Genomic DNA, 111,626 nt, shown 5'->3' on the forward strand with positions numbered 1-111,626 from the left:
GTTATATACGTTTGGTTATCAAAAACCGGTATTTAACCAGGTCTACCTCGCTAACACCACTGGTTTTCGCATTTATCGTGAAACGCTTTCGCGTTTTTCGTGCGCCGCTTCATACAGGGGGTCATGTATTCAATAGTAAACGTAAAGACGTTATGGATTGGTTTTGGTCTTTTTTTTCGAAAGATGAAGATTTTACAAAAGCGTTAAGGAACTCAACTGTTTTTATGCCAGATGGTAATGTCATTCCATATCCTATTGAAAATCATATTCATATGCTTGATAAAGTTAATGGTGAGAAAATTGTAAAGGACTTGGTACAGATGGCAAAAGATTCTGATAATGAGCCTAATAATTTTGATGAATTCCTGAAAGGTAGATTTGGAAAAACACTATATGAATTATATTTTCAGCCCTATAATTATAAAGTTTGGCGCAGAGATCTAACTAATGTGCCTTTGTTTTGGCTTGCTGGGAAATTACCAATGCCTACAGTTGAAGAAATCATTTTCAATAATTTATTTAATGTTGATGAAAGATCTTTTGTACATAGCTCATTTTATTATCCCCAAAAAGGCGGTTCTCAATTTATTGTGGATTCGATGGCAAAAGGTCTTAATGTTATTTGTAACTCTAAGGTAGATAGTGTAAAGCGCAATGGGGCTAAATGGATTGTAAATAATATTGAATGCGATAGAATTGTCTTTTGTGGGAATCTAAAACAAATTCCTGCGCTGTTCGATGAACATTTTAATTTATCCGGTTATGATAAGAAAATTGAGGAGTTAGAATTTCATGGAACAACATCTGTCTTCTGTGAAATAAGAAAGAAAATCCCTATAGTTGGATATATATGCCAAGTCGTGAGCATGAGTCTCACCGAATCATTTGTACAGGTAATTTCTCAATTAACAATAATGCTCCTGGGTAAGATGACAGGGACCATAGAGTTTACAGATTATATATCAAAAGATGATATTGTTGATAATTTACAAAGAATACCTCTTTCACCAAAGTATATTTCTCATCATTATGAAAAATATTCATATCCTATTCAGAGTACAGATACTCGAAAAATGATTGAAGATCTAAAATTTGATTTGGAGAAAAATAATATTTATTTGTGCGGTCGTGCAGCTGAATGGGAGTATTATAATATGGATGCCGCCATGGGAGCTGCATTAGATTTGTATAACAATAAATTAAAATAATTATGATATCAGTATGTTTACAAGCAGGATTGGCAAATCAAATGTTTTGTTATGCTTTTGCAAGAGGCTTAAAAGCTAAAGGGTTGGATGTCTATATAGACCAAAGTAATTTTAAACCAAGAAAGGAATGGGCTTTTGAATTTGTGAGATTGCAAGATGCGTTTCCAGATATTGATATAAAGCCGACTAATGAAGATAAATTTAAGTATAGTTGCATTCCTGGTGTAAAAGGATTTCTTTTGCGGAAATTAGCAAATATTTTTGGTAAAGAAAAGTACATAAAGGAGCCGGTTTTTGGTTATGTGCCGGGCATGGAAAAAATGGCTACTAAAGATTGTAATTTTATTGGCTTATGGCAGACAGAGAAATACTTTGAAGATTGCAAAGAAGATGTAAGAAAGAATTTTACTTTTCTACCATTTGATGAACCTAAAAATATTGAGGTTTACAAGAAAATGAATAGTGAGAATTCAATTGCAATTCACGTTCGCAAGGGTGCAGATTATCAGAAATTTAATTTATATCAGGGTATTTGTTCAAAGGAGTATTATGATCGATCAATTGCCTATATGAAGGAATCCGTGGTTGATCCAGTATTCTACGTATTCACAGATAACCAGGATTGGGTGAAGGAAAATATCAAAGATATAGAATATACTTTAGTGGATTGGAATCCGACGAGTAATAAGAGAAATTTCCGAGATATGCAGTTGATGTCGTGTGCTAAGCATAATATTATTGCGAATAGTACTTATAGTTGGTGGGGTGCATGGCTTAATAGAAATCCTGACAAGATTGTAATTGCTCCAGAGCCTTGGTTTAATCCTGAGGTGAAATTTTACAAGCATAACAAAGTAGCTTCAGACCTATGGGTTAAGATTGATAGTGTTACAAATAAATGATTTTAAACAATAAAAGAAGATGATTTTATCTAAATCTTAGCTAAGATCATTTATTTAATACCTGTGAGTGTTTTTGTAAAAATTCCAATTTAAAAAATTTATGATTTTATAAATTCATTCTCACAAATTGCTTGTTTTATTACAGCTACGTATTTTTTATCAGGATATATAGTTGCAATAATTTATAATAGTTATAGTGTTAATGTTTCATTATTTGTTCAATTGTATATTCTTTAACTATGTTTTATTGTACTTTTTATCTTTAAAATACAGTTATTGAACAAATAAGAAAATAGAGAATGTTATTTAAATTTATCAATATTTGTCCTATTAGTGATAAATATTGTCAATTACCAAAAGAAATGTTTTTCAAATTATTAAATATTATAAGGCTACTTCAGAATCATTTATTTTCAATGTTTCTAAAACTAGGCTTTAAAAAAACCGGTAAAAATTTTTTAATTGAATATCCAATACGGGTAGTTGGTGGTAATTATATTGAGATTGGAAGCAATTTCAATTCTTTTGGTAGATTGAGAATTGAAGCATTCGCACGTCATTTAGGAAATACTTACAGTCCAAATATTATCATTGGTAATAACGTGTCGTTAAATTTTGATTGTCATATCGGCTGTGTTAACAAAATTGTAATAGGTAATAATGTTTTAATTGCCAGTAGGGTGTTTATTACAGACCACTACCATGGGAGTGCAACAGCTGAGTCAATACAAATTCCGCCTTCCAAAAGAAAAGTGGAGTCTCCAGGGCCAGTTATCATTGAAGATAACGTATGGATAGGTGAGGGAGTATGCATAATGCCAAATATTACGATAGGAGAAAACTCTATCATTGGCTCAAATTCAGTAGTTACTAAGAGTTTTCCGGCGAATTCCGTTATTGGTGGTGTTCCTGCTAAATTAATAAGAACAATTTAAATTATATGAACACTTTAGAAGGATATAGTATCGCAATACCTGCTTATGGTAGGCCGAGAGAATTCGAGGAATTACTAACGTCAATTTTAGATTCCAATATTTTTCCCGATGAAGTTATCAGTGCGTGAAGATTTTTCACCTGAGCGAAAGTGATATTACCAAAGTTGCTTTACGATGGACACCATCGTTAGAAAGTAAGGGGATTAAATTTTCATACATTGAAAATGATAGGAATCTTGGATATGACGGGAATGTCCGTAAATTGATTGAAAGTGCGGCATATAAGTGGGTAATACTAATGGGGGATGATGATGTCATCTTAAAGGATGGACTTAGCATAATAAAAGAATTTTGCTTCAAAAACCCTAACGTTTCTATGATATCTAGGCCATTTTTGAGATTCGTAGATAGTATTAATCACCCCTTAGGTGTTAGTAAAGTTATTGATCATGAAACTATTGTCCAATATGGGGGGAAATTCCCGTCAGGATTTATTTTTAGAACGTGCGGCTTTGTTGGTGGTTTGGTTATAAATAAAATTTGGGCGTCTCAATATCATACATCAAAGTTTGATGGCTCATTGTTTTATCAAATTTTTCTGGGTGCTCATGCGCCTATTGCACTAATGGTATTGGCTATCTTGCAAGCCCTTCAGTTGGAGCGAGAACAGACAATCCTCCTTTATTTGGCAACGCAGGTGCGGAAGATCATATCCCTGGTTCATATTCAGCTAAAGGCCGAGCGAGGATGTGGAAAGGGGTGTTGAATATAGCGGATGAAGTTGGTAAAGATTATGGGATTGATCTTAAGGAGGGATTATCTAGGGAATTGATGGTAAGACAAGCATTTCACGTTTTTGAAATGAATTCCAAAGCCTCGAAGGTTGAGCTTATGGATTTGAAAAATGAGTTGATTAAATTAAATTTATACAACCATTGGTTTCCAAAGACATTATATACAATAAATATCACATTTGGGAAATATTCGAAGTTATTTTATACGGCTCTTAGAAAAGTTATGCAGTAGGATTCGTTATAAAGATTAACATAATGTTCAAAAAAAGAATACAAAGATTTATACTTATCTAGTAATAATTTTTTTAGTAGCCTTCCCTAAAGGAGGCTTTAAGATTTCTAATATTCCATTAACTTGGGGCTACATGCTTATATTAGCGTACCCTTTGGTTTCATTAACTTATTAAATCAGCACAAATACGTTCACTTTCCCAGGCCAAGGAGAAATATCCTGCTATTATGCTTGCCGTTTGTGATTTATTCATCTATAATTTTGGCATTTGGAACCTTTACAAATCTAGGATTTCTTTTTTCTTATATATTGAGTCTTCTTTTAATGCCGTTTCTTTTTATGTTTTTTTTTGGTGGATATATAGATATGCCAAATTTCAATAAATTATTTACCAAATACTTTATCTTTTCACTTAGGTTCGTAACCATTTTTGGACTAATACTGTTTTTACAAAAGTTATTTTTGGGGTCAAGTTTAGAAATTCCTTATTTGACTGTTAATATTGATGACTTGGGATGCTAGATGAAAAATATAATATGCGTGGGGATATCACGCAGTATACTTCAGCTCTACGAGAACGGAAATATTTTTGGAGTTTGCATGCCTAATTTCAGCTCCGATATACTTTAGTAACGAAAAAAATGTCCTGTTCAAAATTATTTTCATCATTTCCTTAGCCCTTACTCTTTCGCGTACGGTTTGGTTTGGTATGGTTTTCTTAGGTATAATGTTCATAATCAAAAATATAAAGAATACTAAAGGTGTTATAATTCTTACCGTTTCGGTAATATCAATTGTAGTTTTCTTACCAATGCTTCTATCTTTGATTGGAGTTGAAGTAGGCTTTCTATTTGATAAGAACCTAGGAGGGAGAGCTAATCAATTGAATGTTTTTTCAGATATATCTTTATTTGGTGATGGTCATTACGACGGGATTGCAGAAATAGTATATACTTCTATACTCCAGCATTTTGGTGCTATTGGCCTAATATTATTTTTGGTCTACATCTTTTCGCCACTAATCGTATTGTACGTAAAAGGGCGGAAAAAGTACGATACATACCATTGGGGCTTAATTTTATATCCAGTGATTTGTTTATCTGATGGGGCTATGTTATTTATTCCTACAATGGCATTTTTTTGGTTTTTAGCTTCATACACCTTTAGAAAAACGGAAAATGACCTTGCCATAAATTAATACATTATACGCAGAGGATAGTATATACATGAAAAAAAAAATAAAGTAAAAAATAATCTCATCATGAAGAAAGCTTTAATAACAGGGATAACAGGACAGGATGGTGCATATCTGCTGGAATTATTATTAGACAAAGGTTACGAAGTCCACGGCATTAAAAGGCGTAGTTCGTTAATTAATACAGACAGAATAGATCATTTGTATCAAGATCCACATTCCGATAATGTGCGTTTCAAACTTCATTATGGGGATCTGTCTGACTCAACTAACTTGATTAGAATTATCCAGGAAGTTCAACCTGATGAGATTTACAATCTGGGTGCAATGAGTCATGTTAAAGTATCCTTCGACTCTCCTGAATATGTTGCGAATGTCGATGGTATAGGAACTTTGAGAATACTAGAAGCTGTCAGAATTCTAGGGCTAGAAAAAAAATCCAGGATTTATCAAGCCTCAACTTCTGAATTATATGGTGGGATGCCAGAGAATAAAAATGCAGAAGGTTTTTATGATGAAAATTCACCATTTTATCCACGTTCGCCATATGGTGTAGCCAAGATTTATGGTTTTTGGATAACAAAGAACTATCGTGAAGCTTACAATATGTTTGCCTGCAATGGCATTTTATTTAATCACGAAAGCCCGTTAAGGGGAGAAACTTTTGTAACTCGTAAAATCACCAGAGGCAGTTGCTAAGATTGCTCAGGGGCTTCAATCGCAACTTTACTTGGGGAATCTTGACGCTAAAAGAGATTGGGGCCATGCAAAAGATTATGTTGAAGCAATGTGGCGAATTTTGCAGCAGGATGTTGCCGAGGACTATGTAATTGCTACAGGGGTAACTACTACAGTTAGAGAGTTTGTCAGATTGGCATTTGAAGAGGTTGGCATTGTTATTGGATTCGAAGGAGAGGGCATTGCTGAGATCGGTAAAGTAATTTCTTGTTCAAATCCTGAATTCAAGGTTGGGGTTGGCACAACTGTCGTTTCTGTCGATGCAACATACTTTAGACCAACAGAAGTCGACTTATTGATTGGTGATCCAACCAAATCTAAAACACAATTGGGCTGGGTCCCGAAGTATGATTTAGCAGGTCTAGTTAAGGAAATGGTTGCAGCTGATGTTAATCATTTCAAAAGAGAAAAATTATTAAAGGATAATGGTTATTATATTAAAAGTCAGTTTGAATAATATTATATAATGAAAAAGAAAGTAGCTATAATTTCAGGAATTACAGGGCAGGATGGTGCATATCTTGCTCAGCTACTCGCTGAAAAAAATTATTCAATAGTGGGGTTAACAAGGAGTAGCCATAATTTTAGTAAAAATAACTTTTCCTATCTTAATATTAAGGCTGAAATAACTATTGAAGAATGCGACTTGCTGGATTTTTCGAGCATAATCAAAATTCTTTTGAAGTACAATCCCGACGAATTCTACAATTTAGCTGCTCAAAGTTCTGTAGGGATTTCTTTCGAACAACCTATCGGCACATTAAATTATAATACCCAATCTGTTCTTAACATTTTAGAAAGTGTAAGGTTATTACAATTGGATACAAAAATTTATCAGGCCAGTAGCAGTGAGATGTTTGGGCAGGTAAAATCATTGCCCGTAATAGAAACTACGCCGATGCATCCATTAAGTCCTTATGCGATATCAAAAGCTTCCGGCTTTTGGATTGGTGTTAATTATAGGGAATCTTATAAGGTGTTCTGTGTGAACGGCATATTATTTAATCATGAGTCATACCTACGAAGCCCTAATTTTTTTGTAAAAAAGGTGATCAGGACATCATTAGAAATAAAAAAGGGTTTAAAGAATGAACTTCGTGTCGGGAATATTGATGTGAAACGCGATTTTGGCTTTGCTCCGGATTATGTGAGGGCGATGTGGCTTTCATTACAACAGGAAAAAGCTGATGATTATGTAATATGTTCCGGTACATCAATTTATTTACGGGATATTATCACTTATACAATGGAGTACTTAGGTATTGCAAAAGATAAATTGGTAGAAGATCCTGCTTTTGTTTAGGCCAACTGATATGCAAGATATGTATGGAGATAACAAAAAGGCAAAAACAGTCCTAGGCTGGGAATACGATAAATCATTTTTCGACGTTCTCGAAATTTTAATTAACGAAGAAGATAAGAATTTTATAAAATGAAAGTAGCAATTGTACATGATGAGTTAATGCGTAGGGGAGGTGCAGAGCAAGTGGTGATGACCATGCTTCAGGCATTTCCAGAAGCAGACGTATTTACGCTTGCTTATAACCCTGATGGGACTTACCCGGAATATCGGGACTATAAGATTACCACTTCTAAATTACAATTTCTTTCTAAAAGTGTAAAGTGGATGCAGAGGTTGTACTTTCCATTCGGAGTAATGGCTATGAAGGCATTAGATGTGCATGGGTACGACGTGGTGCTTATTTCTAATACCCATAGCGCAAAGTATGTAAATATAGACTCTAAAGCATTAGTTTTCATTTACACTTATACCCCTTTCAGACTCGCATGGAATCCAACCTCATACAGCCAATATAATAGCTCTAAAGGATTGTCTCGGTGGGTGTTCGATCAGGTTGTGAATATACTGCGAAAGATTGACAAAAAAGCTGCTCAGAGAGGTGATTATTTTCTCGGTATGACAGAAGAAACTGCGCAGCGTATTCGGGATGCTTATGGTGTGAAAGATATTAAACTCATACCTCCAGATGTAAAGACAAGAAACTTTCATGTTTCCGACAAGGCAAAAGATTATTATCTTTTAGTTTCTCGACTCGAATATTATAAGAAGGCTGATTTAGCAATCGAGGCTTTCAATAAACTTGGCCTGAAATTGATTGTTGTTGGTAATGGTACTAAAGCTGAAGAACTAAAGCAGCTTGCTGAAAGTAATATTGAATTTAGGAAGGGGCTGTCTAGTGATGAATTAGCTGAATTATATGCGAACTGCAAAGCACTTATTTTTCCTCAACATGAGGATTATGGAATTACACCGCTGGAAGCCAATGCTTCTGGGCGGCCGGTTATTGCCTATGGCGTTGGCGGCGTTTTAGAAACCATGATTCCATACACAGACAATGCAGTTAAAGCCACTGCAATTTTTTTCAAAGAACAAACCGTTGAAAGCCTTATTGAAGCAGTTCAGCTATCCGAAACACTACATTTTGATACAAATTTCATCAGGTCAAATGCAGAGAGATTTGATGAAAACGTCTTCAAGGAAGAGCTTAAAAAATTCGTATTAGAAAAATATAATGAGCAAAAATAATTACGTATTAATTATGGCAGGCGGGGTAGGTTCCCGTTTTTGGCCAAAAAGTAGAAATCACTTCCCGAAGCAGTTTATTGATATTTTAGGAATAGGCAAGTCCCTACTTCAGTTAACGTATGAACGTTTTCTGAAAATTTGTCCAAATAGCCATATTTGCATATTAACCAACAAGGAATATGCAGGACTTGTTGCTCAACAATTGCCAGATGTATTGACAGAAAATATTCTACTAGAACCCAGCCGGAATAATACTGCACCATGTATAGCTTATGCGGCTTACAAAATTGGAAAAACCAATCCCGATGCCAATATCGTAGTTGCTCCTTCCGATCATTTAATTTTGAAAGAAGAAGTTTTCCTTGATAAAATTCAGATTGCTTTAGATTTTAGTACAGAAAATGATGCTTTATTAACTTTAGGGATTAGTCCGACCAGACCGGATACCGGTTATGGTTATATTAAGTATCAAGATGGTTTTGAAGAAGTGAAAAAGGTTGATGCTTTTATGGAGAAGCCTGTTTTAGCGAAGGCTGAAGAGTATCTGGCGAGTGGCGACTACGTGTGGAATGCTGGAATCTTTATCTGGTCAGCAGCGTCGCTTAAAAATGCTTTTAAAAAATATGCACCAGAAATTGCGGCTTTGTTTGAAAGTGGTTTGTCGTGTTATAATACGGATCGGGAAAGCGAATTTATCAATACTAAATATCCAACCAGTCCGAATATATCAATTGATTATGCCATTTTAGAAAAAGCTGATAATGTGTATACAATCCGTGCTGATATAGGCTGGTCGGATTTAGGCACGTGGGCATCTTTACATGCAGTTGGGGAAAAGGATGTTGATAATAATATGGTTAACCTAGCTAAAGTTCACTTAAAAGACACCAGTAATTGTATTATACATTTGCCCAGTGATAGAGCCGCAGTTATAAAAGGATTGGATAACTTTATTGTTGTTGATGATGGTGAGGTATTGTTAATTTATCCAAAATCTGATGAGCAGGAAATTAAACAGGTGGCTCAAGATATGGTCAGTGAGCATGGAATAAAATATGCCTAGCAAAATATTAATAAGTTTACCTGGATGGTAAACTTTTTTTGTGTCTACTAAATTATGTGATTAGTCTACTATTTACTGATACCAAGATACTCCTTTTTTGAGCTGGCTTTTTTTGCCTTATATTGGATTATTATTAGCATCTTTTGATTTGCTAATGATTATTTAACACTGAAATCAGAATTTGGGCATAAATTTTGTTCATTGTAATTCACTTAAAACAAAAAGCACAGAAAAATGTTTATGTTTTCCCATTAAGCCTATGCAAACACGTTACTTATTTATTCTGAAATACATTTTACCAATCACTGACCTACTCATGGTCAATATTGTGTACTTTTTTGCCTACGAATTTACCGCTTACATGGGTAAGGCAGTAAGCTCGGAATTGCAGTGGCATTATATTGTGGTTTGTAACCTGATCTGGATTGTGAGTACCACCAGTTTTGGCTTATATAGCGAATATGGATCAAGAAGAATAGAAAGAATTTACAGGGGAACCTGGAAAAGTGTTGTATTACATGGCGTACTTTTTTCCATCTATTTATTTTTTTCCAAACAAAACGAATTTTCTAGATCATTCCTAGTCTTTTTTTATGGGATGCTAGGCATTTTATTTTTGGTGAACAGGTTTATTGGTACATCTTTTCAATTTTTGTTGTTTAACCATTTACGTGGTGTGAAATCAGTTGCGATTATGGGAAATAATGCTACCGGTTTACAATTGGCAAGTTATTTTGAGAAGCAACGCTATATTGAATTTCATGGTTTTATTAATGATGTACCCGAAGATTACCTCAATCGTGATGGACAGATTTCTGATATAGTAGGCCGCCAGTTTAAAATGGCTGTTGATAAAGGCATTAAAGATATTTATGTGACCATTGCTCCAGATCGAATGGCAGATATGACTTTATTAACCGAAGAGGCTGAGCGCCAATGTGTGCGTTTGAAGTTTATCCCCGATATCAGTGGTGCATTGTTATCACCCTACACCGTAAGTTATTTGGGGAACGAGTTCCCAGTAATTTCATTACGTTCTGAACCTTTGGAAAAAATACATAACCGTTTTAAAAAGCGCGCAATTGATGTAATTTTTAGTGGTTTGGTGATTCTATTTGTGCTAAGTTGGTTGTATCCTATTATCGCCTTGCTCATTAAAATGCAAAGCAAAGGACCTGTTTTGTTTAAACAGTTAAGAAGCGGCCGTGATGATGAGCCTTTCTGGTGTTTTAAATTCAGAAGCATGCGCATGAATTCGGATAGTGATAAAAGACAAGCGAGTAAAAACGATGACCGGATTACCCCAATTGGTAAGTTCCTTAGAAAATCGAGCCTGGATGAGTTGCCTCAGTTTTTTAATGTATTTATGGGGCATATGAGTGTGGTTGGACCGCGCCCACATATGTTAAGCCACACCGAGCAATATAAAGGGATTGTAGATCAGTTTATGGTGCGCCACTTTTTAAAGCCTGGTATTACCGGATGGGCACAGGTAAATGGCTATCGTGGTGAGACTAAAGAAGATTATAAAATGGTTAAGCGTGTGGAACATGATATCTGGTACCTGGAAAACTGGAGTGCAATGCTGGATGTAAAAATCATCTTTATGACGGTAATTAATATGGTTAAAGGTGAAGAAAATGCTTTTTAATTAGATATTCACAAGCCTGAAAGGGCTTTTTGTTTTTTCGAAATTTAGCAAGGCCGTTAAATTCATAATAATTTGCGTTCTTTGCCCTTCGAATTAAAATTTCCCACATGAAGAAAATCTTATTCCTACTATTTTTAGTTTTTTCTATTCATGAGCTGAAAGCTCAAGCTGTTTATCAACCGTATTCTTATCAGTTCTACCAGAAATTAAGTGGTGAAGTATATAATCCGAATACCAGAATTCATAGCTCATTAAAACCATTTTTTATTGATGATAGCTTGCTTCGCGATAAAAGTTCGACGTTATTAAGTATTGGGATAGATTCAATGAGAAAATCTTGGGTATCAAGAAAATTGTTTCAGGAGCATTTATTGGATATCCAAAAAGAGGACTATACAATTTATGCTGACTTTCTGCCTGATTTTCAGATTGGAAGGGACGCTTCAGGAAAGAAAACGACATATTTAAATACGCGTGGCTATCAGGTTGGTGGTACTATTGGTAAGAAGTTTTCTTTCTATACCAGTGGATTTGAGAATCAGGGTCGTTTTGCTGCATATTATGACCAATATGTTAATCAGAATCAAGTTGTTCCTGGCCAATCTTATGATAGGAGTTTTGGAAAGCTAACTAAGGACTGGTCTTACGTGACAGCAACCGTATCTTACACGCCCATTAAATATTTGAATATTACAGCAGGTTATGATAAAACCTTTATTGGTGACGGTTACCGGTCGTTATTGTTATCTGACTTCTCCTCTCCAACTCCCTTTTTAAAATTGACTGGAACTTTAGGTAATGTGCAATATATGGCTATGTGGACATCGATGCAAGACCCTGGGCAACTAAAATATCTTACGATGCGGGAAACCGTAAAAAGGGTGGTGTATTTCATTACCTGGACTGGAATGTAAATAACCGTTTATCTATAGGATTTTTTGATTCGATTGTATGGGCGCAAACAGATGAAGCTGGAAATAGAAGAGGTTTCGATTGGGGATATGCAAATCCTATTATTTTTTTAAGGCCTGTAGAGGCTTCGAGTGGTTCTCCTGATAATGCCTTATTGGGATTTACTGGTAAATATAAGTTTGCAAAGGAATTGGTTGCTTACGGTCAATTTTCATTGGATGAGTTTGAAGCCAAGAATTTTTTCTCTAGCTCGGGCAGCTCAAGAAATAAATACGGCTGGCAATTGGGTGTTAGGGGTGCAGACGTTTTTAAGATTGAAGGCTTAAACTATTTATTGGAATATAACACGGCAAAACCGTACACTTTTTCATCAAGAACCCGTATTGGGAATTATGCTAATTATAATGAACCTTTAGCGCATCCGCTAGGGGCTAACTTTAGAGAAGTTATTGGCTTGTTAAACTATTCTTATAAACGTTTTGATTTTAGTGGTGAATTGATGTATGCCAAGTACGGGTTGGATATCGCCGGGCAGAACTATGGCAAGAATATTTTTGAGCCCTATACTGATGCCGTTAAACCGACCGGAAATTATACAACACAAGGTATTCGTACCGATCTTTTTTATGCTGAAGGTAAGGTTGCTTATGTGGTTAATCCGAAGTATAATCTGCGTTTAGAAGTTGGCGGTATATTAAGGCGTGAAAGTAGCAGCCTTGGAAAAAATAATACGGGTTTGATTACTTTCGGTTTACGCAGTTCGTTTAGGAATTTATACTCTGATTTTTAGGAAGCTCTTATTATATCAAAAGAGCCTCTGTTATTTGTCAGCTGAGGCTCTTTTTATATCAGATGAATTTAATTTTTCACCGCTGTAAAAGCAAGATAGTAAGTAAAGCACCATAAGGAATATGCTCAAATTTATTATTTAGCAACTGAATCAAAAACAAATATCTATGTGGTTTTTATAAAAAGATGCTTAAATATCATTAGTTTTATGATTTAATTTAATTAACGCGCTCTTGATGAAAAAATCTATACTCTATTTTTTCTCTTTTTGCTTTCTTTTTACCTGCCATTTAGTTCCGCTATACGGCCAATCGATTACTAACGATGAATGTGCGGGGGCAATAAATATTGCTCCGGGAACGAGCAACTATATGGATTTATATTCCAATATTGGGGCCACCTTATCCATGGCACCCTGTTCGGGTACCGCAGTGAAAGACATCTGGTTTAAGTTTACAGCAACTGCAATCAGGCACCAGGTGATTTCAAGGTCCATCAACAGCGAACCGTTTGTTGCGGAGTTTTTTACAGGAAACTGCGGTAACCTAACCTCTTTTCTCTGCCGTGATGCGCCGAACGGAACAACTGAACTGGTTAACCTTACTCCCGGCAGCACTTATTATTACCGACTTTATTTAAAGAACGGTAGCGGTTCCAGCACCAACTTTAACACTTATGTAACTACCCCAGCACTACCGGCCAACGATGAACCTGCAGGGGCAATTTCATTGACAGTTAATTCGGCAATGAGCAGTACATTGGCTTATGCCACACAGTCTTTTCCAGCGTGTTATGCAACAGGATATGATGCCAAAGATGTTTGGTATAAGTTTGTGGCAACCAGCACCAACCATAATTTATCTTTAACCCCGGTAAGTTTTGATGAGCTGATGTTCCAGGTTTACAGCGGTAGCCCAGGTAGCTTAACTTCCATCTATTGTTCAGGGATTTCGGGTTATCAGCAGATTAAAACAGCCGCGTTAACCAACCTTATAGTAGGCAATACTTATTATATCCGTGTGCACAACCGCTACGGGGATGCAAGCCCCTCTGTTACCTATAATTTGAGGATAGATGCAAATAATCCATTATCAAACGATGACTGTGCGGGGGCGATAAATATTGCTCCGGGAACGAGCAATTATATGGATTTATATTCCAATATTGGGGCCACCTTATCTATGGCACCCTGTTCGGGTACCGCAGTGAAAGATATCTGGTTTAAGTTTACAGCTACTGCAACCAGGCACCAGGTAATTTCGAGGGCCATCAACAGCGAACCGTTTGTTGCGGAGTTTTTTACAGGGAGCTGTGGTAACCTAACCTCTTTTTCTCTGCCGCGATACGCCAAACGGTACAACCGAGCTGGTTAACCTTACTCCCGGCAGTACTTATTATTACCGGCTTTATTTAAAGAACGGAAGCAGTTCAAGCACCAACTTTAACACTTATATAACTACACCGGCACTACCGGCCAACGATGAACCTGCAGGGGCAATTTCTTTGACAGTTAATTCGGCAATGAGCAGTACACTGGCTTATGCCACACAGTCTTTTCCAGCATGTTATGCAACAGGGTATGATGCTAAAGATGTTTGGTATAAGTTTGTGGCAACCAGCACCAGCCATAACTTCTCTTTAACCCCGGTAAGTTTTGATGAGCTGATGTTCCAGGTTTACAGCGGTAGCCCAGGTAGTTTATCATCCATCTATTGCTCAGGCATTGCGGGTTATGAGCAGATTAAAACCGCCTCATTAACCAAGTTGGTTGTAGGCAATACTTATTATATCCGTGTGCACAACCGCTACGGGGATGCAAGCCCCTCGGTTACTTATAGTTTGAGGGTAGATGCAAATAATCCATTACCAAACGATGACTGTGCTGGGGCGATAAATATTGCTCTGGGAACAAGCAATTATATGGATTTATATTCAAATATTGGGGCCACCTTATCTATGGCACCCTGTTCGGGTACCGCAGTGAAAGACATCTGGTTTAAGTTTACAGCTACCGCAACCAGGCACCAGGTAATTTCAAGGGCCATTAACAGCGAACCGTTTGTTGCGGAGTTTTTTACAGGGAGCTGTGGTAACCTAACCTCTTTTCTCTGCCGTGATGCGCTAAACGGTACTACCGAGCTGGTTAACCTTTCTCCTGGCAGTACTTATTATTACCGACTTTATTTAAAGAATGGAAGCAATTCAAGCACCAACTTTAACACTTATATAACTGCACCGGCACTACCGGCCAACGATGAACCTGCAGGGGCAATTTCTTTGACTGTTAATTCGACTATGAGCAGTACATTGGCTTATGCTACACAGTCTTTTCCAGCATGTTATGCAACAGGGTATGATGCTAAAGATGTTTGGTATAAGTTCGTGGCAACCAGCACCAGCCATAACTTCTCTTTAACCCCGGTAAGTTTTGATGAGCTGATGTTCCAGGTTTACAGCGGTAGCCCAGGTAGCTTAACTTCCATCTATTGTTCGGGCATTGCGGGTTATGAGCAGATTAAAACCGCCTCATTAACCAAGTTGGTTGTAGGCAATACTTATTATATCCGTGTGCACAACCGATACGGGGATGCAAGTCCTTCGGTTACCTATACTCTTGGGTTAATCCATGTGAATGTTCCACCACCAATCATTTCCTCATTTATTCCAACAACCGCTGCTGCTGGAACAATGATCACGATAACAGGAAGTGGTTTAGCCGATGCCGGCCCCATTAGCTTTGGGGATAAGGAGCAATCAAATTTTACTATTGTTAATGCCACTACCATAAGGGTTGTGTTATCTGAAGCAAAATCGGGACGCGTATCCATAACCACGCCAGTAGGAACCGCTGCGCTAGATGGATTTTCATTTGTTCCGGTACCTGTTATTTCTGCAGGAGGACAAACAACCTTTGCCAAAGGCGGGAATGTTAATTTAACTTCAAGTACAGGTAAAGGGTTTTATTATGTTTGGTATAGGAATGGAACGGAAATTATTGGTGAACATAATGAGGTTTATACAGCAAAAGAGACTGGTTCTTATACGGTTTCAATTGTCACAAATGGTGTTCGGACAAATTCTAATCCAATTTCCGTAACGGCTGTTTTTGTGTTGCCTGCTAATAACTTTAATGTGCAGGCTGTTGGAGAGAGCTGTAAGCACAGCGGGAATGGGAGTATCAATATTTCAGCAGTTCAGGATCAGAATTATAAGGCTACCATTAACGGCAATGGAATAAACAACCTTGTATTCAATTTAACCAATTCGCTTAATATTAAAAACCTATCAGAAGGTATATATTCTGTTTGCATTACCGTGGATGGAGAATTGGAGTACAAACAATGTTTTGATGTGGTAATTACAGCACCTAAGGATCTTTCAGTTTATTCTGTTATAAATGAGGATAATAAAACTATAGGCCTTCAAATGTCTGGAGGAGATGTATATTCGATCAATTTAAACGGCACTGTTTATAAAACTTCGCAGGGTTTCATTAGCTTACCTTTAAAGTATGGGAGTAATGAGATAAAGGTGAGCACTGATAAGGTTTGTCAAGGTGTCTATAATAAGGCTTTTAACCTGACAGGTCCATCGGTTTATCCTAATCCGTTTGTGCAAACATTAAATGTTTTTGTGCCTGGGAAAAGCGGAGTAGTTGAAATTCGCAATTTAAATGGAAAATTGATTTACACCCAGACTGTTGGTTTGCAAAATCAAAATTTAAATATAGATCTGGGGCATGTTGCAAGTGGATTATATATTGTAAAAATCAAATCTGAAGATTCAGAATCGTTTCATAAAGTAATTAAAAGATGATAAAAGAATTTCTTGTAATCATTTTCATGGCTCTTATTCTTATTGGATGTAAGAAAAAACCAGATCCAGTACTTAACCCTACAAAAACAACACTTGTTTTGCCTGTGATGGGTGAGTTGTGTACTACAGGAGTAGTGATTTCGGTAGCAAAAAGTTCTGTTAATTTTAATTGGAATGCCGCACAGAATACCGATTCATACCAGATCAGTATCAAAAACTTGTTAACAGATGAAATCATCACTCAAAGTACCGCAAATATCTCGATCGCTATTGAACTTGATCGGAATACACCTTATTCATGGTCAGTAAAATCCATGTCAAACACATCGCAAGTTGTTGAACAAAGCGAGAGTTGGAAATTTTATAATTCGGGTCCTGGCGAGGTATCTTATGCACCTTTTCCTGCAGAGATAGTGTCTCCAATTATGGGCCAAAACGTAAACTCTTTAAGTGCGAAAGTAAAATTGGAATGGAAAGGAAGTGATGTTGATAAGGATATTAAGAGTTATGATGTTTATTTTGGTACGTCGGCACCTGTGTTAATTAAGCAGGATGTTGAGGATAGTTTTCTTGCAGATATCAGTATTCTTGCCAAAACCCAATATTACTGGAAAATAATAACCAGGGATCGTAAAGGTAATACTTCTGATTCAGGTATTTATCGTTTTAAAACGGATTGATTTAGTTAATTTTACATTAGTGTTTAACGCCGCTAAAGAAGATTGATCATACCTTTTACCCCGCCATACTATCGGTTGTTCTTTTAACAGCCACTTTTCTTACTGCTTCTACAATTGCATTTTTATCGTAACCACATTCTGCCCAAAGTTCGGCCTGTTCGCCATGCTCTATAAATTGATCGGGAATACCCAAACGGATAACGTTGGCGTTGTAACCATAATCGGCCATAAACTCGAGTACTGCTGAACCTACTCCGCCTGGTAATGAACCATCTTCTACGGTGATTACATTTTTGTATTTTGCAAACACTTCGTGCAATAAAGCTTCATCTAAAGGTTTTACAAAACGCAGATCGTAATGTGCCGGATGAAAGCCTTCGCTATTTAATTCTGCACGTGCTTCAACCGCAAAATTACCAACATGACCGATGGTTAGCAATGCTACATCTTCGCCATCACATATTTTACGGCCTTTGCCAATTTCCAACGCTTTGAAAGGTCTTTTCCAATCGGGCATTACTCCATTACCACGCGGGTAACGGATAACAAAAGGCCCAATGTTTTCTTGCTGAGCGGTAAACATCAGGTTACGCAATTCTTCCTCGTTCATTGGAGAAGAGATTACCAGGTTCGGGATACAACGCATGTAGGCAATATCATAGGCGCCATGGTGGGTTGCTCCATCGGCACCAGCCAACCCTGCCCTATCCAAACAAAATACTACATTTAGTCTTTGAATGGCCACATCGTGGATCACCTGATCGTAGGCCCTTTGCATAAAACTAGAATAGATGTTACAGAAAGGTACTAAACCCTGAGTAGCCAAACCAGCAGAAAAGGTTACTGCGTGCTGTTCTGCAATGCCGACATCAAATGCACGTTTTGGCATTGCTTTCATCATGATGTTTAATGACGATCCTGATGGCATTGCTGGTGTAATTCCTACAATTTTAGCATTTGCTTCTGCCAACTCTACCATGGTATGCCCAAAAACATCCTGGTATTTTGGTGGTTGCGGTTTATCGGGAATACTTTTTTTAATTTCGCCGGTGATCTTATCAAAGAGCCCTGGTGAATGCCAAACGGTTTGATCTTTTTCTGCCAGCGCAAAACCTTTTCCTTTTACGGTAATACAATGTAAAAGTTTTGGGCCGGGTATAGCAGATAAATCTTTTATGGTTTGCGCCAAACGTTTTACATCGTGCCCATCAACAGGGCCAAAATACCTAAAGTTTAGGGCTTCGAATAAATTGCTCTGTTTCAGCAAGGTGCCTTTAATGCTTTTCTCTATTTTTTTAACGTATTTATGGGCATTTGGTCCGAGTTTAGAAAGGCCGGCCAATACATGGGAAATATCATCGCGGAAACGGTTGTACGATTTGGAAATGGTAATGCTGGTTAAATATTCTTTAAGTGCACCCACATTCGGATCGATAGACATGCAATTGTCATTCAGGATCACCAGCACGTTGCTGTTTTCTATACCTGCATGGTTTAACCCTTCGAAAGCCAAACCAGCCGTCATTGCACCATCACCAATAATGGCCACATGTTGCCTGTCGCTTTCGCCTTTTAACTGCGAAGCTACCGCCATGCCCAAAGCTGCTGAAATTGAGGTTGAGGAGTGGCCAACACCAAAGGTATCGTACTCACTTTCGGTAATTTTAGGGAAACCACTAATGCCTTTGTATACGCGGTTTGTATGAAATAAATCTCTGCGGCCGGTTAAGATTTTATGTCCGTATGCCTGGTGACCCACATCCCAAACCAATTTATCGTAGGGGGTGTTGAGTGCATAATGTAAGGCTACGGTTAATTCTACAACGCCTAAGCTGGATGCAAAATGCCCGCCATTAACACTTACAACGTCAATAATATACTGTCGTAATTCCTGGCTTATTTGTTCTAAGTCAGATTCACTATATTGCTTTAAATCAGCGGGATAGTTGATTTTAGATAATAGGGGGCCAGCTTTTACTTGCATTCGAAATTTGTGGTAAAAAACAAGATACAAAGTAAGGTAAATTTGTTTTAATATCGAAACGAAAAATAGCGGTTTATTCTTGAGCGTTAAGCGGTTGGCGGTGAGGGCTTAGCGCCAGGTTTTTAAAGTTGCAGGTGCTGTTTAAACAAGGCCTTCTAATTGTGTTTGGGTTGTTAGGACCTGAAAATTTTCGTTATGTTTGTTTCTCCAGATGCAGGCAGAGAATTTTGAAATAAAACTTCCGGTATTCGAAGGTCCCTTCGATTTGTTGTTGTTCTTTATTGAGCGGGATGAACTCAATATCCAGGATGTGGAGATTGCAAAAATAACCAACGATTTTTTAGCATATATCCATCAGCTCCTGGCTTTAAATGTGGAGGTAGCGAGTGAATTTATCCTGGTTGCTGCCACCCTGATGCGGATTAAATCTAAAATGTTGTTGCCCAGAATCTCGCTTGATGAGGAGGGGAATGAAGTCAATTCGGAACAAGACCTGATTGCGAGATTGATTGCTTATAAACAATTTAAATCTGCTGCTGAGGAGATGAAGGTTTTGGAGCAAGAACGTTTAAAGCAGGATCATAGGGGAAATATTGCCTACGACCTTACCTTGGCTGCGGCTTCGTCTACACATCAGGATGAACTTTTATCACTCGATCTGTATAAACTGCTTACCGTTTATCACCGTACGATGCAAAAATATGAATTGCGGAGCGAGGAGGTGAAGCATACGGTTGTGCAATATCCTTATACCATTGAACAACAAAAGCACTTTATTTCCAATCTGCTCGATATTAATAAACAGATTGATTTTGCCCTGGTGCTTAAGAATTCTGAAAATAAGGTTCATTTCGTATACAATTTCCTGGCTATTTTAGAAATGTTGCAGCAACAAATCGTAGAGATAACCATTGGGAGCGGCTTTAACAACTTTAATGTGAAAGCATTAAGGTAATACGGCCAAAATTAGATTTGAATTTCTTACTTTTGCCAAAAAAATACAAACCTAATATAATGATGACACGCGACAACCAAATTTTTGAACTTATTGATAAGGAGTTAAACCGCCAAGAGCATGGTTTAGAGCTTATTGCATCAGAAAACTTTGTAAGCAAGCAGGTAATGGAAGCTGCCGGATCGGTATTGACCAACAAATATGCTGAAGGCTTACCAGGAAAACGTTACTATGGCGGTTGCCAGGTAGTGGATGTTGTAGAGCAAATTGCTATCGATAGGGCAAAACAATTGTTCGGTGCAGCGTGGGTAAATGTTCAGCCTCACTCTGGCGCACAGGCCAATGCAGCTGTAATGCTTGCTGTTTTACAGCCTGGCGATAAAATATTAGGTTTCGATCTTTCACATGGTGGTCACTTAACACATGGTTCGCCAGTTAACTTTTCGGGTAAATTGTACCAGCCATTATTTTATGGTGTTGAAAAGGAAACCGGACTAATCGATTATAAAAAACTGGAAGAAGTAGCTTTAGCAGAAAAACCTAAATTAATTATTTGTGGCGCTTCTGCATATTCACGTGAGTGGGATTACGCTTTTATCCGTTCGGTTGCCGATAAAATAGGTGCTTTGGTTTTAGCTGATATTTCTCACCCGGCAGGATTAATTGCGAAAGGACTGTTGGCCAACCCACTTCCACACTGTCACATTGTAACCACTACAACCCACAAAACTTTACGTGGCCCACGTGGCGGTATGATTATGATGGGACAGGATTTTGAAAACCCATGGGGATTAAAAACACCTAAAGGTGAAATCCGTTTAATGAGTAATTTGCTCGATATGGCGGTTTTCCCTGGTACACAAGGCGGCCCGTTAGAGCATATTATTGCTGCTAAGGCAATTGCTTTTGGCGAAGCTTTAAGTGAAGAGTATGGCACCTACATTAAGCAGGTTGCAGCCAATGCACAGGCCATGGCTAAAGCATTTGTAGCTAAAGGTTACGGCATTATTTCTGGTGGTACTGATAACCACTTGATGCTGATTGATCTCCGTAATAAAAACATCACAGGTAAAGTGGCTGAAAATGCTTTGGAAAAAGCAGAGATTACTGTAAATAAGAATATGGTTCCGTTTGATGATAAATCGCCGTTTGTAACCTCTGGTATCCGTGTAGGTACTGCAGCAATTACCACCCGTGGTTTAAAAGAAACCGAAATGGAGCAGATTGTAGAGCTGATTGACAGGGTTTTGACCAATCCTGAAGATGAAGCTAACCTGAGCACAGTGAAAGCTGAAGTAATAAAACTTGTAAGCGCATTCCCGCTTTATAAATAAGATTTAATTTCTAAGCAAGCTTAGGATAAGCCAAAAAGCAGTTGCATTAGTTTGTAGCTGCTTTTTTGTTTTATGCTTTTTTGATAAGCTTTAAAAGCATCTTTAACCTAAGTTCAAAAATGCCGGCAAAAGTAAAGGGCCGATATTCTTTAGAAATATCGACCCTTACCATCTAAATTAACGCTCTCAAATATATAAACGAGAATTCTTTCCATTTTGTTTTTAAGAAAGGGAAAATAGTTTATTATTTTTCGTAACTCCCTAATGTTGAGGGGAAAAATCTATTATAATTTTTAATGTCTTTACTTAAAAAACTTGCAAAGTATGGATCAGTACTTAAATTGGCACCTTTTTTTCTCGCAACGCTATTCGCTGATAATTCAAAGTTTCCAGATTCACTATCGATAAAGAGTGGATCTGTATTTAAAATATTTCCATTATTGGTATAGCTACTGCTGGTGGTTCTGATTAAGTTATTAAACAAATTAAGCTGTACCGGGGTATCTTTTTTTCTTTTGAATATCCAACTCATTGTTTAAGCTGCCCCAAATAATGTTATTTGTAATCTCTAATTGCAGTTTGTTATAAGCCGTTGGCGATAGATAGTCTGAAAAGCTCAGTGCTGCCGTTTTCCTCGGAAAATCCAAATTATAACCAGCAAAAGTATTCTGTTTTAAGTTATAGTTTCCTCCACCTACGGCATAAATTAAATAATTGCCGCAATTGTACATCAGGTTATTAAAAGCAAGGAGTTCTGAATGGTAACCAATATAGGCCGCCACCTGCATGTTTTTAATAATGCTGTTGCTCAAAATTAATTTAGGATTGGCATTCGATGATAACGAATCGGAAGTTATGCCCACAGATGCGTTTTTGATGAGTGTATTTTTGATCATTCCATTTCCGGTTCTTTTTATAAAAATCCCTTTCCACTGTCCGGGCTCATCATTGTACATTTTTTCCAACCGATCGCTACAAAATACAACCGGTTCTGTAACCGTTCCATTTACATTAAGGTTACCTTCAACATTTAAATTGGCATCTTTATGAAAATAAACTTTAACACCCGGTTGAATGTTAAGCGAAACCCCATTTTTTATAGTTAGTGCGCCATTAACTATATAGGGTAGCGATTTTACCCAGGTGGTGTTGGTATTGATTGTCGATTCAGTAATAAAAACAGCATTCTGCCCATAGGCCAAAAGCTGAACCACCTGCCTGTTGCCGTTTGTATTGAATATAATAGAATCCTGAACTAAAAAAGCAAGGTTTTGGGCAGTCGGATTAATTGTTACCTTAATAAACAAGTTTATAGAATCGCGACCATTTATAACGATTTCGCTTTTGTTAAGCGTATTTTCTCCATTAATATTTAAGCTAAATGCAGAAGCAATTCCGCCAGCTAACCTAATTTCAGAAACTTTAACCGCATTGCTGTTATTATTAATAATATTTAGCCGCTTTGTTGTAGAGCCTGTAGCAGTAAAAATGGTATCAAATAATAATTCTGTATTTGCGATACTTAACCTTGCATTTGCATCGGTAGTAATGCGTTCTCCTTTACGGCAAGCAGAAGCAAGGAAAAAGATGGGTAGTACCAAACAGATAATCAAACGCATAAATCAAACTTAGAAAATTGTTTAAGCACTTACAACAGTTAAGTATAACATTAATATAATAGCTACTCTGCAAAGGCCAATGCTGCAATACTTACTTTTGCTGCGCCATTGTTTAACAGTTGCATCGCACATGCCTCTAATGTTGCCCCGGTAGTAATCACATCATCTATTAACAATATATGTTTACCGGCAATGTGTGTAGGGTTTATTATTTTAAAAACATTCTGCATGTTTTCATACCGGTTGTACCTGCTTTTTTTGGTCTGACTTTCAGTTGCTGTATTCCGTACTAAATCATCTTCGCTAAAAACAACCTCCATTTTATCTGCTATGCCCTCCGCAATACACGTGCATTGGTTGTAACCCCGAAGTTTATATTTTTTATGGTGCAAAGGAACAGGAATCACCATGTTAATATCATGATAGAGGCTACTCGTTTTCAATCGCTCTCCCAGCATGTTGCCCAAAAGTACGCCAACATCCGTTCTTCCATTGTATTTCAGGTTATGAATGAGGCTTTGAACCTTAGTCCCTTTTCTAAAATATAACATGGCCATCGCGGCATTAAACGGCAGGCGGCCCCATAATTGTTTAGCTACCCTGTTTTCAGCATGTTGGTGGTAGTCTGTAAATGGAAGGTCGTATAAGCACTTTGTACAAATTAAATGTTCGCTATGGTATAAGCCTATGCCACAAGCATTGCAAAGGTTTGGAAATAATAATCCAATTAAATCAGTACACCATTGTTTAATAAGTAACATCTAACTAATTTATAAAATATTTGTGAGATGTGAAGGTAAATCAATCCTAAGTTTATAATGGATGAGCCTGAGGAGTTTCAAAAGGTCTTTAATTTCTTGTAAAGCCTGTTCCTTGCTACTATAAAAGTTTGTTCCCGCTTTTCATTGCAAGTCCTCGCTGCGCTGCGGGCTTTTCATTTTAATCGGGTTTATTTTGCAGGGTCTTCCCGGGGTTTTAAAAGGCTGGGCGCAGATGAAACCGTGCAATCCCCCGAACAAAGCCTCCTTAAACACCTTAACTTCCAAAAAGTTTGCCTTCCCCATTAAATTTTTCTTTCTGAAAACCATACACTTACATTAAACTGTGCGTTTATAGTGATATTTTCTTTGCGGATAAGCTGAAATTCCCTACTTTTGCATCCCGCTTCGGAGGAAGGGTTTTGAATGAAAGGATGGCAGAGGATGATGATAGGGCAGGATTTATTTTAAAATAAATGTTGCAGGTGAGGAAAAGATTGCTACCTTTGCAGCCCGCTCCGGAAGGACGGAATGCTGAATAAAATCAGCCTATTGAAATAAGGGAAGGAAAAAAGAAAACCTGAAAAATAAAATTTATTTTATTTGGAAGTTTGAAAAAGATCCTTACCTTTGCACTCCCAACCGAAAGGAAGGGCAAAAAGCTGAGCAGCGGATGTTGCGGAAAGCAAACAGAAAAAAGATTGAAACGGATGAAACACGGGGAAGACGAAGAAGACTTTTCCAAACTGAAACCGAAGATATATAAAATGGCCGGCCGTGAGGTTACCAGGTCAGCAAGTTCTTAAAAGAGATGTCAATGTAGCGTAGCGAGGTAATGGAGTACCGATCAAAGTACATGATTACGTAGCTTTATTTTAAAGGTGGTGTCTAACAGACAACATAACAAAAAAGAAGACTATTTTTAACAATAGTTAAAACTGGTCAGCATCTTACAACACATTTTACAATGGAGAGTTTGATCCTGGCTCAGGATGAACGCTAGCGGCAGGCCTAATACATGCAAGTCGAACGAGATTATCCAGCTTGCTGGATTTGAAAGTGGCGCACGGGTGCGTAACGCGTATGCAACCTACCTTAATCTGGGGGATAGCCCGGAGAAATCCGGATTAATACCGCATAAAATCACAGGATGGCATTATCCAATGATCAAACATTTATGGGATTGAGATGGGCATGCGTGTCATTAGCTAGTTGGCGGGGTAACGGCCCACCAAGGCGACGATGACTAGGGGATCTGAGAGGATGGCCCCCCACACTGGTACTGAGACACGGACCAGACTCCTACGGGAGGCAGCAGTAAGGAATATTGGTCAATGGAGGCAACTCTGAACCAGCCATGCCGCGTGCAGGAAGACTGCCCTATGGGTTGTAAACTGCTTTTATCCGGGAATAAACCTTTCTACGTGTAGGAAGCTGAATGTACCGGAAGAATAAGGATCGGCTAACTCCGTGCCAGCAGCCGCGGTAATACGGAGGATCCAAGCGTTATCCGGATTTATTGGGTTTAAAGGGTGCGTAGGCGGCCTGTTAAGTCAGGGGTGAAAGACGGTAGCTCAACTATCGCAGTGCCCTTGATACTGATGGGCTTGAATGGACTAGAGGTAGGCGGAATGAGACAAGTAGCGGTGAAATGCATAGATATGTCTCAGAACACCGATTGCGAAGGCAGCTTACTATGGTCTTATTGACGCTGAGGCACGAAAGCGTGGGGATCAAACAGGATTAGATACCCTGGTAGTCCACGCCCTAAACGATGAACACTCGCTGTTGGCGGTACACAGTCAGCGGCTAAGCGAAAGCGTTAAGTGTTCCACCTGGGGAGTACGCTCGCAAGAGTGAAACTCAAAGGAATTGACGGGGGCCCGCACAAGCGGAGGAGCATGTGGTTTAATTCGATGATACGCGAGGAACCTTACCCGGGCTTGAAAGTTAGTGAATCATTTAGAGATAAATGAGTGAGCAATCACACGAAACTAGGTGCTGCATGGCTGTCGTCAGCTCGTGCCGTGAGGTGTTGGGTTAAGTCCCGCAACGAGCGCAACCCCTATGTTTAGTTGCCAGCACGTTATGGTGGGGACTCTAAACAGACTGCCTGTGCAAACAGAGAGGAAGGAGGGGACGACGTCAAGTCATCATGGCCCTTACGTCCGGGGCTACACACGTGCTACAATGGACGGTACAGAGGGCAGCTAGCCGGCAACGGTATGCGAATCTCACAAAGCCGTTCACAGTTCGGATTGGGGTCTGCAACTCGACCCCATGAAGTTGGATTCGCTAGTAATCGCGTATCAGCAATGACGCGGTGAATACGTTCCCGGGCCTTGTACACACCGCCCGTCAAGCCATGGAAGTTGGGGGTACCTAAAGTATGTAACCGCAAGGAGCGTCCTAGGGTAAAACCGATAACTGGGGCTAAGTCGTAACAAGGTAGCCGTACCGGAAGGTGCGGCTGGAATACCTCCTTTCTGGAGTAGCACCGCCTACTCGCCACGCAACATGATATTTCAAATAAGGTAAAAGGTAAAAGACCAAAGCTGAAAGGCGGAGGGCACAGATACCGGATACTTTAAAAAAACAAGAGAAAAAAGAAACACCCAGAAGAAAACGGTGGGCTGCTATAAAGGCAAGCGCAACGGAGACATGAAGGGTAAGCCAAAAAGGGAAGCAGTAGCGGTAAGATACTATATACTGCAACTATTAAGCCTACCTTAAAATCAAGAAGTCCCGTAGCTCAGCCTGGTTAGAGCACTACACTGATAATGTAGGGGTCTCCAGTTCAAATCTGGACGGGACTACACATTAAGATCCTTTTGGGGGATTAGCTCAGCTGGCTAGAGCGCCTGCCTTGCACGCAGGAGGTCAACGGTTCGACTCCGTTATTCTCCACATTTGAGCATAAAGCTTAAAGACCAAAGCTGAAAGCTTTCAAAAAACACATAATACAACCTTATTATCGGGATAGATAATATACATTGACATAAAGATTAAGAAAAGAAGAAACGCCATGGGGCACATACGATCAAATGTATGGAACGGTTCGAGACCGCAGTTTTTTACTAACGGAGCTGAAACGGAGCTTAGGTTGGGGACAATGAAACCCTCCGCCTTTATACCTTCGGCCTTCAGCCTCAGTAAAGTTCTTTGACATATTGGAAGAAGTTAAAAAAGAAGAGCAAACAACAATAGGCGACTGTTGTGTTTGTGCTCGCTTAAAGGGATCGCAAGAAACCGATAAGTATGAGACATCATGACAAGAGCAAAAAAAGCATACCATATGGCGCAAAAGGCATATGAGTAGAAGAAAGTAATAAAGAGTACACGGGGGATGCCTTGGCTCTCAGAGGCGATGAAGGACGTGATAAGCTGCGATAAGCTTCGGGTATTTGCAAATAGGAACTGATCCGAAGATTTCCGAATGGGGCAACCCGGCTAGTTGAAGACTAGTCACATATAATGAGCAAACCTGCCGAACTGAAACATCTAAGTAAGCAGAGGAAGAGAAAATAACAATGATTTCCTAAGTAGTGGCGAGCGAAAGGGAAAGAGCCCAAACCTACTTTGTTACGGCAAAGTGGGGGTTGTAGGACTACGATGTGGCATTGGTAAACAGAAGTGGAACGGGATGGGAAGCCCGGCGACACAAGGTGATAGCCCTGTACACGTATAGAATACCAGTCTAGTAGTATCCTGAGTACCGCGAGGTCGGAGACGCCTTGTGGGAATCTGCCGGCACCATCCGGTAAGGCTAAATACTCCTGAGAGACCGATAGTGAACCAGTACCGTGAGGGAAAGGTGAAAAGAACCCCGAACAGGGGAGTGAAATAGAACCTGAAACCGTGTACTTACAAGCGGTCGGAGCATCCAAGTGGTGTGACGGCGTGCCTTTTGCATAATGAGCCTACGAGTTACTCCTCTCTGGCAAGGTTAAGTGCTTCAGGCACGGATCCGAAGCGAAAGCGAGTCTGAACAGGGCGTATAGTCAGAGGGGGTAGACGCGAAACCTTGTGATCTACCCATGGACAGGTTGAAGGTGCGGTAACACGTACTGGAGGACCGAACCGATAAACGTTGAAAAGTTTCCGGATGATCTGTGGGTAGGGGTGAAAGGCTAATCAAACTGGGAAATAGCTCGTACTCCCCGAAATGTTTTTAGGAACAGCGTGGATATTAAGTTTCATAGAGGTAGAGCTACTGATTGGGTGCGGGGGAGTCAAATCCTACCAAATCCAGACAAACTCCGAATGCTATGAAATATGATCTGCAGTGAGGCGCGGGGTGCTAAGGTCACGCGCCGAGAGGGAAAGAACCCAGACCATCAGCTAAGGTCCCCAAGTGACAGTTAAGTTGAACTAACGAGGTCCGATTGCACAGACAGCTAGGATGTTGGCTTGGAAGCAGCCATTCATTTAAAGAGTGCGTAACAGCTCACTAGTCGAGCGATCGGGCATGGATAATAAACGGGCATTAAACTGTTCACCGAAGCTATGGGATTGAAATATATCGGTAGGGGAGCATTCTATATGCAGCGAAGGTATCTGGTAATGGGTGCTGGAGCGTATAGAAAAGCAAATGTAGGCATAAGTAACGATAAGGCGGGAGAGAAACCCGCCACCGAAAGGATAAGGTTTCCTGATCAACGCTAATCGGATCAGGGTCAGTCGGGACCTAAGGAGAACCCGAAGGGGAAATTCGATGGACAACTGGTTAATATTCCAGTACTTTTTATAACTGCGATGTGGGGACGGAGTAGTGACACTGCCGCGATCTGACGGAATAGATCGTTAAAGACAGTAGGTATTAGAACGGTAGGCAAATCCGCCGATCTAGCTGAAAGTCGATAGTACCGCGAGCCTTCGGGTAAGCGGATAGCGCAGGTAATCAGACTTCCAAGAAAAACCGCTAAGCTTCAGGTTATAAAAACCCGTACCGCAAACCGACACAGGTATTCCGGGAAGAGGATTCTAAGGTGCTCGAGTGAATCATGGCTAAGGAACTCGGCAAAATGGCCCTGTAACTTCGGGAGAAGGGGCGCTTGCAGCAATGTAAGCCGCAGTGAAAAGGCCCAGGCGACTGTTTAACAAAAACACATGGCTTTGCAAAATCGAAAGATGAGGTATAAGGCCTGACACCTGCCCGGTGCTGGAAGGTTAAGAGGGGATGTCATCGTAAGAGAAGCATTGAATCGAAGCCCCAGTAAACGGCGGCCGTAACTATAACGGTCCTAAGGTAGCGAAATTCCTTGTCGGGTAAGTTCCGACCTGCACGAATGGTGTAACGATCTGGGCGCTGTCTCAGCCATGAGCTCGGTGAAATTGTGGTCCCGGTGAAGACGCCGGGTACCCGCAACGGGACGGAAAGACCCCATGCACCTTCACTACAATTTAACATTGACATTGGATACAGGATGTGTAGGATAGGTGGGAGGCTTTGAAGCGGCGTCGCTAGGCGTCGTGGAGCCAACGTTGAAATACCACCCTTTCTGTATTCGGTGTCTAATCCCGATCATTCGGGAGACATTGTTTGATGGGTAGTTTGACTGGGGTGGTCGCCTCCAAAAAGGTAACGGAGGCTTTCAAAGGTAAGCTCAGTACGCTTGGTAACCGTACGCGGAGTGCAATAGCATAAGCTTGCTTGACTGTGAGACAGACAAGTCGATCAGGGTCGAAAGACGGATATAGTGATCCGGTGGTTCTGCATGGAAGGGCCATCGCTCAAAGGATAAAAGGTACGCTGGGGATAACAGGCTGATCTCCCCCAAGAGCTCATATCGACGGGGAGGTTTGGCACCTCGATGTCGGCTCGTCACATCCTGGGGCTGGAGAAGGTCCCAAGGGTTCGGCTGTTCGCCGATTAAAGTGGCACGCGAGCTGGGTTCAGAACGTCGCGAGACAGTTCGGTCCCTATCTGTTGTGGGCGTAGGAATTTTGAGTGGGGCTGACCTTAGTACGAGAGGACCGGGTTGGACCAGCCTCTAGTGAATCTGTTGTTCCGCCAGGGGCATTGCAGAGTAGCTACGCTGGGAATAGATAAGCGCTGAAAGCATCTAAGTGCGAAACTAGCCACGAGATGAGAATTCCATATAGGACCGTAGAAGACTACTACGTTGATAGGCTACAGATGTAAAGCTGGTGACAGCACAGTCGAGTAGTACTAATCATCCGAAGCTTTCAAAGCAAACAGACTGTTGTTTGTTCTTCATAATAACTTCTTTCAATACTGTTTAAGGTTTAAGGCGAAAGGCTTAAGGTTCAGGGTTTCCCTCCACCTTTACACCCTCCACCTTCTACCTCAATAAAATATTTAGGTGCCTATATCGGTGGTGTCCACCTCTTCCCATTCCGAACAGAGAAGTTAAGCCCACCAGAGCCGATGGTACTGCGGTAACACGTGGGAGAGTAGGTCGGTGCCAAATCTTAAAAGAAACCCTTCAGCAGAAATGCTGAAGGGTTTTCTTCGTTATATAGAAGACCTTATGTTTAAGGCAGCATGATTTGAAATATTTAATACTGATATAAATTTAGGTTTAAGGCGAAAGGCTTAAGGTTCAGGGTTTCCCTCCACCTTTACACCCTCCACCTTCTACCTCAATAAAATATTTAGGTGCCTATATCGGTGGTGTCCACCTCTTCCCATTCCGAACAGAGAAGTTAAGCCCACCAGAGCCGATGGTACTGCGGTAACACGTGGGAGAGTAGGTCGGTGCCAAATCTTATAAGAAACCCTTCAGCAGAAATGTTGAAGGGTTTTCTTCGTTTATGGCAAATTCAAAACTGTCAAGATTTTTTTCAACATTAAGAAGTTTAGAAAAGTTAAGTATAATAAGGATATGCTTACTTTATTAATGGCTTTAATCTCTTTTAATAATAAATGAGCCAGATAAGTTTATCATTATTAAGAGAACAAATAAGTTGAGGTTTGACCCGACTCAGATTACGTAGATTTCCGTTGAGTATATCCTGTTAACCGTTTTATCTCGTTCTTTTTATAACTGCCTGGACCAGTTTTATAGCCCTGATGGAAGTGGGCACGGAGCCAACCCTTCATTGGCGGAGTAAAACGTACCGAAGGAAGGGACCACTACTATTTGCACAGTAATTGCGCTCTAGAAAAATTAAATCAGTAAAAAGCTTTGTTCTTTAAAGCCAGTGTTGGAAAGAAGAATTAAGCGTTCGCGGCTTCTTCTTTAACTGCTAACTGACCACAGGCAGCATCAATATCTTTACCACGGCTACGGCGGATGTTGGTATTTATACCCTGACTTTTTAGGTAATTGGAAAAAGCATCAATTTTATCTCCTTCGGCATTTGTAAAATCTGCAAAAGAAATTGGGTTGTATTCAATCAGATTTACTTTACAAGGGATATGCTTGCAGAATTTAGCCAAATCCATTGCGTCAGCTATCTCATCGTTAAAGTGATTAAAAACAATGTATTCGTATGTTACTGGATTTTTTGTTTTGGCAAAATAGTATTTAAGCGCATCAGCTAGAGCTTTTAATGAGTTGGCCTCGTTAATTGGCATAATTTCATTCCGCTTTTTATCATCAGCAGCATGAAGGGATAGGGCAAGGTTAAATTTCGCACCATCATCGCCCAATTTCTTAATCATTTTGGCAATGCCTGCTGTTGATACAGTAATGCGCTTGTAGCTCATGTTTAAGCCATCTGGAGCAGTAATGCGTTCGATAGATTTCAATACATTCGCGTAATTTAATAACGGTTCGCCCATACCCATATATACAATATTGGTGAGTGGATTGTTATAATTCTGTTTGGCTTGTTTATCGATTAATACCACCTGGTCATAAATCTCGTCGGCATTCAAGTTGCGCTTACGATCCATATAACCGGTTGCACAGAACTTGCAGGTTAAACTACAGCCAACCTGTGAGCTTACACAGGCCGTCATGCGGTCTTCGAGCGGAATTAGCACGCCTTCTACAATGTTTCCATCAGCAAGTCTGAACGTGTTTTTTATGGTATGGTCGTTACTAAACTGGGAGTTGTTAACCTGAACAGCATTGATTGCAAAAGTTTCATCTAATGCCTTACGTAGGTCTTTAGATAGATTGCTCATTTGCTCGAAACTTGTTGCTGATTTTTCCCAAAGCCATTGGTAAATCTGCTTGGCCCTAAAGGCAGGCTGTTGCATTGCCACAAGGTGTTGTTGCAGTTGAGGAAGATCTAACGCACGAATATCGGTTTTTTTTGCTGTTACCATTTGTTACAAAGGTACTTAAAAAAGGTGTAAGGCAAAAAGGATGACGGTGAATGGCCCTATAATAAACTGAATTTTACAATTGATTAGCTTTATCTTCCTCTACCTCTTGTATTTGGCTTGGCATTTGTTTTCCCTTTTGCGGGCCGTGCATTTCGATTTGAGGAATTACCTTTACCATTGGATGGCTTAGCAGAAGAATGGCCTGAGGGCTTTTTAACAGCCGATTTTTGTGCAGGTTTTGAAGGTTTGAAAGTTTTTTTTGGTTGCTCTTCCCTCAGCTCGGGAATTTCTTCCCAGGCGTTTACTTTTTTCCTGGAAGCATTTTTGGGTTTTGATTTGGCTTCTGAAGAAGAGTGTTCTACACTTTTAGTGATACTTTTCATTTCATCTTCCGTAAGCTCCCTAAACTCCCCGGTAGGAATACCCTTTAAGCTGATATTCATAATGCGCGTACGTTCCAGTTTGGTAACCTCGTAACCGAAATGTTCGCACATTCTGCGGATCTGCCTGTTTAGGCCTTGAATTAAAATGATATTAAATACAAATGTACTGATTTGGCGGACTTTACATTTACGGGTATTAACGCCCAAAATTGGAACACCGTTACTCATTTCGAAAATAAAATCTTCAGTAATTGGTTTGTTTACGGTAACAACATATTCTTTTTCGTGTTTATTCCCTGCCCTTAGAATTTTATTAACGATATCGCCGTTGTTGGTTAAAAAAATCAATCCTGAAGAATCTTTGTCCAATCGGCCGATCGGGAATATCCTTTCGCTATGGTTTACATAATCTACAATGTTATCACGAACGCTGCCTTCGGTAGTACTGGTGATGCCAACCGGCTTATTGAAAGCCAAAAGAATGAAATTACTTTCCTCTTTGGGTTCAATATTGTGACCGTTTACCATCACTTTATCGCCTGCCAAAACCTGATCGCCAACTTTTGCTCTTTTTCCATTGATGAAAACGGTACCCTTTTCTATATAGCGATCTGCTTCACGGCGTGAACATAATCCGCTTTCGCTGATAAATTTATTTAAACGGGTTGCAGAGTTGTTGTTCATGCTGCAATTTTACGGAAATAAATTGTGTTATCCATTCTTCATGCTGGCAACAAATAAATCAACAGTGGTTTTTAGTTTGCCTAAGGTATCCTCATCAGTAATTAAGCCATCATTGTTGATCTTTGCTTTTGCATAAGGGATGAGCTGGGCAGTAACCTTTGCTTCAATCACTGTTAAAATATCTATAATGGAGTGGTAAGCTTTTTCGCCCTGCGTTGAGGCAATAAGTGCTAATGTTGGTTTATCGGCAAAAGATGCTGAACTTACCGTCCAATCAATTAAGTTTTTTAACGAACCTGGTAACCCCATGGCGTATTCGGGTGTGGAGATGATAATGCCGTCTGCGTGTTGAATGGTTAACCTCAAATCTCCAACTGCAGCCGGTGCGTTATTTAGATCTAAATCCGGATTGAAGTGCGGGATATTGGCAATAGATGGAAAGCAGGTAACTTCAAAAGTTTTACCCAAAAGTTTGGTAACCGCTGAAATGTAAAGGCTGTTTGTTGAAACTGCTTTTGTACTGCCACAAATTGCCAATAGTTTTGTCATCCGCTAAAGTAGCTAAATGAAGATTAATTAAAAAAGGAATCAGGTAAATTCAATCGCAATTCAAAAAACAGGCCATTGAATTTGGCAGGTTTCAATGGCCTGTTCGGAAATTGTTATCAATTAAAAATTGTGGTCATCGGCACTTGGTCCGTAGCTCCCTGGGATCGGAATTTCCAACAATCTTAAATAAACACCCAATTGGGCTCGGTGATGGCTGGTTTGGCTCAGTGAGTGACGGATGGTTTCATATTTTGAATAATCTGCCAACACCTGTTTGCCCATTCTGAGTACCCAGCGACCGTTTAGTTGGTCTTCTGTTGCATTTTCGAGTGCTTTTCTTCCTATTTCATAATTTTTTTCCAGAATTTTAACCAAATCATCTGCATTTTCAGCCTCTTGCTCAACATATGGTGCTGTTTCAAAATCCAGCCCATCTGTTGTTAAAGCCAACGAAACCCAGCTTGGCAGGTCGGCAATGTGAACAGCCAATGATTTCATTTTCATGCTTTTTTCATGCGGTGCCCAATCAAACTTTTCTGTAGGTACAATTGCCAGGAATTTTTTGGTGGTGTTAAATTCTGCCGCTAATTCTTTCAATAATAGTTTAATAATGTCCATATTTTTCTGTTTTGTTTTTTCTGCTGTGTTTAAATCCATCAGTAATAAATCGACTATACCCATGATTTTGATGTTTGTTTACACAAAGAAAATACAGCGCACTGACAGCCCTATGGCAGTGTAAAAAATATTTTTTTAATATTTTACCGGTAGCAAATGCATGTATTCACTTAGCTGCATATGCGTTGTTTTTTTGAACGGGATACCAGAGTTTTTTAGGCAGATGATCCGGGTGAGGTTAAAATCGCGGTACTGGTTACGGTAATGGCACCAGGCTATTAAGTGCCAGCTGAAAGCATAAAAGATCAGTCCGATTGGTTCAACTTCTCTTTTACTTACCTCTTCTTTGTTGTTTTTATATTCGAGCTGGATGAGGTGTTTTCCAGAAATTGCCTGCTGAATCAATGAAAGATATTCGAAGTTGAAAGTTAACCTTTCAGGAATTTGTAAGCGAATGTGCTGGTTTAAGGTTTCCAGCTTCTCTTTCTGGCCTGTTTTTAATACTGCCTTTACTTTTGTTAAAGCAGCCGAGTAATGATTGCGGATAGAATTATCGGCAAAACCATTTACCAGGCTTTCTACCAACAGCAAGGCATTTGCTTCATCCATATTAAACGAAACGGGTGGTAAGAAATAACCCTGAACCAGGTAATATCCCTTATGTTGTTCAAAGCTTACCGGTATTCCCTGCTCTGCCAAGGCTTTAACGTCGCGGTAAACCGTTCGAATGCTCATATTAAACCTTTCGGCAATTTTTTCCGCTGTAATGTACTTTCTGGATTGAAGTAAAGTTAAAATCCCAAATAGGCGATCGATCCGGTTCATGATTGCTTGGTATTGGCGATTATAAAATTAGAAAGTTTTTAGTGATTTTCCTTATGGTACGTTATTTGTAAACGATAATGGATACCAATTCCAAACGTTAAACCGTTCTAATAGTGGTTTAAGCATCATAATCTGAATTAAATGGCGGCTGTTATTCAAAAGCGGTTTTTCCGGGCAATAAAAAGTAAAGTAATTATAGGTTTCCTGTTTGCCTGTTTTGCGCTGCTTTTGGCCTGGGGCATCAGTAAGTTCGCCTTTACCCGGATGTTGGATACTGTTGAAGAAATTTCTGCCCCGAACTACCGCCTGAGAATTGTAAATGACCTTTCGCACAAAATTGCACGGTTGGATCAACTTCAGCGTGACGAAGCTTTTAACAAACAGGGTACCTACAGTTTTTTAAAAGAATCACGTAAGCTGAGATCAACATTGGATACCTTGCGTAAATTATACCGGGGTGATTCTGCTCAGCTGGCAAGGATAAAATCGATTAAAAATTTACTTTCTGACCGCGACAAACAATTTGTAAACTATTTAAAGGTGAGGGAAACGCTGGTGAATACCAAATCCTTCTCTGATGAAGTTAAAAAATTAAATGAACTGGTTGCAACACGCTCCAGGCAAACCGATAGTGCGGTATTAACTACCGAGACCACCACCTCTACCACAACTGTTGCACCCGAAGAGGAACAAAAATCAAGAGGTTTTTTGAGTAAATTGTTTGGTAAGAAGAAATCTGATGTTTATAAGATTATCAACGAAGAATTTAAAGTTAAGCGTGATACTTTAAATGCAAAGGCCGAAGATAGTATTATGAAAAGCATGACGGGTTCGTTAAAAAATATCGAACTGGAGCAGCGGCAGAAAAGTCAGAAATTTTTGAAACGCGAAGCCGATCTTTCTAATGCCAGTAATGCGCTTACGGCACAGATGCTGCAGATTTTAAGGGAAGTGGAGGGAGAAGCCGTAGCGCAGGTGGATTTAAATGGGATACAAGCCAAAGAGGTAGTAAATGATGGTATTACGCAGATTACCACCATTATTATTATATTTTTTCTGCTAACGGTAATCCTTCTTTACCTAATCTTAGCCGATATTACCAAGAGTAACCGGTACCGCAAAGCTTTGGAACTGGCCAAAGATGAAGCCGAATACCACGGTAAAGCGAAGCAGCGCTTCCTTTCTAATATGAGCCACGAAATCAGAACGCCTTTGCAATCTATTTTAGGTTATGCCGAACTGATTACCCAACAGAATATCCCAAATAAAAAGGATGTGGATGCCATTTATCAATCATCTATTCATTTGCTGCAGATTGTTAATGAGGTATTGGATTACAACCGCATTATTTCGGGTGAGTTCAGTTTTAACAATCAGGTATTTAACATAAGAAATGCTTTGGAAGAAGTGGTATCGGTGATGCGGCCACTGGCAGAGCAAAAATCGCTTCAATTGAATGTTGCACTAGATCTGGCTGACCTGGAGTTTGTAAAAGGTGATATTTTTAGATTGAAGCAGATTTTATTCAATTTATTGGGTAACGCGGTTAAATTTACCTTAAAGGGCGAGATTAAATTATTGGCTTCTTACAAAAAGCAGGGCGAGGATTTGCACTTTCATTTTACGGTAAAAGACACCGGGATCGGCTTTGATGAAAAGGATATTCCTAAGATATTTAATGAATTTGAGCAGATTGAATCTCCAGAGAAATATATTATCAATCAAGCTGGTACAGGCCTGGGGCTTCCGATCGTGAAATCCCTCATTGAAACTCAAGGGGGAAGAATTTATGTTAAAAGCAAACCGGGTGTTGGTACAACATTTAATATTTACATCAAATATGAAAACACAACAGAGCGTGTTAATGATGCCCTTGACCTGGAGCACTATGCCATCGTAAACCCTGGTACGGTATGGGTGATTGATGATGACAAGCTGATACTGGATTTATGCGGAATGATTTTCCTGAAAAATAAAATCCCGTACAAGAGCTTTACGCAGGTGGCCGATATTTTACATACTGAACCTGAAGCTGATTTGAAATATGTACTGATTGATATGCGCATGCCTGAAATGACCGGTATTGAACTTTGCCACCTATTAAAAAAGAAATTGCCTGCGCAGGTTAAGTTTTATGCCATAACCGCACAAGTATTGCCAGAGGAGCGTGAAATGGTATTGAGTGAGGGCTTTGATGGGCTGATTATGAAACCTTTCAGGGCGGTTGATATCCTTTCGATATTTGATAAAACGGAGATACTGACCACTCCACCGGAATTCGATTTTTCTTCTATCGAGAAAATGACATTTGGTGATCAGCAGCTATTGGAAAAAATCCTGAACCGTTTTAAACAGGATTCTATCGATGATGCAGCCGAATTGAAAAAATACCTGGATGAAAATAATAAGGATAAAAGCAGGTTGCTGGTTCACCGCTTAGCAGGCCGTACCGCACAAATGGGATCCAAAACACTGGCGAATGATTTGCGTACCTTAGAAATAGAAATTGCAGAAAACGGCTTAACTGAACATACCAAAGCAGAGGTTTTGGCGCAGATTATAAAATTGGATGGTTTAATCGCTTTTATAGCAGAAATGGATTATTCGAGTACCGTTTAAGGGAAGCATTTAATCAATTCCGTAACGTTCCATTTTAGCATATAGTGTTTTACGGTCGATGTTTAAAATCTTGGCTGCTTTTGATTTGTTGTGCCTAACCTTAATCAATGTTTCGGTAATTAATGCCTTTTCATTTTGTTCGTTTACTGCCTTTAAATCGGATGAATTACCGGGAGCGGATTGGTGTTGCACTGAAATCATCATTTCATCAGGTAAGGCCTCAACCTGGGCAACATCACCAGGAGTTAACAAAACCATGCGTTTAATTACATTGCTCAGCTCACGTAAATTGCCAGGCCAATCATAACTGAGCAAAAGGGCTTTTGCCTCGGCTGATACACTTTTTACATTGCGTTCTAAATCGCGGTTTGATAACTGGATAAAATGATTGATAAAAAGTTCTAAATCGCCTCCTCTGTTTCGTAAAGGTGGAAGCTGTATTTTAAATTCGTTCAACCGGTGGTACAAATCTTCTCTAAATTCACCTTGTTGCATGCTATTGGCCAAATCATCGTTGGTAGCCGTAATGATGCGCACATTTACCGGAATTTGTTTGGTACTGCCCAAAGGCTGGATCACTCTTTCCTGTAAGGCCCTGAGCAGCTTAATCTGCACTTCATAACTTAGGTTACCTACTTCATCTAAAAATAGCGTTCCTCCATTGGCTGCTTCAAACTGGCCTTTTTTATCGTTTAGTGCACCGGTAAAAGCACCTTTTATGTGCCCGAAAAGTTCACTGGCTGCCAAATCTTTTGATAACGCACCACAATCAATGGCAACAAAGGGTTTATCGGCACGCTTGCTTTGCTGGTGGAGCGTTCTGGCGGCAAATTCCTTACCAGTTCCACTTTCTCCCTGAATAATTACCGACATATCGGTAGGTGCCACCAGGTTAATGTGTTCATATAACTTATCTGCAATAGCGCTTTTTCCTTTGATAAAATCGCTGTTAGTTTCTTTTACTTCAACACTTTTTGAATCCTTTTTAGCAAGAGAATTTTTAATTACCATCAGTAACTCATCAGGGTTAACCGGTTTTGTGATGTAATCAAAAGCGCCGAGCTGAATGGATTTTACCGCGGTACGAACATCATTAAAGCTGGTCATGATGATAACCGGGATAGAAAGGCCTAAATCGCGGATATGCGTAAGCACTTCAAATCCTGTACCGTCTGGCAGGCGATAATCAATTAAAAGTAAGTCGAACTCATTAGCCTCAACTTGTTTAAATGATTGCTTAACATGGGTTACAAGGGTTACCTCATGACCGTTTTTAGTTAAAAAACCTTCAAGTAATTGAGCAAATGTTGTATCGTCTTCTAAAATCAGGATTCTCGCCATTTAACAAAAATAAGAAAAGCCGGACATAATCCGGCTTTCTTTTGTAATAGGTAGATGTAATATTTGGGTTTTTATTGTACTGGTTTACCTTCTTTGTCAATTTTAACTGAACCAGTTTCTGCTTCTTTTTTAACATTGATTAAAAAGTATTCCTTTGTTCCTTCTTTAACAGACCAAGCTTCTGTAGCTGTCCATCCTTTATAAGCATCAGATTTTAATGCTGTTGTTACCGGAGGCAGGAAGTTCTTCCAATTTTACCGGAGTTTTTACTGCGCTATCTTGAACTGCAACAATTGCAGCGTTTTTAATTGTATTTACTTCACTTGCCTGTACTGCTGAGAATCCTGCAAAAGCTAAGAACGCAGCTGATAAAATTAATTTTTTCATGGTCTTTATGTTTTAGTTATGCGCAGCCCGAAGGCCGCGCTTATGTTGATTATGCCTTAATGGCGTATTATTTAATATTATTGAACAGGTTTACCGTCTTTATCAATTTTAACTGAACCAGTTTCTGCTTCTTTTTTAACATTGATTAAATAGTACTCTTTTGTTCCTTCTTTAACAGACCAAGCTTCAGTAGCGGTCCAACCTTTGTATGCATCAGATTTTAATGCTGTGGTTACTGGCTCAGGTAATTCTTCCAATTTAACCGGAGTTTTTACTGCACTATCTTGAACTGCAACAATTGCAGCATTTTTAATTGTATTTACTTCACTTGCCTGTACTGCTGTGAATCCTGCGAAAGCTAATGTAGCGGCTAAAACGAACTTTTTCATGATATTATAATTTAAGTGTTGTGTAACTTACGTTACGGTAATATGCTTGTTAATTATAGAGCGTTAATCAGATTATTAATATTATTGAACTGGCTTACCGTCTTTATCAATTTTAACTGAACCAGTTTCTGCCTCTTTTTTTACGTTGATTAAATAATACTCTTTTGTACCTTCTTTAACAGACCAGGCTTCAGTTGCAGTCCATGCTTTGTATGCATCAGATTTTAATGCTGTTGTTACCGGAGCAGGAAGTTCTTCCAATTTAACCGGAGTTTTTACTGCGCTATCTTGAACTGCAACAATTGCAGTGGTTTTAAAATCTTTTACTTCATTTGCTTGTACTGCTGAGAATCCTGCGAATGCTAATACTGTAGCTGCTAAAACGAATTTTTTCATGGTATATATTTTAAAAATTAATTTGTGTAACAATACTTGCTAATGATTCATAATGGTGCCAAATGCCGGTTTTTATTTAAATTGCTCATTATCAATGTTTTTGTGTTGTGCCAGGATTTTTTTATTGTGGAGTTTCTCCACACTTTGTGGTGAATGACTACAGAAATTGCAGTCGTTTCTTCAATGATCCGTTCATTAATCAATAGTGTGTGGCCGAAATAGCTAAATTCAGAATAGAAACTGCTGTTAAAAAAAAGATATTTCAGTTTTTGAAAAAAGAAGATTTTTTTCTATCATTGCAGCCCGATAAAAAGCCTCCTTAGCTCAGCTGGTAGAGCAACTGACTTGTAATCAGTAGGTCATTGGTTCGATTCCGATAGGAGGCTCTTTTTATTTCCAAGTTCTGGTTTTCGCCAGAAAATTCTTTCAAAAATCATTTCCCGATCAAAATAATGCTGGCCTGGGAAGAATATTTTTATTTGCTCCGGTTATTGCGCTATTTTGCAGCATGCTAAAATATTTTTCAGCCGATTGGGTTTTTCCTGTTTCTGCCCCACCGATCAAAAATGGTGTAGTAGCCGTAAATTCGGATGGTACTATTGAAGAAATACTGACTAAGGAAGAGGCAGCCAAGCTTAATTTAAAGGTAGTAAATTATAAGGGTGCTATAGTTCCAGGTTTTATCAATACCCATTGCCATTTAGAACTTTCGCACATGTTAGGGCAAATTCCTGAACAAACGGGACTGGTTGAATTTGTGCAGAACATTATTAAAAACAGGCAAAGCGACGAAGAAAAGATTAACGCAGCCATGCGGGATGCCGATCAAACCATGGCCGACAATGGGATTGTTGCCGTAGGCGATATTTCCAACCAGCTATTTTCAAAGGGAATAAAAGAAAACAGCAAAATACATTACCACACTTTTGTGGAGGCAATGGGTTTTAACCCCGAACGTGCCGAGGCAATCATGGCGTATTCCATAGGGATTAAAAAAGGCTTTGCACCTTTACCGGTATCAATCGTTCCTCATGCTCCATATTCGGTATCTCGCGAACTTTTTGAATTGATAAGACAGGATGCTCAAGATCACAATAGCTTTATAAGTGTGCATAACCAGGAAACTGAAAATGAGAATGCTTTTTTTGAGGATAAAACCGGGGGATTTTTAGATCTTTATCAGTTTTTGGGATTGGATATTTCTTTCTTTCTACCAACACAAAAAACATCTTTACAAAGCTGGCTACCTTATTTAAAGGGACAGAAAACTTTACTGGTGCATAATACGGTAACCAGTAAAGCAGATATTCAATTTGCAAAAGCTAACAATGGCAAGCTGTATTGGTGCCTTTGTCCGCAGGCCAATTTATATATAGAAAATGAGCTGCCGGATGTTGACCTTTTAATAGAAGAAAATGTAAAAATTACCTTAGGAACTGATAGCCTGGCGAGTAATCATCAACTTAATATCCTTTCAGAGATGATTACCCTGCAGAAACACAAAAAAGTAGATTTTGAGCGGCTTTTAAGTTGGGCAACTTTAAATGGAGCCGAATTTTTGGAGCTTGATCGACAAATTGGAACAATAGCGGTTGGTAGAAAGCCAGGATTGAATTTAATCCAGCTGTCCGCTGATTTTACGATTGAAAGCGATCAGGTTCAACGGCTAATTTAATAGTAAATATTTCTACATATCATCTTTTGTAATTGACTTAAAAAGTGTCATTTTTAAGGCATGATACAGTTTGTTTAAAAACTTTAATGTCATTTAAGTCTTATACATTAAAAATGTTAATTTTTAATGTATAAAACTTTTTATAAAGTAAATATTTTCGATGAATCCAATCTGTAAACTTTTCAATATTAAATATCCAATTATTCAGGCTGGCATGGTTTGGTGCAGCGGCTGGAAATTAGCCTCGGCAGTATCTAATGGCGGTGGCCTTGGCATTATTGGTGCAGGCTCCATGTATCCAGATGTTTTAAGAACACATATCCAAAAGTGCAAATTCGCTACTGATAAACCTTTTGCGGTAAATATTCCACTCTTATATCCCAATATCCAGGAAATTATCAATGTGGTGATCGAGGAAGATGTGAAAATTGTGTTTTCTTCTGCCGGAAATCCTGCAACATGGACCAGTATTTTAAAAGCGGAAGGAATAACAGTTGTGCATGTTATTGCGAACACCAAATTTGCTTTAAAGGCACAAGAGGCCGGTGTAGATGCGATTGTTGCCGAAGGTTTCGAAGCAGGTGGGCACAATGGAAGAGAAGAAACCACTACTTTGTGTTTAATCCCGATAATAAAAGAGGCTGTAAAAATTCCGGTCATCGCAGCTGGTGGCATCGGGAGTGGTAAAGCCATGCTGGCTGCTTTTGCCCTAGGTGCTGATGCCGTTCAAATCGGTTCAGCTTTTGCCGTGGCTGAAGAATCGTCTGCACACCCAGCTTTTAAAAATAAAATTATTTCCGCCGCTGAAGGTGATACCAAACTGGCCATGAAAAAACTGGTGCCTGTAAGGTTATTGAAAAACGAATTTGCTGATGCAATTTCAATAGCTGAGAGCGAAGGTGCCGACCGTAACCGTTTAATGGAGCTTTTAGGCAGGGCCAGGGCGAAACTGGGCATGTTTGAAGGCGATATGGAAAATGGCGAACTTGAAATCGGTCAGGTTTCGGCGATGCTGAAAGAAATCAAGCCTGCAAGCGTTATACTTGACGAAATATGGTCGGCCTTTAAAGCTGAATGTGCAAGACTAAAAAAATTGCCCAATGAATTGGATTTTTAAACATTCCTAAACACAATTGCTTTGCTAACTTTGCAATAATAAATTTAAACATGAGCGAAAGAAATGTAGCGTCTCCTTCGGGAGATTTAGAGGTGAAACACCTTAATATAGTTGTAACAGGAAAAGTGCAGGGCGTTGGCTTTAGGGAAACCACTAAAATTATTGCCAATCAAATGATGGTAACCGGTTTTGTACGTAATGAAAAGGACGGCTCGGTTTACATTGAGGCAGAGGGTGAAGCTATTTTCCTGGAAGAATTTGTAAACTGGTGCAAGGAAGGGCCAGATCGTTCGCGGGTAGAAAATGTTGCCGTGAGCGATGGCGAAGTAAAAAACTACCGTAATTTCGAAATTTTAAGAAAATAAATTGCTGAACTGTTGGAGGGTTATATTGTTCGGTTAAGGAGCTTATTTCAATGCGCAGTGCTCAAATCCCAATCATAAATGTCTGTATATAAAAAGTTTCTTGGGCAAACCATGATATATGGTATCAGTACCATTTTTTCGCGGCTGTTCAATTTTATTTTAACCCCTGTGTACACAGGGGTATTTGCACCCGGTGTTTATGGTGTTTTCACTACAATGTTCAGCTATGTATCCATCATCAATCCTATTTTGGCTTTTGGTATGGAAACTACTTTCTTCAGGTACTTGAATAAGCATGAGGATAGGAAACAGGAGGTGTATAACAACAGCTTTTTGGTAATTGCTTTTATTTCGACCCTGTTTTTAATAACCGCATTAATTTTTTCTGATTATTTGGCAAGGTATACCCTTGATGGAAACATTGCAGGGTTGGCCGATCAAAAATCTTATGTGCATTATTTTGTCTGGATCTTGTTTGTGGATGCAATCAGTGTAATTCCTTTTGCCAAGTTAAGGGCTGATGGGAAACCATTTAAATATAGCGTGATCAAGTTTTTAAATATCGGAACTTTTGTGGGCCTCAATTTAATGTTCATCTATGTTATACCATTTTTCATTAAACATGATATCCTTTCGGGATGGCTTTCTTCCTGGTATAACGGGCGTTGGGTGGGTTATGTGTTTATAGCCAATTTAATTGCAAGCATAGTTACTTTACTGATGCTTATCCCGCAGTTTATGGAAATCCGGTTAAAGTTTAATAAAAGCCTGTTCCGTAATATGCTTGGTTATAGCTGGCCGGTTTTGGTTGCCAATCTTTCTTTCATTATCAATGAAAATCTGGATAAGATTTTATTGAGTAAATACCTGCCAGAAAGTATTTCCAGTCATGATGTGGGTATTTATGGTGCAGTTTGTAAGCTGGCCATCTTCATCAGTATTTTTAACACAGCATTTAGGTTGGGCGCAGAGCCATTTTTCTTTAGTCATGCCAAAAATGCAAATGCAAAACAAACTTATGCAACAATTCTGTACTACTTCGTACTTGCCTTATCAATCCTTTTTGTTGGCCTGACAGCCAATATTGAAATTATCAAGCATTTTATCAATTCGAGGTATTGGGTAGGACTCAACGCGGTTCCATTCCTGTTGTTCGGCTATGTTTGTTTGGGTATTTACATGAATCTCTCGGTATGGTACCGTTTATCCGATCAAACCAAATACGGTTTATATATTTCACTGATTGGTGCAGTTTTTACCATTATTATGAATATAATCCTAATTCCTAAATTTAGCTACATGGGCTCTGCCTGGGTATCAATGTTTGCTTATTTCATCATCATGGTAATTTCTTATCTGCTGGGGCAAAAGCATTATCCTATCCCCTATAAACTTAAGGCAATGAGTATATATATATTGGTTTCTATTTTAATGGTATACTTATCATTCTGGGTTTTCAAACGTAATATTTACATTGGCAACGGCATTTTAGTATTATTTTTAGCAGGTGTTTACTACTTTGAAAAAAATACGGTAATGAAAATTTTAAAAAAATAAAGGATTTCACGTTGCTGATTTTGTCTAAAATCTCATATCTCCAATCTCACATCTAATAAAAATGGAAATAAAAATAATCAATAAATCTGAGCACGCGCTTCCACAATATGAAACAGCCCACGCAGCAGGGATGGACATCCGGGCATCGATAACTGAAGAAATTGTGTTGAAACCTTTGCAGCGGTTGCTCGTACCAACAGGGCTGTTTATTGAGCTTCCAATTGGCTATGAAGCGCAGATCAGACCACGGAGCGGACTGGCTTATAAACATGGCATTAGTATTGTAAACTCACCGGGTACGATTGATGCTGATTATCGTGGTGAAATAAAAGTTTTATTGGTAAATTTATCAGATACGGATTTTAAAATTTTAAATGGCGATAGAATTGCTCAAATGGTGGTGGCCAAACATGAAACCGTTAGCTGGCAGGCTGTAGCAGAATTGGGCGAAACGGCCCGTGGCGAAGGCGGTTACGGCCATACCGGGAAATAAGTGTGGAGTTAGCCGTTTTTAGTTAATTTTTGGATGGATAAAATGATATGAAGTACAAAGTACATTTTCTTATCGGAGCTACTTTGTTTGGCTTCAAGGCCTTTGGTCAAAGCATAATTGCGCCAGCCAGCAACCGTGATAGCAACATGGTAAAACAGTTGTTTTTTGCGGGGCTGCGAGAGAAAATGTCTGAAAATTATGTGCTGGCTTCTACTAATTTCAATAAAATTGTAGGTTTAGATCCTAATAACCATCCCGCTTATTTCGAGCTGGCCAATGCAAATCTCCGCCTGGACAAACTAAACGAGGCAGAGCAGAATATAAAACAGGCCATTAAGTTAAATGCCGAAAACCTATGGTACTGGCGCCTACTTGGAGAGGTATATAAGCGAAACAATAAAATGCCAGAACTGATCGAGGTATTTAATCAGCTGATCCGCCTTGAGCCAGAAAATGATGCTTATTATTTTGATAAGGCCAACGCACAGTTTTTAGCCAACCAGCTTGATGCAGCAAAAAAGACTTATGACGAAATTGGTGCCAAATTTGGGGAATCGAGAGATTTGGTAAATGCGAAAAAACGGTTTCAGGCAAATGGAAGTGCAACAGAGAGTGATATTGTTAAACTACTGGAGGGGAACCAGGCCGATGTAAAAAATTATTTATACGCAGCAGGTTTGCTTTTGCAAAAAGGAAACGATCCTGAAGCATTAAAGGTATTAAGCAAAGCACAGCAGTTGGAGCCAAATAATTTTGAGGTAAACCTTGCCCTGGCCGATATTTACCGCCGGCAGAAAAATGATGATGCTGCCTTTGGGGCATTAAAGCTGGCTTTCGAAAGTGCAGAAATGCCATTAACTGAAAAAGTTAAAATTATTGCCGCACTTTTTTCTAAACTTAACCAGCCTGTTGTAGCTAAAAATGTTACCGTACTGAGTAAGCTTGTTGCAGAAAAAAATCCAGGTGATGCTAAAGCACTTGCACTTTATGGCGATGTGTTGTACCAGCAGAATAATTTAAAGGATGCTTTGGTGCAGTATGAGGCTGCTTTAAAGCTCAATGAACAGATTTATGTGGTTTGGGAACAGGTAATTAATATCCAGACGTTACTGGGCCATTATGATGAAGCTGTAAAAGTTGGTGATGAAGCCCTCACCATTTACCCCAATCAGGCCAGTTTATATTATTACATGGCTTATGCCTTGTTTAAAACAGGTAAATATGATGCAGCCCAGAACAACTTAAAAACCTCATTGCAATTGGATGTGGAGAACAAGAGCCTCCAGACACAGATTTATGCCTTGCAGGGCGATATTTATATCAATCAGAATAATTTTGCCTCAGCTAAAACGGCTTTTGAAAAAGCAATATCACTTGAGCCTGATAATTACCTGATCATGAATAATTATGCCTATTACCTGGCCTTAAAAAATGATGATCTGGCAAAAGCGGCCAAATATGCCGAAACTGCAGCCAACGGTATGCCCGATAATCCATCGGTTACCGATACTTATGCCTTTATTTTGTTTAAGCAGCAAAATTACGATCTGGCAAAAACATGGATTGAAAAAGCCTTACAAAACAATAGCAATAAGAACGGTGTTTACCTGGAGCGATATGGAGATATTCTTTTTATGAAAGGTGAAAAGGATGCGGCATTAATCCAGTGGCAAAAGGCTAAGGATGCCGGAAACGGTTCGGAAGTATTAATTAAAAAGATAAATGAAAAGAAGTATTTTAAATAGCGTAACCCTGTTGGGAGTTGTGGTTTCTATATCGGCCTGTAAGCCTAAGAAAGAAATTGTGGTAGCTCCTCCAACCAAAGTGGAAACCAAAACCGATAATTCAAAAGCAGAAGCCTTAACCTTATTAAATAGCAAACAGCTAAAATTCAATACCCTTTCTTTAAAGGCCAAAGCTACTTTGGATATTGCCGGCGATGTGAATGATGTAACCATGAGTTTCAGAATGAAGGACAAAGAGATCATTTGGGTTAGCATTACGGCATTGGGCGGGGCATATGAGCCGGCAAGAGCATTGATTACCCCTGATAGCATTAAGATTATGAACAGGGCAAAAAGCGAATATTTGAAAAAACCATTCAGCTATATTTATAATTTCACCAATAAACAGGTCAACTTTAATACCTTACAGGCCATTTTAACCGGAAATGCCATGGGCGAGTTTTTAACCCAGCAATCGGATGTTAAACAGGAAAACGGCGCCTGGGTAGTTTCGGGAAGTAAATCTGAGCTTGACTATAAACTGCTTTTTAATACGCTTTTAAAAGTTGCGGAAACAAATTTGAATGATGTAAAAAATGGTCAGGCATTAAAAGTTACCTATACCGACTATCAGAAATTAAACGAATCCTTATTTCCAAGTGCCCTACAGATCAAAACCCTATCTAAAGCCAAGAAAATAAATATCGACCTCCAGTTTGTGAAAATTGATGGCAATGTTCCTGTTGATTTTCCGTTTAATGTACCAAAGAGATTTGGAGTTGTAAAGTAAGACTTAACTATGGTTAGGTATCTATAATGAGTTGCCAAAGTGATTCTGCTGCATTGCAAGGGTTGCCATGGCAATATTTGCATTATATGAAGATTAAGTGAAGACAGTTCTGTAATAAGCGATTATGACTTTTGTATCTCGATTTTAATACTTTTTACTATAAAATTTTTATACTTTTGGCTTAATGAAGCTACAAAAACTCCTATTTATCCTTTTTTTAAGCATGCTTACCCTTTCGGCGGTTGCACAAACTGAAAGTCAGCTCAGAAGGAAAAAGAAGCTATACAACGCGAAATTGAACAGCTTCAAAAGAATTTAAATAAGGCTGCCAGTGGTAAAAAACTTACCCTGCAACAGATTAATGCGATAAATGCCCAGATCAGGTTGCGCCAGGATAAAATTGGTACAATCAATTCTGAAATAAAAAATCTGGATAACCAAATCTCTCAGAACACGAATACCGTACATACGTTACAAGGCCAGTTAGGCGATCTTAAAAAGGAATATGCAGGAATGATCCGCTTTGCACAACGGAACAGAAACTCTTATGATAAGATGATGTTCATTTTTGCAGCGAAAGATTTTAACCAGGCTTATAAAAGAATAAAATATTTACAGCAGTTTAGCCAATACCGCAAAAAACAGGCTGGTTATATCGAAAATACACAGCAAGACTTAAATGGCAAGATTAAAGTGCTTGATAAAACACTTCGGGAAAAAAGTGATCTGTTAAAAGAACAGGAAAGGGAGCGTGAGCGCCTGGGTAAGGATAAAAGTGAGCAGGCGGTAGTTTTAAAGAATTTAAGCAAGCAGGAATCTCAGTTTAAGCAGGATATCAATACCCGCAAAAAACAACAGGTACAGATTGACAAGGCAATCCGTTTGGCGATCCAGAGAGCAATTGAGGAAGCCAGAAGAAAAGCTGCAGAAGAGGCCCGTATTGCTGCTGCTAAAGCAGCAGCTGAGGCAAGAGCGGCAGCAGCCAAAGCAAAAGCCGAAAACAGGCCGGCACCGGCAGCTCCGGCAGCAGCAAAAGAGAAGAGTACCAATGAACTGCTTACCAACGATGCCGGTTCGGCTAAACTGGCAGCAGGATTTGAAAATAACCGTGGTAGATTACCATATCCTGTTTCAGGAACAATTACCGAACATTTTGGTGTTCACAAGGTAGATCAGGCATCTATGAACAATGAGGGGGTAAACATTACAGCCTCAGAAGGTTCGGCAGTGAGGGCGGTTTTTGATGGTGAGGTTTTAGGAGTAAGCCTTATTTATGGTAAGTACGTTGTAATTTTAATGCATGGTAATTATTTTACCATTTATCAAAACCTTAAATCGGCCAGTGTAAGCAAAGGAGATAAGGTAAGTACCCGCCAAACAATAGGTGTGCTTGCAAATTCAGGAGATGTTGCCGAGCTGCACTTCGAAATTATGAGGGGACAGACAAAATTGAATCCAGAGGCCTGGATTAGTAAGTAAAAGAATAGTTTTTAAAATGTATATATTTGTATAAATTATATTAGTGATGTATCAAGGCACGTTATTAGAGTTTTTAAACATGGGTGGATCGGAGATCGTGCTCATTTTAGTGGTAGTCTTATTGTTGTTCGGTGGTAAAAAGCTACCTGAGCTTGCAAGAGGGCTGGGGAAAGGGATCAGAGAATTTAAAGATGCATCTGATGGTGTGAAGCGTGAAATTCACAGAAATATCAATGCTATGGACTTAGATAAAGAAGAAGCGGAAGAAACAGCTGTAAATAACCATAGCCAACGTCATCATCCGACAGAAGAAACACCTGTTGATGAAAAGGTTGAGGCCAGTGCGCCACATATAGACCTGGCCAAGCCTACCGACGAAAAAATTGTAACTGACAAAGAAAAAGTTTAAACAAGAAAATCATGTTAAATACAACAATAGCAGCAATGCTTGGAACACCAGAAATTATCATTATTGCAGTAGTGGTATTGTTATTATTTGGTGGTAAAAAAATTCCTGAACTGATGAGAGGTTTAGGTAAAGGTGTTAAAGAATTTAAAGATGGTAAAGATGGCGTTGATGGTGAACAGGTAGATCCATCTAACCGTGATAAAACTGTTTAATTGCAATAAATTTTAGTTTTGAAGAAATACAGCTCTCTTAAAGAGATACAATCGCTTATTTCGCAAAAGCAATTAACTTTACCCGATTTATTGGCTTATTATTTTAAGCAAATTGAAAAAAATGAACACCTCAATGCATTTAATGAGGTGTTTTTTTTATCGGCCGAAGCTCAGGCGAAAGCGATACAGCAAAAAATAGAAGAAGGTACTGCGGGTAAACTTGCAGGGATGGTGATTGGTATTAAAGATAATATCTGCTATAAAGACCATATTGTTACTGCATCTTCAAAAATGCTCGAAGGCTTTGTATCGCCATATTCCTCAACGGTTGTAGAACGTTTACTGGCGCAAGATGCCATCATTATCGGCCGGTTAAACTGTGATGAATTTGCCATGGGCGGTTCTAACGAAACTTCGTTTTATGGAGCCGTTAAAAATGCCGCAAATCCTGAACTTGTGCCGGGAGGATCTTCTGGAGGTTCTGCTGTAGCTGTTCAGGCCGATATGTGTTTATCTGCTCTGGGTACCGATACCGGAGGTTCAGTCCGCCAACCGGCTGCTTTTTGCGGTCAGATTGGATTAAAGCCAACTTATGGCCGAATTTCCAGGTATGGTGTTATTGCGTACGCTTCATCTTTTGATCAGGTTGGCCCAATTACTTCATCTGTAGAGGATGCAGCCCTGCTTCTTCAGGTTTTGGCTGGTGCTGATGATTACGATTCGACAGTTTCGCCCTTAGCCGTTCCGGACTATCCTGCTCAGTTAAATGAACATAAAAAACAAAAAATAGCGGTTTTAAAAGAAACGATAGAAAGCGATGCGCTTGATCCTGAGATTAAAACAGCAATTTTAAAATCAATTGATAAACTGAAAGCAGATGGGCATACGATTGAATATGTTTCTTTCGATCTTTTGGATTATTTGGTTCCTGCTTATTATATTTTAACCACAGCCGAGGCCTCCTCAAATCTTTCCAGGTATGATGGGGTGCATTATGGCCATCGTAACCTGGAAGCAAAGTCTTTAAACGAACTTTATAAGCTATCAAGGGCAGAGGGATTTGGAGAGGAAGTGAAGCGCAGGATCCTTTTAGGAACTTTTGTGTTAAGTGCCGGATATTATGATGCTTATTATCAGAAAGCGCAGCAGGTAAGGCGTTTAATAAGAGAAAAAATGGATGGGTTATTTCAGGATTATGATTTAATTCTTTCTCCTGTGGCACCTACAACTGCTTTTAAAATCGGGGATAACCTACAGGATGCGCTGGTGATGTACATGGCCGATATATTTACGGTATTGCCATCTTTAAGCGGTAACCCGGCAATTGCTTTGCCTTTAGGCAATAATAATGATGATTTGCCGTTAAGTATTCAATTTACAGCCAAACATTTTGAGGAAGATAAGCTTTTGGCTTTTTCTCAGGCTTTTTTAAAATAGGCATTAGCTCTTTGAGCTGTGTGCAGTAACTGCCATGCCGTCCTGATGTTTTCAGGACTGGCATCTATACAATAGATTCTGAATCAGGTTCGGAATGGCGGTACTGAATAAACCAATAGCCCATGATTAAAAAATTACTTTTTGCTTCAATTTGTGCCTGCTTAGGATATATTTCTTCCGCTTCTGCGCAACAAACACTTAGATTAGATAGTCTCCCGAAGGTACACAACAACATTTTTATCAATACCGATACTGTAGCGGTTCCTTCAGTTTCTGAAAACCCGTTAACCATGGGACAGAACTTTATCTATAAGCTCAGGCTTGATTCCATCGCGAAAACAGTTCCACTTCCTTACAACGAATACGTACAGCAGTACATTGATATTTATGCGAAGCGTAAGGATATGTTTGGCAAAATGATTGGTTTATCGAGTTATTATTTCCCGATTTTTGATAAGGCTTTAAAAGATTATAACATTCCGCAGGAAATTAAATATTTAACGATTGTAGAATCACAGATGAACCCACATGCCATTTCCAGAGTTGGCGCAACAGGGATCTGGCAGTTTATGTTTGGTACGGGTAAAGCCTATGGCTTAAAAATGGATAATTTTGTTGATGAACGGAAAGATCCTATTCAGGCCAGTTATGCTGCCGCAGCTTATTTTAGGGATGCATTTGAAGAACTGGGAGATTGGCTTTTGGCCATTGCTGCCTATAACTGTGGTAAAGGCAATGTAAATAGGGCCATTGAAAAAGCAGGATCAAGGGATTTTTGGGTAATCAGACAGTTTTTACCTAAAGAAACCAGAAATTATGTGCCCGCTTTTATAGCTGCAGTATATGTAATGAACTATTCTGGCAAGCATCAGATTACCCCACAGGCATCGACCATGTTTTTAAAAACCGATACCGTTCAAACCACCCGTTTTGTTTCTTTATCTACACTGGCAAAGGTGCTCAATATTGAAGAGGCAGCGATGATGGCGTTAAATCCATCATATAAGAAAAAGATTGTAAACGGTACGGATGATGAACCGAAACGGATTGTGATGCCCAAACTGAAGGATATCGATTATGCGGGTATTTATGATGTGTTAAATAATCAGGAAGTTGAAGCAAACATGAGGGTTGTAGAGGCCAGCACTGATGATGTAAGGGATTTAAGGAAGAAAAAAGGTAAAAGTCTGGCCGTTTCTGCTGTAGTATACCATAAAGTTACTGCCGGTCAGAATTTAACGGCTGTAGCCAGTAAATATGGTGTTGAGGTACAGGATTTAAGGGTGTGGAACGGTTTGAAAAGTAAAACAATAGTACCGGGACAAAGGCTGAAAATTTATGCTAAAAACCGTACACCATTAAAGGCACCAGCATCATTTTTAAGTTATACGGTTAAAACCGGCGATACCTTATCGGAGATTGCTGAAAAATTTGATGGTGCGACCGTGCAGACAATCCGTCGCGATAACCGCCTGTCTAAAGCGGGTTTGCAAGTGGGTATGATTTTGAAAATTAGTAAAGGGTAATAAACCTGCTATAAAATCTTCGCTGAACTCTATCACTGCATTTCAGCTTGTACTTTAGCCGCTGATAAAATTAGATTTTTATTAAAATTCCTTTTGTAGTTTTACAATATGGATGATTTACTTTTAAATTACGACAAGACGGTAAAAGCGTATCAAAAAATTATTGCGGATAGTTTTAGCATTGCTGATTTCCGCGAATACAACGAGATTCTTTTTTCTGCACACAGTTGCGCTGTTGAGGGTAATTCATTTACTGTAGATGAGACAAGGGAACTAAAAGAAAAGGGAATGAGCCTCAAACTTCAAAATCATTCTCTTTTTGAAGCTTATGAGATATTGGATCATTTTAAAGCTTACGAGTTTGTATTCGACAACCTGGATAAACCTTTAACTGAATCTTTTGTTAAGCAAACCCAGGCAATAGTTGTTCAGAATACGATCAAATTTACCAAAGGTTACGATCCTGGAGAATATACCCAAACTCAAATGGCTGCTGGGGATACGGTTTTTGGCGATTTTGAAGTTAGTATTAAAAGAATGCCAGAACTGTTAGATTCAACTGAACATGCAATAGCCAGTGGCAAACTACATCCATTGGAGATCAGTGCACGATTTCATAAGTTTTTCATCTATCTCCATCCTTTTCCCGATGGTAACGGCCGTGTAGGAAGATTGATTTCCAATTACATTCTAGCCAGGTTTAAGCAACCACATCTGATTATAAAAGCAGTTGATAAAGCTGCCTATATCGAAGCACTTAAACTATCTGATAAACATAGGGACAATAGCATATTAACGGTCTATTTTGCCAATTTAGCCATCGAAAGGATGAATAGGGAGATCGAACAGAAAAAAAACCTAACCCAAAACTTCGAGATGAACTTCCAGCCCAGAAAAAGGAACCAGTAGGGGAATCTCCTTTCCTATATTGCTCAATTATTCTTATTTAACTTTTTTTGAACGGCTTTTATTTTAAGCCTCATAAAAAGAATTGTACCTTTGCAGCGTCACTAATAAGTTACTTAATGAGTAATACGAATAGAAAGCAAGATGCGTTGGATTACCACTCGCAAGGCCGTCCGGGAAAGATACAAGTAGTACCCACTAAACCTACAACATCGCAAAGGGATTTAACCCTGGCATACTCTCCAGGAGTTGCTGAGCCTTGTTTAAAAATAGCAAATAATAAAGATGATGTTTATAAATATACCGCAAAGGGTAATTTAGTTGCTGTAATCAGTAATGGAACAGCGGTTTTAGGCCTGGGCAATATCGGTCCGGAAGCCGGCAAGCCGGTAATGGAAGGTAAAGGCCTTTTATTTAAAATATTTTCTGATATTGATGTATTCGATTTGGAGCTGGATACCGAAAATGTAGATGATTTTGTGAAAATTGTTAAGGCTTTGGAGCCCACTTTCGGAGGGATTAACCTTGAAGATATTAAAGCACCAGAATGTTTTGAAATTGAAAGGCGTTTAAAGCAGGAAATGAACATTCCTGTAATGCATGATGATCAGCATGGAACAGCCATTATTTCTGGTGCAGCCTTGCTAAATGCCTGCGAAATTCAGAAAAAGAAAATAGATAAAATTCAGGTTGTGGTAAGTGGCGCCGGCGCGGCAGCTGTTTCCTGCTCTAAAATGTACCTCAGTTTAGGGGTTAAAAAAGAAAACCTGGTTATGTTTGATATCAATGGATTGATTGATATTCACCGTACCGATCTGGATGATATCCGCATGAGCTTTGCCACCACCAGAAAAGGCATTTCTAATATTGGAGAGGCGATGAAGGGTGCCGATGTTTTTATCGGACTTTCGGCTGCCAACGTTATTTCTCCGGATATGTTGGTGGGGATGGCTAAAAACCCGATTGTTTTTGCCATGGCCAATCCAAATCCTGAGATTGCTTATGAACTGGCCATTAAAACACGTAAGGACATTATTATGGCTACGGGCCGTTCTGATTATCCCAACCAGGTGAACAACGTGCTGGGTTTTCCTTATATTTTCAGGGGAGCGTTAGATGTTAGGGCAACCAGCATCAATGAAGCCATGAAAATTGCTGCGGTTAAGGCAATTGCAGAACTGGCTAAAAAATCGGTTCCAGAAGCTGTAAACTTAGCTTACAATGCCCGTAACTTAAAATTTGGGCGCGATTATATTATTCCAAAACCAGTTGATTTCAGGCTGATTACGGAAGTATCAACAGCGGTAGCAAAAGCAGCGATTGAGAGCGGCGTGGCCAGAAAAATCATTACCGATTGGGATGCCTATAATGAAGAATTAAGAAAACGTTTAGGCCTGGATGATGCCATTATGAGGGCGGTAACCACCAAAGCGAAGATGGATCCTAAACGTGTGGTATTTGCTGAGGCAGATAACTACAAAATTTTAAAGGCTGCCCAGATTGTAAAAGATGATAACATCGCTATTCCAATTCTTTTGGGAAATAAAGAAAAAATCCAGGCAATTATCGATGAACATGCACTGGAGCTAGATGGGGTAGAGATTATCGATCAGATGCAGAACCCTGACAAGACCAAACAATATGCAGAAGCATTATTTAAAAAACGTCAGCGTAAGGGTGTTTCTTCTATGCGCGATGCCACTAAATTATTGAGAGACCGTAACTACTATGGTGCATCGATGGTGGAGTTTGGCGAGGCCGATGCCATGATTTCGGGTTTGACCAAGAATTATGGTGCTACCATTAAGCCTGCTTTGCAGGTAATCGGGGTAGAGCCAGGCGTAAAACGTGTGGCTGGTATGTATATGATGATGACCAAAAAGGGGCCCGTTTTCTTTGGCGATACCACAGTAAACGTAGATCCAACGGCAGAAGAACTGGTGGATATTACCTTACTGATCGATAAATCTGTTAAGCAGTTTAACATCAAACCGCGTATTGCCTTATTATCTTATTCAAATTTTGGTTCGAATGATGGGGTAACACCAAATAAAGTAAGGGAAACGGTAAACCTTCTTCATAAAAACCATCCTGAGATTGTGGTAGACGGGGAGATGCAGGGAAACTTTGCCATTAACAATGAATTGCTGCAGGATAATTTCCCTTTCAGCACCCTGGCAGATGCTCCGGCGAATACTTTGGTGTTCCCAAATCTCGAATCTGGAAACATTGCATACAAATTGTTACAAGAACTTGGAGGGGCCGAGGCGGTTGGTCCGATCCTTTTAGGGTTGAATAAACCTGTTCATATTGTTCAATTAGGTAGTTCTGTACGCGAAATCGTTAATATGGTAACCATTGCTGTTGTAGATGTGCAGGCAAAAGAAGAAATTGCAACATCAAAACGAAAAGGTATATTTGGAAAAACAACTAAAAAGTAGCATTACATGTACGCCTATATTGATGGTAAATTGACATTTAAAAACCCGGCTTATGTTGTGGTTGAAGCCGGAGGTATAGGCTATCATATTAACATATCTTTAAACACATATAGCGCTTTAGGCGATGCTGAAAGGTGTAAACTCTACACCTGGCTACATGTAAAAGAAGATGCACACACATTATACGGCTTCGCTGATGAAGGCGAACGCCGTTTATTTTTACACTTGATATCGGTAACGGGCATTGGGCCGAATACAGGCAGGATGATTTTATCTTCCATTACCCCCGTAGAGATACAAACCGCAATTGTTAAGGCAGATTTGCCTTTAATTCAGCGGATTAAGGGTCTGGGCGCAAAAACCGCACAACGCCTGGTTTTAGAGCTTCAGGATAAATTAAAAAAGGAAGGTGTAGATTCATTAATTTCTATGCCTCAACACAATACTGTGAAAGATGAAGCGTTATCAGCATTGGTAATGCTCGGATTCGCCAAACAAACCGCCGAAAAAACTATAGACCAGATATTAAAAGTGACAGAGGGAACGCTTTCGGTAGAGCAATTAATTAAACATGCTTTAAAAACTTTATAGATCTACTGCCTTTGAAGAGAATATCTACATTTCTGTTTCTCATTCCTCTTTTTTTAATTGCTTCTCAAAACGCTTACACTCAAGTTGTTCCAAGCAAGGTGGATACAATTAAGCCAAAAAATAATTTTGGTTTAAAAGAAAAAGAACGTTTGGGCCTCAGTCCAGCTGTTAATCCTTTTTATCCATCTCCAAGTAATTTAAAGCGCGTTGTAGAATACGATGCTAAAAATAAACGCTATGTAGTTAAAGAACTCATAGGAGATAATTTTGTTTTAAATACTCAATATTTAACGATTGATGAATACCAGCGTCTGGTTAGCAGTGAGATCAAACGCGGCAATTGGCGCAGTATATCGAATGCCGAGGTAAGCGATTACAGAAGCACTGGTATTATTCCGCAGATTCAGGTAAACAGTAAAGCATTCGAAAAATTATTTGGTGGAACTACCATCGATATCCAACCCCGTGGTGAAGCCGAACTTACCTTTTTAGGCAGGGTGAATAAAAATGAAAATCCGCTTTTTAACGAAAGGCAACGGGTGCAGACAAATTTCGATTTTAACCAAAGGATCCAGATGGACCTGGTTGGAAATATCGGAACAAAACTAAAAATTAAAAGTAATTACAATACTGAGGCTCAGTTCGATTTTGAAAACCAGATTAAACTGGATTATACAGGGGGGCCGGATGATATTATCCAGAAGATTGAGGCAGGTAACGTAAGTTTGCCTTTAAATACTTCACTGATTACCGGAACGCAGGCACTTTTCGGGATTAAGACACAGCTGAAATTCGGGCGGTTGAATGTGACCAGTGTATACACTCAGCAGAAATCAGAATCAAGGGAGATTAAGATTACCAATGGTGCGCAGCAAAATACCACAACCGTAAATATCGATAGTTACGAGGCCAATAAGCACTATTTCCTATCGCAGTATTTTAGAAATAATTACAATAAAAACCTGGCTAATGCCCCAATTATTACCTCGCCGATCCAGATTACCAAAATAGAGGTTTGGATTACCAATAAAGCTGGAAATACCAACGATTCACGAGATGTATTGGGTTTAATGGATTTGGGAGAAAATGTTCCTTTCAACACATCTTTGCTTACCGGTGGAACTTCGGGTTTGCCTGCCGGAACTACCGCTACAGGTTTTTCACAACAATCTAACAACCTTATTGCACAATTAAATGCTTACCAGGGCGGGGCAATCAGACAAACAAATTCCAATGCTGTACTTTCTTTCTTTCAAACCACCCCGGCCAATAGCAGCAATACCGATAACTTTGCCAAACTTATTTATGCCAGGAAGTTAACCGAGCGCGAGTTTACTTTCCAGCCTCAACTGGGTTATCTATCATTAAACAATCCTTTAAATGCCGATGAGGTGTTGGCTGTTGCCTACCGTTATACTTATAATGGTGTAGAGTATCAGGTGGGTGAGTTTTCTACCGATGTTACTTTCGATGCTGCAAATCCAAAGGTGCTTTTTGCAAAACTTTTAAAGAACGAAACCACAAAAATTCAACTTCCTACCTGGGATCTGATGATGAAAAATATTTACTCTATCGGAGGATATCAGATCAGCAGTCAGAATTTTAAACTGGATATTTACCGCATTGATAATGAAACCGGTGTGGATAACCCGGTAATGACCGAAGGACAGAATACGGCCAATAAGCAATGGATTGCCTTAACGGAGTTTGACAGGTTAAACCAGCAAAATGAACGCAAACCGGATGGTATTTTCGATTTTGTGGCCGCAAATAATGCTTTTGGTTCTTACTCTACCGCAAGTAATGCCAACCAGGCCAGTATGTTCGGGGTGGGCAGTAATGGGCAAACATCATTGGTTACCAACACCAATTCGGGATATATTACCATTGATCCGGCAAATGGAAGGATTATTTTTCCGGTGATTGAACCTTTTGGTAAAGATTTGGCAGCAAGGTTTTTACCAAGTGAACAGGCCTTGATCAATAAATATACCTTTACTGCACTTTACGATTCTACACAAACCATTGCCAAGCAGTTGTTTCAAAATCAGAACAGGTACATTATTAAGGTAAATTATCAATCCGATATTTCCTCTGAATTCAGTTTAAATGCAATCAATGTTCCTGAAGGATCTGTAAAGGTTTTTGCAGGAACTATGCCACTAACGGAAGGTGTGGATTTTACAGTTGATTACCAGGGAGGCCGGGTGAGCATTATTAATCAGGCACTTTTGGTTTCCGGTCAGCCCATCAGGATTACCACAGAAAACAATGAGCTTTTTGGCTTGCAGCAAAGGTCGCTTTTTGGAACCCGTTTGGATTACCGCGTAAACAACAAGCTGAACCTGGGTGGAACGATCATGAACCTCACCGAAAAACCATTAACCCAAAAAGTAAATATTGGTGAAGAGCCAATTTCGAATACCATTTGGGGAGCAGATATCAATTACAGCTCACCATCGCGGTTTTTAACTAAAATGGTAGATAAGTTGCCGTTTATTTCTACCAAAGCCCCATCCAGTGTAACCTTTTACGGTGAATTTGCACAACTGATTCCGGGCCACCCACGAGCACTTAATTTTGCAGGAAGTAAAAATGGGGTAAGTTATCTTGATGATTTTGAAGCATCGCGGTCGGTAATCGATTTAAAAAGTGCCATTGCCTGGCAGTTATCAGGTACGCCACAACTTTTTTCCGAGTACGATAAGTCCAATGATTTATCGTATGGTTACAACCGCGCAAGAATTGCCTTTTATAATATAGACCCTACGTTTTACAACTCGGCGGCCTCAACTACACCGGCCAATATCAGGGGCAACCGCTCAGAACTTTCCAATCACTATGTAAGAGAGGTAATTGAGCAGGAGGTTTTTCCTTTTAAAGAAACTGCAACCGGACAGGCATTAAACATTACCACTTTTGATGTGGCATATTACCCTACGGTTAGGGGGCCATATAATTTCCGTACCACCGATTTCAGGCCGGATGGAAGCTTGCTGCAACCAAGAAATAACTGGGGCGGTTTTCAGCGTAAGATTGAAACCAACGATTTTGAAGCACTGAATGTTGGCTTTATTGAGTTTTGGGTAATGGATCCATTCATCTATAAACCGAATTCTGCAGGTGGTGATATGTATTTCAATTTAGGAAATATCTCAGAAGATATTCTTAAAGATGGAAGAAAATCGTTGGAGAACGGCTTGCCGGCCATAAACGATCCCACCAAATATGATGAAACTGCATGGGGCCGTGTACCAAAATTACAGCCGGTTGTGCAGGCGTTTGATAACAATGCCAACGCACGCAGGGCGCAGGATGTAGGTTTGGATGGACTATCGGATGCGGATGAAAAAATTAAGTTTGCTGCGGCCATTACACAGATTAAAGGCCAGTTGAATGCTACTGCTTCTACTGCGCTTGATGCGGATCCATCATCAGATAATTATGCTTATTTCAGAGGGCCGGCTTTAGATCAGATCAATGCAGGAATTCTTAAACGGTATGAGAAATACAATGGAACTGAGGGCAACTCGAAAACCTCACAACAATCGCAGGAAGAATTAGGGCTCGAAAATTCGGCTTCTACTTCATTGCCGGATGGTGAGGATATTAACCGCGACAACAACATGACCCAAAGTGATGAATACTTTCAATATAAAGTTTCCATCCGTCCGGGAGATTTAAACGTTGGACAGAATTTTATTACCGATAAAGTAACCTCTCAGGTAAAACTGGCCAACGGAAATACACAGGCTGTTTCATGGTACCAGTTCAGGATTCCAATCGGGCAATATCAAGATAAGGTTGGTGGAATTCAGGATTTTAAATCAATCCGTTTTTTCAGGATGTTTATGACCAATTTTGCTGATACCGCGATTATGCGTTTTGCAAAGCTGCAGCTTATCCGTGGTGAATGGAGAGAGTATAATGCATCAAATGTTGCCGCGCAGGTAATTGTTGATCCATCATTGCCAGCCTTAACCCCTGATAATTCTACCATCGAAGTTTCAACTGTTAATATTGAAGAAAATGGTAAACGTTCGCCTATCCCTTATGTAACTCCTCCGGGTATTTTGCGCGAACGTGATTATAGCAATTACCGTGGCGATACCAGGCTGAATGAACAATCGCTCTCAGTGAGTGTGAAAAATTTAAGGGATGGTTATAGCCGGGCGGCATTTAAAACTGCGTACAGCGATTTTAGATCTTACAAACATTTAGAGATGTTCGTTCATGCAGAGGCCATTAATAATCAATTGTTAAATGATAATGATGTTTCGGCATTTTTAAGGATCGGAACCGATAACCAGGATAATTATTACGAATATGTAATGCCTTTAAAGGTTACCAACCCGGGTACCAGCGATCCTGATGCCATCTGGCCGGAAGCCAATAGAATGGATATTGATCTGACGCTTTTCCAAAACGCAAAGTTGGCCCGTAACGTAGCAAAACAGGCAAACGGACAGCCTTGGCCTACCAATGTACCATTTACCTATACCGACGGATTGAGAACCATAGTTGTAAAAGGGCAGCCCGACATGAGCAAGGTTAGGGTGTATATGGTGGGGATTAAAAACCCTTTGCGTACCGTTACTGATGGGGCTAGGGATGATGGCCAGGATAAAAATGCGCTGGTTTGGTTCAATGAGTTAAGGTTGACCGAGTTTGATGAAAAAGGTGGATGGGCAGCAACAGGCAGACTGAATTTGAAGCTTGCAGATTTTGCAGATGTAAATATCTCCGGTAGTAAATCCACTATCGGTTTTGGTTCTATAGATTCGAAAGTGAGTGAAAGAAACCGTGCGGATAATGTGCTGTTGGATGTTTCTTCGGCCATGGAACTTGGTAAATTCCTTCCACAAAAATCAGGGGTTAAAATTCCGATGTTTGTAAGTTATTCCAAACAGGTTTCAACACCACAGTACAACCCAAGAACTCCGGATATTGAGCTGAAAAATGCTTTGGATCAATCAACCAAGGCCCAAAAAGATTCAATCCTGAATTTTGCACAGGATTACACCGTTAGGAGAGGGATCAACTTTACCAACGTAAGGAAAGACCGTGTAAACAACAGTAAACCCATACACCTTTGGGATATTGAAAACTTTTCGGCAAGTTATGCTTACACACAGTACAACCACCGCGATTTTATCAATCAAAGCAGCATACAGAATACTTACAGGGCATCATTACAATACAGCTATTCAAAAGAAGCCAAAACCATTGCCCCTTTCGAAAAAATTATTAAGTCTAACATGCTTGCCTTATTAAAGGATTTTAACTTTAGTATTTTTCCGAGTGCAATCAATTTCAGAATTGATGTAGACCGTTTGTACTCAGAAAATACCTTAAGAAATAACGATCCTAACAACACCATAGGGGTTTACCAGAGTGGTTATGGTACTACCTTTAATAAGAACTTTACCATGAGCAGGATTTATGGTATCGCCTGGAACCTAACCCGTTCGTTACAACTGGATTTTAACGCGACAAACTATTCCATTATAGACGAACCCGACGGTAGGATTGAAGGATTGAAACGGGATACGGTTTGGGAAAATTTAAAACGGTTGGGCCGGACTACCGATTATAACCACAACCTAAATGTAACCTATAATCTGCCGATCGATAAAATACCAGGGCTAAACTGGGTTACGGTAAAAACCCGTTATGGCACCAACTTTAACTGGCAAACCGAGCCGCTTTCTACCCTGCGCGATCCAAACATTAACCTTGGAAATACGGTTCAAAACAGCAGAACGGTTCAGGTAAATCCTACTCTAAACTTAACAACGCTGTACAATAAATTTGGTTTTATCCGCAACGCGGGTAATGACCAGGATGGCGGCGGCGCCAAGAACTTTTTCATTAATTTGTTAACGAGTTTGAAAAATGTAAATGCTAGTTTTGTACAAACAAAAGGTATTTTCTTGCCTGGCTATCTGCCAACAACCAAGTATTTCGGTATTGACAATGCTACCGGAGCCCCAGGTTTAGGTTTCGCTTTCGGCAGTCAGCGCGATATCCGTGAAATGGCATTGAACAATGGCTGGTTAACTACAGATACTTTGCAGACTCAGCTTTATGTGAACACACTCCGCGAAGATTTACAGCTTACCGGCCAGGTTGAGCCTTTTAAAGATTTACGGATCACTTTAAAAGCGAATAAAGCGCAAACCAGAAATTTTTCTACCAACTTCAGGTATGTGGCAAGTGCATCATCATTCGAGAATTTAAGTGCCATTACAACAGGCGATTATAGCGTTTCGTACATTGCCCTGGGTACTGCCTTTAAAGAAAGCAATTCGAGCACGGTTTCTTCTTTGTTTAACCAGTTTATGGCCAACAGGATTATTATTTCAAGAAGGTTGGGTGCACAAAATCCAAATTCTTCGGGCGTTAACAGCGGTTTTGCCGATGGTTATGGCAAAGAGAGTCAGGATGTAATTATTTCTGCATTTATGGCGGCATATTCTGGTAAGGATGCTGGTAAAACAAAAATGAATGCTTTCCCGAAAATACCGCTTCCGAACTGGAGCTTAACCTATAGCGGTTTAACGCGGATTCCTTTTATTGCCGATAAATTTTCATCAGTAGATATCAGGCATGGTTACCGTTCTGCTTATAATATCAATGGATTTAATTCATTGCTGCGTTATCAGGAAACCAATGGTGGGGTAAGCAGCAGGGATGTGAACAACAACTTTTTGCCCGAATACCAGTTTGCACAGGTAACCATTTCCGAATATTTTTCACCACTGATCGGTGTTGATACCAGGTTTAAAAATAACCTTACAGCATCTTTTGAATTAAACCGTTCGAGGTTGCTCGGCCTGAGTTTATCAAACAGTCAGCTGGCACAATTATCAGAAAACAATATGGTATTGGGTTTGGGTTATCGTACCAATAAATTCCGTTTTCCGTTTGGATGGTTTAAAAGCCTTAAAATGGATAATAATATGGATTTTAAATTGGATGTAGCCATTCGTGATAATAAAACCGTAATTTACCGGGCCGATGTTACCGAAGCGGAAGTATCATCAGGAGCGAAGAACATTACCTTGAGGCCAAGTGTCGATTATGTGTTGAATCAGAAATTTAATATCAAATTGTTTTACGATTCGAACATTACAAAACCATATACTTCACAAACTTTTAATACCTCGTTCAGTAATTTTGGCTTTAGCTTAAGGTTTACGTTAAATTAACCGGATACAGCTGATATTGGGAAGAAGTTGCGTTATAAAAGCTAAAATTTTACTTAAATAAATCCTTCTTAGAGTCCAGGAAAGCAAATATTCCATTAGCATGCAGCTTTTCAGTTTCGATTTTTATTGATCACTTAAAGGTGTTAGCTCATTACCCGGGCTTTTATTCGGTAACTTCCTGAATGGCTTGCCTTCACGGACAGTGAAAAATATGCTGGATATAAATGCAGTTAAGAACATTGGCACATAACTGAATAATAGATAATCTAAAGCCATGAAAAAGATGTTCCCACTGGCAACCAGATAAAGGATAAAGGTTACGATAGCGTGAGCAACAGGCCTATCATTGATGAACCTTAAATAACCTACTTTTTTGACCGTATAGCTATTGACAATAATGAAGGCAGCAAGAATCGCTACAAATAAAAATATATGATTGAAGGGAAGGTTAAAACTAAACATCCAATTTGCTGGGTTGATGAGCCTGATCAATGCGATGTAGGCAAATCCAATAACCATAGTTAGTGGTGCTGAAGCCAGCAGGGTAGTTAAGCATACTTTTAAGGTGTAGTGTAATGAAGATTTCATGTTGAGCGTTAATTGGTTAAGTGAATATAACTATTTTTACTCAATCTGTTTAATCATAATATCTTATGCTTGCGAACGCCCTAGCAAATCAAATTAACCTTTTATGATAAGTTAATTCTCCAGGCATTGCGATATGTTAAACTTAATTGTATTTTTGGTGCATAAACTACCGGTTTGTAAAATCCATAAGATATTGGGCAGGCTGGCTTAAAGAAGAAAATACATAACTTATATTCAATAATTTACAACTAATGAATTTTCCATCAGAATTAAAATACACTAAAGACCACGAGTGGGTTAAAGTTGAAGGTAACGAAGCTTATATTGGTGTTACCGATTTCGCACAGCGCGAATTAGGTGATATCGTTTATGTTGATATCAACACTGTAGGCAGTGAAGTAGCTAAAGAAGAAGTTTTCGGTACTGTAGAAGCTGTTAAAACTGTTTCTGATTTGTATATGCCAGTTAATGGAACGGTATTGGAAGTAAATGCTGAATTAAACGACAATCCGGAACTTGTTAACTCTGATCCTTACGGAAAAGGCTGGATGGTGAAAGTATCTTTAGCCGATTTAGCTGAAGTAGAAGGTTTATTAACAGCAGAAGCATACCAGGAATTGGTAGGCGCCTAATCTTTATATTTTGTACGAAGCACTAAAACAGCAAAAATGGGCCATTCTTTGGACAATTGTCGTTTTAGTGCTTTGTAATATGCAAATTTCCGACTCTGTTGGCGAGAGTGGGTTTTTCTTCAAAGGTTTTGATAAGATGACCCACATGGGCTTTTTCTTTGTCTTATCAGTTTTGCTCTTCTACGGAAAAATAAGGTATCAGCATACTTTTGCTTTCAGAACCTTAACTATTTTCAAAATTTTGCTCATCAATGCGATTATTGGCGGGGGAATTGAATTGTTACAATGGAAAGTTTTTACCTATCGCTCGGCTGAATGGTGGGATTTTGGTTGCGATATGCTCGGCGCATCCATGGCTGTTTTTAGTTATGTACTGCTTCATAAATTGAATTTCAATGAAAACGAAAATTAGCATTATCATTGTAATTGTAGCCATAAGCTTAAGTGGATGCAGCATCTTTAAAAAAGACTGTCATTGCCCAAAGGTTTATTACAAAAGTTATCCTGCTCAAAGAAAATAACATCTTTCTGAGCTTTTCTATGTATTTGACAGCTCTGCCAGGGGCTGTATTTAAAATGTTACCAAGCTTTTAACACACCTTAACAAACCTTTAGGCTTTTCTACAGTCTGATAGCTTAGTTTTATAATATAATATCTAATTTTTTTTGATGAAAAGGAACGTTCAGAGGGCAATATTTGTTGTTCTCCTATTTTGTGGTTACATCGCCCAGGCTCAAAATACTGGCTCGATAAGCGGGAAAGTAATTAACGCGAAAGATAAAAAGCCCGTTGATTTTGCTACCATAGCAATTAAGAGCTTAAAAGACTCTAGTGTTGTGGCCTCAGGTCAAACCAATCCCGATGGAAGTTTTAGCTTTAAAGCCATTGCGCCAGGGAAATATAGAATTTACTCCGCCTTTTTAGGATTAAAAACAGCTACAAAAGATATTGAAGTGGCCAAAGCAGCAGTTAATGCTGGCGATATTGCCATGAGTGATGATGGTGTTGATTTAAATACCGTTAACGTTACGGCCACTATCCCTATTGTGGTGAAAAAGGATACTTTGGAATTTGATGCGAAATCAATCAAAGTGCGTGAGAATGCCGTGGTAGAAGATCTTTTGAAAAAAGTACCCGGTGTAGAAGTAGCCAAAGATGGAAGCATAAAAGCCCAGGGCGAAACCATAACCAAGGTTAAAGTAGATGGTAAAGAGTTTTTTGGCAACGACCCTCTACTGGCAACTAAAAACCTTCCTGCCGATATGGTAGATAAAATTCAGGTAATTGATGAGCTTTCTGAGCAGGCTCAATTTACCGGTATTGATGATGGTACAAGAAATAAAATCTTGAACATTACCACTAAAAATGGAATGAAACATGGTTATTTCGGCAACAGTACAGCGGGTTATGGCTCTAATGACCGTTATGATGCCAGCCTGAACGTAAATAAATTTGACGACGACAGGCAGATCAGTTTCATCGGGCAGTTTAATAATGTAAACAAACAAAACTTTGGCCAGGGTGGTGGTGTAGGTAATGGCTTTGGTGGTGGCGGCGGCCGCGGTGGTTTCGGTGGCGGCGGCGGTGGCGGCGGAAATGCTAACGGAAATGGCGGCATTACCAATACAAATGCAGCAGGTTTAAACTTTGCCGATACCTATAAAGATGGAACACAGTTTCAGGCCAGCTATTTCTTTAACAAAGCAACATCCGAACGGTTGCAAAATTCATTTACACAAAATTTAACAGGTAGTACCAATGACATCACGGAGGATATAAGTAATAATACCGATCGTATAAACCACCGTTTTAATTTTATGGTGGATACCAAAATAGATCCCTCATTATCAATTAAAATACAGCCAAACCTGGCTTATACTGAAACCGATGGAAACAATTTAAATTCGTACACCCGGATACTTTCTGATGGTTCAACTGTTGGTACACAGCGCAACAACACAACTGCCGCTACTCCTACTTTCAGCAATAACCTGTTAATCCGCAAAAGTTTTAAACGTAGAGGACGTACATTATCTTTAAATGTAAGCACAAACATAAATGATAATGATGGAACAAACCTTAATTACAGGAGTGATAAAATTACAGTCGGAACAGTAGCAAGAGATACCGTTACCAATCAATTGAATAATACCAATAGCCATTCTATAAGTAATACCACAAGGGCAGTTTATACAGAGCCGTTAAACAAAACCTTAAGTGTAGAATTTAATTACCAGAACGGGTATTCAAATAGCGATTCGCAAAGAGATGTGCTTAATTACAATCCTATAACTTTGCAATATGACCTTGTAGACAATACTTTCTCAAACATTTATAATAACCGTACCCTTACCAATGCGGCAGGAGTAAGTTTAACAACAACAGAGAAAAAGTACAACTGGAATATTGGTGTGGCTGCGCAGCAAACCAACAGGGTAAATACCAATTTAACCACTGGCTTAAAGCGTACGCAGAATTTTATTAATATTACGCCATCTGCACAGTTCAGGTATAACTTTAGCAACCGTAAACGTTTGTTTATTAATTATCGTGGCTCTACCACTCAACCGAGTATCGACCAGATTCAGCCAATTCCTGATAATACAAATTCGCAAACCATTTACGTGGGTAACCCAACTTTAAAACCTTCTTTCAATAACCAGTTGAGGATTAATTTCAATAACTTCAATATTGAAAACGGCAGATTCTTTTTTGCTGGCTTAAATTTGACCCAAACTTTCAACAGTATCGGTAACAGTGTTTCACAGCTTCCTAGTGGTATCCAACAGGTGAGTTATGTTAATGTTGATGGCGTTTATGCAGGTAATGCCAATGCAACATGGTCTTTACCTTTAATGGCAGAGCGTAAATTAACCTTAAATATTTCAGGTAATGGGGCTTATAACAGGAACGTAAATTACATTATTCCAAGAGGCGGTACCACATCTGTTAAAAACATTACCAATTCGTACACCATTTCCAACGGTTATAAACTGGTTACAAATGTTGATAAATTTGATTTAACGGGTGGTATTACCGGTAGTTATACCAATTCAACGTTTTCAGCCCAGCAATCTTCCAATACACAGTTTTACACCATTAATCCAAGCTTTGATGTAAGTTATGTATTGCCAGCCAATATCAGGTTAGCGATAGATATTGATTATTTCAGAAATTTTGGTGGTGGTGATCTGTATAACCAGGAATATACCATCCTTAATCCATACATCAGCCGTCAGTTCTTTAAAAACAGAGGTACATTTAAATTCTCTGTCAATGATGCACTTAACCAGAACACAGGAGTAAGCAGAACAGCTACAGGCACATCAATTCAGGATGTTAACTTTAATGTGTTAAAACGCTATTATATGTTGTCATTCACTTATTCGTTAACCCGTATTGGTGGCCGAACAATGAGTGGAGATATGCAGATGCCAGGTCAGCGCGGTGGAAACGGCGGAGGCGGTGGTCGTACCAGAATGTAAAATCCATATAACTAAGTTCAATGAACTAGTTTTTGAAAGTCCCGGTTTTAACCGGGACTTTTTTGTTTTCCGGTTTCATAATAAATGTATAATTGACATTTATGTATTTCAAATGTTACCTAAACAAAATAAACCTTTATAAAAGCCTAGAGTCTTTATGCTGTAATCCAAACTAACCGAATGAAACAGATTTTTACGCTTCTCCTTATTTTATCATCTATTTACGTTTATGCTCAAAAAACGGGTTCAGTAAGCGGCCGGATAATCCAATCAAAAGATAAAAAGGCGATTGATTACGCCTCTATCGCAGTTAAAAACTTAAGCGATTCGAGCATGGTTGGCGCAGTAAGTACATCAGAAGATGGGAAATTTGTTTTCAAAGGCTTAAAACCCGGTAGCTATAAATTGTATGCTGCATTTTTGGGCCTAAAAAACACCACTAAAGATTTTACCATCTCAGCAGATAAACTGGATATAATACTTGGTGATATTGTTTTAGAGGGTGGTGCAATCGATCTTCAAACAGTTGATATAAAAGCTGAAGTGCCGCCAATTGTAGTAAAAAAAGATACCATAGAGTTTAATGCAAGTTCATTTAAGGTAATTGAAAATGCGGTGGTAGAAGATTTGCTGAAAAAGCTGCCCGGGGTAGAAGTGGATAAAGCAGGAACAGTTAAAGCGCAGGGCGAAACCATTACCAAGGTTAGGGTAGATGGGAAAGAATTTTTTGGCAATGATCCGCTGCTGGCCACTAAAAACCTGCCGGCAGATATGATTGATAAAATCCAGATCATTGATGAACTTTCAGATCAGGCTCAGTTTACAGGCATTGATGATGGCTCGAGAACCAAGATTATCAATATCACCACCAGAAAAGATAAGAAAAACGGATACTTTGGCAATAGCACAGCTGGTTATGGCTCTAACGACCGCTATGATGTAAATGCAAACATAAATCATTTTAAACAGGATAAACGATTGAGTGTTATTGCACAGTTTAATAATGTGAACAAACAAAATTTTGGAGGCGGTTTGGGTGGCGGCAATGGTGGTAGTAACGGTGGCAGGGGTGGAATAACCGATACCAAAGCCGGAGGTTTCAATTTTTCGGATGAATATGCCGATGAAACGGAAATCAGCCTGAGTTATTTTGTCAATAAATCTGATAACCTGATTGTATCGAACAGTGTAAGGCAAAATCTGTTAGGAAATGAGACCACCGTTTTTAAAAACGATCAGGTGAATAACTCCGATCGGTTAAATCACCGCCTGAATTTTATGGTAGATACCAAGATTGATTCATTAACCTCACTCCGTATACAACCAAATTTGAGTTATACCGATAATGAGAGCTTAAACAATAGCACCTATACCCGCGATTTTAACAGCTACATGATCACCGGAACGCAATCGTTGAGGAATCACAATACCGCACCATCAATTAGCAATAATATCCTGTTGCGTAAAAAATTTATGCGCAGGGGTAGAACGTTATCGCTTAACTTTAATACCAATATAAACAATAATGATGCTGATAATTACAATACCAACCCTGAAACCCGTAAAGAAAACGGCAATAGCACGCTAAAAACTACCGATCAGTTTAACGATCAGGAGAGCGAATCCATTAATCAGAATACAAGATTGGTATATACCGAGCCATTGGATAAGACCCTGAGCCTGGAGTTTAATTATCAAAATGGTTATAACCACAATACATCCGACCGTTTTACCTATAATTTTAATCCCGCTACCCTGCAATACGATTTATTGGATCAAACCTTCAGTAATGCGTACGAAAATACAATTTTAACCAATTCTGCCGGTTTCAGTTTTAATAAAATGGCCAAAAAATACAACTGGAATGTAGGGATGGCCGTTCAAAATACCGATAGAACCAACAATAACATCAGTAAAGGATTTGTGCTGAAGCAAAACGTATTTAATTATACTCCTTCGGCAATGTTCAGGTACAATTTCAGCAACAGCAAACGTTTGGTATTTAATTATCGGGGCAGTACCAACCAGCCAACCATTCAACAATTGCAACCGATCAGGAACAATACCAATACGCAGAGTGTGCCTGTGGGTAACCCCGATTTAAAGCCCGAATTTAACAATACCCTAAGGGTAGCCTTTAATACTTTCACAGTTGGCAAAAACAGATCGTTGTTTGTAAATTTAAACCTTACCCAAACCACCAACCGGATTGCAAACAGCAGCAGCTTAATTCAGAGTGGAGAAGATCAGGGTAAGCTTGCAGTTACCCCGGTTAACGTAAACGGCGTTTATTCAGGATCAATATCCTCTTCGTTGAGTTTGCCGCTTATGACCGATAACAAGCTTAATTTTCATGTCAATGTAAGCGGAAACTACGATAGAGACGTAAACTTTACCAACTCCTTAAAAAATATAACCAACAGCTGGGCAATTACCAATGGTTACCGTTTGGTTTCTAATTTAGATAAGCTTGATTTAACCGCAGGAGTAAGCGGCTCTGTAAACCGTGCAACCTATTCCGTTCAGCCAAGTTCCAATACACGTTATTATACTTTTAGTCCGAATGTAAGCGTAAGTTATTTATTTCCAGGTGATATCCGCTGGGCTATAGATGCTGATTATAACCAGAATACTGGAAGAGGGGAAGGCTTCGATACGCATTTTACATTGGTTAACTCTTATATCAGCAAACAGTTTTTTAAAAACAGGGGAACTTTCAAGGCTGCGGTAAACGATTTATTGAACGAAAATCAAGGCATAAGCCGAACGGCAAATAACAACACCATACAGGATGTGAGTTATAATGTATTGAAACGTTATTTTATGTTTTCATTTACCTATTCGTTAAACAGGATGGGCGGAAAAAACCGCATCAGAGGTGGAGAAGAAGGCGGTAGAGGCCGTGGCGGTAATGGCGGCGGTGGCTTTGGTGGTGGCAGGCAGCGGAACTAAATCATCTCAGGGTAAACCTGCATAATTTATCCCCTCCTTAAGGCTGCGTTATTTGGAATAAATCTAAAGAAAGGTTAACTTGCGCCAAATTTAGCACATGAAACTGTCGCACCTAAAAGTTGGGGAAAAAGGAACAATCGTAGCATTTACAGATTTAGACATGTCTGTAAAATTGATGGAGATGGGATGCTTGCCCGGCGAGGTGGTAGAGGTGGAGCGTTTTGCTCCTTTGGGCGATCCGATGGCCATTCGTGTTGCTGGCTATCAGCTTTGTTTGCGTAAAAGCGAAGCTGATGTTATTATCATACAATAAATAAGCTGGGTTTGGATATTAAAGTTGCGTTAGTTGGTAATCCCAATACAGGTAAATCTACATTATTTAACCGTTTAACAGGGTTAAATCAAAAAATAGGAAATTTTCCGGGGATTACGGTTGATAAGAAAACAGGTTTTACAAAACTTGCCGAAGGTAAGGAAGCCGAAATTATAGATTTACCCGGAACTTATAGTTTATATCCAAAAAGTAGCGACGAAAGTATCGTTTTTCAGGTGCTTGCTGATAAAAATAACAGCAGCCACCCCGACGTAATTGTGCTGATTGCTGATGCCTCCAACCTGAAACGTAACATGCTTTTGTATTCGCAGGTTGCAGATTTGGGCATCCCAATAATTTTAGCCTTAAATATGATCGATCTTTCTACCAAGCAGGGGATTGAAATTAATTTAGATAAGCTTGCCGAAAAACTTGGTATTCAGGTTGTTTCAATTTCTGCAAGAAATAATATCGGCATTGATAAGCTAAAGCAGGCCATTGCCAATACCAATAAAATTGCCACCCAGTTTCAGGATGTTGATGTTAATTTTTTGGCTCCTGCAGCCATTAATGCGATTAAATCCAAACTCAACTCAGATAACGATTATTACGCTTTGCAGGTTTTGCACCAGCATGAATACTTAACTTTTTTTACTGAAAAAGAACAGGAAGAAATTGAGGAAATTGAGCAATCACATCACTTTGAATCTTCCAAAATTCAGGCTGCAGAAACCATTGCCAGGTATAAACACCTCAGTACCATCTTGTCTGGAGTGGTTGTCGATAATAATGTAGAAAAGAAATTTTCCTTCAGTGATCGTTTGGATGCTATCCTTACACACAAGGTATGGGGTTTTGCTATTTTCCTGTTCATTCTCTTTGTAATTTTCAATGCCATATTTGCCTGGTCATCTTATCCGATGGATTGGATTGAAACCGGTTTTGGTTTTATCACAAGTATTGGTCATGAGTATTTGCCTGCCGGTATGCTTACCGATTTACTTCTTGATGGCGTAATTGCCGGCTTAGGAGGTATTTTTGTTTTTATCCCTCAAATTGCAATTTTATTTGCTTTTATTTCCATTTTAGAAGATACCGGCTACATGGCCCGGGTTACCTTTATGATGGATAAAATTATGAGTAAGGTAGGCCTTAACGGAAAATCGGTAGTGCCGATGATCGGTGGTTTGGCCTGTGCTGTGCCATCTATTATGGCGGCAAGGAACATTGAAAACTGGAAAGATAGGATGATTACCATCATGGTTACCCCATTGGTAAGCTGTTCGGCAAGGCTCCCGGTATATATTTTAATAATTTCCTTAATTATTCCATCCAAAACCGTGTTAGGCATTTTTAATATGCAAGGTTTGGCACTGATGGTAATGTACCTCGTTGGTATTATCGCTGCGGTATTGGTTGCATGGGTGATGAAATTCATCATCAAAACCAAAGAAAGGTCTTATTTTATCATGGAGTTGCCTATTTATCGCATGCCCAGATGGAAAAATGTTTTCTATACGATGTATGAGAAATCGAAAACCTTTGTTTTCGAAGCCGGTAAAGTTATTATTGCCATTTCAATTATTCTTTGGGTGATGGCTTCTTTCGGACCGGGAAACCGTTTTGAGTCCATTGATAAAAAATATGAAACGGCTTTAGCTGACACTACAAAAAATACCGATCACATTAAAACTTTGGTTGCTACCGAGAAGTTAGAAAACTCTTATGTAGGTATTCTTGGTCATGCGATTGAGCCTGTAATCCGCCCTTTGGGTTACGATTGGAAGATTGGGATAGGCTTAATTACCTCTTTTGCTGCACGTGAAGCATTTGTAGGTACCATGGCTACCATTTACAGTGTAGATGGGGGTGACGAAGATACGGGTACAATCAGAACGCGCATGTCGGCCTCAAAAAATAGCCTTACCGGTTTACCTGTATATACTTTTGCCACAGGTATTTCATTAATGCTTTTTTATGCTTTTGCAATGCAGTGCATGAGTACGGTTGCGATTGTTTACCGTGAAACCAAGGGCTGGAAGTGGCCGGTTATCCAGCTGGCTTACATGACAGCCATGGCTTACGTTGCTGCGCTTGTTGCTTATCAGTTATTAAAATAAACCGGAGTTAAAATTCATCACTCTTATTTTGTCAGTCTAAAGGTAGTAGAAGGGTCTTTTTATAAATATTAAGGCGAACAATATCTGTGCAACTATTAAAGTTTCCTCCCGCATTGCGTATTTCCTTGTTCCAGTATCCCTCGCCCTTTCAAGGTTGGGACAATTTTTGAAACCATGAAATTTAACTCTCATAAGTCAAATAATTAAATTCGCTTGCTCATGATCAGTTCTTGTATTGCTTACAAATATGTTAGGAATAAAGGGGATGAAGTAAAAGCATTAACTAATAATTCGTAACGGGAATTCATAAACTCATCGTAAAAGGCTAATGATTTAATCTATATATTGTTTTTTGATTAACATATTACAAAATAGACACTTATGTATATATTTACGTCTATATATGAAATGTTAACAAATTCTCCTCACTATGAAAACAAAAAAAAAAATTGTTCCTCTCCGAAGAAGGATACCGAATGTAAAAACTATTGCAGTCATTCTTGTCAATGATGATGAAAAATATAATTTTTAGCGTAGCAATAATGGCAACCACTTGTTGTACAGCAACGCAGAATACAGTTGAAACAAACAATGAGAAGATTATTATCACAAAAGTGATCGATATAGCATCCGACAAAAATATTCGTCCCAAAAAGGTGTTCATCAGTGAGCAACTGTTGTCGGATCTCGATAGATACTTTATTACTCATGAAGGTGAAAAAAATACCGATTCATTAACTATACTAATACAAGGGAAGTGGAATTATTTAAAAGAGACAAAATCAGAACCCTATTCGACGGCTTGGAAGCAAGTTTCACTTTCAAAAACTGTAGGCGAGAAAACTAAATCTGAAAATGATGGGAAAGATGATTACGTCCTATTTAGTACAGTACAGTTCTCGCCTGACGGTACAAAAGCGTTTGTAATATATAACAAAACAACTAAAAAAATTTCTCGATCAACTGTTTTCTTTTTCTTCGAAAAAAAGAATGGGACATGGACTCATAAAGCTCATTTTATTCCATTTTTCGATTAGTATGCAATGAAAGCTTATTTAAACTGATGATTCAATTGCTACGTTGTTTGTGTGCCAATAATAAAACAACGTAGCAATTCTTTATGTTACAGCTATTCTTAATAATATCCGGAATTAGCCGGGTAAATAGGTAAAGTCCGTAACAAAATAAAATCGCAATAAACATTAAAAATGTATGAGAATTATACCACTCAGCGTTCATTTCCTGATTATTAAGAATAACCAATAGCGTTTTACCATATAAGGCATATGAGATCATTTAAGCTTCGTGTTCTTAAATGAAATCTTTTAACTTTAGTCTTTTAACTTTAGTCTTTGTGCTTTAACCCAGTTCTATCTGTCTTTTAATGCTTTCTTCTAATGAAATCAAAGTTTCTGTACGCTGAATGCCGTTTACAGCCTGAATTTCTTCATTTAGAACATGCCTTAAATGGTTTGTATCCCTGCAAATAATTTTGGCGAACATACTATAAGCTCCGGTAGTATAATGCAATTCTACCACCTCCTTAATTTTGCTTAGTTGTGCTACGGCATCCTTATATTGGATTCCTTTTTCGAGGTAGATACCCAAAAAAGCACATATATCGTAGCCAGCCTTCTGTGGATCGATAATTAAGTGTGAGCCTTTAATGATACCCATTTCCTGCAATTTCTTCATACGTACATGTATGGTACCGCCAGAAACAATCAGATCTTTTGCTATTTCTGTATAGGGTTTAGTGGCATCCTGCATCAATTGCTTCAATATATCGATATCAAGGTTGTCAATTTCTAAATTGGTATTGTCTTTTTTAAGCATATTTTTGAATTATGATAAGCGAATTTACGAATATTTATCAATATTATAAAAATAAAATTAATTGTTTAAAATATTTGCAAGGTATCGGTTGATCCTTTACATTTGTATCAAGCAATTAACAAAAAGGAAACGTTCTTTCACAATTGCAGAACATAATGTAGGGTGGTGAAACAGGCAGACACACCTCCTTGTCTCGGTGGCGGAGAATAATGGGAATATACCGGTTTCGGTACTAACCACTCCTTGAAGGTTCGATTCCTTCCCCTACAGCCAGTGCAGTTGGCAATTTACAGTAATTAGTATAATACTAAAAACTAAAATTGGAAACTGTTAACTATTAAAATGTTGGGTGGTGAAATTGGCAGACACGCCTCCTTGTCTCGGTGGTGGGGAATAATGGGACAAACGCAGTTTATTGGGTTGACCACAAATTAATTTTTTGAACTGTAGCTAACTACCCCTTGAAGGTTCGACTCCTTCCCCAACAGCATTTTTTATGAATAATAAGTTAGTTAATCGAGCAATCCTGGATAGGTTGCTCTTTTTCTTTTTAAGGCTATTTATAAAATCATTACATCTTTATGGATATATTGTTATATTACCAGAATAATTAATATTATACCCGTGTAATGCCTGTGATGAAGAAACGCGTTTCAATTAAAGATATAGCCAAACAATTAAATATTTCCATTACTACAGTCTCATTTGTAATTAATGGAAAGGCAAGAGAAAAAAACATTAGTGAATCGCTTACCAAAAAAGTTTTGGATCTTGTTGCCGAATTAAATTACCAGCCTAATGCCCTTGCCACAAGTTTAAGAACGGGTAAAACAAAAATTATCGGTTTTTTGGTTGATGATATTTCGGAACCTTTTTTTGCAGGCATAGCACGCCGAATCGACGAGATTGCCTCTAGCTTAGGCTATAAAATTCTTTTTAGCAGTACACGTAACGACACTGAAAAAGCAATCGAATTGCTGCAGATTTTTAAAGACAGGCACGTGGATGGTTATATTATGGCTTTGCCCGAAGGACTGGAGGAGGAAGTTAAAAAACTCATTCAAACAGATGCGCCAGTTGTTTTATTTGATCGCTATGTACAGGATGTAAAAACCGATTACGTTATAATCGACAACAAAAACAGTACCTACCAGGCAACCGAACACCTGATTGAAAATGGCTACAAAAAAATCGGTTTTGTAACGATTGATACCGTTCAGCAGCAAATGGTAGATCGTTTAACAGGTTATGAGGCCGCAATTGAAGCTTACAGCCTGTCTCCAATTGTTAAGAAAATCAGCTATGTCAATTCTTCAGCATCGATTGAGGAAATGGTGAAATTCTTTAAAGCAGAAAATCAGCTTGATGCAGTGATTTTTGCTGCCAATTACATTTGCCTGGATGGTTTAAGAACTTTTAGGAAGATGGGTATTAAAATTCATAAAGACCTGGCGGTTGTTTCTTTTGATGACTTCGAGATCCTTGAGTTTTGCGAACCGCCTGTTACCGCCATTGCACAACCCTTGGAAGCCATTGCAGAAAATGTTATGAAAATTCTGTTGAACAAACTTAAAAAAACTGCAAAACCTGTTGAGAATGCTCAGGTATCATTGCCAACGATATTAAATATCAGGGGCTCAAGCTTAAAGAAATAAAAAAAGGGAATAGATTTTATATCCATTCCCTTTCTACATCATATTTTGAACAGATTAAACTGTCATGATATCTTTTTCTTTAGCTTCAGCGTGTTTATCAACTTTAACTATATAAGCATCGGTTAATTTTTGTACTTCGGCCTCGCCTGTTTTAATTTCATCATCAGAAACACTTTCGCCTTTTAACTTTTGAATTTTAGTATTGGCATCTTTACGGATGTTACGAACCGTAACGCGGCCTCTTTCTGCCTCTTCTTTAACTTTTTTTACCAAATCCCTTCTACGCTCCTCAGTTAGTGGTGGAACCACCAAACGGATTACAATACCATCATTCTGTGGATTGATACCGATATTGGCTACCTGTATTGCCTTTTCGATCGGAGTTAAAAGTGATTTTTCCCAAGGTTGGATTACAATTGTTCTGGCATCAGGTGTGTTGATACTGGATACTTGTGATAATGCGGTTGATGCACCATAATAATCAACATAAATACCATCCAACATCCCAGCTGATGCTTTGCCAGCCCTGATTTTAGTTAATTCAGATTCACAATGATCGATAGCCCTATCCATTGCAGATTGAGCATCCATTAATTGTAATTGTATGAGGTCGTTCATAATTGTGTGTATTTCTACAAAAATAATATTTTTTATTCCTTATTTAACAAGCGTTCCGATAGGTTCGCCATTAGCGATTTTCATGAAATTACCATGTTTATTCATATCAAACACAATAATTGGTACTTGGTTTTCCTCACAAAGGGTAAAAGCCGTCATATCCATTACATTAAGTCCTTTGTCGTAAACTTCTCTGAAAGAAATTTCTCCATACTTTGTAGCCAAAGGATCTTTTTCAGGATCTGCAGTGTAAATACCATCTACACGGGTTCCTTTTAATACCACATCTGCTTTAATTTCAATCGCACGCAAAGCTGCTGCAGAATCGGTAGTAAAATATGGATTTCCTGTTCCGGCACCAAAAATAACCACACGGCCCTTTTCAAGGTGACGGACTGCTCTTCTGCGTATAAACGGTTCACAGATCTGTTCCATTTTTATTGCAGTAAGCAAACGGGTTTTAATACCAACTTTTTCAAGGGCATCCTGTAAAGCCATAGAGTTGATTACGGTGGCCAACATGCCCATGTAATCAGCCTGTGCTCTATCCATCCCACTTTTTTCAGCGCTTAGGCCTCTAAAAATATTTCCTCCACCAATCACGATTGCGATTTCTAAACCTTTGTCGTGTACAGCTTTGATATCTTCCGCATATTGTTTAACGCGTTCATTATCAATTCCATATTGTTTGTCGCCCATTAGCGATTCCCCGCTAAGTTTAAGTAGGATGCGTTTGTATTTCATGACCTCAAAAATATTAACAATTTTTTAATACCTAGCTATGCTTTTTAACAATTGATGTAAATATTTAAATAGAAATACTGATTTTAATAAAAAAGAGCAATAAGTAAAAATATTGATAGTGGTATTGCGCCACTTTTATGGCTGATAATATGCTATAGAAGGCTTAATATCTATTTTAGTTGATAATTAAGGCTTTCCCCTGCTGCGGAAAGATTAGTTTTATTCTTGTTGCATTTCCTGAAATTAATTGCTGCCTTACCTTTTCGGCTGTGTGCTGTGGTGGTTTAGTATGGGTAACAATAAAAGATACTTTTTTAAAAGCTTCCTTATTGGTAAAACTTTCGAGTTTTTGACAGTTCATTATAAAAAAGCTTTGGCGTTAGGTGCCCGAACAGTTGCTTTTCAGGTTGCTCATTTGGAAAAGAAACCTCCAAAAAAATTGCTTTTAAAGTACCTGCGTTAATTAGTGGGGCTATTGCTTGCCACAGATTCGAAAGTTTATCTGATTTTTCAATCTCATCTGCTCCGGTATCTCCCAGGTACAAAAACATAACTATCGTCATTACTGACCAGAAAAGCTGTACTTTTATAAGGATTGCCATGGCTTAACTCAAATGCCCTTACTTTCATTGCTGTTCCATCAAGCGGATGGGTTTCGCCCTCAAGTAACGGGGTGTAAGTGTACTTTTTTAATTGTGGTTTTTCACCTTCATTTGCAAAATTAGCCCAGGCATCCCAGGTAAAGTATTTATCCCTTAATATATTCAATACTGAAGGTAAGCCATAAATCTTTTTAGCGGTATCTGCTGGTGAATTGATGATCAGGCCTGAAACATGATCTAAATGTGCATGTGAAATTAAATATCCCTTAAGCTGTTTGCGCTGAATTTCTTCACTCACTCCCTTTAATGTTTTGAGCGCTATTGCTTTTTGAATACCGGCATTGATAGTGCCGGCATCTAAACAGATGTAATTGTGATCACCTGTTGAAGCGACCATGTAAGCCGATAAATTGCTTTCATCATCACCGCCCTTAACTCCAAGGGGTATAACGGTAAAAGAATTGTTTTTCTTTTGTGCCCAGGAAGTAATGCAGCAAACTGATAAAAAAAGGAACAGGGAAAAGATTTTTCTAAACATATGGCTATTGATTATATCGTTTCTCCTTTAAAGATTACTTCTTTGAGGTTTAGCGTATCATCAAGTATTAAAAAGGTGGCCTGGTGACCAATTTCGATGGTTGCTGTAAGGTTTTCGATTCCGATCAGTTTTGCAGGATAAGTTGTTGCCATTTGTACCGCATCATTTAAACCGATTCCACAATATGTTACGCAGTTTTTAATGGCTGTTAACATGGTTAGTGATGATCCCGAAAGTGTTCCGTTGGGCATAACATATTTATTGTCTTTTTCGATATGCTGGTATGGCCCTGTAGCGCAGGCGGTTACTGCATCAGTGATGAGGAATAAACGCTCTTTTAATAGTTTCTGAGCAAATTTTACTACTTCAAAATCTACATGTTTTCCATCGGCAATAATGCTTGCCATTGCTTTATCATGGCTAAAAACGGCGGTAGGGATGCCTGGTTCGCGGTGGTGGATGGGACTCATGGCATTAAAAAGATGGGTAGTGGTTTGGATACCTTTATTGTAAGCCGCGGTTGCCTCATCAAATGTTGCATTGCTATGGCCCAATGAAACAACAACTCCGTTATCCAATAAATATTCAATAACTGCATCATCCTGAAGCTCGGGGGCGATTGTCATCATTTTGATCACGCCATCTCCAAAATCTATCAGTTTTTTAATTTCATTCAAGGAAGCTTTACGTACAAACTCGGGCACATGTGCCCCCAAACGTTTTGGATTTAAAAACGGACCTTCTAAGTGTAATCCAAGGCAATTTTTGGCAGTGGAACGATGTTCTTTTGCTGCGCTGATACATTTATTAAAAACTTCTGCAGAATTGGTTGCCATGCAGGCCAGAAATCCCGTTGTTCCTTTTCTCAGCAGATCATCCTCCATTATTGTCAATGATTCTACAGTTGGATCAGCAGAAAACAGCCTGCCGCCCGAGCCGTAAATCTGTAAGTCGATACACCCGGGAATTACTAAAAAATCACTTGTTGCTGTATGATCGGAATCTTTTATATCTGAAATCAAAGATCCTTCAATAGTGATGGTCTGATTCTTTTTCAGATCGTTATCCTTAAAGTAGGATATATTGGTTATTACTTTAGACATATTAAACGTTTGAGTAAATTTAAGCTTACATGGCCAAAGTTAAATAATGTAGCTAAATATTTGGTTGATAAGGCAAAGCTTCTCAATTCATCGTGGGAAAGCTATTTTCCCGAATCAATTGACCATATGAATGATACGAGCGAATTTTTAAGATTGCTTCGTTCTTTAGCAATGACTACGGTTTTTAAGATTTAAGAAAGGAATAGGGCTTACGTTGCCTTGAAAGGGGAACTCACGGAATCTTTTGCTGTAGATCTCTTTATTTCGCTGCGTTTCAGTCGTGATGACCTGAATTATTGGAATATAGTGCAAAAAAAAAAGCTCCAATTTCTTGGAGCTTTTTTTATATGTTTTTTAGTGCTTATGCACCTAATTGTACGCGTTTGAATGCAGTTACAGTTAATCCTTTAGATGTATTATCTAAGAATTTACGAACATCTAATGAACTGTCTTTAACAAACTCCTGGTTTAATAAAGTACTGTCTTTGTAGAATTTATTCAATTTACCAGCAGCAATTTTCTCAACCATTTCTTCTGGTTTACCTTCCTGACGGATTACATCTTTAGCAATTTCAATTTCACGTTGAATAGTAGCAGGATCAACACCATCTTTATCAACAGCAACCGGGTTCATTGCAGCAATTTGCATTGCAACATCTTTACCAGCTTCAGTAATATCTACACCATTAGTGCCTTCAAATACTACCAAAACGCCCATTTTACCATTAGAGTGGATATATGAAACGATTTTCTCACCAGAAATATTTGCATAATCCTGGATAACGATTTTCTCTCCGATTTTACCGGTTAGTTCTGTAATAGTTTCAGCAACTGTACGTCCGTCTTCCAAAGTAATCGCTGATAATTCTTCTGCAGTAGCAGGATTGTTTGCAACTGCTGCAGCTAAAACAGCCTGAGCTAAATTACGGAAATCTTCAACTTTAGAAACTGGTTCAGTTTCGCAAGCTAAAGCAACTAATTTACCATTTGTGCCATCTGCTGAAACATTGATTGATACCAAACCTTCAGATGTAGCATTACCAGAACGAGCGGCAGATACTTTTTGACCTTTTTTGCGCAATAAATCAACTGCTGCTTCGAAATCGCCATTAGCTTCAACTAAAGCTTTTTTGCAATCCATCATACCAGCGCCAGTTTGTTGGCGTAGTTTATTTACATCTGCGGCAGTAATTTGTACTGTAGACATTTTATTTCCTTTTTTAAAGTTTACAATCTTGTTATAACAATTACAGGTTACAAGTTACAAGCGCTAAGTTAAACTCATGTTAAGCCAACTTAAAACCTGAAACCAGTAACCTGCAATTAAAAAATATTACTATTCTTCTGTTTTAGTTTCTTCTGATGAAGGAGCTTCAACTTCTGCCTCAGCAGTAGCTTTTTTAGTAGTTGGTCTTTTTTCACCGGCTGCTCTTGGCTCTTTTGCTTCCGGAGCATCAGCTGCAACTTTCGCTGCTACTGCTTCTTTTTCAGCTTCATCATCTTTTTCGCGTTTACGCTCATCTAAACCTTCTTCAATAGCTTTGATAATTACATCAGTAATTAAAGAGATTGATTTTGTAGCATCATCATTCGCCGGGATAGGGAAATCGATGTTAGAAGGATCAGAGTTTGTATCAACCATCGCAAAAGTTGGGATGTTTAATTTTAACGCTTCAGTTACTGCGATGTGCTCTTTCTTAACATCAATTAAGAATAAAGCCGCAGGTAAACGGTTTAAATCAGCAATACCACCTAAAAGTGATTCTAATTTAATACGCTCACGTTGAATCATTAAACGCTCTTTTTTAGATAAAATCGCATAAGTACCGTCTTTAGTCATTTTATCGATGTTAGACATCTTTTTGATTGACTTACGAACAGTAGCAAAGTTGGTTAACATACCACCTAACCAACGCTCGGTTACGAAAGGCATGTTTACTTTTTTAGCTTGTTCAGCTACGATTCCTTTAGCTTGTTTCTTAGTAGAAACGAATAATACTTTACGTCCTGATTTTACGATTTGTTTAATCGCAGCCGCAGCTTCTTCAGTTTTAGTTAAAGTTTTATTTAAATCTATAATGTGAATTCCATTACGCTCCATGAAAATGTAAGGAGCCATTTTTGGATTCCATTTACGGGTAAGGTGACCAAAGTGTACACCTGCATCCAATAAGTCTTGATAAGTTGTTCTTGCCATTGTCTTTGCCTCCTGTGATTAACGTTTACTGAATTGGAATTTCTTACGCGCTTTTGCACGTCCTGGTTTCTTACGCTCAACCATACGCATATCACGCGTCATTAGGCCTTTAGCACGTAATGCAGGTTTTTTCTCCGCATCTAGTTCAACAATCGCTTTAGCAATAGCCAAACGAACAGCTTCTGCTTGTCCTTTTACTCCACCGCCTTGAACATTTACAGTGATATCATAACGACCTGTAAGTTCAGAAACCTCTAAACTTTGGTTTACGATATATTGTAAAGGTAAAGTAGGGAAATATACTTTGTGATCTTTACCGTTAACGGTAATTGCGCCAGCACCATCTTTTAAGTAGATACGTGCAACAGCTGTTTTTCTTCTTCCTGAAGTGTTAGTAACTGACATTTCTTAAAGTTTAATGGTTTTTGGAGATTGAGCTGCATGAGGGTGAGTTTCACCAGCATACACAAAAAGATTGGTGTAAAGTTTTTTACCCAATTTAGTTTTCGGTAACATACCACGTACCGCTTTCTCGATTACACGTTGAGGGTGTTTCGCCATTAACTCCTTAGGAGAAATAAAACGCTGACCACCTGGATAACCAGTATAAGAAACATATTGCTTTTCGCTGAATTTGTTTCCTGTCAATTTAACCTTGTCTGCATTGATAACAATTACGTTATCGCCGCAATCTACGTGTGGGGTGTACTCAGGCTTGTTTTTACCACGGATGATCATAGCGATCTTCGATGACAAGCGCCCCAAAATCTCGCCTTGCGCATCAACAACAATCCACTGTTTGTTAACAGTTTTCGCATTGGCCGAGACAGTTTTGTAACTTAACGTATTCACTTGCTTGTATTTAATTTATTAAACAATTTATTATTCCCATTAAATTTGGGACTGCAAAGATAGATAGAATACTTTTATTATCAAATAGTTGGTTGAAAAAAGTTTTACGTTTTTACCTTCCGATCGTCACGCTGAATTTATTTCAGTAGCTAAGAGGCTGTATCTTTTTAAGGTTGTGAAAAGTAAAGCCAGAGATTTTTTGGTTATTATCGGGCTTGATGCTTAATTTTTCTATTTGTTAGAAGTTTATGCCGTTTTAGTATAACTCCGGTATTCCCTTATCCAATGCCATAGAGCAAAAGCAGCAATAATGGTAAAAACCAAATACTCAACCCCCATAAATTTTATGCCTTTTAAGAAATATAAATAGGTGGCCACAACATCAATAATCAGCCAGATGATCCAAAACTCTATCCTCTTCTGGATCATTAAAAAAGTGGTAATAACGCTCATCACAAAAATAAAGGAATCAATAAATGGGTAAGCACTTGGTAAATTGAATAGTAATGGAAGCCAATTGTGTAGCCGGCTTGCAAGCATACCCATCATTATTGTGCCGGCGATACCGATAACCAACAACATTAAAAACTGCCTTAGGGGCATAAAACTAATGCTGAGTTCCTTATTCTTATCTTCTTCCCCTGGTTTGGGATTAGTCCACCGCCACCAACCTAAAATGTTGGTTACAAAAAAGAAAACCATCAAAAACATATCGGGATAAAGCTGACTTTGGTAATATAAAAAAGCAGATAAGAATACGTTAACAATACCTGCAGGCCAGCTCCAAAAACTTGCTTTTGCTGAAAGCACAACTGAAATAATTCCTGTTATTACCGCGAAAAATTCCAGGTAGCTCATGTTATAGCCAAGAACCCTAAAAAAAATACTATGCGCATCGAAAAATTCCATCCTGGCGGTTTAAGCTTCTAGAAAAAGCTAAAGTAAATAATTTATTTACGTGTAGGTTTTTCTACCGGCAAACAATCCAAAAAAATGGCTGTTATAAGTATATCCAATGGCTAACCGCCGTGTATTTAACCACAAATTTCGTTTATGCAATCTATCGACCAGATTTTCGGTTATCCCATCCCTTTGTTTTTAAAGAACCTGATTATAGGTTTAGTAGCGGTATTATTAGGAATTTTAATCAAATTTATCATCCATAAAACCTTTCTTTTACTTTCACGCTGGTGGGATTTTATTGTAATTAAGTCTGTAATTAAACATTTAAGAAGGCCGATTGCCGTATTCATACCTTTATTATTGCTTAATTTTTCATTAACATTAATGGAAATGACACCCGCATACCGTCTTCCTTTGACTAAAATGCTGGAAATTGCGCTTACCATTACTTTTGCACTGATTTTGGTAAGGTCAATTAATGTTTTGGAAGATTATTTTTACCTGAAATATGATTTAAATAAAGAAAACAACCTTAAGGAACGCAAAATCCGTACACAGTTACAATTTGTTAGAAAATTTATCGTATCACTGATCATTTTAATTACAGCGGCTATTATTCTGCTTAGTTTTGAGAGTATGCGAAAAATAGGGGCTGGATTGCTTACCGGTGTGGGCATTGGTGGAATTATCATCGGTTTTGCCGCTCAAAAATCTTTAGGAAACTTATTGGCGGGGTTTCAGATTGCTTTTACGCAACCGATTAGAATTGATGATGTTGTTATTGTAGAAGGGGAGTGGGGGAAAGTTGAAGAAATAACGTTGACTTATGTGGTGGTTAATATCTGGGATCAGAGGCGCTTAATTTTGCCCATTACTTATTTTATTGAGAAACCTTTTCAAAACTGGACTCGTGTATCTGCTGATTTACTTGGAACAGTGTTTTTATACCTTGATTATACTATTCCTATCGAACCATTGCGGCAAGAATTAACCCGGCTTTTAAATGCGGATCCGCTTTGGGACAAACGCGTAAATGTAGTGCAGGTAACAGATAGTACAAAAGACGGTGCTATTGAAGTGCGTTTTTTAATGAGTGCTGCTAATTCTTCAAGAGCTTTTGATTTGCGTTGCCATGTGAGAGAGGCAATGATTGCTTTTATTCAAAATAATTATCCGGAAAGCTTACCCAAGAAAAGATTGGAGTTTAAGGATGAAGATAAATCGTCATTTCGACCTTAGTGGAGAAATCTACAAAGGGATTTTTGATAGATTTCTTTACCTAAAGTTAGCACTGCGTTTCAGCCGAAATGACGATCTTTTTGAAAATGGTTATTTAAACATTCCTTTCAGCTTTGCTAATTTCTCTTGCAGATCGCCATCAGCATCTTTAGGCTCATTGCGTGGCTTGAAATTAGGCTTGCTTTGATTGGGTTTATGTTCTTGTTTTGGCTTATTTTCTTTAGCGTCACGCCTCCGGACTTCCGACTTTGGGGCGGTCTCCGTTTTCATTGATAAGGAAATCCTTTTACGGGCCGGATCAACTTCCATAACGGTAACTTCTACCTTTTGATGCACTTTTACTACATCGTTAGGATTGGCCACAAAACGGTTCGCCAATTGGCTGGTATGTACCAAGCCATCCTGGTGTACACCAATATCAACAAAGGCACCGAAATTGGTAATGTTGGTTACAATTCCCGGTAGTTTCATGCCTACTCTTAAATCTGAAATTTCATTAACGCCATCGGTAAAACTAAAGGCTTCAAACTGCTCACGTGGATCGCGGCCCGGTTTTGCCAGTTCTTTTAATATATCCGCTAATGTAGGTAAGCCAATTTCATCGGTTACGTACTGCTGTGGTTTAATCTGCTTTTGCAGTTGCGTATCTTTCATTAAAGCGGAAACGGTAGTGCCCAGATCCCTTGCCATTTTATCAACCACTGCGTAACGCTCGGGGTGAACACCGCTTGTATCCAAAACATTTTCTGCATTGCGGATGCGTAAAAACCCTGCTGCCTGTTCGTAGGCTTTGTCGCCTAAACGAGGTACTTTTTTAAGGCTTTCGCGGGTTTTAAAAGCACCGTGTGTATTTCTATAATCAACAATATTCTGTGCTAAGGTTGGTCCTAAGCCCGAAACGTAAGCCAAAATCTGTTTGGAGGCTGTATTTAATTCTACACCAACTGCATTTACAGCACTGATTACGGTATCATCTAAACTCGCCTGTAATTTATTCTGATCAACATCATGTTGATATTGACCAACACCTATGGATTTTGGATCAATTTTTACAAGTTCTGCCAAGGGATCCATTAAACGGCGACCGATTGAAACGGCACCACGCACGGTAATATCCTGTGTAGGAAATTCCTCTCTGGCCACTTCTGAAGCGGAATAAATTGACGCACCACTTTCATTAACCATAACAATGGTAATATGTGGCAAATTCAATGCACGTACAAAGGCTTCGGTTTCTCTTCCTGCTGTTCCGTTACCAATTGCAATCGCTTCTACATTGTGTTTTTCGCAAAGTTGTTGAATGGTGAATTCGGCATTTTTCACATTTCCCTGCCCGGTGTGCGGGTAAATTGCTGTGTTTTCTAAAAGTTGACCTTGTTTATCCAAACAAACCACTTTACAACCCGTACGGAAACCAGGATCGATAGCAAGCACATTTTTTTGCCCCATTGGTGCCGCTAATAACAACTGACGTGCATTTTCTGCAAAAACACGGATCGCTTCTTCATCTGCCTTCTGTTTGGTTAAAACACGAAGTTCAGTTTCCATTGCTGGTTCCAACAAACGTTTATAACCATCTTCTAAAGCTTGTTGCACCTGCTTCGAAGCTGCATTGTTGCTTAAAACAAATTGGTTTTCCAAAATCGTCAGGGCATCTTCCGCGGGTGGGAGGGCATCTAACCGTAAAATGAGTTCTTTTTCGCCACGGCGCATGGCTAATACGCGGTGAGATGCAGCTGTTTTAACAGGCTCGTTCCATTCGAAGTAATCTTTGTATTTAATACCTTCTTCTTCTTTTCCTTTAATTACTTCTGATTTAAAAACAGCTTTCTCCTGGAAGTATGTACGCATTTTGGTACGGGCTTCAACATTTTCAGATATCATTTCAGCAATAATATCCCTTGCGCCGGCCAATGCCTCATCTAAAGAGTTTATGCCTTTTTCAGCATCTGTAAATTTATCTGCCGCTGCATTTAAATCGAAATTGCTTTGTTCGAATATTTGTAAGGCCAAAGGCTCGAGTCCTTTTTCTTTTGCCACTGATGCACGTGTTTTACGTTTTGGTTTATATGGCAGGTAAATATCTTCTAAAAGAGAGATGGTTTCTGCTTCATTGATCTTTTTTTCCAGTTCGGGGGTTAACTTTCCAAGGTCAGTCATGGATTTCAGAATCGCTTCACGGCGTTTATCCAAATCGCGCAACTGCAAAACCCGATCGCGGATTGCTGCTACCTCAACCTCATCCAAACTTCCTGTTGCCTCTTTACGATAACGTGAAATAAAGGGTACTGTAGCACCTTCATCTAACAGATTTATGGTGGCGGTTACTTGTTTTTCTGCAACTTTTAATTCGGCTGCAATAATTTTATGGTGGGTTAACATATGCTGATGGTAAAATTAAAGGAAGCAAAGCTAATGAGGATTTACGGGATTTCTGGATTTTTAAAATGAAGTTTTCCACCGAATTTTGTGAGTAAGTTTTTAAGGGAAAAGCTAACCGCATTACGTCATTTCTGTTTAAATTTCTCTAAATCTCTTTCTGCTTTAAACTTGGTGATCCTGGCAATGAGATCCATAGGCAAGGGTTTGTTTAAAGGAAATTGAATAGCTCCTTTACTCCATTTATAACTGTTAAACTCATGTTGAAAGGCTTCAATTCCTGATCCGGTGGGGTAAAAGCCAATGTGCTTGGCATAGCCTGCAAAGTAAACCAATACTTTTTTCTGTTTGAATGCAGGCATCCCATAACTGATTACTTCTTTGGCTTCTGGTGCTGCCTGGCGGATGGTTTCACGAACCTTTTGCAATAACTTTTGCGTTTCAGCAGGGAAACCCGCGATATATTGATCAATATTTTCTGGTTTAGGCTGATCCATATCTAATGGTTTTGCAAGGTGAATTTACAAATATTATTCGCTAATCTGTATATCGTATTTGTGCAATAACCCTGCAAGTCCTGATTTTGAAAATTTTGCTTTTTTGATCCTGTTGTTATCCGGATCTATGGAATAATTGTAAGCTGTTTTGAAATCTGCTTTTTCGAGGATGGTCCTATCAAAAGTAGCATTTAATAAATCGCAATTCTCAAAAGTTGCGTTTGCTAAATCACTTTCAGAAAAATCGACTTCATGCAATTGTGAATTTTTAAAAGCCGTTTTCTTTAATTTTAATTTATAAAAAGAGGAATGGTCCAGTTTGCAGTTGTTAAAGCTGAATGCCAAACCAAAATCGTTGCAGTTTTCGAACCTTAAGCCCAGCATTTTGCAATCCTGAAAGCAGACATCAATTAAAGCAGTTTTGGTTAGGCTTGCTAAACTTAAATTGCAGGAAATATATTGGCAGTCTAAAAACTTCACACCACTTAAATCAGACCCCGAGAAATTGCAGTTGATGAATTTACAGTTTTCGTATTCTGCTTTTGGGAGTGCCCGTATGGTAAAATCGGCTTTTTCGAATGTTTGGTCGGCTATGTAATTTTCGGGCATATAGGGAATATATTTTACATCGAATATAAAAATTAAGTGCGGTTTTTTGGCGCTGAGAGCAGGAAACTGAGTTGGATTTCTTATACAGGCAAGGGTTAACTAAACCAGACGGAAATGGAAATGCTTTTTGGCGATTTCTAAAGGAAAAGGTTGCTTAGTCATTCCCGCTCGCAATAACAATAAATGGAATAGCTAACCGGCCAAAAAGATTGCAATGAATGGCAGGGCTGATTAAACCGAAGGATTACTGATGTTGATTTTCAAATTTTTATTAATGTAACTATCTCTAAAAGGCAGAGCAGAGTGTTACTAATACACCCCGTCCTGCGGACACCCCTCTGAGAGAGGGGAATAAAAAAAATCCCCCAAATTGCTTTGGAGGATTTATATATTTTATGGTCTTCGACTATGCGCAGACAGTCAATTTTATTTTTTAACGTACATTACTTCTTTTACTGCTTTAACCACGCGTTCAGCATTTGGTAAGCTTGCAGCGATTAGAGTTGGCGAGTATGGAAGTGGAACATCGGCACAGGTAATACGTAAAACTGGTGCATCTAAATAATCGAATGCATGTTTTTGAACCATGAAAGCAATCTCTCCTGAAAGAGATGCCAAAGGCCATGCCTCTTCTACAACAACCAAACGGTTTGTTTTCTTAACAGAAGCGATGATGGTATCATAATCGATAGGACGTACAGTACGTAAATCGATAACTTCAACATTAATTCCTTCTTTAGTTAATTCTTCTACAGCAGGGTTTACAACGCGGGTTAACATTTTACCAAAAGTTACGATGGTTACATCAGTACCTTCTTTTGTTACATTTGCTTTTCCTAATTCGATATAGTATTCTTCTGCAGGAACATCGCCTTTATCGCCATACATTACTTCAGATTCCATAAAAATAACCGGATCCTGATCTATAATTGATTGTTTTAATAATCCTTTTGCATCGTAAGGTGTAGCCGGAACCACCACTTTTAATCCTGGAGTGTTTGCAAACCAGTTTTCGAAGTTTTGAGAGTGTTGTGCACCTAACTGACCTGCGTTACCTGTTGGGCCGCGGAAAACCATAGGGCATGAGAACTGACCACCGCTCATTGATAAAATTTTAGCAGCACCATTAATAATCTGATCGATAGCTACTAATGAGAAGTTAAAGGTCATAAATTCCACAATTGGAATAAGGCCTGCTGTTGCGGCACCAGTTGCAATACCTGCGAAACCTAATTCGGCAATCGGGGTATCGATAATGCGTTTCGCACCAAATTCATCAAGCATACCCTGACTTACTTTGTACGCACCGTTATATTCTGCTACTTCTTCACCTAATAAAAAAACGCGGTCATCTTTACGCATTTCTTCGCTCATGGCTTCGCGTAGTGCTTCTCTAAATTGGATTTCTCTCATTGTAAATTTTAATAACGGTGGCAAATATAATTATTAATCGCTTTGAAACCAAAGGCTAAAATGCCTATGTTTTGTAATAATTATAGGCAATTTGATTAATTATTCAACTGTTTTAATAGGTCGTTTTCTGTTTATTCCGTAAATGAAGAAATAATATTGGGTTATTGTGTTTTTGATTAACCGATTGTATTAAAGCTTAAGGATTTTTCGAAATATCTTCTCCAAAATGGATAATATTTCCATTATTATCTAAAGTTGAAAATTGCCGCATGCCCCAAGGCATATTTTTTAATTTTCCGTTCGGATGAATTATGCCTTGGTTGGTATACTCGGCATAAAGTTCGTCAACTGCTGTAACATAGATATAACAACCAGTGTTTTTAGGGATACTTTCATCATCGGTTGGCCAAAGATGTATGCTGATATCATCTTTACTGAAAATAAGGTAACCATCCCAGTTGTTGTGGAAAGTAAAGCCAAATCTTTCTGTATAGAATTTTATCGTTTCTTCTGCATTTAATGAGGCGAGTATTGGTGTGGCAGTTTTAAGCATTTTATTATAACTATTGATATAAATTTAGTGATTGGGATTTAACAAACCATAGATTTCACTATCAAGAAACTGGCCCCTAAAATAATAATCCTGTTTAAAGTGTGCTTCTTTTACAAAGCCATGTTTGATTAACATCTGCCTTGAAGCATCATTTTCGACGTTGATATTTGCACTGATGGTATGTAGATTCATATCATCGAAACCAAAAGCAATTGATCTTTTTAATGCCTCGGAGATTATGCCCTTCCGCCAATAATCCGGATGAAGCATATAGCCCATTTCTGCCCTATGGTTGGCAAAGTCTGTTCGCCAGTACCCAACAGAGCCAATCATTTCCTGTGGTTTTTCTTTCAAAGCAATTACCCAGGCAAGGTTATCTCCATTTTCGTAGCCGTTTCTGAAGCGGGAGATAAAATCTTTGATCTCAAAAATATCTTTTGGTCTCTCCCTGTCTATGTATTTCATTACCGTTTCATTGGTGCGCATAGCAAAAAGAGCTTCGGCATCGGTAAGATCATGTTCGCGCAGGATTAAACGCTCGGTTTCAAGAATGGGGAAATTTGCAAAATTTAAGGTTAGCATTTTTAAATTTAAGAGATTAACCGCAAAGCACGCAAAGTTTTTCGCAAAGAACACAAAGTTTTATTTTATCACAGCGCATTCGTCGATTTTCAAGGAGGACACGAAGTTGATATTTTTCAATCCAGCTCTTAGTACTGTGGTAAATCATCCCCCTCCAACCATTCTTTTTGGGTTTTTTGGAAAATAAACATTAAGTGTATGAAGCAGCACAGCCGCTACGGTTTTAACCACAAAGAAAACAGAGGAAAATGGACGGAGCACACCGAGTTAATTGTTTAGCAATTTTTCTTCTCCATTACCTCTGTGAAAAACTCTGTACCCTCTGTGGTTATTTACTAAGCACTTAGCGCTCTTTGCGATTTATTTTATTTCTTTGCGGTTGAAACTATTTTCCAAACAGAGTTTTATATAGAGAATACTTATAATTATCTTCAACTGCGCTGGCCACAAAATATGGAGCTTCGAAAAGTTCTGTTAGCTTTTTCCTCAGTTCAGCTAAAAATTCCGGTTTAATTTCCTCCAGATATGCTCCTGAAAGATTTTGCCTGCCTGATTTAAACCATACGCCATCTACACTCATCGTTTTTACTACGTACAAATTTGGTTCTACAAACGTTCTGCCCGAAAATTGTTCGTAAGCATATGTATATAGCAAAGTTTGAATTAAGGCTTTATTAATATGCTTCCCATCCGAATTGAATAGTTCAGGGATATCCTTAAAAGTGAGTTTATCGCTTCCTGTTTTGTAATCAATTATTTTGGTAACACCATCTTTCACATCAACACGATCAATAAAACCAAAAATTTTAACGCTGGCTTCTTTTCCTCTTAGGGGGAAACTGATTTCGGCTTCTACTTTTTGTTCGAGACTTATAATGGTAAAAGGTGTTTGTGCTTCATCCTGATTTAAAATAATGTTTACATAAGCATCTACAATTGATAAAATTACCTTTTGCATCCCCTTATATTCCATTACCTTATCAGGATTTTTGAACATCACAGCATTAAATGCCCTTTGTATTAAAGCCGGAACTTTTTTTCGTTTATCCTTAATCCGGTCTGCTGTAATTTCTGCTGCCCTTATATCTTCATAAAAGTACTCCATCACCTTGTGTAAAATAGAGCCTATTTCATTTGCTTCAACAACTGCACTAACTTCTTTTGGCTCTTTTATGCCTGCGATATAGTTAAAGAAAAAATCTATCGGATTGGAAATATATTGCGTAAGTGCCGATGGTGAGAGCACTTTCTTTTTGTCGAGGTATTTTTGTAAGGTTTCCTGTATAAAAGCATTATTGGTTTTTTCGATCTTTACGTCTTTAAATGCTTCAGTTTTAACCTCCAAATTAAGCTCATTGTAGGTAAACTCGAAACCACTTTCGTACTCTAATTGCTTTAATATTCTGCTCGCCTCTCCTGATGTGGATTCATCTGTTAAACTGTTATAGATAAAATTGATATTCTTGGCCCGCTGTAATAGACGGTACACCATATAGGATGAAATGGCATCTAAATTTTCGAGTACAGGAAGGCCGTAAACGCGACGGATTGAATCTGGAATAAAGCTGTTGCCGATAGATGATTTCGGGATAATACCCTCATTAAAACCTAAAATTACCACTTTATCGAAATTTAAATTTCTGGTTTCGAGTAATCCCATTACCTGAATGCCGTTTAAAGGATCGCCCGAAAGCGGAACGGCAATGGCCTGCAACGATTTTTGAACCAGATAAATTACAAAAGGAATTTCCTCTTTACCGATATGGTTGCTAAAAGTATCATGCAATCTGTTTAACTCCTGAATGGTTTTTACAAATAGTTCGGCATCTATTTTTTTGAGTGTTTTTGCATTTGATAAACGGGTTAAAACATAATCAAGCACGTCGAGTAAATTGCTTACCACATGCTGCGGATCATCAATCTTTCTGTAAAAAGTTTCAAATAATCCACTTTGGCGCAATAATCTTTTGTGGTCAATTTCCACCTCATTTTCTTCCAGTAATGCAGTCAGGATTTTATCGCGCATTTTCTGTGTGAGTCCGGTTAAAGGATGCGTTAAAAAAGCCTCTACATTTCTATAGGTTACTTTATCGCGTTGCAATATTTCAAGCTGACTGGTAAGCCATAAATCTACCAGGCCGAAAATACTGGAAGTAGAGAGGGCGAAACCCATGGTAACGTTAAGATCGATTTCTTTTCCGTTGAATGTAGTTGGGATGGTCTGTAAAGTTGGAATCAACAAACTTTCATCCGCTAAAACCACCACTGTTTTACCTACAGTTTCAGCCTTGGTATAATCATCCTCTAAAATATTGTTCAAAATTTTAGCCTGTGCCGATTGCCCCTGAACTTTAAAAACATTCACCTGGTGTGCTGCGGTTTTCATTAAACTTTCCTGCTCGGCAAATTCATTTTTCAGACCGAGTAAGTTGATGTTTTTGCGCAAAAATAATCCTGCCTCTTGCGATACATCATCCAAATAATAAGTATCGGCATCAAAATAAAATAATGCTTTTCCTGCTTCCTGTAATTGGGTAAATATTTTTGCTTCCGCGCTACTCAAAGCATTAAAACCAACAAAAATGATTTTGCCTTTATCAAAATTTGAAATGAATTCCTGGTGGTTTGTAATATCATTAGCCAGGTACCGGTAAACGGAACCGTTGGTTAAATAGCCCTGATTTTTAAGTGTTGCGTGAAATTTATGGTAAAGCTTGGGCATTCTTCGCCACATTTTGATGAAAAGCTCCTGTTGTTTTTTATGTTTTCCTTCTGAATAGGACGTCCAGAACTGGGAAAGGAACTCATATTGTTCAGGGCTTAAATAATCGAAGTCTTTGTTGATGACTGAAATATCTTCTAAATCGCGGTATAATTTTTCTGCATCAACCAGATCGGCATCAATCTGGTTAAAATCGCTTAAGATGATTTTGGCCAGGGGGAAAAACTTATGACTCGAAATGTTTTCCAGTTTCTCTTCTGCGAGCAGTTGGTTATAAATACGGTGCAAGGTGAAAAACTGAAGGTAAAAATCGGCTATTTTATAACTGGTAGAGCTGGCAAAAAATTCTTGTATGGTAAAAAAAGATGGACTGAAAAAAGGTTTGCCAATAATATCTGCAAAGTGTTTTTGCAGATACGCGGCCGGACGTTTATTGTTAAAAACAATGGCACAGCTTTCCAGCTGGTTTCCAAATCTGGTTACTAAATCTTCGGCAACTTCTTGTAAAAATGGTTTCATCTGCATATTATACTAATTTCAACTTGCCTTTAACCGCGTAGAAAAGATAGGTTTTGATATTCTGATAGCCCATCTCTGAAAGCAATGTTTTGTAGCTATTTACCTGTTCGATGTGTTTGTCGCTTTCCTCTAAAGTAAATTTATAATCAAGAATGATTACTTCATCTGCATTGATCAAAACGCGATCGGGGCGGTGTAGTTTACCATTGGCATCGATGATATTTTTCTCAACAATGCTTTCGCTTGCTTTGCCTAAAATCGCTTGAAGTTCGGGATTATTCAATACCTCAAGTGCTGAACCAATTAGTTTTTGCTTTTCATCTTCTTTAATGATCCCCTGTAAAACCAGGTTGGTTGTATACACATCAACTTCTTTTTCAGTGCTTGCACTGGCCAGGATATCATGTAATAAAGAACCTTTTCTTCCCGATTTTTCAATGTTGACCAAATGTTTCAGGTGTTTATCTTCTGAAGGAATATAAAGTTCTGATAAACGGGTTGTAGTTGGATAAGATTTTAAATTAATGAAATTTGATTCTTCAACTTTATTTTCAGTGTTTACGTAATCAACAATTTCGTAAACTCCGTTTTCATCAAACTGCTCATCAAAAGTAAAATTGATCACATCGCCCATATTGGAGAGCTTTAATTCTTTTTTTGCCATCGTGGCGATGTACAAATAATCTTTAGCGCGGGTAGTTGCCACATATAGCATGTTTAAGGCATCCATATTATTGTACAAAAGCTCTTCGTAATAGGCTTTTGCAATGGCCGAATCGGCTAAGGCCTCATTGTATTTAAGGGGAATGCCTTTTAGTTCTTTATAAACGGTTTCTTCAGAAGATACCCAAAAAGTGCCATTCGGTTTACCTTTAATTTCCCAGTTGCAAAAAGGGACGAATACTGCCCTGAAAGCAAGTCCTTTAGATTTATGTATAGTAATGATTTGTATGGCATCTGCACCTTCAGGAGAGGGTAGCGATTTTTTGATACCGTCTTCTTCCCACCAGGTTAAAAAAGATATGATACCTTTTTCGCCAAGTTTTCCTGCCGATGCGGTCAGATCTCTGAAAGCCAGCAGATATGGGAGATTAGCGGTTAAGCTTTTTAAACCATAATTTTCGATTAAAATTTCTACCAGCTCCGGCAAAGGGAGTTGTAGCCAACTTTGCCAGTTTTCGCATAATGCTACTGGTAAAACTGAAGTGAGTGCATGTAAAGGCTTGCTATTAAGATTCAAGTAATAATTTGCATCAATCTCTTTACCATGTAATGAATGATACAGCGCAATGCAATTGGCTTTATAAAGTGCAGTTTGGGTTTCTAAACCGATCAGTACTTTTAAAGTATTAATGATAAGCTGTATTGCTGAATTGTTGGAGATCAATAGCGCATCGCCTGATAAAACAGGTAAGTTATGGACCATTAATTTTTTAACTGTTAATAAGGCCTCACTATTGGAGCGTACCAATATAGCGATATCTTTTAGCGCATAATGCTGCTCATCTTTGAGGTATTTTATTTCTTCAACAAGATCATCCAAAGCAATATCCCTGAAAACGGTTTCAGTAAAACGGGCTTCATGGGGCGCGTGGTCTTTTCCAAATTTTTTAATTTTGATGGTTCCGCCCTTCAAAGTGTTGGTGGCGAAATTTTGAGTCGAGCCACTGTAAATGTCTGTAATAATTTGTTGGTAATGTTGTTCTTGCCACCATTTGGAAATACTTTCCGGTTTGGTGGAAAGGTTTTCATTCAACTCATTCTGCAAAGTAAGGGGGATCGCTTTGTAAAGAAAATTGTTAAAAGTAATGACGTTCTCGGCACTTCTGTAGTTTTCTTCCAAACTTTCTTCTAATACATTTTCTGCACCAACATCAAGTTTAGCATGTCTGTGGAGGATATTCCAATCGCCATTGCGCCATCGGTAAATCGATTGTTTGGTATCGCCAACTATAAGGTGATCAATCAAATCCTGACTGGGCGTAGCCATCGCATTTGTTAAAAGTGATTTAAAACTTCCCCACTGACTGGTAGAGGTATCCTGAAATTCATCAAACAAGAAATTGCGGTAACGGTTGCCTACTTTTTCCCAGATAAATGAAGGATTATCGCCTGCATCTTCGGTAATTCCGGAAATCAGTTTTTGGGCATCGCTGATGAGTAGGTTATCATTTTCAGCCCGGTATTCTTTCAGTAAGACTGCGATTTCCTGCATTAACCTTAAATAATAAAGGTTTTTGTTAAAAGCAACCGCCAAACTGTAATTTGGTAAATGTGTTAAATAATGCGTTTTTAATTTTTGAAGTATTGGATTAACTGTATCGTAAGCCTCTGGAAAACTTGCGTTTTTTTGAAACCATTCCTCAGGTTGATCGATCAAATTGAAAAGAGGTTCTATCTTAGAAAAATCGCCCCTTGCAACCAAAATAATTTTGGCAAGTGCACTTCGCGATTTTCCTTTCAGGTGTTCTGTTTCTACACCGATTACATTTAATGCTTCATTGGCTTCGGTTGCCAAAGCAATCAATTCATCTTCAAAATTTTTAATTTCCGCTTTGGTAACACTGATGTATTTTTTAAAAAGTTCATCAACGTTTTCCAACCCAAGTGTACTCACCGCATCTTCGAAAATCTGAAACCGCTCAGAAAATATCTCTCCGATCAGATTATAAAGTTCGAATTTATAATTCCAGCTCTTGTTATCACTGATGCGTTCGATGGCCAGATCGATAATCCATTGTAAAAGCTGTTTATTATGGTCTAAAGCTTCATCCAGTTTATTTACAAGGTCATCCTTAACTTTATCATAATTCATTTCCAAATTATAATCGGCATTGAGGCCAAGCTCGAAAGCAAAACCACGGATTACCTTTTGCACAAAACCATCAATGGTACTCACCGAGAAGCGGCTGTAATCGTGCAGGATTTTACGGTAAATTTTATCTGCTTTAAATTGTAGTTCCTGTGCACTTAGTACCGGATAAGCTGTTAAAATCAATTTTCTGTAGTCCTCTATCTTTTGTGAAGGATTACCTTTTGCCAGTCCAAGCAGAACCTCCAGGATTCTGGTTTTCATTTCTTCAGTAGCTTTATTGGTAAAAGTTACCGCTAAAATTTCACGGTATTTATTCTCTCCACTAAAAAGCAGTGTAAGGTAATGTGCGGTAAGACTGAATGTTTTACCGGAACCTGCAGAGGCCTGAAGAATTTTAAGGGGTTGGGGCATATTTATTTCCTAATTTCCTCCTTTGGAGGGGTGCTCGCAGAGCGGGGTGGTCAATACAATTCGCTAGCGTTTTTTGCTGTAGTTCCTGAATTATTATTTTACCCTAACCTACAACAATTTAAAATTTTCCCGAAGTCATAATATCAACAATTTATTTGGATCAGGCTTTTTTACTTTTCCGTTTATTTAGTGTTTTATGACTGATTCTTGCCGGGCGTTCGGCCATTTCAATCGGAAGGCCAAGCAAATCGCGTATTACCACAGATGCACAAGCGCCGCCGAATGCTGCTGGTAAATAAGAAACTGTACCATAGGCCGAACGTTTAAAATTGCTTCCATCGGTCATAATCATTGAATTTTTGTCCATTTCTTCTGTTGAGAACACAGTTTTGATTTTGCTGGCATTGGCAAGTTTATTTAATCGTTTGCGAACATAACTGGCAAACACGCATTGATAAGTATCAGGTAACAGTGTAATTCTTAATCTAGTCGGATCCATTTTACCACCTGCGCCCATTGAGCTCACAATTGGTATATTTTTTTCTAAAGCGGTGCTGAGTAAGGTGATTTTTGGCATTACACTATCAATGCAATCCATAATGTAATCGAACTTAGATTCTAAAATTTCCCTGCATTTCTCGGGTGTTAGAAAAGTATTTACTACATGGAGTTTTAATTCAGGATTTATAGCCAATAAACGTTCTTCCATAATTGCTGCTTTGCTCACGCCATGATTGGTTGCCAAAGCTGGCAGTTGCCTGTTGCGGTTGGTTGGATCAACAACATCGCCATCAACTATCGTCATTTCTCCAATTCCTGAGCGGCAGATAAATTCGGCCGCAAAAGAACCTACGCCACCTAAACCGATCACAAGAACGTGTTTAGATTGAAGTTTATCAATTCCGTCGTTTCCCACAAGTAGGGCAGAGCGTGAAAGCCAGGTAGTATCAGACATATTAAATTTTATAAATTCCCTAATTTTTCAATTTCTTTCTTCATCTCATCCATTAATTGCTGTTCAGTAGGTAGATAAAGTTGATATTTACTTGCAATAATTGTTTTATTATTTTCAGGCAGAGATATTTTTACAACTGCATCATTTTTATCGGTACACAATAAAATACCAATCGTAGGATTTTCGAAATTTTGTTTTTCGTAACGGTCGTAATAGTTTACGTACATCTGTAACTGACCCATATCTTGATGATTAAGTTTAGTTGTTTTAATCTCTATTATTACAAAGCACTGTAAGAGCCGGTTATAAAAAACAAGGTCAATAAAAAATTCATCTCCTTCAATGTGTATTCGTTTTTGTCTTGCCACAAAAGAGAAACCATTTCCTATTTCTAACAAAAAATCTTGCAGGTGGGTAATAATGGCGGATTCTAAATCCTTTTCATAATATGCTGTTTCTCTTTTTAGACCCAAAAATTCTAATACCATTGGGTCTTTGATAATCTGAGTTGGTTCAGAAGGCTGTTTTTCTGCTCTAGCTATAGCCAAAACAGATTCAATATCGTTACTTAAGAGCAACCTTTCAAACAGTTGACTATTTACCTGTCTTTCCAATTGTCTTGCCGACCAATTATTTTTTTCAGTTTCTGCGATGTAAAAATCTTTTTTGTCTTGATTATCAATGCTGATCAAGATTTTATAATGCGTCCAGCTGAATTGCGTCCGCAGTGCAGACGCAATTGGAAAAGTGCGGTAAAATTGCCTGTTCCGTTCTAATTGGCGAATCGAAAATCCTGTTCCAAATTGTGGTTGAAATTCATCAGAGATCGATTTTATAAGATATTCGCCATAATTAGCCCTATTTCTGCCATTCTGTTCTTCCTCAAAAATAACCTTACCAATTTGCCAATACATCAGCATTCTCTCCGTATCAACAGAACGTATTGCCCGTTCTGTTGAAGATGTAATGATGGATTGTATTTGTTGTATTAGCTCTTTTTTTAATTGCATTAATATTTAGTTCGAGGAGTAGTATTGATCTCTGTAATTGTGTTATAAGGAAATATATTTATTATTTTAAGGCCATAAGATTTAATGCTAAATTACTAAAAGAGTTAGTTTAGTAAGGGGGCTTATTAAATTTTATACATTTAACCTTTCCCAGTCGGTAAAAATACGAGCTTTAAGTTCATCAACTGTGCATTTTTTTAAAATCGCAGCGGCACTGTAAATGTCTTTAATTGAAACATCGGCATCATCTGTTTCCAAAAAAAAACTATCGGTACTTTGAATGAGTTTAGAAGCACCAGAATTCTCTTTCAATGCAGCTATACCAAAAGAAAGAAAAAATCCTTTAGCAAATAACTGTCTCCCGAGTGCTTCGTTTTTATTAAAGCCGTGAATAATCATGGGTACTTTTACACTTAACCGATCTTTAAGTGCAATCAACTCTGAAAAACATTTAACGCAATGCAAAATTAAGGGCTTATTAAGTTTTTCTGCCAATTCGATCTGTTTTTCCAATATTATGATCTGATTCTCCAACTTTTCGCCCCTCAACCGATCTAAACCGCACTCTCCAATCTGTTTAACATTTAATTGATTGGCTACAACAGTTAAATATTTCATTTGAAGTGACAAGTGATCAACCTTGGCAAACCATGGATGTAAACCTACTGAAATTGGCTTTGTTTTAGGCATGGCTAAAAAGATATCGCTGGTTAACGATAAACTTTGAATGCTGGTTACCCCCGGCTTGCAGTAGCGGCTTTATGGGTATGTATATCTAAAAAGTCCATTGCAAAACAAAGATATGAAAAATGGCAGATGCAGAACCAACGTAAATATGGTAACTGAAAACTGTTAACCTTCTGTAAAGAATTTGCGAATAATCTATTAAAGCACTAGACTTTATTACTTTTGTTTATTATTTCAAAAAAACATGAAAAGATTAATCATTTTATTGACAGCCGTGTTGATTTCGACTGCAGCGTTTAGTCAGGCGAAAAAAGAAGGCGTTCATATTTATAACCCGCAGGCAGATGCTAAAGCAGAAATTGCGGCGGCAGTTTCAAAAGCAGCCAAAGAAAATAAGCATGTTTTGTTGCAGGTTGGTGGCAACTGGTGCAGTTGGTGCATTGCATTTCACAATCTGGTTGACAGCACAGCAACCCTGAAAAATTACATTAATGATAATTTCGAAACCGTTTTGGTAAATTATAGCCCTAGAATAAAAACGAGGCTGTTTTAGCCAGTTTAGGTTATCCTCAACGTTTTGGTTTCCCTGTATTTTTAATTTTAGATGGTAAAGGCAAAGTATTGCATATCGAAAATTCTTCATACTTAGAAACTGAAGAAGTAGCTGCAAATGGTAAAAAGAAAGTAGGGCATGACGTAAAGAAAATTACTTCATTTTTAAAAGGATGGACAACAACTGCAGTTAACCCAGAAACTTACAAAGCAAAAGCTAAATAAGCTTTATTGTAGATATCAAAATGATAAAAGCCGTTCGGATGCAAATCAGAACGGCTTTCTTTTTAATCGTTTAGCTCATCATCTTCCAATTTATCATCAAGATTTAATTCATAAAGAAGCTCTTGATGCCTCATCGGCTTGTTCCAGCAAATCTTTATCATGTTCTATATTGATATCATCGCCACTAATTTCGTTAATATTGTCTACCTCATCCTCTCTGCGTAGTGCATCATTCGGATCGTTCGAATAATTGTCGTCTTCTGGATCTATCATAACATTAAGTTTTTAGTATAGATAATCGTTTTGAGGATGAAATTGTTTTAGAGAAAGGTAAAAGTTGAAATACTAAAGCGATAGATTGATTAATACCGTTTAGTCTCTATTTAAGTGAATAAAATATATAATAAAAATGCCGGATCATTCAAACATCCGGCATTAATTCTTTGTGTACCTGGTATCTTGGGGATTAATCTACATACCGTCTCCAAATTTATAAAACGGAGCCACACCCACAGGTAATTTTCCTGTTGGTACGAATCTGTTATTGATTACAGCAGCAGCTGAAATCTGCATATAATCTTCTTTTTGATAGGCCACAACCAAACCTTTGCTATTTTCTAAACCGGCTAAGCCAGCAAGATTGTAAGGGTTGGCAAATAGCGCAAAAACTGCATTTTTAGCTGATAATTCTTTAATAAAGTTTTTTACCCCTGCATTTAGCGGCATGTTATTCGCTGGTCTTGATCTGCTGTCGTGGATCCCAACAATTACCTGATCAAAAGCACCGATTTCTCGGGCAATGTTCGATATCTGCGTAGGACTTGCATCTTTATCCAATACATAATATACCGAGTTATAATAACCTTTCGAAATTTCTTTCTGGAAAGTGGTTACAGAAGGTACACCGATACTGATAATGGCTGTTCTTCTAATCGGAATAAGCCGTTTAATATAATCTTTACCCTTCAGCAAGGTAACTGATGCATTGGCAAGTTCCTGCACCAAAGCATTGCTGGCATTGCGGTTTACTCCGGCCACAACACCCTGGGTAACGATAGTATCCCGTTTGGCCAAACCTGCCCAGTATTTTGCAGTCAGTATTTTGCGCACACTTTGGTCTATTTCAGCCATACTAACACGGTCTTGTCTAACCGCTTTACGCACCAGCTTAATCGCTCTGTCGCTGTTTTCTGATAATTCTATAATATCATTACCAGCAATTATACCCATTAAATCAGCCTCACCATCTTTAAAATATTTCACCACACCCTTCATGTCCATTGCATCTGAAATAATTAAGCCTTTAAAGCCTAATTTTTGCTTTAAAATACCAGTAACAATAGGTTTGGAAAGGGTAGATGGCAAATTTGGGGTTTTATCCAGCGAAGGGATATTCATATGTGCAATCATCACACCTGATGCACCTTGTTTAATCAGTTCTTTAAATGGATACATTTCTAATGTATCCAATCGGGTAGCAGAAAAAGTAAGCTGTGGCAAATCGTAATGAGAATCCACATCGGTATCACCATGACCTGGAAAGTGCTTCAGGGTGGTTAATAAACCGCCATCCTGCATACCTTTCATATAGGCTGCCACTTTTGTAGCCACATTGTATTTGTTCTCTCCAAAAGACCGGTAGTTGATTACCGGATTTTTTGGGTTATTATTAATATCTGCATCAGGCGCTAAATTCATCTGCATGCCCATGCGTTTATAATCTTTGGCTACTTCAAGCCCCATTTTATACAGCAACTCTTTATTTTGAATTGCGCCCAACGTCATTTGATAAGGATAAGAAATAGTGCTGTCTAAACGCATGCCAAGGCCCCATTCACCATCATTCGCTACAATTAAAGGAACACGACTTAATTTTTGATAGGCATTGGTTGCCAAAACCTGCCGCCCCGGGCCTCCCTGAAAAAATATAACGCCACCTAATTGTTCTTTTTTGATCACCTGACCAACAGAATCGGTGTATTTTTTACCCAGGTTAGTATGGGCCCGCACAAAAAACATTTGCGCAATACGTTCTCTACGGTTAAGTTTATTAAAAACAGAATCCACCCATTTTGGTTGGTTGGCCAATAGCTCTAAGTAGGTTTTTTGTTGTGCGCTTGCAGAAAATGCAGTACCGCAAAGGGCAATCAGTATAAAAAAATTTTTTCTCACGAGTTTTGTTGTATCAGCTGCTAAATTAATCATCTAAAGCCGAATTAAACAAAAACCAATCCAAGTAATTAATTTAATACAATATGTTGTAAACCCCGATGGCTTAAACATAAATTTTTAATGCAGTGCTATTTGTACATTCCCTTCCCGTCAATGAAATCGATAACCTTATCTGGCAGAAAAAACTGTACATTTTTCTTTTCTTTAATGGCTTTGCGGATAAAGGTTGATGAAATTTCCATCAGCGGGGTTTGCGTAAAAGTAATGGATGGATGCTGCTCCCATTCGCTGGTATTTGCGCCAGGCCGCGGATAAACAAAAATTTGATAGTTTTTTAGCAATACCTCGTAATTTTTCCATTTTTTGAATGATACCAGGTTATCGGCTCCCATAATCAGCACAAATTCCTTTTCAGGGTATTTTTCGTGGAGGTACGTTAAAGTATCGATGGTATACGATGGCTGAGGCAATGCAAATTCGATATCACTCACCCTGATATGTTCGGCATTTTCAGTGGCCAGTTTGGCCATTTCCAAACGATCGTACATATTGGTTAAGCCGCTCTTATCCTTTAATGGGTTATGGGGCGAAACCACCAGCCACACTTCATCAAGCCCGGTATGGTTAGCCATGTAATTTGCAATCACTAAATGCCCGGTATGGATGGGATTATATGAACCGAAGAAAAGACCAGTCTTTGGTTTATAGTTTTTAGTTGACATTTTTCAGTTCGATATATTTAAAAAATGAAACAGTTAAGTAACACCGTATTTTTCTGGATTATTTATCATATGATTTAACAATTTTCCAACCTCGTCGCTTTGTGATGTTAAATCTTCATATCTCTCTTGATCAATATATTTACACGCTAATGCAAACTTTAACCAACCTTTGGTCTCGCTATTCTCCATGTCGCTATCCGAAAGCTTACTGATGAAATGAGCTCTATATCTTCGTTTTCTATAAGCTTCAATAAAACAAATATTTGTAGACCGTGAAGATCTTCTGATTTGATCAGTTAGCGCGTACATCTCACCCTTTGGAAAGGATTTACTGAGTTCGAAAATATTCATTGCCAACTCAAATGACTTTTTATAAACCAATAAATCAGAAAAATCGCCCATAAACTAATCTCGTATTTTATTGGAAAAGTATTTTATACTACATAAACTGAAAATTGAAAGCTTTCAACTGCTAACTTTTTAAGAAATCTCCCACCAATTGCTCCGCTTCTGCACAGGCAGTAGCCAGATCATAATTTTTTAAAATTACATCAAACTTATCTGCGTAGAGTAATTCTTTTTCAGCTTTAATAAAACGTTCCTGCAATTTCTCTGCACTATCTGTTCCTCTTCCGCTTAAACGTTCTTTTAATACATCCAACGATGGTGGCTGAACAAAAATTGCCAGAGCATCATCTTCATATTTTCTTTTTAAACGGATACCACCTTCCACATCAATATCGAAAATTACGTGTTTGCCATCGTTCCAGATGCGCTCGATTTCTGAGCGTAAGGTGCCATAAAAAGTTCCGTTATAAACTTCCTCAAACTCCACAAATTCCTGACGGGCAACTTTGTGTAAAAATTCTTCCTTACTGATAAAATAGTAATCGTTTTCATGTGTTTCGGCACCTCTTAGTTCGCGTGTTGTTGCAGAAATAGAAAAGCTCAGCTCAGGAAATTTCGTTAATAAATGATGTACTATAGTTGTTTTACCTGCTCCTGATGGTGCCGAAAATATGATTAATTTGCCTTGTTTCATTTTGTAAGCTGAAAGCAAAAAGCTAAAAGACCAAAGCAGCTTTTTGCTTTAGTCTTTAGTCTTTCCGCTTATAATACGTTCAATAATTGTTCCTTTATTTTTTCTAATTCTTCTTTCATACCCACAACAAACTGTTGCATCTGGGCATCGTTAGCCTTGGCACCCATGGTATTAATTTCTCTTCCAATTTCCTGAGAAATAAAGCCCATTTTTTTTCCGTTTGCTTCCTTGCTTGCCAAAGTTTGCAAGAAATAATCACAATGGCTTTTTAACCGTGTTTTTTCTTCAGTAATGTCAATTTTATCAATATAATAGATCAGTTCCTGCTCAAAACGGTTTTGGTCTATATTCACCTTACCTACGGCATCATCTAAAAATTGGGTAAATTTATCGCGGATTGCAGAAATCCTCTTAGGTTCCAATTCTTCTACAGATTTGAAATAAGAAAGAATGTTTTTGATCCTTAATGTTAAATCGGCCTTTAAAACAGCACCTTCATCCTCCCTAAATTTATTAAAATTAGCCAAAGCCTCCGTAAAAATCTGGTAAAGGTGGTTCCATTCATCCTCACTTACACTTTCTTCCTTGTAGCTGATCACATCGGGAAAAGTTAAGGCAGTTTGCAGTAAATTGCTACTCTCAGCACCCAATTCATTATTAACTGCAATAAGTTGCTTATAATAATGGCTTAATAGTGCGGTATTGATGTTAGCACCTGTAACTTCACCATTGGTACGTTCTACATTGATGCTTAAACTTACCTTTCCGCGTTCAATATCTTTACTACAGATGTTGCGCAGGATCAGTTCTTTATCAGAAAAAGCTTTAGGATATTTTAAATTCAGCTCAAGAAATTTGCTGTTGAGCGATTTGATTTCGACACTATACTTTGCATTTGCATAATCGGCTGTTGCTAAGCCGTATCCTGTCATGGATTTTATCATGCGCAAAGGTAAGAAAAATTAGTGAAGAGTTTTTGGATGATGGTTTACTGTTTTCTAAGGATATTGATACACAAAAGTAAATTCTGATCAAAAAAATAACCTGGAATGATTTTTTCATCCCAGGTTATTGAATAATATTGAATTTATTTTCACTTTCACAAAATTCCAATTAACTTGTTTTCAGTCTCTGAAACCTAACTGGCATTCGTAACCACTTGTTTTTTATTTTAAAATCTTTTTGCCATCGAGATTAAATATCTTCAATCTACTGTTGAGGCTAGTCTGTTCAACTGGCGTAGTTAAAGAATAGCTATTGCCCTAGCTACAATTTGCAACAAATTCCCAAGGGCCCCATTCTTCTGTTTCAGGTACTTGATTAGGGTTTACATACCACTTGTTTTTGTAAATTTTTCCTTTATAATAAACTTTTGTACCAGCGGTTGGGTAAGATTTAGCTGCATCATACGCAGCTATGCCACAGCCTCCCGTGCCCCCTGGTGGATTGGTAGGCGTTGTAGTTGGTGGAATTACAGGTGGTGTAACCGGCGGATTTATAGGTGTTGTTGGTTGGTTTTTATAATCAAAAGCATTGGCAAGAGCAGCTTCTTTGGTTTGCCCGTTTAAAATTTTGCCAGCCATGTTTAAATAAGTAACCCCGGTATAGTTCGTGTTTTTGTTCGATAGTAAAGACAGGTTCCAGATCATTATCCCATCATTTTTACCAGCCCTATTCTGTGAGCCTCCATCGTGAATATATTTAGCCAAATTAGCAACAAATTCTGGAGTATGTTCAAAATATGGTCCCCAAGGCTCACCTGGAACGTGCGTGCCATGTGCAAGTTTAAAGCCATATTGGTTGGCATAATAGGCATAAGAATCGTACATCAGGTTTCGGTTAGGTGCTGCCCCTGTATTGTAAGCCTGATAAGCAATAATATCCAGTTGATCTCCAACAGCTTTCATTACAGGTATCATTGCGCCCGTAGATGAGAATCCAAATAAACTAATGCTTTTGGTTGGATCAGTAAAGCTGTACAGAAAATTATCTGTCTCGTTTGTTACTGCATTTCGTTTGCCATAGGCGAAGGGTGATTGAGGATCATCATTATTTAATCCACCCAAAGCACCGGCACCTGCAGGAGCAGTAGTAATAAGATAACCTTCCGATTTTGGCATCAGTTTTCTTGATTCCGAAATGTATTTAGTTAATCTGCCAACATTTAATGCATTCCCCGATTCGCTGAAGCTGGCATTTGGTTCAAAATCCCAATCAATTCCCGCAAAACCAATATCGTCAATAAGGTCTTTAATGTGCTGATAATTGATGTTGTTGAAGTTTTCTGAAGTATTCCAATAACTTTCGCCACCTATTGAAAGGATTACGCTGATGCCCTTTTGTTTTAAAATGCCAATTGCACGTTTTAGCATTAAACCGCCATCTTTAGGATCTGGAGTAGAATAACATTCCAATCCAGTGTTAACAGTAGTAATATTATATGACCCTTTAATATAAGTAAGGTTTGGTTTTGCAAATGCAAAAAAAACATGGGTTACACTTGATGGCAATGAAGTAAACGGACTTATCCCATCCTCATTGAGCCACCCTTCGCTCCAACTAGGATAATAGCCAATTGTGATCGGTTTATTTAAACTTGGATTGGTATTCGTATTTACAACAGCCTGTTTTTGCGGAATTTTTAAAGTTCCTTCCAGCATTAAAGTTTCCAAATTGTCTTTTTTACAGGAAGCAAAAATGGAGAGAAGTACAGTTATGGCCATTAACGCCTTTTTTTTGGATAAAGTAAATCCTGTAGCCAGTGCGTGGCTAGTAGTGAATGATTTGTTCTTTCATATTATATTTTAAGTATTAGGTATACTCAAATGTAGTAATAATACTTCATTTTTGCCAATTCCTTTTACTTAACCTCTTTATAAATGCTATATATACCATTATTTTAGGTTTTCTACACAATTCATAATAGAACTCAATGGGATCATTAAATTTAGTTTTAATTTAACTTGTATTAAATAAATGATCACCCTTTATAAGGTCTATGCTGTTTTTAATATAGCCAGAGCGAACTAAGGATTGGATTTCAATTGCCCAAAGGAGAGGCATCATCAGAGCACGTGCTAAATAAAATCCAACGGTTGTTTTCTTATTGTTATTAACGTTTCTTTAACAGTTTACAAGGTTAACAAATGCTAATTTTACAAAAATATCTAGCAGGTTCTGAAAGCATTTTTAATTACAATATCACTTTCATTACTATTGCTTCTTTTTTCCTTAAAAAAACGCTCGCTCAAAATACCTCGGCCAAAGGCGTCATTATCGAAGAAAAAGGAACCCAGCTCCGCATTGCGTTGGCCGTTATCACCAATATTAGCAACAAGCAGGCAGTAGGTAGTAACGATATGGGCCTCTTTGCAATTAAAGCTAAAATTGGCGATACCTTTTAGTAATCACAAAAAGGCATTTTAACAACATCATTTTAGTGGTATCCAATGATCAAGATCTGGTTATTAACCTCGTTCGTGCTGATATGTTATTAGAGGATGTAACAATTAGAGCAGAAAACAAACAACAAAATTTGTCAGCTGTTAGGTTAGCACACCAGAAGAAAACTTATTTTTATGGTAAAAAACGAAATCCGCTATACTATATGCGCTATCCTTTGGCTGCCGTAATGGAACTTTTTAGCGCAGAGCGGAAAAATGCAAAACGTTTTGATCGTTATTATGAAAATGAAACGAAGGAATTGGAAATAGACCGGTTTTTTAACGTCCGGATTGTTAAAAATAATACAACATTTACGGGTAAGCAGATGGATAAGTTTATGTTGGATTACAGGCCGAAATATAAACAGATTAAAAACTGGACTAACTACGACGCTGTAGGCTATATTAAAAAATCAGCAAAGCAGTATTTAGATACCTTAACCAAGCCATTATAACGCACAATGAAGCATATTAAAAATATTCTTTTATTCATCACTTTAGTTATAAGCTTAAATGCAAAAGCACAGGATTTTGTACTTAAAGGTGTGGTGATAGAAAAGGTTCTAATGTGCGGATTGCTTTTGCAGCTATTACCAATATCCGCAGTAAAATGGGTACAACCACTAACGATATTGGAATATTTCAGTTAAATGCCCGGATAGGGGATACTTTGCTGGTTCAAAAGCGAAATTTAAAAGACCAAAATGTTGTGGTTAATACCGATGATGACTTACTGATATATTTAATCAGGGGGAGTACTATGCTAGAGGAGGTAACAGTTAAAGGGCAAACTAAAAAGCAAGAGATGGAAGGTATAAAAAGAGATTTTAAAAGGAATGGTTCGTTTTTTGAAGGAAAACCACCATTACTTTTGCTAGTCCTTTTGGTGGTAGCCCATTAACATTTTTTTATGAGCTTTTTGGTAAAACACCGGCAAGGGCACGTAACTTTAACCGTTATTATAAAAAGGAATTGAGTTTGATTGAGGTGGATAAGTTTTTTAATAAAACCTTAGTCGCAAAAAATACAACTTTGACAGGAAAAGAGCTTGATAAATTTTTGCTCGATTATTATCCAACACGCAGCACAACCCTTAACTGGAATAACTATGATGCTGTTAAATACATCAAAGAATCGGCTAAGAAATATACCGATACTTTGAAACACAATAATTAATTACATAATGAAAAACTTCAAATTTGCCATCATACTATTCGTTCTTACCTCAATCTGCTTCGTTACACCACCCAGTTTTTTATTGTGAAAGGCGTTGTAATCGAAAAAGGCTCAAATATCAGAATTGCCCTATCAGAAATTACAAATCTGCGTACCGGAATCGGTGTGGGTAGTAATGATATTGGTATGTTTTCAACTTAAAGCAAAAATTGGTGATACGCTTCTCGTTATTAAAAGGGATTTGATCGACCAGCGTGTTGTGGTAAACAGTGAGAAAGATTTAGT

At 38.5% G+C, this 111,626-nt stretch carries 93 protein-coding genes, 5 tRNA genes, 4 rRNA genes and 1 pseudogene; 59 read left to right on the forward strand and 44 right to left on the reverse strand.

Features of this window, described 5'->3' with window-relative positions; all coding sequences use genetic code 11:
• The 15 genes and pseudogenes from AC0IWE_RS23005 to AC0IWE_RS23075 form a co-directional block, all read left to right on the forward strand.
• Positions 1-1,208, forward strand: a 1,208-nt coding sequence (locus tag AC0IWE_RS23005; RefSeq protein ID WP_471794902.1) for a hypothetical protein, incomplete at its 5' end; no start/stop codon positions are given.
• Between the two features lie 2 nt (positions 1,209-1,210).
• On the forward strand, positions 1,211-2,110 hold the full coding sequence (locus tag AC0IWE_RS23010; protein WP_471794903.1) for an alpha-1,2-fucosyltransferase: 900 nt from the start codon (positions 1,211-1,213) through the stop codon (positions 2,108-2,110).
• Positions 2,111-2,409: 299 nt separating this feature from the next.
• The gene (locus AC0IWE_RS23015; RefSeq protein WP_471794904.1) at positions 2,410-3,045 is read left to right on the forward strand and encodes a DapH/DapD/GlmU-related protein; all 636 of its coding nucleotides are present in this window, start codon (positions 2,410-2,412) and stop codon (positions 3,043-3,045) included.
• A gap of 124 nt (positions 3,046-3,169) precedes the next feature.
• Positions 3,170-3,811 (forward strand): glycosyltransferase family 2 protein, encoded by a 642-nt coding sequence (locus tag AC0IWE_RS23020; RefSeq protein ID WP_471794905.1) that lies wholly within the window; start codon positions 3,170-3,172, stop codon positions 3,809-3,811.
• A 987-nt stretch (positions 3,812-4,798) separates the two neighbouring features.
• Positions 4,799-5,269, forward strand: coding sequence for a hypothetical protein (locus tag AC0IWE_RS23025; protein WP_471794906.1), 471 nt, complete (start codon positions 4,799-4,801; stop codon positions 5,267-5,269).
• 63 nt (positions 5,270-5,332) lie between these two features.
• Positions 5,333-6,461 (forward strand): annotated as a pseudogene (gmd, locus tag AC0IWE_RS23030) (GDP-mannose 4,6-dehydratase).
• 9 nt (positions 6,462-6,470) lie between these two features.
• On the forward strand, positions 6,471-7,307 hold the full coding sequence (locus tag AC0IWE_RS23035; protein ID WP_471794907.1) for a GDP-mannose 4,6-dehydratase: 837 nt from the start codon (positions 6,471-6,473) through the stop codon (positions 7,305-7,307).
• 129 nt (positions 7,308-7,436) lie between these two features.
• Positions 7,437-8,552: a glycosyltransferase gene (locus AC0IWE_RS23040; RefSeq protein ID WP_471794908.1), complete on the forward strand. Its 1,116-nt coding sequence runs from the start codon at positions 7,437-7,439 to the stop codon at positions 8,550-8,552.
• Positions 8,539-9,615, forward strand: coding sequence for a mannose-1-phosphate guanylyltransferase (locus tag AC0IWE_RS23045; protein WP_471794909.1), 1,077 nt, complete (start codon positions 8,539-8,541; stop codon positions 9,613-9,615). Before AC0IWE_RS23040 ends, AC0IWE_RS23045 begins: the two co-directional genes overlap by 14 nt.
• Before the next feature lie 316 nt (positions 9,616-9,931).
• The gene (locus AC0IWE_RS23050) at positions 9,932-11,266 is read left to right on the forward strand and encodes an undecaprenyl-phosphate glucose phosphotransferase (RefSeq protein ID WP_471794910.1); all 1,335 of its coding nucleotides are present in this window, start codon (positions 9,932-9,934) and stop codon (positions 11,264-11,266) included.
• 107 nt (positions 11,267-11,373) lie between these two features.
• Entirely contained in the window at positions 11,374-12,180 is an 807-nt protein-coding gene (locus tag AC0IWE_RS23055) for a hypothetical protein (protein ID WP_471794911.1), read from the forward strand.
• Positions 12,084-12,968, forward strand: coding sequence for a hypothetical protein (locus AC0IWE_RS23060; RefSeq protein WP_471794912.1), 885 nt, complete (start codon positions 12,084-12,086; stop codon positions 12,966-12,968). Before AC0IWE_RS23055 ends, AC0IWE_RS23060 begins: the two co-directional genes overlap by 97 nt.
• A gap of 235 nt (positions 12,969-13,203) precedes the next feature.
• Positions 13,204-14,340: a hypothetical protein gene (locus tag AC0IWE_RS23065; protein ID WP_471794913.1), complete on the forward strand. Its 1,137-nt coding sequence runs from the start codon at positions 13,204-13,206 to the stop codon at positions 14,338-14,340.
• Positions 14,341-14,419: 79 nt separating this feature from the next.
• Positions 14,420-16,783: a T9SS type A sorting domain-containing protein gene (locus AC0IWE_RS23070; protein ID WP_471794975.1), complete on the forward strand. Its 2,364-nt coding sequence runs from the start codon at positions 14,420-14,422 to the stop codon at positions 16,781-16,783.
• Positions 16,780-17,463: a hypothetical protein gene (locus AC0IWE_RS23075; protein ID WP_471794914.1), complete on the forward strand. Its 684-nt coding sequence runs from the start codon at positions 16,780-16,782 to the stop codon at positions 17,461-17,463. Before AC0IWE_RS23070 ends, AC0IWE_RS23075 begins: the two co-directional genes overlap by 4 nt.
• 55 nt (positions 17,464-17,518) lie before the next feature.
• Here AC0IWE_RS23075 and dxs read toward each other — a convergent pair whose 3' ends face one another.
• Positions 17,519-19,447: a 1-deoxy-D-xylulose-5-phosphate synthase gene (gene dxs / locus AC0IWE_RS23080; protein WP_471794915.1), complete on the reverse strand. Its 1,929-nt coding sequence runs from the start codon at positions 19,445-19,447 to the stop codon at positions 17,519-17,521.
• A gap of 211 nt (positions 19,448-19,658) precedes the next feature.
• Here dxs and AC0IWE_RS23085 point away from each other — a divergent pair, with 211 nt between their 5' ends.
• Positions 19,659-20,402, forward strand: a complete 744-nt coding sequence (locus AC0IWE_RS23085) for a segregation and condensation protein A (RefSeq protein ID WP_471794916.1) — start codon at positions 19,659-19,661, stop codon at positions 20,400-20,402.
• 62 nt (positions 20,403-20,464) lie between these two features.
• A complete protein-coding gene (gene glyA / locus AC0IWE_RS23090) occupies positions 20,465-21,736 on the forward strand; it encodes a serine hydroxymethyltransferase (RefSeq protein WP_471794976.1) in 1,272 nt (423 codons plus the stop codon).
• A gap of 244 nt (positions 21,737-21,980) precedes the next feature.
• Here glyA and AC0IWE_RS23095 read toward each other — a convergent pair whose 3' ends face one another.
• The 3 genes from AC0IWE_RS23095 to AC0IWE_RS23105 form a co-directional block, all read right to left on the reverse strand.
• On the reverse strand, positions 21,981-22,268 hold the full coding sequence (locus tag AC0IWE_RS23095) for a hypothetical protein (RefSeq protein ID WP_471794917.1): 288 nt from the start codon (positions 22,266-22,268) through the stop codon (positions 21,981-21,983).
• Positions 22,222-23,355, reverse strand: coding sequence for a hypothetical protein (locus AC0IWE_RS23100; RefSeq protein ID WP_471794918.1), 1,134 nt, complete (start codon positions 23,353-23,355; stop codon positions 22,222-22,224). The genes AC0IWE_RS23095 and AC0IWE_RS23100 overlap by 47 nt, the downstream gene beginning before the upstream one ends.
• A 62-nt stretch (positions 23,356-23,417) precedes the next feature.
• Positions 23,418-24,116 carry a ComF family protein gene (locus tag AC0IWE_RS23105; protein ID WP_471794919.1) on the reverse strand — a complete coding sequence of 233 codons (699 nt, stop codon included), beginning with the start codon at positions 24,114-24,116 and terminating at the stop codon, positions 23,418-23,420.
• Positions 24,117-24,724: 608 nt separating this feature from the next.
• Here AC0IWE_RS23105 and AC0IWE_RS23110 point away from each other — a divergent pair.
• The 7 genes from AC0IWE_RS23110 (at position 24,725) to rrf (AC0IWE_RS23140) (ending at position 30,843) form a co-directional block, all read left to right on the forward strand.
• Positions 24,725-24,919: a hypothetical protein gene (locus tag AC0IWE_RS23110; RefSeq protein ID WP_471794920.1), complete on the forward strand. Its 195-nt coding sequence runs from the start codon at positions 24,725-24,727 to the stop codon at positions 24,917-24,919.
• Positions 24,920-25,077: 158 nt separating this feature from the next.
• Positions 25,078-26,599, forward strand: a 16S ribosomal RNA gene (locus AC0IWE_RS23115).
• A gap of 255 nt (positions 26,600-26,854) precedes the next feature.
• Positions 26,855-26,929, forward strand: a tRNA-Ile gene (locus tag AC0IWE_RS23120).
• Between the two features lie 17 nt (positions 26,930-26,946).
• Positions 26,947-27,020 (forward strand) — tRNA-Ala (locus AC0IWE_RS23125).
• A gap of 412 nt (positions 27,021-27,432) precedes the next feature.
• Positions 27,433-30,308: ribosomal RNA gene (locus AC0IWE_RS23130) — 23S ribosomal RNA — on the forward strand.
• A 127-nt stretch (positions 30,309-30,435) separates the two neighbouring features.
• Positions 30,436-30,547: ribosomal RNA gene (gene rrf / locus AC0IWE_RS23135) — 5S ribosomal RNA — on the forward strand.
• A 184-nt stretch (positions 30,548-30,731) separates the two neighbouring features.
• Positions 30,732-30,843: ribosomal RNA gene (gene rrf, locus AC0IWE_RS23140) — 5S ribosomal RNA — on the forward strand.
• Together the 16S, 23S and 5S rRNA genes with 2 tRNA genes alongside form the textbook arrangement of a ribosomal RNA operon.
• Positions 30,844-31,296: 453 nt before the next feature.
• On the opposite strand, the gene rlmN is transcribed toward rrf (AC0IWE_RS23140), so the two are convergent.
• The 5 genes from rlmN to AC0IWE_RS23165 all read right to left on the reverse strand — a co-directional run bounded on the left by rlmN (position 31,297) and on the right by AC0IWE_RS23165 (position 35,414).
• A complete protein-coding gene (gene rlmN / locus AC0IWE_RS23145; protein WP_471794921.1) occupies positions 31,297-32,355 on the reverse strand; it encodes a dual-specificity RNA methyltransferase RlmN in 1,059 nt (352 codons plus the stop codon).
• 89 nt (positions 32,356-32,444) lie between these two features.
• Complete coding sequence (rluF, locus tag AC0IWE_RS23150) at positions 32,445-33,422, reverse strand: 23S rRNA pseudouridine(2604) synthase RluF (RefSeq protein WP_471794922.1); 978 nt, start codon at positions 33,420-33,422, stop codon at positions 32,445-32,447.
• Between the two features lie 27 nt (positions 33,423-33,449).
• Positions 33,450-33,971: an NADPH-dependent FMN reductase gene (locus AC0IWE_RS23155; protein WP_471794923.1), complete on the reverse strand. Its 522-nt coding sequence runs from the start codon at positions 33,969-33,971 to the stop codon at positions 33,450-33,452.
• A 120-nt stretch (positions 33,972-34,091) separates the two neighbouring features.
• Positions 34,092-34,652: a DinB family protein gene (locus AC0IWE_RS23160; RefSeq protein ID WP_471794924.1), complete on the reverse strand. Its 561-nt coding sequence runs from the start codon at positions 34,650-34,652 to the stop codon at positions 34,092-34,094.
• Positions 34,653-34,724: 72 nt separating this feature from the next.
• Positions 34,725-35,414: a helix-turn-helix transcriptional regulator gene (locus AC0IWE_RS23165; RefSeq protein WP_471794925.1), complete on the reverse strand. Its 690-nt coding sequence runs from the start codon at positions 35,412-35,414 to the stop codon at positions 34,725-34,727.
• Between the two features lie 141 nt (positions 35,415-35,555).
• Here AC0IWE_RS23165 and AC0IWE_RS23170 point away from each other — a divergent pair, with 141 nt between their 5' ends.
• Complete coding sequence (locus AC0IWE_RS23170; RefSeq protein ID WP_471794926.1) at positions 35,556-38,033, forward strand: hybrid sensor histidine kinase/response regulator; 2,478 nt, start codon at positions 35,556-35,558, stop codon at positions 38,031-38,033.
• A gap of 9 nt (positions 38,034-38,042) precedes the next feature.
• Here the strand turns inward: AC0IWE_RS23170 and AC0IWE_RS23175 are convergent, their stop codons facing one another.
• The 4 genes from AC0IWE_RS23175 to AC0IWE_RS23190 form a co-directional block, all read right to left on the reverse strand.
• Positions 38,043-39,374, reverse strand: a complete 1,332-nt coding sequence (locus tag AC0IWE_RS23175; protein WP_471794927.1) for a sigma-54-dependent transcriptional regulator — start codon at positions 39,372-39,374, stop codon at positions 38,043-38,045.
• 207 nt (positions 39,375-39,581) lie between these two features.
• A complete protein-coding gene (locus AC0IWE_RS23180; protein WP_471794928.1) occupies positions 39,582-39,761 on the reverse strand; it encodes a hypothetical protein in 180 nt (59 codons plus the stop codon).
• A gap of 77 nt (positions 39,762-39,838) precedes the next feature.
• Positions 39,839-40,150 carry a hypothetical protein gene (locus AC0IWE_RS23185; protein ID WP_055910615.1) on the reverse strand — a complete coding sequence of 104 codons (312 nt, stop codon included), beginning with the start codon at positions 40,148-40,150 and terminating at the stop codon, positions 39,839-39,841.
• Between the two features lie 81 nt (positions 40,151-40,231).
• A complete protein-coding gene (locus AC0IWE_RS23190; protein ID WP_471794929.1) occupies positions 40,232-40,546 on the reverse strand; it encodes a hypothetical protein in 315 nt (104 codons plus the stop codon).
• A gap of 313 nt (positions 40,547-40,859) precedes the next feature.
• On the opposite strand from AC0IWE_RS23190, the gene AC0IWE_RS23195 reads away from it, so the two are divergent.
• The 17 genes from AC0IWE_RS23195 to sov all read left to right on the forward strand — a co-directional run bounded on the left by AC0IWE_RS23195 (position 40,860) and on the right by sov (position 64,479).
• A tRNA-Thr gene (locus tag AC0IWE_RS23195) sits at positions 40,860-40,932 on the forward strand.
• Between the two features lie 122 nt (positions 40,933-41,054).
• Entirely contained in the window at positions 41,055-42,221 is a 1,167-nt protein-coding gene (locus tag AC0IWE_RS23200; RefSeq protein WP_471794930.1) for an amidohydrolase family protein, read from the forward strand.
• A 160-nt stretch (positions 42,222-42,381) separates the two neighbouring features.
• Positions 42,382-43,338, forward strand: a complete 957-nt coding sequence (locus AC0IWE_RS23205; protein WP_471794931.1) for an NAD(P)H-dependent flavin oxidoreductase — start codon at positions 42,382-42,384, stop codon at positions 43,336-43,338.
• Between the two features lie 50 nt (positions 43,339-43,388).
• Entirely contained in the window at positions 43,389-43,703 is a 315-nt protein-coding gene (locus AC0IWE_RS23210; RefSeq protein ID WP_471794932.1) for an acylphosphatase, read from the forward strand.
• A 78-nt stretch (positions 43,704-43,781) separates the two neighbouring features.
• The gene (locus AC0IWE_RS23215) at positions 43,782-45,260 is read left to right on the forward strand and encodes a lipopolysaccharide biosynthesis protein (RefSeq protein ID WP_471794933.1); all 1,479 of its coding nucleotides are present in this window, start codon (positions 43,782-43,784) and stop codon (positions 45,258-45,260) included.
• Positions 45,261-45,321: 61 nt separating this feature from the next.
• The gene (gene dut / locus AC0IWE_RS23220; RefSeq protein WP_471794934.1) at positions 45,322-45,753 is read left to right on the forward strand and encodes a dUTP diphosphatase; all 432 of its coding nucleotides are present in this window, start codon (positions 45,322-45,324) and stop codon (positions 45,751-45,753) included.
• 47 nt (positions 45,754-45,800) lie between these two features.
• Entirely contained in the window at positions 45,801-47,498 is a 1,698-nt protein-coding gene (locus tag AC0IWE_RS23225) for a tetratricopeptide repeat protein (protein ID WP_471794935.1), read from the forward strand.
• Positions 47,476-48,267: a lipoprotein insertase outer membrane protein LolB1 gene (gene lolB1 / locus AC0IWE_RS23230; RefSeq protein WP_471794936.1), complete on the forward strand. Its 792-nt coding sequence runs from the start codon at positions 47,476-47,478 to the stop codon at positions 48,265-48,267. Before AC0IWE_RS23225 ends, lolB1 begins: the two co-directional genes overlap by 23 nt.
• Positions 48,268-48,651: 384 nt before the next feature.
• Positions 48,652-49,746, forward strand: coding sequence for a murein hydrolase activator EnvC family protein (locus tag AC0IWE_RS23235; RefSeq protein WP_471794937.1), 1,095 nt, complete (start codon positions 48,652-48,654; stop codon positions 49,744-49,746).
• 46 nt (positions 49,747-49,792) lie between these two features.
• Positions 49,793-50,155, forward strand: a complete 363-nt coding sequence (locus tag AC0IWE_RS23240; RefSeq protein WP_055910593.1) for a Sec-independent protein translocase subunit TatA/TatB — start codon at positions 49,793-49,795, stop codon at positions 50,153-50,155.
• Between the two features lie 11 nt (positions 50,156-50,166).
• Positions 50,167-50,367, forward strand: coding sequence for a Sec-independent protein translocase subunit TatA/TatB (locus AC0IWE_RS23245; protein ID WP_029287719.1), 201 nt, complete (start codon positions 50,167-50,169; stop codon positions 50,365-50,367).
• A gap of 18 nt (positions 50,368-50,385) precedes the next feature.
• Positions 50,386-51,804 (forward strand): Asp-tRNA(Asn)/Glu-tRNA(Gln) amidotransferase subunit GatA, encoded by a 1,419-nt coding sequence (gene gatA, locus AC0IWE_RS23250; protein WP_471794938.1) that lies wholly within the window; start codon positions 50,386-50,388, stop codon positions 51,802-51,804.
• Positions 51,805-51,926: 122 nt separating this feature from the next.
• Complete coding sequence (locus AC0IWE_RS23255) at positions 51,927-53,330, forward strand: lytic transglycosylase domain-containing protein (RefSeq protein ID WP_471794939.1); 1,404 nt, start codon at positions 51,927-51,929, stop codon at positions 53,328-53,330.
• Positions 53,331-53,438: 108 nt separating this feature from the next.
• Entirely contained in the window at positions 53,439-54,239 is an 801-nt protein-coding gene (locus AC0IWE_RS23260; RefSeq protein WP_471794940.1) for a Fic family protein, read from the forward strand.
• A 116-nt stretch (positions 54,240-54,355) separates the two neighbouring features.
• Positions 54,356-56,677 carry an NADP-dependent malic enzyme gene (locus AC0IWE_RS23265; protein WP_055910582.1) on the forward strand — a complete coding sequence of 774 codons (2,322 nt, stop codon included), beginning with the start codon at positions 54,356-54,358 and terminating at the stop codon, positions 56,675-56,677.
• A 6-nt stretch (positions 56,678-56,683) separates the two neighbouring features.
• Positions 56,684-57,268: a Holliday junction branch migration protein RuvA gene (gene ruvA, locus AC0IWE_RS23270; RefSeq protein ID WP_055910579.1), complete on the forward strand. Its 585-nt coding sequence runs from the start codon at positions 56,684-56,686 to the stop codon at positions 57,266-57,268.
• Between the two features lie 11 nt (positions 57,269-57,279).
• Positions 57,280-64,479 carry a T9SS outer membrane translocon Sov/SprA gene (gene sov, locus AC0IWE_RS23275; RefSeq protein WP_471794941.1) on the forward strand — a complete coding sequence of 2,400 codons (7,200 nt, stop codon included), beginning with the start codon at positions 57,280-57,282 and terminating at the stop codon, positions 64,477-64,479.
• 123 nt (positions 64,480-64,602) lie between these two features.
• Here sov and AC0IWE_RS23280 read toward each other — a convergent pair whose 3' ends face one another.
• Positions 64,603-65,067, reverse strand: a complete 465-nt coding sequence (locus AC0IWE_RS23280; protein ID WP_471794942.1) for a hypothetical protein — start codon at positions 65,065-65,067, stop codon at positions 64,603-64,605.
• A 251-nt stretch (positions 65,068-65,318) separates the two neighbouring features.
• Between AC0IWE_RS23280 and gcvH the strand changes: the two genes are divergently transcribed.
• The 7 genes from gcvH to AC0IWE_RS23315 all read left to right on the forward strand — a co-directional run bounded on the left by gcvH (position 65,319) and on the right by AC0IWE_RS23315 (position 75,607).
• Positions 65,319-65,699 (forward strand): glycine cleavage system protein GcvH, encoded by a 381-nt coding sequence (gene gcvH / locus AC0IWE_RS23285; RefSeq protein WP_471794943.1) that lies wholly within the window; start codon positions 65,319-65,321, stop codon positions 65,697-65,699.
• A 10-nt stretch (positions 65,700-65,709) separates the two neighbouring features.
• On the forward strand, positions 65,710-66,111 hold the full coding sequence (locus AC0IWE_RS23290; RefSeq protein ID WP_055910567.1) for a VanZ family protein: 402 nt from the start codon (positions 65,710-65,712) through the stop codon (positions 66,109-66,111).
• Positions 66,112-66,368: 257 nt separating this feature from the next.
• Positions 66,369-69,185 carry an outer membrane beta-barrel protein gene (locus AC0IWE_RS23295; RefSeq protein ID WP_471794944.1) on the forward strand — a complete coding sequence of 939 codons (2,817 nt, stop codon included), beginning with the start codon at positions 66,369-66,371 and terminating at the stop codon, positions 69,183-69,185.
• Positions 69,186-69,365: 180 nt separating this feature from the next.
• On the forward strand, positions 69,366-72,137 hold the full coding sequence (locus AC0IWE_RS23300) for an outer membrane beta-barrel protein (protein WP_471794945.1): 2,772 nt from the start codon (positions 69,366-69,368) through the stop codon (positions 72,135-72,137).
• A gap of 97 nt (positions 72,138-72,234) precedes the next feature.
• Positions 72,235-72,450, forward strand: coding sequence for a FeoA family protein (locus AC0IWE_RS23305; protein WP_055913318.1), 216 nt, complete (start codon positions 72,235-72,237; stop codon positions 72,448-72,450).
• Positions 72,451-72,461: 11 nt separating this feature from the next.
• Complete coding sequence (gene feoB, locus AC0IWE_RS23310) at positions 72,462-74,570, forward strand: ferrous iron transport protein B (protein WP_471794946.1); 2,109 nt, start codon at positions 72,462-72,464, stop codon at positions 74,568-74,570.
• 542 nt (positions 74,571-75,112) lie between these two features.
• A complete protein-coding gene (locus AC0IWE_RS23315; protein WP_471794947.1) occupies positions 75,113-75,607 on the forward strand; it encodes a hypothetical protein in 495 nt (164 codons plus the stop codon).
• A 322-nt stretch (positions 75,608-75,929) separates the two neighbouring features.
• Here the strand turns inward: AC0IWE_RS23315 and AC0IWE_RS23320 are convergent, their stop codons facing one another.
• Positions 75,930-76,406, reverse strand: a complete 477-nt coding sequence (locus AC0IWE_RS23320; RefSeq protein ID WP_055913303.1) for an Lrp/AsnC ligand binding domain-containing protein — start codon at positions 76,404-76,406, stop codon at positions 75,930-75,932.
• Between the two features lie 156 nt (positions 76,407-76,562).
• On the opposite strand from AC0IWE_RS23320, the gene AC0IWE_RS23325 reads away from it, so the two are divergent.
• From AC0IWE_RS23325 to AC0IWE_RS23335, 3 genes are all read left to right on the forward strand, one after another.
• A tRNA-Asp gene (locus AC0IWE_RS23325) sits at positions 76,563-76,679 on the forward strand.
• Between the two features lie 70 nt (positions 76,680-76,749).
• A tRNA-Asp gene (locus AC0IWE_RS23330) sits at positions 76,750-76,894 on the forward strand.
• A 150-nt stretch (positions 76,895-77,044) separates the two neighbouring features.
• On the forward strand, positions 77,045-78,061 hold the full coding sequence (locus tag AC0IWE_RS23335) for a LacI family DNA-binding transcriptional regulator (protein ID WP_471794948.1): 1,017 nt from the start codon (positions 77,045-77,047) through the stop codon (positions 78,059-78,061).
• Between the two features lie 54 nt (positions 78,062-78,115).
• Here AC0IWE_RS23335 and frr read toward each other — a convergent pair whose 3' ends face one another.
• From frr to pnuC, 11 genes are all read right to left on the reverse strand, one after another.
• A complete protein-coding gene (gene frr / locus AC0IWE_RS23340; protein WP_055913300.1) occupies positions 78,116-78,679 on the reverse strand; it encodes a ribosome recycling factor in 564 nt (187 codons plus the stop codon).
• 39 nt (positions 78,680-78,718) lie between these two features.
• On the reverse strand, positions 78,719-79,423 hold the full coding sequence (gene pyrH, locus AC0IWE_RS23345; protein WP_055913297.1) for a UMP kinase: 705 nt from the start codon (positions 79,421-79,423) through the stop codon (positions 78,719-78,721).
• A 175-nt stretch (positions 79,424-79,598) separates the two neighbouring features.
• Positions 79,599-79,784, reverse strand: coding sequence for a hypothetical protein (locus AC0IWE_RS23350; protein WP_471794949.1), 186 nt, complete (start codon positions 79,782-79,784; stop codon positions 79,599-79,601).
• Complete coding sequence (locus tag AC0IWE_RS23355) at positions 79,750-80,025, reverse strand: hypothetical protein (RefSeq protein WP_471794950.1); 276 nt, start codon at positions 80,023-80,025, stop codon at positions 79,750-79,752. The genes AC0IWE_RS23350 and AC0IWE_RS23355 overlap by 35 nt, the downstream gene beginning before the upstream one ends.
• Positions 79,940-80,563: a hypothetical protein gene (locus tag AC0IWE_RS23360; protein WP_471794951.1), complete on the reverse strand. Its 624-nt coding sequence runs from the start codon at positions 80,561-80,563 to the stop codon at positions 79,940-79,942. Before AC0IWE_RS23360 ends, AC0IWE_RS23355 begins: the two co-directional genes overlap by 86 nt.
• An 11-nt stretch (positions 80,564-80,574) precedes the next feature.
• The gene (nagA, locus tag AC0IWE_RS23365) at positions 80,575-81,666 is read right to left on the reverse strand and encodes an N-acetylglucosamine-6-phosphate deacetylase (protein ID WP_471794952.1); all 1,092 of its coding nucleotides are present in this window, start codon (positions 81,664-81,666) and stop codon (positions 80,575-80,577) included.
• A 361-nt stretch (positions 81,667-82,027) separates the two neighbouring features.
• Positions 82,028-82,873: a translation elongation factor Ts gene (gene tsf, locus AC0IWE_RS23370; RefSeq protein WP_055913288.1), complete on the reverse strand. Its 846-nt coding sequence runs from the start codon at positions 82,871-82,873 to the stop codon at positions 82,028-82,030.
• A 129-nt stretch (positions 82,874-83,002) separates the two neighbouring features.
• Positions 83,003-83,863, reverse strand: coding sequence for a 30S ribosomal protein S2 (rpsB, locus tag AC0IWE_RS23375; protein WP_055913285.1), 861 nt, complete (start codon positions 83,861-83,863; stop codon positions 83,003-83,005).
• An 18-nt stretch (positions 83,864-83,881) separates the two neighbouring features.
• Positions 83,882-84,268 carry a 30S ribosomal protein S9 gene (gene rpsI, locus AC0IWE_RS23380; protein ID WP_055913282.1) on the reverse strand — a complete coding sequence of 129 codons (387 nt, stop codon included), beginning with the start codon at positions 84,266-84,268 and terminating at the stop codon, positions 83,882-83,884.
• Between the two features lie 3 nt (positions 84,269-84,271).
• Positions 84,272-84,715: a 50S ribosomal protein L13 gene (gene rplM, locus AC0IWE_RS23385; RefSeq protein ID WP_010602007.1), complete on the reverse strand. Its 444-nt coding sequence runs from the start codon at positions 84,713-84,715 to the stop codon at positions 84,272-84,274.
• A gap of 246 nt (positions 84,716-84,961) precedes the next feature.
• Positions 84,962-85,624, reverse strand: coding sequence for a nicotinamide riboside transporter PnuC (gene pnuC / locus AC0IWE_RS23390; RefSeq protein WP_471794953.1), 663 nt, complete (start codon positions 85,622-85,624; stop codon positions 84,962-84,964).
• 144 nt (positions 85,625-85,768) lie between these two features.
• Here pnuC and AC0IWE_RS23395 point away from each other — a divergent pair, with 144 nt between their 5' ends.
• Positions 85,769-86,857: a mechanosensitive ion channel family protein gene (locus tag AC0IWE_RS23395; protein ID WP_471794954.1), complete on the forward strand. Its 1,089-nt coding sequence runs from the start codon at positions 85,769-85,771 to the stop codon at positions 86,855-86,857.
• Between the two features lie 90 nt (positions 86,858-86,947).
• Here AC0IWE_RS23395 and AC0IWE_RS23400 read toward each other — a convergent pair whose 3' ends face one another.
• The 11 genes from AC0IWE_RS23400 to AC0IWE_RS23450 all read right to left on the reverse strand — a co-directional run bounded on the left by AC0IWE_RS23400 (position 86,948) and on the right by AC0IWE_RS23450 (position 102,012).
• A complete protein-coding gene (locus tag AC0IWE_RS23400) occupies positions 86,948-89,239 on the reverse strand; it encodes a Tex family protein (protein WP_471794955.1) in 2,292 nt (763 codons plus the stop codon).
• A 125-nt stretch (positions 89,240-89,364) separates the two neighbouring features.
• Complete coding sequence (locus tag AC0IWE_RS23405; RefSeq protein ID WP_471794956.1) at positions 89,365-89,733, reverse strand: iron chaperone; 369 nt, start codon at positions 89,731-89,733, stop codon at positions 89,365-89,367.
• Positions 89,734-89,766: 33 nt separating this feature from the next.
• A complete protein-coding gene (locus tag AC0IWE_RS23410; protein ID WP_471794957.1) occupies positions 89,767-90,342 on the reverse strand; it encodes a pentapeptide repeat-containing protein in 576 nt (191 codons plus the stop codon).
• Positions 90,343-90,768: 426 nt separating this feature from the next.
• Positions 90,769-91,755: a pyruvate dehydrogenase complex E1 component subunit beta gene (locus AC0IWE_RS23415; RefSeq protein ID WP_055913263.1), complete on the reverse strand. Its 987-nt coding sequence runs from the start codon at positions 91,753-91,755 to the stop codon at positions 90,769-90,771.
• Between the two features lie 196 nt (positions 91,756-91,951).
• Positions 91,952-92,308 carry a bleomycin resistance protein gene (locus AC0IWE_RS23420; RefSeq protein WP_471794958.1) on the reverse strand — a complete coding sequence of 119 codons (357 nt, stop codon included), beginning with the start codon at positions 92,306-92,308 and terminating at the stop codon, positions 91,952-91,954.
• 24 nt (positions 92,309-92,332) lie between these two features.
• Positions 92,333-92,890: a GNAT family N-acetyltransferase gene (locus tag AC0IWE_RS23425; RefSeq protein ID WP_055913256.1), complete on the reverse strand. Its 558-nt coding sequence runs from the start codon at positions 92,888-92,890 to the stop codon at positions 92,333-92,335.
• 385 nt (positions 92,891-93,275) lie between these two features.
• Positions 93,276-96,131, reverse strand: a complete 2,856-nt coding sequence (locus tag AC0IWE_RS23430; protein WP_471794959.1) for a PD-(D/E)XK nuclease family protein — start codon at positions 96,129-96,131, stop codon at positions 93,276-93,278.
• A gap of 7 nt (positions 96,132-96,138) precedes the next feature.
• Positions 96,139-99,357, reverse strand: a complete 3,219-nt coding sequence (locus AC0IWE_RS23435) for a UvrD-helicase domain-containing protein (protein ID WP_471794960.1) — start codon at positions 99,355-99,357, stop codon at positions 96,139-96,141.
• 160 nt (positions 99,358-99,517) lie between these two features.
• On the reverse strand, positions 99,518-100,312 hold the full coding sequence (locus AC0IWE_RS23440) for a tRNA threonylcarbamoyladenosine dehydratase (RefSeq protein ID WP_463497653.1): 795 nt from the start codon (positions 100,310-100,312) through the stop codon (positions 99,518-99,520).
• Between the two features lie 8 nt (positions 100,313-100,320).
• Positions 100,321-101,322: a PDDEXK nuclease domain-containing protein gene (locus AC0IWE_RS23445; RefSeq protein WP_471794961.1), complete on the reverse strand. Its 1,002-nt coding sequence runs from the start codon at positions 101,320-101,322 to the stop codon at positions 100,321-100,323.
• 132 nt (positions 101,323-101,454) lie between these two features.
• Positions 101,455-102,012 (reverse strand): TatD family hydrolase, encoded by a 558-nt coding sequence (locus AC0IWE_RS23450; RefSeq protein WP_471794962.1) that lies wholly within the window; start codon positions 102,010-102,012, stop codon positions 101,455-101,457.
• A 241-nt stretch (positions 102,013-102,253) separates the two neighbouring features.
• On the opposite strand from AC0IWE_RS23450, the gene AC0IWE_RS23455 reads away from it, so the two are divergent.
• Positions 102,254-102,562, forward strand: a complete 309-nt coding sequence (locus AC0IWE_RS23455; protein WP_471794963.1) for a thioredoxin family protein — start codon at positions 102,254-102,256, stop codon at positions 102,560-102,562.
• Positions 102,563-102,630: 68 nt separating this feature from the next.
• On the forward strand, positions 102,631-102,786 hold the full coding sequence (locus AC0IWE_RS23460) for a hypothetical protein (RefSeq protein WP_471794964.1): 156 nt from the start codon (positions 102,631-102,633) through the stop codon (positions 102,784-102,786).
• 108 nt (positions 102,787-102,894) lie between these two features.
• On the opposite strand, the gene AC0IWE_RS23465 is transcribed toward AC0IWE_RS23460, so the two are convergent.
• The 7 genes from AC0IWE_RS23465 to AC0IWE_RS23495 form a co-directional block, all read right to left on the reverse strand.
• The gene (locus tag AC0IWE_RS23465) at positions 102,895-103,059 is read right to left on the reverse strand and encodes a hypothetical protein (protein ID WP_471794965.1); all 165 of its coding nucleotides are present in this window, start codon (positions 103,057-103,059) and stop codon (positions 102,895-102,897) included.
• Between the two features lie 198 nt (positions 103,060-103,257).
• Entirely contained in the window at positions 103,258-104,991 is a 1,734-nt protein-coding gene (locus tag AC0IWE_RS23470) for a glycoside hydrolase family 3 protein (protein ID WP_471794966.1), read from the reverse strand.
• Positions 104,992-105,086: 95 nt separating this feature from the next.
• Entirely contained in the window at positions 105,087-105,680 is a 594-nt protein-coding gene (gene nadD / locus AC0IWE_RS23475) for a nicotinate (nicotinamide) nucleotide adenylyltransferase (protein WP_471794967.1), read from the reverse strand.
• Positions 105,681-105,713: 33 nt separating this feature from the next.
• Positions 105,714-106,082, reverse strand: coding sequence for a four helix bundle protein (locus AC0IWE_RS23480; RefSeq protein WP_471794968.1), 369 nt, complete (start codon positions 106,080-106,082; stop codon positions 105,714-105,716).
• Positions 106,083-106,152: 70 nt separating this feature from the next.
• Entirely contained in the window at positions 106,153-106,722 is a 570-nt protein-coding gene (gmk, locus tag AC0IWE_RS23485; protein WP_055913226.1) for a guanylate kinase, read from the reverse strand.
• Positions 106,723-106,790: 68 nt separating this feature from the next.
• A complete protein-coding gene (locus tag AC0IWE_RS23490) occupies positions 106,791-107,654 on the reverse strand; it encodes a YicC/YloC family endoribonuclease (RefSeq protein WP_471794969.1) in 864 nt (287 codons plus the stop codon).
• Between the two features lie 330 nt (positions 107,655-107,984).
• On the reverse strand, positions 107,985-109,445 hold the full coding sequence (locus tag AC0IWE_RS23495; RefSeq protein ID WP_471794970.1) for a hypothetical protein: 1,461 nt from the start codon (positions 109,443-109,445) through the stop codon (positions 107,985-107,987).
• 423 nt (positions 109,446-109,868) lie between these two features.
• Between AC0IWE_RS23495 and AC0IWE_RS23500 the strand changes: the two genes are divergently transcribed.
• The 4 genes from AC0IWE_RS23500 (at position 109,869) to AC0IWE_RS23515 (ending at position 111,341) form a co-directional block, all read left to right on the forward strand.
• The gene (locus tag AC0IWE_RS23500) at positions 109,869-110,126 is read left to right on the forward strand and encodes a hypothetical protein (RefSeq protein ID WP_471794971.1); all 258 of its coding nucleotides are present in this window, start codon (positions 109,869-109,871) and stop codon (positions 110,124-110,126) included.
• 35 nt (positions 110,127-110,161) lie between these two features.
• Positions 110,162-110,620, forward strand: a complete 459-nt coding sequence (locus AC0IWE_RS23505) for a hypothetical protein (RefSeq protein ID WP_471794972.1) — start codon at positions 110,162-110,164, stop codon at positions 110,618-110,620.
• 113 nt (positions 110,621-110,733) lie between these two features.
• A complete protein-coding gene (locus AC0IWE_RS23510) occupies positions 110,734-111,066 on the forward strand; it encodes a hypothetical protein (RefSeq protein ID WP_471794973.1) in 333 nt (110 codons plus the stop codon).
• Between the two features lie 71 nt (positions 111,067-111,137).
• Positions 111,138-111,341 carry a hypothetical protein gene (locus AC0IWE_RS23515; protein WP_471794974.1) on the forward strand — a complete coding sequence of 68 codons (204 nt, stop codon included), beginning with the start codon at positions 111,138-111,140 and terminating at the stop codon, positions 111,339-111,341.
• The last annotated feature ends 285 nt before the right edge of the window (positions 111,342-111,626 follow it).

It is taken from the genome of Pedobacter sp. AC402, from assembly GCF_979252805.1.

Excerpts from the sequence above, each read along its gene's own strand:
- AC0IWE_RS23010 (WP_471794903.1), top strand. The coding sequence starts at position 1,211 with ATGATATCAGTATGTTTACAAGCAGGATTGGCAAATCAAATGTTTTGT.
- AC0IWE_RS23015 (WP_471794904.1), top strand. The coding sequence starts at position 2,410 with ATGTTATTTAAATTTATCAATATTTGTCCTATTAGTGATAAATATTGT.
- AC0IWE_RS23025 (WP_471794906.1), top strand. The coding sequence starts at position 4,799 with ATGTTCATAATCAAAAATATAAAGAATACTAAAGGTGTTATAATTCTT.
- AC0IWE_RS23035 (WP_471794907.1), top strand. The coding sequence starts at position 6,471 with ATGAAAAAGAAAGTAGCTATAATTTCAGGAATTACAGGGCAGGATGGT.
- AC0IWE_RS23040 (WP_471794908.1), top strand. The coding sequence starts at position 7,437 with ATGAAAGTAGCAATTGTACATGATGAGTTAATGCGTAGGGGAGGTGCA.
- AC0IWE_RS23045 (WP_471794909.1), top strand. The coding sequence starts at position 8,539 with ATGAGCAAAAATAATTACGTATTAATTATGGCAGGCGGGGTAGGTTCC.
- AC0IWE_RS23050 (WP_471794910.1), top strand. The coding sequence starts at position 9,932 with ATGGTCAATATTGTGTACTTTTTTGCCTACGAATTTACCGCTTACATG.
- AC0IWE_RS23055 (WP_471794911.1), top strand. The coding sequence starts at position 11,374 with ATGAAGAAAATCTTATTCCTACTATTTTTAGTTTTTTCTATTCATGAG.
- AC0IWE_RS23065 (WP_471794913.1), top strand. The coding sequence starts at position 13,204 with ATGAAAAAATCTATACTCTATTTTTTCTCTTTTTGCTTTCTTTTTACC.
- AC0IWE_RS23075 (WP_471794914.1), top strand. The coding sequence starts at position 16,780 with ATGATAAAAGAATTTCTTGTAATCATTTTCATGGCTCTTATTCTTATT.
- dxs (WP_471794915.1), bottom strand. The coding sequence starts at position 19,447 with ATGCAAGTAAAAGCTGGCCCCCTATTATCTAAAATCAACTATCCCGCT.
- AC0IWE_RS23085 (WP_471794916.1), top strand. The coding sequence starts at position 19,659 with ATGCAGGCAGAGAATTTTGAAATAAAACTTCCGGTATTCGAAGGTCCC.
- glyA (WP_471794976.1), top strand. The coding sequence starts at position 20,465 with ATGACACGCGACAACCAAATTTTTGAACTTATTGATAAGGAGTTAAAC.
- AC0IWE_RS23095 (WP_471794917.1), bottom strand. The coding sequence starts at position 22,268 with ATGAGTTGGATATTCAAAAGAAAAAAAGATACCCCGGTACAGCTTAAT.
- AC0IWE_RS23100 (WP_471794918.1), bottom strand. The coding sequence starts at position 23,355 with ATGCGTTTGATTATCTGTTTGGTACTACCCATCTTTTTCCTTGCTTCT.
- AC0IWE_RS23105 (WP_471794919.1), bottom strand. The coding sequence starts at position 24,116 with ATGTTACTTATTAAACAATGGTGTACTGATTTAATTGGATTATTATTT.
- rlmN (WP_471794921.1), bottom strand. The coding sequence starts at position 32,355 with ATGGTAACAGCAAAAAAAACCGATATTCGTGCGTTAGATCTTCCTCAA.
- rluF (WP_471794922.1), bottom strand. The coding sequence starts at position 33,422 with ATGAACAACAACTCTGCAACCCGTTTAAATAAATTTATCAGCGAAAGC.
- AC0IWE_RS23155 (WP_471794923.1), bottom strand. The coding sequence starts at position 33,971 with ATGACAAAACTATTGGCAATTTGTGGCAGTACAAAAGCAGTTTCAACA.
- AC0IWE_RS23160 (WP_471794924.1), bottom strand. The coding sequence starts at position 34,652 with ATGGGTATAGTCGATTTATTACTGATGGATTTAAACACAGCAGAAAAA.
- AC0IWE_RS23165 (WP_471794925.1), bottom strand. The coding sequence starts at position 35,414 with ATGAACCGGATCGATCGCCTATTTGGGATTTTAACTTTACTTCAATCC.
- AC0IWE_RS23170 (WP_471794926.1), top strand. The coding sequence starts at position 35,556 with ATGGCGGCTGTTATTCAAAAGCGGTTTTTCCGGGCAATAAAAAGTAAA.
- AC0IWE_RS23175 (WP_471794927.1), bottom strand. The coding sequence starts at position 39,374 with ATGGCGAGAATCCTGATTTTAGAAGACGATACAACATTTGCTCAATTA.
- AC0IWE_RS23180 (WP_471794928.1), bottom strand. The coding sequence starts at position 39,761 with ATGAAAAAATTAATTTTATCAGCTGCGTTCTTAGCTTTTGCAGGATTC.
- AC0IWE_RS23185 (WP_055910615.1), bottom strand. The coding sequence starts at position 40,150 with ATGAAAAAGTTCGTTTTAGCCGCTACATTAGCTTTCGCAGGATTCACA.
- AC0IWE_RS23190 (WP_471794929.1), bottom strand. The coding sequence starts at position 40,546 with ATGAAAAAATTCGTTTTAGCAGCTACAGTATTAGCATTCGCAGGATTC.
- AC0IWE_RS23200 (WP_471794930.1), top strand. The coding sequence starts at position 41,055 with ATGCTAAAATATTTTTCAGCCGATTGGGTTTTTCCTGTTTCTGCCCCA.
- AC0IWE_RS23205 (WP_471794931.1), top strand. The coding sequence starts at position 42,382 with ATGAATCCAATCTGTAAACTTTTCAATATTAAATATCCAATTATTCAG.
- AC0IWE_RS23210 (WP_471794932.1), top strand. The coding sequence starts at position 43,389 with ATGAGCGAAAGAAATGTAGCGTCTCCTTCGGGAGATTTAGAGGTGAAA.
- AC0IWE_RS23215 (WP_471794933.1), top strand. The coding sequence starts at position 43,782 with ATGTCTGTATATAAAAAGTTTCTTGGGCAAACCATGATATATGGTATC.
- dut (WP_471794934.1), top strand. The coding sequence starts at position 45,322 with ATGGAAATAAAAATAATCAATAAATCTGAGCACGCGCTTCCACAATAT.
- AC0IWE_RS23225 (WP_471794935.1), top strand. The coding sequence starts at position 45,801 with ATGAAGTACAAAGTACATTTTCTTATCGGAGCTACTTTGTTTGGCTTC.
- lolB1 (WP_471794936.1), top strand. The coding sequence starts at position 47,476 with ATGAAAAGAAGTATTTTAAATAGCGTAACCCTGTTGGGAGTTGTGGTT.
- AC0IWE_RS23240 (WP_055910593.1), top strand. The coding sequence starts at position 49,793 with ATGTATCAAGGCACGTTATTAGAGTTTTTAAACATGGGTGGATCGGAG.
- AC0IWE_RS23245 (WP_029287719.1), top strand. The coding sequence starts at position 50,167 with ATGTTAAATACAACAATAGCAGCAATGCTTGGAACACCAGAAATTATC.
- AC0IWE_RS23255 (WP_471794939.1), top strand. The coding sequence starts at position 51,927 with ATGATTAAAAAATTACTTTTTGCTTCAATTTGTGCCTGCTTAGGATAT.
- AC0IWE_RS23260 (WP_471794940.1), top strand. The coding sequence starts at position 53,439 with ATGGATGATTTACTTTTAAATTACGACAAGACGGTAAAAGCGTATCAA.
- AC0IWE_RS23265 (WP_055910582.1), top strand. The coding sequence starts at position 54,356 with ATGAGTAATACGAATAGAAAGCAAGATGCGTTGGATTACCACTCGCAA.
- ruvA (WP_055910579.1), top strand. The coding sequence starts at position 56,684 with ATGTACGCCTATATTGATGGTAAATTGACATTTAAAAACCCGGCTTAT.
- AC0IWE_RS23280 (WP_471794942.1), bottom strand. The coding sequence starts at position 65,067 with ATGAAATCTTCATTACACTACACCTTAAAAGTATGCTTAACTACCCTG.
- gcvH (WP_471794943.1), top strand. The coding sequence starts at position 65,319 with ATGAATTTTCCATCAGAATTAAAATACACTAAAGACCACGAGTGGGTT.
- AC0IWE_RS23295 (WP_471794944.1), top strand. The coding sequence starts at position 66,369 with ATGAAAAGGAACGTTCAGAGGGCAATATTTGTTGTTCTCCTATTTTGT.
- AC0IWE_RS23300 (WP_471794945.1), top strand. The coding sequence starts at position 69,366 with ATGAAACAGATTTTTACGCTTCTCCTTATTTTATCATCTATTTACGTT.
- AC0IWE_RS23305 (WP_055913318.1), top strand. The coding sequence starts at position 72,235 with ATGAAACTGTCGCACCTAAAAGTTGGGGAAAAAGGAACAATCGTAGCA.
- AC0IWE_RS23315 (WP_471794947.1), top strand. The coding sequence starts at position 75,113 with ATGGCAACCACTTGTTGTACAGCAACGCAGAATACAGTTGAAACAAAC.
- AC0IWE_RS23320 (WP_055913303.1), bottom strand. The coding sequence starts at position 76,406 with ATGCTTAAAAAAGACAATACCAATTTAGAAATTGACAACCTTGATATC.
- AC0IWE_RS23335 (WP_471794948.1), top strand. The coding sequence starts at position 77,045 with ATGAAGAAACGCGTTTCAATTAAAGATATAGCCAAACAATTAAATATT.
- frr (WP_055913300.1), bottom strand. The coding sequence starts at position 78,679 with ATGAACGACCTCATACAATTACAATTAATGGATGCTCAATCTGCAATG.
- pyrH (WP_055913297.1), bottom strand. The coding sequence starts at position 79,423 with ATGAAATACAAACGCATCCTACTTAAACTTAGCGGGGAATCGCTAATG.
- AC0IWE_RS23350 (WP_471794949.1), bottom strand. The coding sequence starts at position 79,784 with ATGAACTGTCAAAAACTCGAAAGTTTTACCAATAAGGAAGCTTTTAAA.
- AC0IWE_RS23355 (WP_471794950.1), bottom strand. The coding sequence starts at position 80,025 with ATGGCAATCCTTATAAAAGTACAGCTTTTCTGGTCAGTAATGACGATA.
- AC0IWE_RS23360 (WP_471794951.1), bottom strand. The coding sequence starts at position 80,563 with ATGTTTAGAAAAATCTTTTCCCTGTTCCTTTTTTTATCAGTTTGCTGC.
- nagA (WP_471794952.1), bottom strand. The coding sequence starts at position 81,666 with ATGTCTAAAGTAATAACCAATATATCCTACTTTAAGGATAACGATCTG.
- tsf (WP_055913288.1), bottom strand. The coding sequence starts at position 82,873 with ATGTCTACAGTACAAATTACTGCCGCAGATGTAAATAAACTACGCCAA.
- rpsB (WP_055913285.1), bottom strand. The coding sequence starts at position 83,863 with ATGGCAAGAACAACTTATCAAGACTTATTGGATGCAGGTGTACACTTT.
- rpsI (WP_055913282.1), bottom strand. The coding sequence starts at position 84,268 with ATGTCAGTTACTAACACTTCAGGAAGAAGAAAAACAGCTGTTGCACGT.
- pnuC (WP_471794953.1), bottom strand. The coding sequence starts at position 85,624 with ATGGAATTTTTCGATGCGCATAGTATTTTTTTTAGGGTTCTTGGCTAT.
- AC0IWE_RS23395 (WP_471794954.1), top strand. The coding sequence starts at position 85,769 with ATGCAATCTATCGACCAGATTTTCGGTTATCCCATCCCTTTGTTTTTA.
- AC0IWE_RS23400 (WP_471794955.1), bottom strand. The coding sequence starts at position 89,239 with ATGTTAACCCACCATAAAATTATTGCAGCCGAATTAAAAGTTGCAGAA.
- AC0IWE_RS23405 (WP_471794956.1), bottom strand. The coding sequence starts at position 89,733 with ATGGATCAGCCTAAACCAGAAAATATTGATCAATATATCGCGGGTTTC.
- AC0IWE_RS23410 (WP_471794957.1), bottom strand. The coding sequence starts at position 90,342 with ATGCCCGAAAATTACATAGCCGACCAAACATTCGAAAAAGCCGATTTT.
- AC0IWE_RS23415 (WP_055913263.1), bottom strand. The coding sequence starts at position 91,755 with ATGAGAGAAATCCAATTTAGAGAAGCACTACGCGAAGCCATGAGCGAA.
- AC0IWE_RS23420 (WP_471794958.1), bottom strand. The coding sequence starts at position 92,308 with ATGCTTAAAACTGCCACACCAATACTCGCCTCATTAAATGCAGAAGAA.
- AC0IWE_RS23425 (WP_055913256.1), bottom strand. The coding sequence starts at position 92,890 with ATGCTAACCTTAAATTTTGCAAATTTCCCCATTCTTGAAACCGAGCGT.
- AC0IWE_RS23430 (WP_471794959.1), bottom strand. The coding sequence starts at position 96,131 with ATGAAACCATTTTTACAAGAAGTTGCCGAAGATTTAGTAACCAGATTT.
- AC0IWE_RS23435 (WP_471794960.1), bottom strand. The coding sequence starts at position 99,357 with ATGCCCCAACCCCTTAAAATTCTTCAGGCCTCTGCAGGTTCCGGTAAA.
- AC0IWE_RS23440 (WP_463497653.1), bottom strand. The coding sequence starts at position 100,312 with ATGTCTGATACTACCTGGCTTTCACGCTCTGCCCTACTTGTGGGAAAC.
- AC0IWE_RS23445 (WP_471794961.1), bottom strand. The coding sequence starts at position 101,322 with ATGCAATTAAAAAAAGAGCTAATACAACAAATACAATCCATCATTACA.
- AC0IWE_RS23450 (WP_471794962.1), bottom strand. The coding sequence starts at position 102,012 with ATGCCTAAAACAAAGCCAATTTCAGTAGGTTTACATCCATGGTTTGCC.
- AC0IWE_RS23455 (WP_471794963.1), top strand. The coding sequence starts at position 102,254 with ATGAAAAGATTAATCATTTTATTGACAGCCGTGTTGATTTCGACTGCA.
- AC0IWE_RS23465 (WP_471794965.1), bottom strand. The coding sequence starts at position 103,059 with ATGATAGATCCAGAAGACGACAATTATTCGAACGATCCGAATGATGCA.
- AC0IWE_RS23470 (WP_471794966.1), bottom strand. The coding sequence starts at position 104,991 with ATGATTAATTTAGCAGCTGATACAACAAAACTCGTGAGAAAAAATTTT.
- nadD (WP_471794967.1), bottom strand. The coding sequence starts at position 105,680 with ATGTCAACTAAAAACTATAAACCAAAGACTGGTCTTTTCTTCGGTTCA.
- AC0IWE_RS23480 (WP_471794968.1), bottom strand. The coding sequence starts at position 106,082 with ATGGGCGATTTTTCTGATTTATTGGTTTATAAAAAGTCATTTGAGTTG.
- gmk (WP_055913226.1), bottom strand. The coding sequence starts at position 106,722 with ATGAAACAAGGCAAATTAATCATATTTTCGGCACCATCAGGAGCAGGT.
- AC0IWE_RS23490 (WP_471794969.1), bottom strand. The coding sequence starts at position 107,654 with ATGACAGGATACGGCTTAGCAACAGCCGATTATGCAAATGCAAAGTAT.
- AC0IWE_RS23495 (WP_471794970.1), bottom strand. The coding sequence starts at position 109,445 with ATGGCCATAACTGTACTTCTCTCCATTTTTGCTTCCTGTAAAAAAGAC.
- AC0IWE_RS23500 (WP_471794971.1), top strand. The coding sequence starts at position 109,869 with ATGCTAATTTTACAAAAATATCTAGCAGGTTCTGAAAGCATTTTTAAT.